This window comes from Yoonia sp. 67-2 (assembly GCF_035117555.1).
Taxonomy (GTDB): Bacteria; Pseudomonadota; Alphaproteobacteria; order Rhodobacterales; family Rhodobacteraceae; genus Yoonia.
Window position 1 is genome coordinate 1 of the sequence record NZ_JAYKPK010000005.1, and the last position, 112523, is coordinate 112523.

114 protein-coding genes and 1 tRNA gene are annotated in these 112523 nt (G+C 59.4%); 56 read left to right on the forward strand and 59 right to left on the reverse strand.

Annotated elements, in window-relative coordinates; translation table 11 throughout:
* Positions 1-352: 352 nt before the first annotated feature.
* The 3 genes from VOY09_RS09415 to VOY09_RS09425 all read right to left on the reverse strand — a co-directional run bounded on the left by VOY09_RS09415 (position 353) and on the right by VOY09_RS09425 (position 2338).
* Positions 353-676, reverse strand: a complete 324-nt coding sequence (locus VOY09_RS09415; protein WP_322894721.1) for a hypothetical protein — start codon at positions 674-676, stop codon at positions 353-355.
* 561 nt (positions 677-1237) lie between these two features.
* On the reverse strand, positions 1238-1591 hold the full coding sequence (locus VOY09_RS09420) for a hypothetical protein (RefSeq protein WP_323811277.1): 354 nt from the start codon (positions 1589-1591) through the stop codon (positions 1238-1240).
* A gap of 168 nt (positions 1592-1759) precedes the next feature.
* Positions 1760-2338, reverse strand: coding sequence for a hypothetical protein (locus VOY09_RS09425; RefSeq protein WP_322894723.1), 579 nt, complete (start codon positions 2336-2338; stop codon positions 1760-1762).
* A gap of 188 nt (positions 2339-2526) precedes the next feature.
* Between VOY09_RS09425 and VOY09_RS09430 the strand changes: the two genes are divergently transcribed.
* Both VOY09_RS09430 and VOY09_RS09435 read left to right on the forward strand, forming a co-directional pair.
* The gene (locus VOY09_RS09430; protein ID WP_322894724.1) at positions 2527-3579 is read left to right on the forward strand and encodes a hypothetical protein; all 1053 of its coding nucleotides are present in this window, start codon (positions 2527-2529) and stop codon (positions 3577-3579) included.
* A 299-nt stretch (positions 3580-3878) separates the two neighbouring features.
* Complete coding sequence (locus VOY09_RS09435) at positions 3879-5027, forward strand: site-specific integrase (protein WP_322894725.1); 1149 nt, start codon at positions 3879-3881, stop codon at positions 5025-5027.
* A 176-nt stretch (positions 5028-5203) separates the two neighbouring features.
* On the opposite strand, the gene VOY09_RS09440 is transcribed toward VOY09_RS09435, so the two are convergent.
* Positions 5204-5277, reverse strand: a tRNA-Cys gene (locus tag VOY09_RS09440).
* Between the two features lie 127 nt (positions 5278-5404).
* Between VOY09_RS09440 and neuC the strand changes: the two genes are divergently transcribed.
* From neuC to VOY09_RS09455, 3 genes are read left to right on the forward strand one after another with little or no spacing between them, the layout of a single operon-like run.
* Positions 5405-6529 carry a UDP-N-acetylglucosamine 2-epimerase gene (gene neuC / locus VOY09_RS09445; protein ID WP_322894726.1) on the forward strand — a complete coding sequence of 375 codons (1125 nt, stop codon included), beginning with the start codon at positions 5405-5407 and terminating at the stop codon, positions 6527-6529.
* Positions 6513-7766: a 3-deoxy-D-manno-octulosonic acid transferase gene (locus tag VOY09_RS09450; protein ID WP_322894727.1), complete on the forward strand. Its 1254-nt coding sequence runs from the start codon at positions 6513-6515 to the stop codon at positions 7764-7766. Before neuC ends, VOY09_RS09450 begins: the two co-directional genes overlap by 17 nt.
* Positions 7759-9093: a 3-deoxy-D-manno-octulosonic acid transferase gene (locus VOY09_RS09455; RefSeq protein WP_322894728.1), complete on the forward strand. Its 1335-nt coding sequence runs from the start codon at positions 7759-7761 to the stop codon at positions 9091-9093. The genes VOY09_RS09450 and VOY09_RS09455 overlap by 8 nt, the downstream gene beginning before the upstream one ends.
* Here VOY09_RS09455 and VOY09_RS09460 read toward each other — a convergent pair.
* Positions 9090-10244, reverse strand: a complete 1155-nt coding sequence (locus VOY09_RS09460) for an acetoin utilization protein AcuC (RefSeq protein ID WP_322894729.1) — start codon at positions 10242-10244, stop codon at positions 9090-9092. The genes VOY09_RS09455 and VOY09_RS09460 overlap by 4 nt on opposite strands.
* 33 nt (positions 10245-10277) lie before the next feature.
* Between VOY09_RS09460 and VOY09_RS09465 the strand changes: the two genes are divergently transcribed.
* From VOY09_RS09465 to ptsP, 5 genes are all read left to right on the forward strand, one after another.
* Entirely contained in the window at positions 10278-10748 is a 471-nt protein-coding gene (locus tag VOY09_RS09465) for an NUDIX hydrolase (protein ID WP_416236760.1), read from the forward strand.
* A gap of 56 nt (positions 10749-10804) precedes the next feature.
* Entirely contained in the window at positions 10805-11194 is a 390-nt protein-coding gene (locus tag VOY09_RS09470; protein WP_322894731.1) for a DUF1178 family protein, read from the forward strand.
* On the forward strand, positions 11194-11838 hold the full coding sequence (locus tag VOY09_RS09475; protein WP_322894732.1) for an SDR family NAD(P)-dependent oxidoreductase: 645 nt from the start codon (positions 11194-11196) through the stop codon (positions 11836-11838). The genes VOY09_RS09470 and VOY09_RS09475 overlap by 1 nt, the downstream gene beginning before the upstream one ends.
* A 69-nt stretch (positions 11839-11907) precedes the next feature.
* A complete protein-coding gene (locus VOY09_RS09480) occupies positions 11908-13146 on the forward strand; it encodes an aspartate kinase (RefSeq protein WP_322894734.1) in 1239 nt (412 codons plus the stop codon).
* Between the two features lie 30 nt (positions 13147-13176).
* Complete coding sequence (gene ptsP / locus VOY09_RS09485; protein WP_322894735.1) at positions 13177-15417, forward strand: phosphoenolpyruvate--protein phosphotransferase; 2241 nt, start codon at positions 13177-13179, stop codon at positions 15415-15417.
* Here ptsP and VOY09_RS09490 read toward each other — a convergent pair.
* On the reverse strand, positions 15408-16208 hold the full coding sequence (locus VOY09_RS09490; RefSeq protein ID WP_322894736.1) for an EcsC family protein: 801 nt from the start codon (positions 16206-16208) through the stop codon (positions 15408-15410). The genes ptsP and VOY09_RS09490 overlap by 10 nt on opposite strands.
* Before the next feature lie 16 nt (positions 16209-16224).
* Positions 16225-16740, reverse strand: coding sequence for an N-acetyltransferase (locus VOY09_RS09495; RefSeq protein WP_322894737.1), 516 nt, complete (start codon positions 16738-16740; stop codon positions 16225-16227).
* Between the two features lie 70 nt (positions 16741-16810).
* Between VOY09_RS09495 and VOY09_RS09500 the strand changes: the two genes are divergently transcribed.
* Genes VOY09_RS09500 through VOY09_RS09510 form a run of 3 tightly spaced genes read left to right on the forward strand, consistent with a single transcriptional unit; the run spans position 16811 to position 18833 of the window.
* On the forward strand, positions 16811-17416 hold the full coding sequence (locus VOY09_RS09500) for a flavin reductase family protein (RefSeq protein ID WP_322894738.1): 606 nt from the start codon (positions 16811-16813) through the stop codon (positions 17414-17416).
* 2 nt (positions 17417-17418) lie between these two features.
* Complete coding sequence (locus tag VOY09_RS09505; protein ID WP_416236754.1) at positions 17419-18306, forward strand: S-methyl-5'-thioadenosine phosphorylase; 888 nt, start codon at positions 17419-17421, stop codon at positions 18304-18306.
* On the forward strand, positions 18303-18833 hold the full coding sequence (locus VOY09_RS09510; RefSeq protein WP_322894741.1) for an adenine phosphoribosyltransferase: 531 nt from the start codon (positions 18303-18305) through the stop codon (positions 18831-18833). Before VOY09_RS09505 ends, VOY09_RS09510 begins: the two co-directional genes overlap by 4 nt.
* Before the next feature lie 226 nt (positions 18834-19059).
* Here VOY09_RS09510 and VOY09_RS09515 read toward each other — a convergent pair whose 3' ends face one another.
* The 10 genes from VOY09_RS09515 to coxB form a co-directional block, all read right to left on the reverse strand.
* Entirely contained in the window at positions 19060-20466 is a 1407-nt protein-coding gene (locus VOY09_RS09515) for an FAD-binding oxidoreductase (RefSeq protein ID WP_322894742.1), read from the reverse strand.
* A 3-nt stretch (positions 20467-20469) separates the two neighbouring features.
* A complete protein-coding gene (locus tag VOY09_RS09520) occupies positions 20470-21054 on the reverse strand; it encodes a GNAT family protein (protein ID WP_322894743.1) in 585 nt (194 codons plus the stop codon).
* Entirely contained in the window at positions 21054-22322 is a 1269-nt protein-coding gene (locus tag VOY09_RS09525; RefSeq protein ID WP_322894745.1) for a pitrilysin family protein, read from the reverse strand. Before VOY09_RS09525 ends, VOY09_RS09520 begins: the two co-directional genes overlap by 1 nt.
* Complete coding sequence (thrC, locus tag VOY09_RS09530; RefSeq protein ID WP_322894916.1) at positions 22319-23704, reverse strand: threonine synthase; 1386 nt, start codon at positions 23702-23704, stop codon at positions 22319-22321. The genes VOY09_RS09525 and thrC overlap by 4 nt, the downstream gene beginning before the upstream one ends.
* 3 nt (positions 23705-23707) lie before the next feature.
* The gene (locus tag VOY09_RS09535) at positions 23708-24388 is read right to left on the reverse strand and encodes an SURF1 family protein (RefSeq protein ID WP_322894746.1); all 681 of its coding nucleotides are present in this window, start codon (positions 24386-24388) and stop codon (positions 23708-23710) included.
* 75 nt (positions 24389-24463) lie between these two features.
* On the reverse strand, positions 24464-25267 hold the full coding sequence (locus tag VOY09_RS09540) for a cytochrome c oxidase subunit 3 (protein ID WP_322894748.1): 804 nt from the start codon (positions 25265-25267) through the stop codon (positions 24464-24466).
* Between the two features lie 25 nt (positions 25268-25292).
* Positions 25293-25907, reverse strand: coding sequence for a cytochrome c oxidase assembly protein (locus tag VOY09_RS09545; RefSeq protein ID WP_322894749.1), 615 nt, complete (start codon positions 25905-25907; stop codon positions 25293-25295).
* The gene (locus VOY09_RS09550; protein ID WP_322894750.1) at positions 25904-26107 is read right to left on the reverse strand and encodes a hypothetical protein; all 204 of its coding nucleotides are present in this window, start codon (positions 26105-26107) and stop codon (positions 25904-25906) included. The genes VOY09_RS09545 and VOY09_RS09550 overlap by 4 nt, the downstream gene beginning before the upstream one ends.
* Positions 26101-27039, reverse strand: a complete 939-nt coding sequence (cyoE, locus tag VOY09_RS09555) for a heme o synthase (RefSeq protein WP_322894752.1) — start codon at positions 27037-27039, stop codon at positions 26101-26103. Before cyoE ends, VOY09_RS09550 begins: the two co-directional genes overlap by 7 nt.
* Before the next feature lie 80 nt (positions 27040-27119).
* Positions 27120-27947 carry a cytochrome c oxidase subunit II gene (gene coxB, locus VOY09_RS09560; RefSeq protein WP_416236755.1) on the reverse strand — a complete coding sequence of 276 codons (828 nt, stop codon included), beginning with the start codon at positions 27945-27947 and terminating at the stop codon, positions 27120-27122.
* 179 nt (positions 27948-28126) lie between these two features.
* On the opposite strand from coxB, the gene tldD reads away from it, so the two are divergent.
* The 5 genes from tldD to VOY09_RS09585 all read left to right on the forward strand — a co-directional run bounded on the left by tldD (position 28127) and on the right by VOY09_RS09585 (position 35105).
* Positions 28127-29548, forward strand: coding sequence for a metalloprotease TldD (gene tldD, locus VOY09_RS09565; protein WP_322894754.1), 1422 nt, complete (start codon positions 28127-28129; stop codon positions 29546-29548).
* Positions 29549-29742: 194 nt separating this feature from the next.
* Positions 29743-30870 carry a DNA-processing protein DprA gene (gene dprA, locus VOY09_RS09570; RefSeq protein ID WP_322894755.1) on the forward strand — a complete coding sequence of 376 codons (1128 nt, stop codon included), beginning with the start codon at positions 29743-29745 and terminating at the stop codon, positions 30868-30870.
* A gap of 164 nt (positions 30871-31034) precedes the next feature.
* Positions 31035-33671: a type I DNA topoisomerase gene (topA, locus tag VOY09_RS09575; RefSeq protein WP_322894756.1), complete on the forward strand. Its 2637-nt coding sequence runs from the start codon at positions 31035-31037 to the stop codon at positions 33669-33671.
* Between the two features lie 91 nt (positions 33672-33762).
* Positions 33763-34467 (forward strand): CoA transferase subunit A, encoded by a 705-nt coding sequence (locus VOY09_RS09580; protein WP_322894757.1) that lies wholly within the window; start codon positions 33763-33765, stop codon positions 34465-34467.
* Positions 34467-35105 (forward strand): 3-oxoacid CoA-transferase subunit B, encoded by a 639-nt coding sequence (locus VOY09_RS09585; RefSeq protein ID WP_322894758.1) that lies wholly within the window; start codon positions 34467-34469, stop codon positions 35103-35105. Before VOY09_RS09580 ends, VOY09_RS09585 begins: the two co-directional genes overlap by 1 nt.
* Positions 35106-35224: 119 nt before the next feature.
* On the opposite strand, the gene VOY09_RS09590 is transcribed toward VOY09_RS09585, so the two are convergent.
* On the reverse strand, positions 35225-36061 hold the full coding sequence (locus VOY09_RS09590) for a lytic transglycosylase domain-containing protein (protein WP_322894760.1): 837 nt from the start codon (positions 36059-36061) through the stop codon (positions 35225-35227).
* Between the two features lie 342 nt (positions 36062-36403).
* Here VOY09_RS09590 and VOY09_RS09595 point away from each other — a divergent pair, with 342 nt between their 5' ends.
* The 15 genes from VOY09_RS09595 to pdeM all read left to right on the forward strand — a co-directional run bounded on the left by VOY09_RS09595 (position 36404) and on the right by pdeM (position 51669).
* Positions 36404-36598, forward strand: coding sequence for a hypothetical protein (locus VOY09_RS09595; protein WP_322894761.1), 195 nt, complete (start codon positions 36404-36406; stop codon positions 36596-36598).
* A 157-nt stretch (positions 36599-36755) separates the two neighbouring features.
* Positions 36756-36926 carry a hypothetical protein gene (locus tag VOY09_RS09600; protein ID WP_322894762.1) on the forward strand — a complete coding sequence of 57 codons (171 nt, stop codon included), beginning with the start codon at positions 36756-36758 and terminating at the stop codon, positions 36924-36926.
* 153 nt (positions 36927-37079) lie between these two features.
* Entirely contained in the window at positions 37080-37907 is an 828-nt protein-coding gene (gene cpaB, locus VOY09_RS09605; RefSeq protein ID WP_322894763.1) for a Flp pilus assembly protein CpaB, read from the forward strand.
* A gap of 275 nt (positions 37908-38182) precedes the next feature.
* Entirely contained in the window at positions 38183-39613 is a 1431-nt protein-coding gene (locus VOY09_RS09610) for a type II and III secretion system protein family protein (RefSeq protein ID WP_322894764.1), read from the forward strand.
* 15 nt (positions 39614-39628) lie between these two features.
* Positions 39629-40285 carry an OmpA family protein gene (locus VOY09_RS09615; RefSeq protein ID WP_322894766.1) on the forward strand — a complete coding sequence of 219 codons (657 nt, stop codon included), beginning with the start codon at positions 39629-39631 and terminating at the stop codon, positions 40283-40285.
* A 182-nt stretch (positions 40286-40467) separates the two neighbouring features.
* A complete protein-coding gene (locus tag VOY09_RS09620; protein ID WP_322894767.1) occupies positions 40468-41712 on the forward strand; it encodes an AAA family ATPase in 1245 nt (414 codons plus the stop codon).
* A gap of 16 nt (positions 41713-41728) precedes the next feature.
* Positions 41729-43183, forward strand: a complete 1455-nt coding sequence (locus tag VOY09_RS09625) for a CpaF family protein (RefSeq protein ID WP_322894769.1) — start codon at positions 41729-41731, stop codon at positions 43181-43183.
* Between the two features lie 4 nt (positions 43184-43187).
* Positions 43188-44153, forward strand: a complete 966-nt coding sequence (locus VOY09_RS09630) for a type II secretion system F family protein (protein WP_322894770.1) — start codon at positions 43188-43190, stop codon at positions 44151-44153.
* 11 nt (positions 44154-44164) lie between these two features.
* Positions 44165-45127: a type II secretion system F family protein gene (locus VOY09_RS09635; protein WP_322894771.1), complete on the forward strand. Its 963-nt coding sequence runs from the start codon at positions 44165-44167 to the stop codon at positions 45125-45127.
* 4 nt (positions 45128-45131) lie between these two features.
* On the forward strand, positions 45132-45689 hold the full coding sequence (locus VOY09_RS09640; protein WP_416236756.1) for a tetratricopeptide repeat protein: 558 nt from the start codon (positions 45132-45134) through the stop codon (positions 45687-45689).
* Positions 45690-45715: 26 nt separating this feature from the next.
* Complete coding sequence (locus VOY09_RS09645; protein WP_322894772.1) at positions 45716-46570, forward strand: tetratricopeptide repeat protein; 855 nt, start codon at positions 45716-45718, stop codon at positions 46568-46570.
* Between the two features lie 4 nt (positions 46571-46574).
* Positions 46575-47066 carry an A24 family peptidase gene (locus tag VOY09_RS09650; RefSeq protein ID WP_322894773.1) on the forward strand — a complete coding sequence of 164 codons (492 nt, stop codon included), beginning with the start codon at positions 46575-46577 and terminating at the stop codon, positions 47064-47066.
* 114 nt (positions 47067-47180) lie between these two features.
* A complete protein-coding gene (locus tag VOY09_RS09655; RefSeq protein ID WP_322894774.1) occupies positions 47181-48491 on the forward strand; it encodes an ATPase in 1311 nt (436 codons plus the stop codon).
* A gap of 67 nt (positions 48492-48558) precedes the next feature.
* Positions 48559-50985 carry a ligase-associated DNA damage response DEXH box helicase gene (locus VOY09_RS09660; RefSeq protein ID WP_322894775.1) on the forward strand — a complete coding sequence of 809 codons (2427 nt, stop codon included), beginning with the start codon at positions 48559-48561 and terminating at the stop codon, positions 50983-50985.
* Positions 50986-51024: 39 nt separating this feature from the next.
* Positions 51025-51669 carry a ligase-associated DNA damage response endonuclease PdeM gene (pdeM, locus tag VOY09_RS09665; RefSeq protein ID WP_322894776.1) on the forward strand — a complete coding sequence of 215 codons (645 nt, stop codon included), beginning with the start codon at positions 51025-51027 and terminating at the stop codon, positions 51667-51669.
* A gap of 54 nt (positions 51670-51723) precedes the next feature.
* Here pdeM and folD read toward each other — a convergent pair whose 3' ends face one another.
* From folD to ruvC, 17 genes are all read right to left on the reverse strand, one after another.
* A complete protein-coding gene (folD, locus tag VOY09_RS09670) occupies positions 51724-52617 on the reverse strand; it encodes a bifunctional methylenetetrahydrofolate dehydrogenase/methenyltetrahydrofolate cyclohydrolase FolD (RefSeq protein ID WP_322894777.1) in 894 nt (297 codons plus the stop codon).
* Complete coding sequence (locus VOY09_RS09675; protein WP_322894778.1) at positions 52614-52931, reverse strand: chorismate mutase; 318 nt, start codon at positions 52929-52931, stop codon at positions 52614-52616. The genes folD and VOY09_RS09675 overlap by 4 nt, the downstream gene beginning before the upstream one ends.
* A 73-nt stretch (positions 52932-53004) precedes the next feature.
* Positions 53005-54681 (reverse strand): formate--tetrahydrofolate ligase, encoded by a 1677-nt coding sequence (locus tag VOY09_RS09680; protein WP_322894779.1) that lies wholly within the window; start codon positions 54679-54681, stop codon positions 53005-53007.
* Positions 54682-54691: 10 nt separating this feature from the next.
* Positions 54692-55270 (reverse strand): MOSC domain-containing protein, encoded by a 579-nt coding sequence (locus tag VOY09_RS09685; protein WP_322894781.1) that lies wholly within the window; start codon positions 55268-55270, stop codon positions 54692-54694.
* Positions 55271-55400: 130 nt separating this feature from the next.
* Positions 55401-57296: an ATP-dependent zinc metalloprotease FtsH gene (ftsH, locus tag VOY09_RS09690; protein ID WP_322894918.1), complete on the reverse strand. Its 1896-nt coding sequence runs from the start codon at positions 57294-57296 to the stop codon at positions 55401-55403.
* A gap of 126 nt (positions 57297-57422) precedes the next feature.
* Positions 57423-58616 (reverse strand): tRNA lysidine(34) synthetase TilS, encoded by a 1194-nt coding sequence (tilS, locus tag VOY09_RS09695; protein WP_322894783.1) that lies wholly within the window; start codon positions 58614-58616, stop codon positions 57423-57425.
* Positions 58607-59425 carry a tol-pal system protein YbgF gene (gene ybgF / locus VOY09_RS09700; RefSeq protein ID WP_322894784.1) on the reverse strand — a complete coding sequence of 273 codons (819 nt, stop codon included), beginning with the start codon at positions 59423-59425 and terminating at the stop codon, positions 58607-58609. Before ybgF ends, tilS begins: the two co-directional genes overlap by 10 nt.
* A gap of 21 nt (positions 59426-59446) precedes the next feature.
* Entirely contained in the window at positions 59447-59986 is a 540-nt protein-coding gene (gene pal, locus VOY09_RS09705; RefSeq protein WP_322894785.1) for a peptidoglycan-associated lipoprotein Pal, read from the reverse strand.
* A gap of 69 nt (positions 59987-60055) precedes the next feature.
* Positions 60056-61369 (reverse strand): Tol-Pal system beta propeller repeat protein TolB, encoded by a 1314-nt coding sequence (gene tolB, locus VOY09_RS09710; RefSeq protein ID WP_322894787.1) that lies wholly within the window; start codon positions 61367-61369, stop codon positions 60056-60058.
* 93 nt (positions 61370-61462) lie between these two features.
* Positions 61463-62593, reverse strand: coding sequence for an energy transducer TonB (locus tag VOY09_RS09715; RefSeq protein ID WP_322894788.1), 1131 nt, complete (start codon positions 62591-62593; stop codon positions 61463-61465).
* Positions 62574-63050: an ExbD/TolR family protein gene (locus VOY09_RS09720; RefSeq protein WP_322894789.1), complete on the reverse strand. Its 477-nt coding sequence runs from the start codon at positions 63048-63050 to the stop codon at positions 62574-62576. Before VOY09_RS09720 ends, VOY09_RS09715 begins: the two co-directional genes overlap by 20 nt.
* A 1-nt stretch (position 63051) precedes the next feature.
* Positions 63052-63726 carry a protein TolQ gene (gene tolQ / locus VOY09_RS09725; protein WP_322894790.1) on the reverse strand — a complete coding sequence of 225 codons (675 nt, stop codon included), beginning with the start codon at positions 63724-63726 and terminating at the stop codon, positions 63052-63054.
* Positions 63727-63837: 111 nt separating this feature from the next.
* Entirely contained in the window at positions 63838-64212 is a 375-nt protein-coding gene (ybgC, locus tag VOY09_RS09730; RefSeq protein ID WP_416236757.1) for a tol-pal system-associated acyl-CoA thioesterase, read from the reverse strand.
* Complete coding sequence (locus VOY09_RS09735) at positions 64212-64829, reverse strand: hypothetical protein (protein WP_322894792.1); 618 nt, start codon at positions 64827-64829, stop codon at positions 64212-64214. The genes ybgC and VOY09_RS09735 overlap by 1 nt, the downstream gene beginning before the upstream one ends.
* Positions 64830-64832: 3 nt before the next feature.
* A complete protein-coding gene (gene ruvB / locus VOY09_RS09740; protein WP_322894793.1) occupies positions 64833-65852 on the reverse strand; it encodes a Holliday junction branch migration DNA helicase RuvB in 1020 nt (339 codons plus the stop codon).
* A 9-nt stretch (positions 65853-65861) separates the two neighbouring features.
* Entirely contained in the window at positions 65862-66521 is a 660-nt protein-coding gene (gene ruvA, locus VOY09_RS09745; protein WP_322894794.1) for a Holliday junction branch migration protein RuvA, read from the reverse strand.
* Positions 66518-67024: a crossover junction endodeoxyribonuclease RuvC gene (gene ruvC, locus VOY09_RS09750; protein ID WP_322894796.1), complete on the reverse strand. Its 507-nt coding sequence runs from the start codon at positions 67022-67024 to the stop codon at positions 66518-66520. Before ruvC ends, ruvA begins: the two co-directional genes overlap by 4 nt.
* Before the next feature lie 305 nt (positions 67025-67329).
* Here ruvC and VOY09_RS09755 point away from each other — a divergent pair, with 305 nt between their 5' ends.
* Positions 67330-67539, forward strand: a complete 210-nt coding sequence (locus tag VOY09_RS09755; protein WP_416236758.1) for a DUF1127 domain-containing protein — start codon at positions 67330-67332, stop codon at positions 67537-67539.
* A gap of 55 nt (positions 67540-67594) precedes the next feature.
* Here VOY09_RS09755 and VOY09_RS09760 read toward each other — a convergent pair whose 3' ends face one another.
* The 3 genes from VOY09_RS09760 to msrA form a co-directional block, all read right to left on the reverse strand.
* Positions 67595-67939 (reverse strand): hypothetical protein, encoded by a 345-nt coding sequence (locus tag VOY09_RS09760; RefSeq protein ID WP_322894800.1) that lies wholly within the window; start codon positions 67937-67939, stop codon positions 67595-67597.
* Between the two features lie 87 nt (positions 67940-68026).
* The gene (locus tag VOY09_RS09765; RefSeq protein ID WP_322894802.1) at positions 68027-68893 is read right to left on the reverse strand and encodes a 50S ribosomal protein L11 methyltransferase; all 867 of its coding nucleotides are present in this window, start codon (positions 68891-68893) and stop codon (positions 68027-68029) included.
* A gap of 52 nt (positions 68894-68945) precedes the next feature.
* Entirely contained in the window at positions 68946-69596 is a 651-nt protein-coding gene (gene msrA, locus VOY09_RS09770; protein WP_322894803.1) for a peptide-methionine (S)-S-oxide reductase MsrA, read from the reverse strand.
* 165 nt (positions 69597-69761) lie between these two features.
* Between msrA and ccoG the strand changes: the two genes are divergently transcribed.
* The 8 genes from ccoG (at position 69762) to VOY09_RS09810 (ending at position 77786) form a co-directional block, all read left to right on the forward strand.
* Complete coding sequence (ccoG, locus tag VOY09_RS09775) at positions 69762-71177, forward strand: cytochrome c oxidase accessory protein CcoG (protein ID WP_322894805.1); 1416 nt, start codon at positions 69762-69764, stop codon at positions 71175-71177.
* A complete protein-coding gene (locus tag VOY09_RS09780; protein WP_322894806.1) occupies positions 71174-71644 on the forward strand; it encodes a FixH family protein in 471 nt (156 codons plus the stop codon). The genes ccoG and VOY09_RS09780 overlap by 4 nt, the downstream gene beginning before the upstream one ends.
* Positions 71641-73788: a heavy metal translocating P-type ATPase gene (locus tag VOY09_RS09785; RefSeq protein WP_322894808.1), complete on the forward strand. Its 2148-nt coding sequence runs from the start codon at positions 71641-71643 to the stop codon at positions 73786-73788. Before VOY09_RS09780 ends, VOY09_RS09785 begins: the two co-directional genes overlap by 4 nt.
* Positions 73785-73937, forward strand: a complete 153-nt coding sequence (gene ccoS / locus VOY09_RS09790) for a cbb3-type cytochrome oxidase assembly protein CcoS (protein WP_322894809.1) — start codon at positions 73785-73787, stop codon at positions 73935-73937. Before VOY09_RS09785 ends, ccoS begins: the two co-directional genes overlap by 4 nt.
* Before the next feature lie 111 nt (positions 73938-74048).
* Positions 74049-74333: a co-chaperone GroES gene (locus tag VOY09_RS09795; RefSeq protein ID WP_322894810.1), complete on the forward strand. Its 285-nt coding sequence runs from the start codon at positions 74049-74051 to the stop codon at positions 74331-74333.
* 50 nt (positions 74334-74383) lie between these two features.
* Positions 74384-76036 (forward strand): chaperonin GroEL, encoded by a 1653-nt coding sequence (groL, locus tag VOY09_RS09800; protein ID WP_322894811.1) that lies wholly within the window; start codon positions 74384-74386, stop codon positions 76034-76036.
* A 129-nt stretch (positions 76037-76165) separates the two neighbouring features.
* The gene (locus tag VOY09_RS09805) at positions 76166-77008 is read left to right on the forward strand and encodes a DMT family transporter (protein WP_322894812.1); all 843 of its coding nucleotides are present in this window, start codon (positions 76166-76168) and stop codon (positions 77006-77008) included.
* Between the two features lie 52 nt (positions 77009-77060).
* Positions 77061-77786 (forward strand): alpha/beta hydrolase, encoded by a 726-nt coding sequence (locus VOY09_RS09810; protein ID WP_322894813.1) that lies wholly within the window; start codon positions 77061-77063, stop codon positions 77784-77786.
* 51 nt (positions 77787-77837) lie between these two features.
* Here the strand turns inward: VOY09_RS09810 and VOY09_RS09815 are convergent, their stop codons facing one another.
* The 3 genes from VOY09_RS09815 to VOY09_RS09825 form a co-directional block, all read right to left on the reverse strand.
* Complete coding sequence (locus VOY09_RS09815; protein WP_322894815.1) at positions 77838-78905, reverse strand: 5-(carboxyamino)imidazole ribonucleotide synthase; 1068 nt, start codon at positions 78903-78905, stop codon at positions 77838-77840.
* Positions 78898-79386 carry a 5-(carboxyamino)imidazole ribonucleotide mutase gene (gene purE / locus VOY09_RS09820; RefSeq protein ID WP_322894817.1) on the reverse strand — a complete coding sequence of 163 codons (489 nt, stop codon included), beginning with the start codon at positions 79384-79386 and terminating at the stop codon, positions 78898-78900. Before purE ends, VOY09_RS09815 begins: the two co-directional genes overlap by 8 nt.
* A 66-nt stretch (positions 79387-79452) precedes the next feature.
* Positions 79453-79671 carry a YdcH family protein gene (locus VOY09_RS09825; RefSeq protein ID WP_322894819.1) on the reverse strand — a complete coding sequence of 73 codons (219 nt, stop codon included), beginning with the start codon at positions 79669-79671 and terminating at the stop codon, positions 79453-79455.
* 162 nt (positions 79672-79833) lie between these two features.
* Here VOY09_RS09825 and VOY09_RS09830 point away from each other — a divergent pair, with 162 nt between their 5' ends.
* Positions 79834-80247, forward strand: coding sequence for an Hsp20 family protein (locus VOY09_RS09830; RefSeq protein ID WP_322894820.1), 414 nt, complete (start codon positions 79834-79836; stop codon positions 80245-80247).
* Positions 80248-80250: 3 nt separating this feature from the next.
* Positions 80251-80475, forward strand: a complete 225-nt coding sequence (locus VOY09_RS09835) for a DUF1150 family protein (RefSeq protein ID WP_322894822.1) — start codon at positions 80251-80253, stop codon at positions 80473-80475.
* A gap of 43 nt (positions 80476-80518) precedes the next feature.
* Here VOY09_RS09835 and VOY09_RS09840 read toward each other — a convergent pair whose 3' ends face one another.
* Both VOY09_RS09840 and trxB read right to left on the reverse strand, forming a co-directional pair.
* A complete protein-coding gene (locus tag VOY09_RS09840; RefSeq protein WP_322894824.1) occupies positions 80519-82243 on the reverse strand; it encodes a bifunctional sulfate adenylyltransferase/adenylylsulfate kinase in 1725 nt (574 codons plus the stop codon).
* A gap of 138 nt (positions 82244-82381) precedes the next feature.
* Positions 82382-83350 (reverse strand): thioredoxin-disulfide reductase, encoded by a 969-nt coding sequence (gene trxB, locus VOY09_RS09845; RefSeq protein WP_322894825.1) that lies wholly within the window; start codon positions 83348-83350, stop codon positions 82382-82384.
* 152 nt (positions 83351-83502) lie between these two features.
* On the opposite strand from trxB, the gene VOY09_RS09850 reads away from it, so the two are divergent.
* Positions 83503-84003 (forward strand): Lrp/AsnC family transcriptional regulator, encoded by a 501-nt coding sequence (locus VOY09_RS09850; RefSeq protein ID WP_322894826.1) that lies wholly within the window; start codon positions 83503-83505, stop codon positions 84001-84003.
* Positions 84004-84083: 80 nt separating this feature from the next.
* Here the strand turns inward: VOY09_RS09850 and ccoP are convergent, their stop codons facing one another.
* From ccoP to ccoN, 4 genes are read right to left on the reverse strand one after another with little or no spacing between them, the layout of a single operon-like run.
* Positions 84084-84956: a cytochrome-c oxidase, cbb3-type subunit III gene (gene ccoP / locus VOY09_RS09855; RefSeq protein ID WP_322894827.1), complete on the reverse strand. Its 873-nt coding sequence runs from the start codon at positions 84954-84956 to the stop codon at positions 84084-84086.
* Positions 84953-85147 (reverse strand): cbb3-type cytochrome c oxidase subunit 3, encoded by a 195-nt coding sequence (locus tag VOY09_RS09860; RefSeq protein ID WP_322894828.1) that lies wholly within the window; start codon positions 85145-85147, stop codon positions 84953-84955. Before VOY09_RS09860 ends, ccoP begins: the two co-directional genes overlap by 4 nt.
* 10 nt (positions 85148-85157) lie before the next feature.
* A complete protein-coding gene (ccoO, locus tag VOY09_RS09865; RefSeq protein WP_322894829.1) occupies positions 85158-85913 on the reverse strand; it encodes a cytochrome-c oxidase, cbb3-type subunit II in 756 nt (251 codons plus the stop codon).
* Between the two features lie 12 nt (positions 85914-85925).
* Positions 85926-87521 (reverse strand): cytochrome-c oxidase, cbb3-type subunit I, encoded by a 1596-nt coding sequence (gene ccoN, locus VOY09_RS09870; protein WP_322894830.1) that lies wholly within the window; start codon positions 87519-87521, stop codon positions 85926-85928.
* A gap of 172 nt (positions 87522-87693) precedes the next feature.
* On the opposite strand from ccoN, the gene VOY09_RS09875 reads away from it, so the two are divergent.
* Positions 87694-88527, forward strand: a complete 834-nt coding sequence (locus VOY09_RS09875) for a universal stress protein (RefSeq protein ID WP_322894831.1) — start codon at positions 87694-87696, stop codon at positions 88525-88527.
* 113 nt (positions 88528-88640) lie between these two features.
* On the forward strand, positions 88641-89060 hold the full coding sequence (locus tag VOY09_RS09880) for a VOC family protein (protein WP_322894832.1): 420 nt from the start codon (positions 88641-88643) through the stop codon (positions 89058-89060).
* Here the strand turns inward: VOY09_RS09880 and fnrL are convergent.
* Positions 89057-89779: a transcriptional regulator FnrL gene (fnrL, locus tag VOY09_RS09885; protein ID WP_322894833.1), complete on the reverse strand. Its 723-nt coding sequence runs from the start codon at positions 89777-89779 to the stop codon at positions 89057-89059. The genes VOY09_RS09880 and fnrL overlap by 4 nt on opposite strands.
* Positions 89780-89879: 100 nt before the next feature.
* Positions 89880-90755, reverse strand: a complete 876-nt coding sequence (locus VOY09_RS09890) for a lysophospholipid acyltransferase family protein (RefSeq protein ID WP_322894834.1) — start codon at positions 90753-90755, stop codon at positions 89880-89882.
* Positions 90756-91009: 254 nt separating this feature from the next.
* Here VOY09_RS09890 and VOY09_RS09895 point away from each other — a divergent pair, with 254 nt between their 5' ends.
* From VOY09_RS09895 to VOY09_RS09910, 4 genes are all read left to right on the forward strand, one after another.
* Entirely contained in the window at positions 91010-91258 is a 249-nt protein-coding gene (locus tag VOY09_RS09895; protein WP_322894836.1) for a hypothetical protein, read from the forward strand.
* A 251-nt stretch (positions 91259-91509) separates the two neighbouring features.
* Positions 91510-92727: an NAD-dependent epimerase/dehydratase family protein gene (locus tag VOY09_RS09900; protein WP_322894837.1), complete on the forward strand. Its 1218-nt coding sequence runs from the start codon at positions 91510-91512 to the stop codon at positions 92725-92727.
* Entirely contained in the window at positions 92724-93524 is an 801-nt protein-coding gene (locus VOY09_RS09905) for a glycosyltransferase (RefSeq protein ID WP_322894838.1), read from the forward strand. Before VOY09_RS09900 ends, VOY09_RS09905 begins: the two co-directional genes overlap by 4 nt.
* Positions 93521-94339, forward strand: a complete 819-nt coding sequence (locus tag VOY09_RS09910; RefSeq protein ID WP_322894839.1) for an NAD(P)-dependent oxidoreductase — start codon at positions 93521-93523, stop codon at positions 94337-94339. The genes VOY09_RS09905 and VOY09_RS09910 overlap by 4 nt, the downstream gene beginning before the upstream one ends.
* Positions 94340-94375: 36 nt before the next feature.
* Here the strand turns inward: VOY09_RS09910 and VOY09_RS09915 are convergent, their stop codons facing one another.
* From VOY09_RS09915 to VOY09_RS09940, 6 genes are all read right to left on the reverse strand, one after another.
* Positions 94376-95467: a sn-glycerol-3-phosphate ABC transporter ATP-binding protein UgpC gene (locus VOY09_RS09915; RefSeq protein WP_322894840.1), complete on the reverse strand. Its 1092-nt coding sequence runs from the start codon at positions 95465-95467 to the stop codon at positions 94376-94378.
* 6 nt (positions 95468-95473) lie between these two features.
* Positions 95474-96493, reverse strand: coding sequence for a levansucrase (locus VOY09_RS09920; protein ID WP_322894841.1), 1020 nt, complete (start codon positions 96491-96493; stop codon positions 95474-95476).
* 23 nt (positions 96494-96516) lie between these two features.
* The gene (locus VOY09_RS09925) at positions 96517-97395 is read right to left on the reverse strand and encodes a carbohydrate ABC transporter permease (protein WP_322894842.1); all 879 of its coding nucleotides are present in this window, start codon (positions 97393-97395) and stop codon (positions 96517-96519) included.
* A complete protein-coding gene (locus tag VOY09_RS09930) occupies positions 97395-98477 on the reverse strand; it encodes a sugar ABC transporter permease (RefSeq protein ID WP_322894843.1) in 1083 nt (360 codons plus the stop codon). Before VOY09_RS09930 ends, VOY09_RS09925 begins: the two co-directional genes overlap by 1 nt.
* 69 nt (positions 98478-98546) lie before the next feature.
* A complete protein-coding gene (locus VOY09_RS09935) occupies positions 98547-99797 on the reverse strand; it encodes an extracellular solute-binding protein (RefSeq protein ID WP_322894844.1) in 1251 nt (416 codons plus the stop codon).
* Positions 99794-100882, reverse strand: a complete 1089-nt coding sequence (locus VOY09_RS09940) for a LacI family DNA-binding transcriptional regulator (RefSeq protein ID WP_322894846.1) — start codon at positions 100880-100882, stop codon at positions 99794-99796. The genes VOY09_RS09935 and VOY09_RS09940 overlap by 4 nt, the downstream gene beginning before the upstream one ends.
* A gap of 137 nt (positions 100883-101019) precedes the next feature.
* On the opposite strand from VOY09_RS09940, the gene VOY09_RS09945 reads away from it, so the two are divergent.
* The 3 genes from VOY09_RS09945 (at position 101020) to VOY09_RS09955 (ending at position 104807) form a co-directional block, all read left to right on the forward strand.
* A complete protein-coding gene (locus tag VOY09_RS09945; protein WP_322894847.1) occupies positions 101020-101424 on the forward strand; it encodes a pirin family protein in 405 nt (134 codons plus the stop codon).
* A gap of 109 nt (positions 101425-101533) precedes the next feature.
* On the forward strand, positions 101534-102790 hold the full coding sequence (locus VOY09_RS09950) for a DUF5996 family protein (protein ID WP_322894848.1): 1257 nt from the start codon (positions 101534-101536) through the stop codon (positions 102788-102790).
* A 238-nt stretch (positions 102791-103028) separates the two neighbouring features.
* Complete coding sequence (locus VOY09_RS09955; RefSeq protein ID WP_322894850.1) at positions 103029-104807, forward strand: monovalent cation:proton antiporter-2 (CPA2) family protein; 1779 nt, start codon at positions 103029-103031, stop codon at positions 104805-104807.
* Positions 104808-104902: 95 nt separating this feature from the next.
* Here the strand turns inward: VOY09_RS09955 and VOY09_RS09960 are convergent, their stop codons facing one another.
* Positions 104903-107209: an adenosylcobalamin-dependent ribonucleoside-diphosphate reductase gene (locus tag VOY09_RS09960; RefSeq protein ID WP_322894852.1), complete on the reverse strand. Its 2307-nt coding sequence runs from the start codon at positions 107207-107209 to the stop codon at positions 104903-104905.
* Between the two features lie 194 nt (positions 107210-107403).
* Between VOY09_RS09960 and VOY09_RS09965 the strand changes: the two genes are divergently transcribed.
* Both VOY09_RS09965 and VOY09_RS09970 read left to right on the forward strand, forming a co-directional pair.
* Entirely contained in the window at positions 107404-107835 is a 432-nt protein-coding gene (locus VOY09_RS09965) for a DUF1489 domain-containing protein (protein WP_322894854.1), read from the forward strand.
* Positions 107836-107995: 160 nt separating this feature from the next.
* Positions 107996-109216 carry an MFS transporter gene (locus VOY09_RS09970; RefSeq protein WP_322894855.1) on the forward strand — a complete coding sequence of 407 codons (1221 nt, stop codon included), beginning with the start codon at positions 107996-107998 and terminating at the stop codon, positions 109214-109216.
* Here the strand turns inward: VOY09_RS09970 and hisG are convergent, their stop codons facing one another.
* The 3 genes from hisG to hisS are packed head-to-tail and all read right to left on the reverse strand — an operon-like array spanning position 109217 to position 112457.
* Positions 109217-109906 carry an ATP phosphoribosyltransferase gene (gene hisG / locus VOY09_RS09975; RefSeq protein ID WP_322894857.1) on the reverse strand — a complete coding sequence of 230 codons (690 nt, stop codon included), beginning with the start codon at positions 109904-109906 and terminating at the stop codon, positions 109217-109219.
* Positions 109900-110979: an ATP phosphoribosyltransferase regulatory subunit gene (locus VOY09_RS09980; protein ID WP_322894859.1), complete on the reverse strand. Its 1080-nt coding sequence runs from the start codon at positions 110977-110979 to the stop codon at positions 109900-109902. Before VOY09_RS09980 ends, hisG begins: the two co-directional genes overlap by 7 nt.
* Positions 110979-112457: a histidine--tRNA ligase gene (gene hisS, locus VOY09_RS09985; RefSeq protein ID WP_322894861.1), complete on the reverse strand. Its 1479-nt coding sequence runs from the start codon at positions 112455-112457 to the stop codon at positions 110979-110981. Before hisS ends, VOY09_RS09980 begins: the two co-directional genes overlap by 1 nt.
* Positions 112458-112523 lie beyond the last annotated feature (66 nt).

Below are 112523 nucleotides of genomic sequence, written 5' to 3' on the forward strand. Positions count from 1 at the left end.
TGAAAAGTGATTTATATGTTTATGTTCTGGAACATGTTTTATACTTTGTGTTGCCAATATTGTATATTCCTTCTTGTATATGTGCTTTGTGTTATTTGATGATCTGATAGTTGCATTATGGTTTCCATTTGTTGTTCACTATGGTTTCTGTTATTTTGACAATATAATCTCATAGGCTCAGCAGCTGAAGCTGTTCCTTTTCTTTGAAGCTTTCCAATCGGGCCAACCCTGATCGGTGATTATTGCTTCAAACTATTTTTGGGATTCACTGTTGCGGCGTAATTCCGATTCAGTGATGGAATAATAACATCTCCAATGCAATTACACAAGAAGAAAGAGATGCAAAGCAGTATCAAAGTTCAAATTCTATTTTTAACCCAAGGCGACGTTGCAATTCTCTAGTTAATAACTCATCTAATTCAGTCAAGGCATCCTTTTCGGACTGAAAGACAACGGACCACTTATTATAATGTTTATTTGCCCGGCGAATGTTCTTCAAGCAATTGATCAGTGCGTCAGTTGAAAAGTCACGATTAAAATGTGTTTGCCGATAGTAGAAGTTTTCAGTCTTTCGGCAAAATTTACGGGAAAATTCCCGATAATTCTCCACAACGCCTTCCCTGATCAGGGTGCTGGCAGTGTGCTCCAATAAATTCAAATAATTCACCTCCTTCATAACAAGCCATATTTCTATTTATGCTTGCCATAGCAAGATGGGTGTTTTGATGCCGGAAAGCGTGCTTTGGGGGTGTGTCTTGAGGTAATGGCCATATCTGTTCTAGGAACATGGCCATAGAACGCGACAGATGCCGCTACAGTTGCCTAGTCTGGTTTACGTATGGGGCCTTGAGGTCAGGAGCTTAACGGGCCTTTACAGGCTTGCTACGCCCCCTGCCATGCCTGTTCTGGAGTTTGGTCTGCTTTGGGCGGGAATGTTAGGTTTAGCTATACTTCACGACCAGCGTTGCAACCAAGCAGAACTCGGTCGTAGTTTCTTTATCCTCAGGCAAGTAAAAACGGGTTACGAATTTACCGAAAAAGGGAGGAATTCACATAATACTGTGACAAGACATACATGTTAGTATACTAATCTCAAGTTGCTTATACTAGAAATCAGAGCACTATACAGGAGGCTATGGTATTCGACTTTTGCGATTTTCTATTTTTTTGTTAATTCACATATCGCACCAAAGGTAACTTAGTCCTGGCTATATTGGATTAACCTCAACGTGTTTTGCTATTTCAGTGCGGCCTCTTCAAAACAAGTCAGTAGCATTGCTTTCCATCCAGACGAAGGCGGAAGAGATTGAGAAAATTTTTCCAGCCCATCCTTCGCACCTGAGTGGTTGCCCTGGTCTATCTGTTTAATAGAAATTAGTGCAATAGTATCAAGTAGTCCTAATAGCTCACCGTCGCTCACGAGGTAAGCGAAAGCATCTTTCAAGGGAATATCGAACTCCTTCGCAAATGCTTTTACCGTTGCCTCTTTGTAGCAAGCAGATAGGTCGCGAGTATCACTCAAGGACGCCTGCCCAAATAGAGTTGCTAGAAATAGCGTTGAGAAACCTAGTACCCTAATTCTTTTAAGCATTTCTAATCTCGTATACTGAGTGTGTAATTTTTGCTACGTGCCATTATTTTGGATAGCATACCCGAAGCTTGAAGCTGGACGAATGGTAGTGATCTTGAAGGGACTTGGCCACTGGAAGCAGTAGTATCAATTTTTCTAAGTAACTATCAATGAAGATTGTGTGAACACTCACTTAAAGCCCCCCTTGTAAACTGTTATTACAGTGCCAACGTTTGCTGGAATATTGAAGTGTGCAGACGGATACCCTTTCAGTACAATAACTTCTCCTTTATGTCCTTTGCCGTAAAAATGTACTCCCCCAAGTGGGACTTCTTCCCTTCGGGTTATTATCATTTTGTCCAAGTCAAGCAATCTCGCGGCTAAGTCGTTAATATGCATAGGGCATGTGTTCAGGAATTCACAGCCGAATGAAATGTATTCTCCATTCTCTGGCACGCCATCTGGTCTCTGCGAAGTAGCGTGTCCAAAACCTATCCATGACTCTTCGACGCTGTGAGGCCATTGCATTGAACTGTTTGGGTGAACACAATAGAAACTCGCTTCATTAAATGGCGTGCATTCCATGTAGAGAGCATTCTTTGCATGCTCATGTATTTCTCGGGGTGTCATTTCCCAGCTGATGCCTCTTAACCCAAACGGTAAGCCTGCTTCGCTTTTGTCCTCAGCATTAGCAACGTGTAGGTTGCCAAAGCTATAGGCAATCAATGTGCACAACGTCACAGCGGTCGCTATATTGATTCGCTTCATGACCTACCTTTCCAACTAGCAAAAAGTTCTGTTGTGACCGACTTTGAGTCAACACGGAGCCCATGCTTCATTTGCTTGAATTTCAAATCTTTTGGGTGGTTTATCTATCCATTTGGTATTTTTTCCTGACTTGACGTCAACATGGATTCTTCCCACGTCCACTTCCAAAGCAACAACATGGAGTCTGGATGGGGCAGGATATCACGACCATTTATCACGCACTGGAACTTGCCAAAACGGCCCAGATCGCCAGCAATTTTAGCAGGCTAGTTACCCTTCTTGCCGCTTCGGTTGGCACGAAGGTGTCGATCCTATTCCCCGGTCCCTACGGTGCCATCTACCTGCTGACTCAGCCTGCCCGAAGGCATGTGTGGAACGCCTACCTTGCGACCATACCCACCAAGCGGTTGCTTTCGGATCAGGGAGACGCCATCAGGCAGAATTTGCTGCACGCTTCATCCCATACCTTAATAGCCGATGCTTACGGCAACTGCCCCAAAGGCTACCTCGCACTGCTGAAGCGGCTTCCCCATCGTGCTGCCTCACCGCAGTTCTATCGTGATCTGCATCGCTTGCTTTCTTCCCAGCCCGATCTTGCGATGCCACTGTGTAACGTGAAGCGGATCAACCACGATCTTGTGAGGCTGCTGCCGGACCTTCCACATGATCTGCGGTGTGTGAAGGTGGCCCAAGCCTTTGGCAGCCCCAGCGGCTACGATAACTTCATGGTGGCATACACGCGGCTGACCGGTAGGGACACCCTATTCGCCGAGGTAATCATGCAGCTGAAGGGTGGTGCCAAGCCCGGTCGGCTGATCGTGGACCTGTATGAGTCCGCCCCACTGCCAGCACCGTTCTTGCCCAACAACGACCGCATCCGGCATTTGGCCACGGCACGCGAACTTTTGGCGGCTGCACGGGACTTCAAGAACTGTCTTTCCAATTGGATCACCGAAGCCCATCATAACCAGAGCCAGTATTACAAGGTGCGGTTGGCCGATGGCACCTTTGCCGTTCTTGAAATCAAGAATGATGCACCAGCTGGGTGGCGGCCGGGCGACCTGAAGGGCAAGGACAACGAAGATGTGGCCCCGGAACTGACCATGGAAATGTGTGGGTATTTGAACGGGTTCGGGGTCCATCACGGCAGCAGCATCCATAACCTTATCCGTCGAGCAGAAAGATCCTGTGCCGGTGTTGATGACAGTGACCTTTCGATCTTCGAACTGGATGATTTCTGAACCGCACTCGCTGATTACCGAATCGGTTTGGGAGAATAGACGAACGAAATTAAAAGCGAAATTTTCGCTATCTGATCCCTGGCCGATATTAATTAAAACTTAACCGCGATTGACGAGCCGGACAGCCCGCAAGCTGTTGGCATATATGCGTAAAATCCGCACTAACATATTTTCCATTCCCATACGTGGCGGGTGTTTGACAGGTGAATTAAAATCTGTGAAGACCGCCCCACGCAACCACATCGCCACGTAATGATCAGGATCATTGGCGGTGTGGCCCAACAGTAGAAGGAGATAATATGGGGCGTTCTGCTACAAAGTTGATCACAGCGACGGACATGAAGAATCTTCAGGTTGGAAAGTCAATTTATGGATACAACTTGAAGGTCACGCGAAATAAAAACGGTAACACGTTTTATGCAAGTTTTTCGATCAATGGTCGCCGTTACTTCGAACGGCTCGGTACATCTTTGATCGGATACACGCTGAAGCAAGCAAGTCACGCAGCTGCAGAGTATCGTGCAAAAATTGAAAGGGAAATTCAAAGGGAAAAAGACGGCGATCTGGAAAGCGATATCACGATGAAGGAAGCCGCTAAGATTTATATTGAGGATATGCTGCACAATCAAGGAAAGAATTATGCAGCAAAGGAGCAGCACTTTCGCCAGCACCTGATTCCACAGTTCGGCGATATGAAGATCAAGAAAATCCACACGCCACAGATTAAAGAGTTCCGAACGAAGTTGATCAAGGCGGGGAAGACGACCGCAACCGTAAATAGGATTATGGCAACGCTGAGCAACTTCTACAAGTTCGCTATTTCCTATCGGTGGCTGCACAAGAAGCCTTACGAGATCGAATCCTTCAAGGAGGAGTTCAAGCCTAAGGATCGCATCCCGGAAACTGAGAAACTTGCCATGTTGAACGCTGCAAAGGGACCCGGTCAGCACCCTTTGATCCATCTTTTTGTTCTGATTGGGTTTGGAACTGGAATGCGGCACCGTGAAATCTTGAAGATGCGGTGGGAAAATATCCATTGGGATCGCAATGAAGTGTGGTTGCCTGACTGCAAGACGGGACCACGGATGCAGCTGGTTCCGGTCTCAGTGATTGATGCACTGCAAGCCCATCAGCTGACTACGAAGCAAAACAAGGGCTATGTCTTCGTGGCTGACACCCCAACTGGTCACATCACCACCATGCGTGATCATTTCGCAAAGCTTTGTCGTGCTGCGGGTGTTAAGAAGGCTTATACGCCGCACTTCATGCGGCACACCGTTGTTTCCGATATGGCTGAACGCGGCTTTAACACCCTCACCATTATGGCAGTGTCGGGACATAAGGTGCCTGCTGTTGTGGCTAGGTATGCACACCTGCACGGCAGTTCGGTTGTTCGGAACGCGATTGAAGGTTTGTTGCCAACTCCAAAGGGCGATGTGGCGGCCTGAGTCTAATCTAGTCGATGGTTGAACGGGCACGCCTACAAGGGCGTGCCTTTTGCGTTGATGCCGATGCTCGACTCGCGTTCGCGATCATTTGCACCGCTATTGCACCAAAGTTCCTAAACTTTTGGCCTGAATCCCTTCGGTCGGGTTGCAAGTATCTGATTTCGCAGGGAAAAATCTGGAGGCGAGTATCGGAATCGAACCGATCTTCACGGATTTGCAATCCGCTGCATAACCTACCTGCCCACTCGCCAGCCTGGGCGGACCTTTACCGGACCCGCGCAACGCGCGTCAAGCGGATAACGCGGGCGGCAATCGCGGTTTTCTTTTGCCCGGCGTGGCGATAACCTGCGGGTCAGCGTTTTTGTCACGGATTTTCCATGCCCCGATCCATTCTGTTTGTAACAGGCACCCGCGCCGATTTCGGCAAGCTGGAGCCTTTGGCCATTGCTGCGCGCGATGCCGGTTTTACCGTGTCCTTCTTTGCCACCGGCATGCATATGCTGGCCGCCTATGGGTTGACCAAGCTGGAGGTGCATCGCACCACTGGCGTCACGGTGCATGAATTCCTCAACCAGCGGCCCGGTGATCCCCAAGATATGATCCTTGCCAAGACCGTGATCGGCTTTTCCGACTTTATCCATGAACATCGCCCCGATCTGGTGGTGATCCATGGTGATCGAGTCGAGGCGCTGGCAACTGCCTTGGTCTGTGCCACCAATTACATCCGCTGTGCGCATATCGAAGGCGGCGAGGTCAGCGGCACGATTGATGAGATCTATCGCCATTGTAACAGCAAACTGGCCAGCCATCATTTCGTGTCATCGGATGATGCGGCCAAGCGGGTGATGGCGCTGGGTGAACAGGCCAGCCATATTCACGCCATCGGATCGCCAGAGCTGGATTTTCACGCAGGTCCGTCAGGCGTGACTTTGGCCGAGGTCAAGGACCGCTATGCCCTGCCCTTTGACGATTTCGGGATCTGCGTGTTTCATCCGGTCACGTCAGAGGCCGCCAGCATGGGTGCACAGGCGCAGGCCTTGTTCGGCACGCTGGTCGGGTCGGAGCGGAATTTCGTGGTGATCGCGCCGAATAATGATCCCGGATCGGCGGCGATTTTCGATGTGATCGCGGATCTGCCCAGGGACAGGTTCCGTGTGCTGCCCTCGATGCGCTTCGCGCATTTTTCGGAGTTGATGAAGAATGCCGCTGTCATGGTCGGCAATTCATCCGCCGGTGTGCGCGAGGCGCCGTTTCTGGGCCTGCCCTCGCTGGATATCGGGACGCGGCAGACCAACCGGGCGAAATCGCCGTCGGTGTTTTTTGCTGCCGCGGGTGATGGCGCGACCATTGCGGGTTTCCTACGCGATCAATGGGGCCGGGATTATCCACGCCATGATGCCTTTGGCGGTGGGTCGGCGGCGGCGCGCTTTGCGGCGGTATTGGCGGATGAGGCGTTCTGGGATGCGCCGTTGCAAAAGACATTCCATGACCAGCAAGGTTAAGACCGGGCCGGCGCTGCGCGCCTATCTGGCGGCGAGTTATCTGGTGCCTTTGCTGGCCACGCCGATACTGGCGCGCAGGCGCGAGCGCGGCAAAGAACATGCGACACGCTGGGTGGAAAAGCAGGGGCGCGGGCTGGCCGTGCGCCCTGATAGGCGTCTGATCTGGCTGCATGCGGTTGGGCTGGGCGAGGTGATGTCGCTGCGCGGGTTGATCGCGCGGCTGGCGGAAGCACTGCCGAATGTGCAGTTTCTCGTGACATCCAGCACCGCAGCCTCGGCCCGGGTGTTTGGCGACAACTTGCCGCCGCGCACCATGCATCAGTTTTTGCCGCTGGATGCGCCGGTTTACCGCCAGCGGTTTCTGGATCATTTCCGGCCTGATCTATGCATCTGGGCGGAACAGGATCTGTGGCCGGGGTTTGTGCATGATCTGCACCGGCGCGGAGTGCCGCAGGCGATTGTGGCGGCGCGGATGAATGACGCGGCCTTTGCGCGGCATCGCAAGGCCGCGGGGCTTTACCGTGATCTTTACGCACGTCTGGCGCTGATCACGGCGCAGGATGCGGTGACGGCGGCGCATTTAGCGACACTCGGCGCGGATGTGCGGGTGAGCGGGTCGCTGAAACCGGCAGCGCCTGCTTTGGGCTGTGACGCGGTGGCGTTGCAGGCCTTGCGGGACGCGATTGGCGCGAGATTCGTCTGGGCCGTGGCACCGTCGCATCCGGCGGATGAGGCGGCAGCGCTGGCAGCGCATGAGGTGCTGCGCGCGCAGGTCCCGGATGCCTTGCTGATCGTGGCACCGCGCCATCCTGACCGCGCCGATCTGCCCGGCCCTGCCCCGCGGAAATCGCAAGGCACGCGGCCCGGTGCAGATGATCCGCTGTGGATTTGCGATACTTTTGGCGATCTGGGGCTGGTCTATCGCGTGGCAGATGCTGTGCTGATCGGCGGGACGTTTGATGCGACCGAAGGGCATAACCCATGGGAGGCGGCGCAATTGCACTGCGCTGTGCTGCACGGTCCGCAGATGGCGAATTTTGCCGCTGATTTCGCCACGCTGGACGCCGCAGGCGGTGCAATGGCTGTAGCTGACGCCGAAGCGATTACCGCAGCCTTGCTGCGGCCTGATCTTGCGCAGGTCGCAGGCGAGACCCTTGCGGCTGCGCAAGAGGCCAGCCTTGCCACAGATATGCTTGCCAACGACCTCGCCGCGCTGTTGAAACCGCGCCATGAGTGAAAGTTTCCCCTTATTCCGCCTGCGTCTGGCGCTGATGCTTTATGCGCTGGTCTGGTGGGTTTTGCTGCCGGTCGTGATCCTCTATCTGCGGCTGCGCGCGCGCAAGGACCCCGATTATGCCACGCATCTGGCGGAACGCTTTGGTGTCGTGCGCCCGGCATTTCGCAACCCGGTCTGGGTGCATGCGGTGTCTTTGGGGGAGATGCGATCCGCCACGCCCTTGATCCGCGCCTTGCTGGCGCAGGGGGAACAGGTGCTGACCAGCCATTTCACCCCCGCCGGGCGGCGCGAGGCTTTGCGCGAATTCAGCGCAGAGATCGCCGCGGGCCGGGTGCAGGTGGTCTGGGTGCCGTTTGACATGGGCTTTGCCTATCGGCAATTCCTGCGCCGCTTTGCGCCCAAATATGGGCTGGTGATGGAGATCGAGATCTGGCCGTGCATGATCATGTCTGCCCGCGCGCGCGGCGTGCCGTTGTTCATGTGCAATGCGCAATATCCGCAAAAGAGTTTTGACAAGGATATGGCGGGCTGGGGCCTGCGCGCAGCACTGACCGGGGGCTTCGCGGGCGGCTTTGTGAAATCGGCACTGCAGGCGGAACGCTTTGCCGCTGCGGGCATGGGGAATATCCATGTCACGGGAGAGTTGCGCTTTGATCAGCCGATTCCGCAGGCGCAGCTCAATGCGGCGGAACGATTGCGCGACCGGCTGACGCGGGGACGTCCGACCTTCACCCTGACCAGCGTGGTCGAGGGCGAGGATGCGATCTATATTGACATGATCCGCCAAACCAAAGGCGTGTTCTTTGTCTATGTGCCGCGCGCCCCGGAACGGTTTGATGAGGTGGCGGGGATGCTGGCGCAGGCTGGCTTGCGCTTTGCCCGGCGGTCGGAATTACTGGATGCGCAATTGGGCGCGCAGGATTTGCCCGACATCGACGTGCTGCTGGGCGATTCGATGGGCGAGATGTATTTTTATCTGGCGCTCTGTGACCGCGCCATTGTCGGCGGTGGGTTCGTCACCAAGGGCGCGCATAATATCATCGAACCGCTGGCCTTGCGCAAACCGGTGATCGTGGGGCCGCATATCTGGACCATCGCCTATCCGGCGGGGGAGGCGATTGCGGCGGGGGTCTGTCAGCTTGTGCCGGATGAAGCGGCGTTGCTGGCGGCGGTGACAGCGCCGGTTGATGTGCCAGAGGCGCGGATTGCAGCGTTTTATGCCGATCATGCCGGGGCTGTTGATCGGACCTTGGCGGCTTTGCCGCGAGCCTTGGCTTGTCTGCCTGCGCCTGTCGGCGCAGTTGATGCCTCCGGCGGGGATATTTAGGCTCGGACGATGCGGGCTTGGTGGTGCCTGACGGCGTGGCGCACCGAGTCATGGATCGGGCCATTGCGCGACGTGTCGCGGATGGTGGTGATCCAATGGTCTTGCGGATGGTGGCGTTTGGCCACGCCGTCCCAGCGCAGGGCGCGCAGGATCTCTTGGCCTTCCTCCGACAGATGATCGGGGATGTCGTTACGGTTGAGAATCGCCCAGACGCCGGACCAGAGCCGCCCGACCGACCACGGGTTATAGCCGCCGCCGCCCAGCACCAGATAGCGCGGTGCAATGTTGCGTAGGGCCGCGACTACCGCCCAATGGGCGTTGTTGGACAGGCAGAGCCGCGATTGCGGGTCCTCTGTCACGGCATCGGCACCGCATTGCAGCACGATGGCATCGGGGCGGAAGGTGGTAACAGCGGGAAGAATCAGTTCGTGCAGAATCAGCGCCATGTCGTCGTCATGCATGCCTGCGGGGACCGGCAGGTTAAAGACTTGCCCCGCGCCTTCATCGCCCAGCGCGCCCGTGCGGGGCCAGCGGTTGATTTCATGGGCGGAGATCAAGAGCGTGTCGGAGTCATGCGCAAAAGCATGTTCGACACCATCCGGGTGATGCGCGTCGATATCGATATAGGCCACACGCTGCGCCCCGTTGCGCCGCAGGGACTGGATCGCCAACACCGCATCGTTGAGATAGCAAAAGCCGTTGGCGCGGTCGGGCAACCCATGATGCGTGCCGCCAGCGGGGTGATAGATCGTGCCGCCGTGACGCAGCAATTCACCCGCCAGCAGTGATCCGCCCGCAGCAGTGGCCGGGCGGCGGAACATTTCCGCAAAGACCGGGTTCGAGGGCGTGCCAAGGCCGTGGCGGGCGCGGATATCGTCACTGACGCTCTGGCTCGCCTCGGCGGCTTGCAGCGCGGCAAGGTAATCAGGGGTGTGAAAACCCGTTAAAGCGGCCAGTTTCGCGCGCGGGCTGGTGACGAATTGCGCAGGCGGCAGCCAGCCCAAAGCGCGGGTCAGATCCATCACCGTCGAGACGCGCGGCACCCGCAACGGATGCCACGGCCCATAGGTCGAGCCGCGATAGATTTCCGCCCCGATAAATTTCGGCAAAGGGGTTGTCGGAGCAGTTTGTGCATGCGTAAATCCGGTCATGCGCAGAACATAAGGCAGATCAGAATGGGGACCATGGTGAACATACCTGCGCAGCAGATGGCCCTCAAATTCCGCACCGGGCGCAAGACGGATGTGCGTGCGCAATTTGCAGCTTTGTGTTGGCGCGTGAAGAATGACAATGTGCAGATCTGTCTGGTCACCAGCCGCACACGCGGGCGCTGGATCCTGCCCAAAGGCTGGCCGATGCATAACCAGACCCCCGCCGCCGCCGCCGCGATGGAAGCCTATGAAGAGGCCGGGCTGCGTGGTGAAGCATTGGATATCTGTCTGGGAATTTTCAGCTATATCAAACCCTTGCGCCATGTGAATGCGCCGATTGTCGCGATGGTCTATCCTTTGCATGTGTCGCATGTGCTGACCGACTGGCCCGAACAGCATCAGCGCCGCCGCAAATGGTTCAGCCTTGAAAAAGCGGTGCGCAAGCTGGATGAACCGGGGCTGCGCCAGATCGTGGCGAGCTTTGATCCCGCCAAGCTGCGCTGACTTGCAGTTGGGGCTGAAACGCCTAAGTATATGGGATCACAGAAAGATGCGCTGGCATGATCCGTTTCCACCTCAAATGCGACCAGAACCACCAGTTTGAAAGCTGGTTTCAATCGGGCGATGCCTTTGACAAGCTGGTTGCGGGCAAGCTGGTGACCTGCACGATCTGCGGGTCGACCTTGGTCAGCAAATCGATCATGGCCCCGGCAATTGCGACCGCCCCTGCCCCGGCCGAGACGCAGATCGCGGCGCTGCGCAAGAAGATCGAAAGCTCTGCAGATTATGTCGGCAAATCCTTCGTGAAAGAAGCGCGCGACATGCATGACGGGCTGACCCCGGAACGCCCGATCTATGGCGAGGCTAATCTGGCCGAAGCGCGCAAACTGGCCGAGGATGGGATACCGGTGCTGCCGCTGCCGTTTATGCCTGCCAAGAAAGTAAACTGATGCATGTTCTGATCACAGGTGCCAATCGCGGCATAGGCTTGGCGATGTTTGATCACTACACCGCTGCAGGGGACAGGGTGACCGGCACACAGCGCGGCGAGGGTCCCTTGCCAAGGCTTGATGTCACCGATCCGGTTTGTGTCAATGCGCTTGCCGCCAGCATGTCTGACACCGCCATTGACCTGCTGATCTGCAATGCAGGCATCTATGCCGATAAGGGCCAGTCGCTGGATACGGGCTATCCGGCGCAAATGTGGGCCGATGGCTTTGCCACCAATGTCACCGGCGTGTTTCTGACCGTGCAGGCGTTTCTGCCGCATCTGCGACGTGCGCAGGGCGCGAAAATCGCGATTATCTCATCCCAGATGGCCTCTCATACCCGCGCGCCGGGGGGCAGCTATATCTACCGCGCCAGCAAGGCCGCCGCATTGAACCTTGGCCGCAATCTGGCGACCGATCTGAAACCGGAAGGGATCTGCGTCGGCATCTATCATCCCGGCTGGGTGCAGACCGATATGGGCGGTGCATCAGCAGAGATCAGTGTGCAGGACAGCGCCACAGGGCTGATTGCCCGATTTGCTGCCCTCAGCCCCGCGAATACAGGCTGTTTTGAAACTTGGGACGGGCGCGCGCACCCTTACTAAGCAATTGCGCTTTGCCCGGCCGCCCAGTAGACACGCGCGGACAAAATGCCACGGTTGCAAGGATGACCCATGCCCACGCTTGTGATGAAATTCGGCGGCACCTCGGTCGCCAATCTGGACCGGATCGCGCGGGCGGCCAAACGGGTCGCTTTGGAGGTCGCCAATGGCTATGACGTGATCGTCATCGTCTCGGCCATGTCGGGCAAGACCAATGAATTGGTGGGCTGGGTGTCTGAGACGTCTCCACTGTATGATGCGCGCGAATATGATGCAATTGTGTCGTCGGGTGAGAATGTGACAGCCGGGCTGATGGCGTTGCGGTTGCAGGAAATGGATATCCCCGCGCGCAGCTGGCAAGGCTGGCAGGTGCCGGTTCTGACGACAGATGCCCACGCCAGCGCCCGGATCGAGGAGATCCCGACCAAGAACATCACTGCCAAATTCGGCGAAGGCATGAAGGTGGCAGTGGTCGCCGGGTTCCAGGGCGTCAGTGCCGCTGGCCGGATTACGACGCTTGGCCGTGGCGGGTCCGATACCACCGCCGTCGCCTTTGCCGCCGCCTTTGGCGCGGAGCGTTGCGATATCTACACCGATGTGGACGGGGTCTATACCACCGATCCCCGGATCACGTCCAAGGCGCGCAAACTGGACAAGATTTCGTTTGAGGAAATGCTGGAACTGGCCTCTCTCGGCGCCAAGGTTCTACAAACACGGTCCGTCGAACTGGCGATGCGCTATAAAGTGCGCCTGCGGGTGCTGTCATCATTTGAAGAACCATCGGACAGCGCCGGAACGCTGGTCTGCGATGAGGAGGAAATCATGGAATCCAATGTTGTGGCCGGTGTCGCCTATTCCCGCGACGAGGCGAAAATGACCCTGATCTCGGTCGCTGACCGCCCCGGCATTGCCGCCGCGATCTTTGGCCCGCTGTCAGAGGCCGGGGTGAACGTCGATATGATCGTGCAGAACATATCCGAGGAAGGGCGCACCGATATGACCTTTTCCTGCCCCAAGGATCAGGTTTTGCGCGCCGAAAAGGCGATGCAGGATGCCAAGGCATCCGGTGCGATCAATTTCCACGATCTGGTTGCCGATGAAGGTGTCTGCAAGGTCAGCGTCGTCGGCATCGGGATGCGCAGCCATACAGGTGTAGCGGCCAAGATGTTCAAGGTGCTCTCGGCAGAGGGGATCAACATCAAGGTCATTACAACCTCCGAGATCAAGATTTCTGTGCTGATCGACAGGAAATACATGGAACTTGCCGTGCAGGCCCTGCATGATGCCTTTGATTTGGACAAGGCGGGCTGATCAGCGGCCCGTCTGGATATCGGGGGACCTATGCCAGAACGGTCAGAAAGCGAAAGCCGCAAACTGCTGGGCCGGTTGCGCGAAGCGCTTGCCAGCCATAGCGAAGGCCAGGCACGGCTGGACCGCGTCGTCGATCTGATCGCCTCGTCGATGGAAGCAGAGGTTTGTTCGATCTATCTGTTCCGCGATTCTGAAACGCTGGAACTCTGCGCCACCCAAGGTCTGGAACAGGATTCGGTCCACCAGACAAGGATGCGTCTGGGCGAAGGTCTGGTTGGCCGCACCGCGAAAAGCGGCGGCATCGTCAACACCGCCAATGCCCCCGCCGAAAAAGGCTTTCGCTATATGCCCGAAACGGGCGAGGAACGCTACTCGTCGTTCTGCGGTGTGCCGATCCAACGCTTGGGCGATGTGCTGGGTGTGCTGGTGGTGCAGACCAAGACCGAACGGGTGATGACCCCAGATGAGGTTTATGCGCTGGAAATCGTCGCCATGGTCATTGCGGAAATGACCGAACTGGGCGCGTTCGTCGGGGAAGGTGCCGCGCTGTCGGCGCTGCATCAGAAACCCGTCGTGTTTCGCGGCACCGTCGCGCAGGAAGGCACCAGCGCGGGCAAAGTCTATCTGCACGAACCGCGTGTCGTGGTGACCAATCCGATTTCGGATGATCCAGAGGGCGAAAAGGCGCGCCTGAACGACGCCGTCGAGATTTTGCGCAAATCGGTCGATCATATGCTTCTGGGCGCGCGGTCAGTCGATGTCGAACAGGTGCAGGTGTTAGAGGCCTATCGCATGTTCGCCAATTCCAGCAGCTGGATGCGCCGGATGCAGGACGATGTGCAAAGCGGGCTGTCGGCAGAGGCTGCGGTGGAAAAGGAACAATCCTTGGCCCGCGCCCGGCTGTCGAAATCCCCCGATCCTTACTTGCGCGAACGCCTGCATGATCTGGATGATCTGTCCAACCGCCTGCTGCGAATTCTGACCGGACAAGGCGAGGACCGCAGTGATATGCCCGACGATCCGATCCTTGTCGCGCGCAATATCGGGCCCGGCGAATTGCTGGAATATGGCAAGAAACTGCGCGGGATCGTGCTGGAAGAAGGCTCTGTCGGCAGTCATGCGACCATCGTCGCCCGCGCCTGGGCGATCCCCTTGGTGATCAATGCCAAGGGCATCACACGTGAAGCCTTGAATGGCGATACCATTCTGGTCGATGGCGATCAGGGCATCACCCATCTGCGCCCGGATGACACCGTGCAGAACGCATTCCGCGACAAGATCGCGATGCAGGCGCGCGCGCAGGAACGCTATGCCTCGATCCGCGATCTGCCCGCGGAAACGAAATGTGGCGCGCTGATTTCCTTGCAGATGAATGCCGGGCTGATCGCCGATCTACCATCATTGGAAGGATCGGGTGCCGATGGTGTGGGTCTGTTCCGCACCGAATTGCAATTCCTGATCCGCAACCAGATGCCGCAGCGCGGCGAACTCTCGGCACTTTATGACCGCGTGCTGAATGCGGCGGGCGGGCGGCGTGTGGCGTTCCGCACATTGGATATCGGGTCGGATAAGGTCCTGCCTTATATGAAACCCAATGATGAGCCCAACCCCGCGATGGGCTGGCGCGCGATCCGCGTTGGCCTCGACAAACCCGGCGTCTTGCGGATGCAATTGCAGGCTTTGCTGCGCGGATCGGCGGGCCGGCCCTTGGCGGTGATGTTCCCCTTCATCACGCAGATTTCCGAATTCCGCGACGCCAAGGCCGAAATGGACAAGGCGGTGGAGCGTGAGATCAGGTTGGGCCATCCGATCCCCGAAAAGATCGAAGTGGGCGCGATGCTGGAAACCCCGTCACTGGCCTTTGCGCCGGATGTGTTTTTTGAAGAGGTCGATTTCATCTCCATCGGCGGCAATGACCTCAAGCAATTCTTCTTTGCCGCCGACCGCGAGAACGAACGGGTGCGCCGGCGCTATGACACGCTCGACATCAGCTTTCTGGCGTTTTTGCAGCATGTGATTGATCGTTGTGCGGCCTCAGACACCCCGCTGTCATTCTGCGGCGAAGATGCGGGCCGCCCGGTAGAGGCTTTGTGCTTTGCCGCCCTTGGCCTGCGGACCTTGTCGATGCGCCCGGCCTCGGTCGGGCCGGTCAAACATATGCTGCGCCGCGTCGATCTGAACGAGGTGAAGGGCGTGATGGATGCCGCCATCGCCAAAGGCGACCAATCCGTGCGCCGCGCGGTCAGCGACTGGCTGGTCTATCAGGTCTGAGGCAGGCGCGCGGCGGCCAGTTGGCGGTGGAATTCATCCAGCACGGCAGCTTCGCCATGGTCGCGGGCCAGTTGGCGCAGGCCGAAATGCACATGGGCCAGGGCCACATAATAATTCACAAAGGCATAATTGGTGCCGGCCCCTGCAAAGGCACCCAGCACCGGCACCGTCTGCGCCGCGAGTTTCTGCGACAGGACAGCAGCGAATTTCGGCGCCACACGGCTGACCAACGTATTGACCGCCGCCCCTGACAGGCTGATCCGCGCGCCGATAAAGGCAGTATCGACCCCGTCATCCGCCGCATCCGGCCCGCCTGAGCCAAAGACCGCCAGACATTCCATCCTAGTCTCATCCGAGGCCGGGTCTTCGCCATATTGCGCTGCGACATGTAGCACGGCGCGGAAAATCAGCGTGGTCGCGACAGGCAATTCCGCCAGCGCCGTGGGCAGGCCGCCAAAACCACCGATCGCGCCCGACATGGTGCCGATGACGCGATGCGCCTGATCCGACCCAAACCGCGCGCCAATGCCGCCGCGCGACCGGGCCGCAACATCGTAACTGCGGCGCAAGGCCACCCTAGTCACCTCGTTCAGCTGTCGGCGTACGGATTTGGGCAGGACCTTCAGCCCGTCTTCGACCTGCCCGCCGACGAAAGTGATCGCCTTCATCAGCACACCATTGGCCTTGCGCTGCCGCGTGGCCAGATCGGCGATCCGTAGCCGCGCCACATCATCTAGCGGCGCAGGCACCGCAAGCGGGATCAGATCATCGGTGACAATCTTGTCGGTCATATCCTTTAAATGGGGGTCAGCAGGGCGAAATGCAATCATCCGCCTTGCGCACGATCCCGCCTACCCCCTCCCAGGCCTGTCTGACCAGATCCAGCCCCAGCACGCGATCAGGGTTGGTGGGCGGCGGCATCTCGACCCCGCGGACCGGGTGAAAGCCAAAGCGGCTGTAATAGGGCAGATCACCGACCAGCAGGATCCGGGTCCAGCCGGTCTGCTGCGCCATCTCCATCACGCGGTAGATCAGCAGCCCAGCAATGCCTTCGCCCTGCCGCGTCGGGTGGACGGCGACCGGCCCCAGCAACACGACAGGCGTGTCCCCGACATAGCAGGGCCAGCAGCGGATCACCCCTGCCAGCACGCCATCGGGATCGCGCGCGGTCCAGCACAGATCGGCCAAAGGCGGCACATCCTCGCGCAGCCGGTATGACGACAGCGCCGTGCGCCCGGGCGAAAAGCACAGATCATAAAGCGCCTCTGCCTCCCAGTAATCGGCGGCGGATTCGCGGGCCAGGGTAATCGATAGTCTTTGCATGCGTCTTTCATCTGGCCAAGATTGCCTTGCCACGCTACCCCTTGGGCGGATGCAGGAAAAGGTCCCCTTGATGTTTTATATGCCCAAAGACGGCCATAATTTGCCGCATAACCCGTTCAACGCCATCGTCAGCCCCCGCCCCATCGGCTGGATCGCGACGCGCAGCGCGGATGGGCGCGATAACCTCGCCCCCTATTCGTTTTTCAACGCCGTGGCTTACGAGCCGCCACAGGTGATGTTCGCCTCGACCAGCGCGAAACCCGACCGGGATGGCACCAAGGACAGTGTCAGCAATGTCCGCGAAACCGGGGTTTTTGCGGTCAATATTGTGGAATATGTGATGCGCGATGCGATGAATGACACATCCGGTCCATGGGACCGCGACATTGATGAATTCGCCAAGGCAGGCATCACCAAGGCCGATTGCGAAACCATTGCCTGCGCGCGGGTCGCCGATGCGCCTGCGACTTTGGAATGCAAAGTCACCCAAATCGTCACCCTGCCCGGTGCCGCCAATTTCGCGGTCTTCGGCGAGGTCACCGGCGTGCATATCCGCGACACCTGCCTTGTCGACGGGATATTCGACGTCACAACCTTCAACCCGCTGTCCCGCTTGGGCTATCGCGATTACGCGGTGGTGCGCGAGCTGTTCAGCCTGACCCGCCCGGGAGAGTGATGATGACCAGTGAAACCTATGTCGGAATCATCGGCGGTTCCGGCATTTACGATATGGATGGCTTGCAGAATGCCGCATGGGTCCATGTCGACAGCCCTTGGGGCACGCCATCCGATGCGATCCTGACCGGCAGATTGCAGGGCGTGAAAATGGCCTTTCTGCCACGGCACGGGCGCGGCCATGTGCATTCGCCAACAACAGTCCCCTACCGCGCCAATATCGACGCGCTGAAACGGCTGGGGGTGACCGATATCATCAGCGTCAGCGCCTGCGGGTCCTTCCGCGAAGATATGGCACCCGGCGATTTCGTCATCGTGGATCAATTCATCGACCGAACCTTCGCGCGGGAAAAATCTTTCTTCGGCACCGGCTGCGTGGCGCATGTCAGCCTTGCTCATCCGACCTGCCCGCGCCTGTCCGACGCGTGCGAAACAGCGGCGACGGCGGCAGGCATCAATGTCCACCGCGGCGGCACATACCTCGCGATGGAAGGGCCGCAGTTTTCCTCCATGGCGGAAAGCAAACTCTACCGCCAATGGGGTTGCGACGTGATCGGCATGACGAACATGCCCGAGGCGAAACTCGCGCGCGAGGCCGAAATTTGCTATGCTTCCGTCGCGATGATCACCGATTACGACAGCTGGCACCCTGACCATGGCGCAGTCGACATCACCGCGATCATCGCCACATTGCAAGGCAACGGCAGCAAAGCCCGCGACCTGATCGCCCGCCTGCCCGACCTGCTGGGCAGCACTCGCGCGCCCTGCCCGCATGGCTGCGACCGCGCGCTGGATTATGCGGTGATGACCGCGCCAGACAAACGTGACCTGACCCTTGTTGCCAAACTCGACGCCGTCGCCGGACGCGTGTTAACGAAAGTTGCCCCATGAAAACTGTCCGCGATTACATCCGCACCATCCCCGATTTCCCACATGAGGGGATCATGTTCCGCGATGTAACCACACTCTTCAGCGATGCGCGCGGCTTTCGCATGGCGATTGACCAATTGCTGCATCCTTACGCAGGGACCCCGATCAACAAGGTTGTGGGGTTAGAGGCGCGCGGCTTCATCCTTGGCGGTGCCATCGCGCATCAACTCTCGGTCGGCTTCGTGCCGATCCGCAAGCAAGGCAAATTGCCCGGCAAGACGATCACCCAAGCCTATCAGCTGGAATATGGCGAGGCGGTGATGGAATTGCACGACGACGCCCTGCAACCGGGTGAAAAAGTGCTGCTGGTCGATGATTTGCTTGCCACTGGTGGGACCGCCGAGGCCGGGATCAAACTGATCGAAAGACTGGGCGCGCAGGTGATCGGCTGCGCCTTCATCATCGACCTGCCGGACCTTGGTGGCGCAGAAAAGTTGAAAAAACTGGGGATGCAGGTGCATAGCCTTTGCGCTTTTGAAGGCACCTAATGCGCTCCGCGCGGGAGTATTTGGCGAAATAAGAAGTTGTTAAGAAAGATCGGCTACGCCTACGCCACGGTACAGGCTGGAGAGCCGATGACCGTGAAATGAGAAGACGCCCGATCCCGGACCTTAACCGGTCAGCCTGTAGCGGGCAGCGGGATCGGGCGCGCGTCTTACATCTTCTTTTTTCTAAAAATACTCCCGCCGGAGGCGCGGCCCCGCAGGTCTATCCCTAACGCAGCACAGCCCCGGGGTTCATGATTCCCGCAGGGTCCAGCGCCTGTTTTATGGCGCGCAGCATCGCCAGCTTCACCGGGTCACCGTAATGTTCCAGATCAGCAACCTTCAGACGACCGACGCCATGTTCGGCGCTGAAGGACCCGTCCAAATCCGCGACCAGATCGTAGATCACACGGACCGCGTCAGCCTTGACCGCATCGTAGTCGTCACAATGCCTTCCTGCCGCCGGAAACAGGTTATAATGCAGATTGCCATCCCCCAGATGGCCGAAACAATTGATTCGCATGTCGCCTAAGGCTTGCAAGGCGGTGCCGGCCTGATCGATGAACAAGGGCACAGCACTCAGCGGCAGGGCAATATCATGCGATGAAATCGACCCGATCCGGCGATTCGCCTCGGGGATGTTCTCGCGGATATCCCACAGCGCCTGCCGTTGCGCGGCTGATTGCGCGATCACGCCGTCACTGACTAAACCCGCCTCAAATGCGGCGGCAAACAGATTTTCCAAAGCCGCATCCGGATCGCCACCCGCAGGCAGGCCCAGATCGATCAGCACGCTCCATTCGGAGATAGTTTCAAAGGGTTGCCGCACCTCCGGCCCGACCTCGGCCAGAAAGTCGAACCCTTGCCGGTGGATCAGTTCAAACGCCTGCACACCATCGCCGATCTGGCTGCCCGCCAGCGCCAAAAGGTCCAGCGCCGCCTGGGGTGATGCAACCGCCAGCATCGCCGCCCCCACCTGCGCCGGGCGCGGCACCAGCCGCAGCGCAGCGGCGGTGATGATGCCCAGCGTGCCTTCCGCCCCGATCATCAGGTTGCGCAGGTCATAGCCGGTATTGTCCTTGCGCAGCCGCGTCAGCCCATGCCAGATCGTGCCATCCGGGCGCACGACCTCCAGCCCCAGACACAAAGCGCGGGCATTGCCATAGCGCAGAACATTGACTCCACCTGCATTGGTCGCAAGCAACCCGCCAATCCGGGCAGACCCTTCCGAGGCCAGCGACAACGGGAACAGCCGGTCCACATCCATCGCGGCCTGCTGGACATTGGCCAGGATCACGCCCGCATCGCAGACCAACACATTCTCGGATGGATAGATCGCGCGGATTTTGTTGAGCCGTTCCAGCGAAAGCACCACCGGGGCCGGACCATCCGGCATCACCTGGCCGCCAACCAGCCCCGTGCCGCCGCTATAGGGGACGATGCCGATCCGCGCCGCGGCGCAGGCTTTCACGACAGCAGCGACAGCATCCGTATCGGCGGGGGCCACGACCAGCCCCTGCCCGTGCCAACGGCCACGCGGTTCGGTGAAATAGGGGGCCGTGTCCCGCCTGAACGCCGCCGCATCCAGAATACCGCGCAGGTGATCCACGAAATCATCACTCACCGCATTCAGCATTGCTTAGCCCACATCCGTCTTGCCGCGCCTGTCATGGCGCAAGTTGGCATAGAGCACATGATTGCGCCAGCGCCCGTTGATCTGAAGATAGCTTTGCGCGACACCTTCGTATTTATAGCCGCATTGTTCCAAGAGTTTCCGAGAGGGCGTGTTTTCCGGCAGACACCCCGCCTCCACCCGGCTGAGGTCGAGCGTGGTAAAGGCGTGATGCACCACGGCCTTGACCGCCTCGCGCATATACCCGTTGCGCGCATAGGGCGCGCCGATCCAGTAACCCGTAATCCCCGATTGCGCAGGACCACGTTTGATATGGTCCAATGTAATTGCCCCTAAAAGCGCTTCATCCGACCGGCGGATCAGGAACAGGGGCAAGGCCGTGCCATGCGCGATGGAGCGCTGCGCCCAATAGACCCGATTGGTAAACCCCTTGCGCGACAGATGGTCTGCGGCCCAGCTTGGTTCCCATGGCACCAGAAAATCCGCACTGGATTGCCGCAGATGCGCCCAAGCGCGGAAATCGGTATGCATCGGGGGGCGCAGGGTCAGCCGTTCAGTTTCAATCCTGACCTTGCGCTTGATCCCCAACATTACGCGGCAAGCCGTGCTTTCAACGCCTCCAGCGTCGGGGCCTGATCAGCGGGGCCGTAAAGCGCCATCGCTGTTGCCGCCTGCCCGGCCATCTGCGCGGCAAAGGTTTTCACATCCGCCGTGGTGACATTGTCGATATGGGCAATCGTTTCCTCGATCCCCGGAATCCGGCCCCAGATCGACAGCAGACGCGCCAGACGTTCGGCGCGGTTCGACGGGCTTTCCAGCCCCATCAACATGCCTGCCTTCATCTGCGCGCGGGCGCGCGCGACTTCAGCGTCGGACATATCGTCGGCGGCGCGTTTCATCTCGTCAATCGTGACATGTGTCAGCTCGGCGATCTGTTCGGCGCTGGTCCCGGCATAGATCGTGGTCATGCCGGTATCTTCATAGGCCCCCGCCTGCGCAAAGATCGTATAACACAGACCACGGTTTTCACGGATTTCCTGAAACAGGCGTGAAGACATGCCGCCGCCCAAGGCGGTCGCATAGATCTGCGCGGTATAGATCGCGGGGTCAGTATAGGTCGGCCCTTCCAGCGCCAGCGCGAAATGCACCTGTTCCAGCGCTTTCGTCTCGCGCCGCTCACCGCCCCGGAAATGGGCGGGTTGCAGCAGGCCGGGCGCGCGGTGGACGCGGGGCAGATGGCCGAACAAAGCCTCGGCCTGCCGCACGATGGCGTCGTGATCGACCGCACCAGCAGCGGCAACGATCATCTGGTTGGGGCCGTAATGTTCACCGACGAAACGGTCCAGATCGCCCCGGCCAAACCCGCTGACCTTTTCGGCAGGGCCTAGGATTGAGCGGCCAAGCGGTTGATCAGGATAGGCTTCTTCCTGCAACCAGTCGAAAATAATGTCGTCGGGCGTGTCCAAAGTCTGGCCGATTTCCTGCAGGATCACGCCGCGTTCAACCTCGATCTCGGATTCATCAAACAGCGGGTTCAGCAGGATATCGGCGATGATATCAAGGCCAAGCGCCACATCATCTTCCAGTACCCGCGCATAATAGGCGGTCATTTCGCGGCTGGTATAGGCGTTGATATAGCCGCCCACATCCTCGATCTGTTCGGCGATCTGCAGGGCGGTGCGGGTTTTCGTGCCTTTGAACGCCATATGTTCCAGAAAATGTGCGATGCCGTTCTGTTCAATCCGTTCATGCCGCCCACCGGCCAGCACCCAGATGCCGATGCTGGTGGATTTCAGGCCGGGCATCTGCTCGGTGATGATGCGCAGCCCGTTGGACAAAGTGTGCTGTTGAATGGTCAAGCTGTGATCCGTTCCTTGATGACGTTTTGCACGGCGGCAAGATCGCCCGCCACCCGTGTGACCCGTTCGGGGCGGTCATACAAGTCCGCCATCCGCGCAGGCAGTGGCGCGGAAATGCCCGATGCCGCCTTGACCGCATCCGGGAATTTCGCGGGATGCGCTGTGGCCAGCGTGACCATCGGCACTTCGCCCAGATGGCTTTGTGCGACATGCGCGCCAACGGCAGTGTGCGGGCACAGCAATTCGCCGTGGCTGGCGTGATAGGCTTTGATCGTAGCGGATGTGTCTTCCTCTGACGCGCGACCGGATTTGAAAGTCGCGGTCAGCATCTCATATGCGCCTTGCGAAATAGTAAAGCCGCCCGATTTGAGGTCCTCCATCTGGCCCGCAACCGCAGCACCGTCTTGCCCGTATGCATAAAACAGCGCGCGTTCGAAATTGGAACTGACCTGAATATCCATCGACGGGCTGATCGTTGGGGTTACGCCTTCTTTGGTATAGGCCCCCGTCAGCAACGTCCTATGCAAAATGTCATTGCGGTTGGTCGCGACCACCAGGTCGGCAATCGGCAGGCCCATCTGCTTGGCGATGAACCCGGCGAATATATCGCCGAAATTGCCGGTCGGCACTGTGAAACTGACTGGTCGATGTGGCGCGCCGAGACTGACGGCGGCGGTGAAATAATAGACCACCTGCGCCAGCACCCGGCCCCAGTTGATCGAATTGACGCCCGCCAGACGCACATCGTCGCGAAAGGCGAAATCGTTGAACATATCCTTCACCAGCGCCTGACAATCGTCGAAATCACCGTCGATGGCCAGCGCATGGACATTCGCCTCGACCGGCGTGGTCATCTGGCGGCGCTGCACTTCGGAGACGCGGCCATGCGGGTAAAGGATGATGACATCGACGGCCTTCAGCCCCCGGAATGCCTCAATCGCAGCCGACCCAGTGTCACCCGATGTCGCCCCAACGATGGTCACGCGGTCGCCGGACCGTGTCAGCGCGGCCTGAAACATCTGGCCGATCAGCTGCATGGCGAAATCCTTGAACGCCAAAGTCGGCCCGTGGAACAATTCCAGCAGGTAATGATTGCTGTCCACCTGCACCAAAGGCGCGCGGGCGGCATGGCCGAAACCGGCATAGGCGCGCGCGATCAGATCGCGGAACTCTGCATCGGTGAATGTGTCGCCGATGAAGGGACGCATCACCTCGAACGCGACCTCTTCATAGGATTTGCCCGCCATCGCCGCGATCTGCGGATAGGTCAGCGTGGGGATTTCCTCGGGCAGATAGAGCCCGCCATCGCGCGCGAGACCAGTCAGCATCGCCTGTTCGAATGTCAGCACGGGGGCCGTGCCGCGGGTCGAGATATAGCGCATCACTCAGATATCCTTTGTCCGTAAGGTGCGGCGGATCAGAAACAGCGTCATAATGGCCCAGACAATCGCCAGCAAGAACCATGTGATCGCGTAATTCAGATGATCATTGGCGATATTGGCCGTTGTAATCGGCAAAGCCGTCAGGCGCGGATCGGCGGGCGTTGCCTCGGATACCACCACCATCAGCGGCAAGGTATCCAGCGTTGCGGCCATCGTCTCCACATTGCGCGCAAACCAGATATTGGCGGCCAGATCAGGGTCGGGTGTATTGCTGTTCTGATCATCGGGCCACAGCAAGGTGCCAGTCACCTGCATCGGGGCCAGCAGCGGTGCGGCGTCTTTGTCATCCAGCGGCAAAAGCCCCTGATCCAGCAGGATCGCCAGCCCATCATCCGTCTCAAACCGTGAAATGACACGGTAGCCGGTGCCAGCAGAGGTGCCAGACACAAGCACATGCAATTCCGGCCCCGTAGGCGCGCCGGACAGGGTGACCGGGCGATATTCGTCAGCCTCTTCCGTCACATCAGTGCGGAACGGCTGCGGATCAGCCGCGATCCTTGCGTTGATATTGTCGAGAATGCCTTCTTTCCACGCCAGCCGGTCCACTTGCCACAGGCCAAGCCAGATCAGCACCCCGCAACCGGCAAGGCCCAACAGCAATGGGAAAATGATCTTACGCAGCATGATCCGCCTTGAAGGAAAAAACGCGCGGGGCTGCCGCGCGTTTATCGGTTGATGTAGGTCGGGGTTCACCCCGACTTACGCGCCCCAGATATAGATCGCAGCAAACAGGAACAGCCAGACCACATCGACAAAGTGCCAATACCAGATCGCCGCCTCGAACCCGACATGCTTCTCAGGGGTGAAATCGCCACGTTCGACACGCAGCAGACAGACCAGCAGGAAGATCGCGCCGATCACCACATGCGCGCCGTGGAAACCTGTCGCCATGAAGAAGTTGGCGTAATGGATTTCACCGCCGAATGTATACCCATCCTGCGACACCAGAATGTAATATTCATAAGCCTGAAAGCCGGTGAAGATCACCCCGAACACGATGGCCAGGATCAGACCCAGTTTCAGGTCCTTGCGGTTGTTTTCATGCACCAGCGCATGGTGTGCCCAGGTCGCGGCACAGCCCGAAATCAGCAACAGCAGCGTGTTGATCAGCGGCAGGCCAAAAGGGTCAATCGCATAGATGTCCGGCTTGATATATTCACTGCCGACATAGGTCTCCATCGGATACATCTGGTGTTTGAAGAACGACCAGAACCATGCGGCAAAGAACATCACTTCGGACATGATAAACATGATGAAACCATAGCGCAGACCGATCCGCACGACTGGCGTGTGATCCCCGGCGCGGCTTTCCGCGACCATATCGGCCCACCATGCATACATGACGTAAAGCACGGCGATCAGCCCCATCAGGAAAATCCAGGGACCCGACCCATGCATCCACAGCACAGCGCCAAAGAGCATGACAAAAGCCCCGAGCCCGGCGATGAAAGGCCAGACAGAGGGTGGCAGAATATGGTAATCGTGGTCTTTGGTATGGGCCATCTGGTGCGTTCCCTATCGGCTGTCGTTATTCGGTCTCTATGGCGTTTTGTGCCGCCGGTGTCAAAGCGGATGGCGTCGTTGCTGCCTGCATATAATCAGACGGCACATCGATTTCGTAGAATGTATAGCTGAGCGTGATCGTATGCACGAATTTGCCTTCGCGGTCATTCACGATGGCCGGGTCGACAAAGAAACTGACCGGCATCAACACAGTTTCACCAGGGGCCAACACCTGTTCGGTAAAGCAGAAACAATCGATCTTGTCGAAAAAACCGCCTGCTTCGAAAGGTGTCACATTATAGGCGGCCTGCCCTGCGACGGGGATGTCCAGCGGGTTATGCGCCTCGTAAAACACCAAAGCTGTCTCACCAATGCGCAATTCGACTTCGCGCTGCACGGGAGTAAAAGTCCAAGGCATATCGCGTTCCAGCGAGGCGTCAAACCGGACCTTGATCGTCTGGTCCAGAATCGTGTCGCTGTCAGCAGAGGCCACGCCGGTCACACCGCCAAAGCCCGTGACCCGGCAGAACCAATCGTAAAACGGCACAGAGGCCCAGGCGAGCGATCCCATCAGCACCACGACACCGGCAGCTTGCGCTGCCGTGCGGTTCTTGCCTGTCAGACGCGGAAAGAGTTTCATTCAGCCACCTCTTCCTGCGGGACAAGCTGCGGGCGGGCCACATGGTCAAAAGTTTCGAACTGGGTGATATTGTCCAGCTGCAATACTTTCACCACAGTCAGGCCAAAGACGATGGCGATAAAACCAACAAGCAGCAGCCCGACGCCGACATTCCGGCCCCGGCGACGTGTGTGCAATTCATGTTCAACGCGGATCACCATGACCAGCCTCCTATGCCGTAAAGCCGCAATGCAGCCTCGACCAAAAGCGCACCAAAATGCGCGAAAAGATAATAAAGCGACACTTTGAACACGTTGATTTCAACGCGGTGCTTATCTGCCTCGCAGGCAGCATCGTCGCGCCGCCAGATGTCAAAGGCGCCTTTCAGGAACCATGCATTCATTGCCAAGGCGACGACCATGTAAAACGGCCCGCCAATCGAGGTCAGCCCAAGGCCCAGCGCCACCGGCACCAGCAGCAAAGTATAGATCAGAACCTGTTTGCGGGTCGCATCGCGGCCATGGGTTTCGGTCAGCATCGGCACACCGGCGCGCCCATAATCAGACTTCACGAACAGGGCCAGCGCCCAGAAATGCGGCGGCGTCCACATGAAGATCAATGCGAACATCAACACAGATTCGATGCTGACGCCGCCCGTCGCCACGGCCCAGCCGATCATCGGCGGGAAGGCACCCGCCGCACCACCGATGACGATATTCTGCGGCGTCGCGCGTTTCAGCCACATCGAATAAACGACAAGATAGAAAAAGATCGTGAAAGCCAGCAGCCCTGCCGCCAGGAAATTGGTCGCCAGCGCCAACAGCACGATGGAAAATCCCGCCAGCGCGAGGCCGATCCCCAAAGCCTCGCCCGGGGCGACGCGGCCCGACGGGATCGGACGACTTGCGGTGCGCTTCATCAGCTGGTCGATATCCGCATCCCACCACATATTCAGCGCGCCGGATGCCCCTGCCCCGACGGCAATGCACAGGATCGCAACAAATCCGACGAAAGGATGCACCGGCACCGGCGCGACCAGCAGGCCGACAAGTGCAGTGAACACCACCAGCGACATCACCCGCGGTTTCATCAGGGCAAAGTAATCGCCCATGCCAGCCTCGTAACTACGGTCGTTGGCGCTGATATCAGTCATCTGTAACCTGTCTTTGCGGCGGGCAATCCGGTCACACTTAAGTGGACCTTGCAGGGTGGACCCAGATCCACCCTACGCGATCAGGAAACGCCCTGTTCTTCGGCAAGCCAGGCGTCATATTCTTCCTGGCTGACAACCTTGACGGTGATGGGCATGTAAGCATGGGCCTGACCACAAAGTTCCGAACATTGGCCAAAATAGATGCCTTCGCGCTCTGCCGCGAACCACAATTCCGCGAGACGACCAGGGATCGCGTCCTGCTTCACGCCAAATGCTGGGATGGTCCATGAATGAATCACGTCAGCAGCAGTCACCTGCATCACCACGGTCGCGCCGACAGGCACGATCACGGCGGTATCGGTCGCCAGCAGATATTGTTCCTGCTCATAGCCGAATTGCTCCAGCTCATCACGGGTCAGCATGAAGCTGTCAAAGCTCACACCTTCGTCAACATATTCATAGCCCCAATACCACTGAAAGCCGGTCACTTTGATGGTGATATCAGCCTCAGGGATTTCCTGCTGCTTGAACAAAACGGGCAGCGAAAACGCGCCGATAAAGACCAGAATGACGATCGGCACCACGGTCCAGGCGATTTCCAGCGGCGAATTATGGGTGAAAGTCGCGGGGTTCGGGTTGCGCTTGGCATTATAGCGGATGATGCACCAAGCCAGCAGCGCAGTCACAAATAGGGTGATCACCGTGATGATCAGCAGCAGCATATTGTCCAGCCAATGCACGTCACGCGACAATTCGGTCGCGGCGGGCTGGAACCCCATCGCCCCATTCACCGGCTGTCCGACGATTTCCAGATCCTGCCCGACATTCTGCTGCGCCATGACGGAAGAGCCCGCCATGATCAGCCCCAGTGAGGTCCAAACAGAAGTTGCAAAGGAGTTCAGTCGCATATCTTACCCTAACATCATGGCACCCTGCGGCACCTGCCCCGGTCTGTCCGCTCGGGCTACGGGCGGAATCCCATTGTCTTGATGCGCCCATGTCCCATATCCTGACGCACAACTCAAGAACTGCTGTTGCGGCAAACAGACGCTTTTTGCGGCTAAAACCGACACCAAAGGAATTTTCAATGACCGACACGCCCTTTCGCCCCTTCGAGACCCATCTGGACGAGGCGGTCGCCCTGCAATTGCTGCGTGACGCCACCGCCGGGGCCGATGACGGAGAGCTGTTCATCGAAAAGCGCAAGTCAGAAATGCTGTCGCTTGACGATGGCCGGATCAAGAACGCCAGCTTTGACGCCTCCGAAGGCTTCGGGCTGCGCGCCGTGCGCGGTGAAACCGCCGGTTACGCCCACGCCACCACGATTGACGAACATGCCCTGCGCCGGGCTGTCGCGACAGCGCGACTGGCGGTGGGGGACGGCGGCGGCACGCTGGCCGATGGACCTATCGGCACCAACCGCAAGCTTTACAGCGATGAAGACCCGATGGTGCAGGCCAGTTTCCCCGCCAAGATCGATGTCCTGCGCGAAATTGACGCCTTTGCCCGCGCGCTCGACCCGCGTGTGGTGCAGGTCTCTGCCAGCATCGGTGCGTCCCATCAGGAGGTCGTGATCCTGCGCCCCGAAGGCACCATCGTCACCGACACCCGCCCGATGTCGCGCATCAATATCAGCGTGATTGTTGAGGATAGGGGCAAACGCGAAAGCGGCGGCATGGGCGGCGGCGGCCGCACCGGCCTGATCGGACTGATCAACCGCGACCATTGGGAACCCGTGGTGCAGGAGGCGTTGCGGATTGCCTTGGTCAATCTGGATGCCGAACCGGCCCCCGCTGGTGTCATGGATGTCGTGCTTGGCCCTGGCTGGCCCGGTATCCTGCTGCATGAAGCTATCGGGCACGGTCTGGAAGGCGATTTCAACCGCAAAGGATCATCCGCCTTCGCCGGTCTGATGGGCCAGCAGATCGCAGCACGTGGGGTCACCGTGTTGGATGACGGCACCATCCCGGACCGGCGCGGGTCGATCACCGTGGATGATGAAGGCACCCCAAGTGCCAAAAACGTGCTGATCGAGGACGGCGTGCTGGTCGGCTATATGCAGGACCGCCAGAATGCGCGGCTGATGGGCGTCGCCCCCACAGGCAACGGGCGGCGGCAAAGCTTTGCCCATACACCGATGCCACGGATGACCAACACCTATATGCTGGCAGGTCATGCGACACCCGAAAGCCTTGTCGCGGAGCTGAAAGATGGGATCTACGCCGTGGGTTTCGGCGGTGGGCAGGTCGATATCACCAACGGCAAATTCGTGTTTTCCTGCACCGAGGCGTATCGCGTGAAAAACGGCGTGATCGGCGCGCCGGTCAAAGGGGCGACGCTGATCGGCGATGGTGCCACCGCGCTGCAACAGATCCGTGGGATCGGCAATGATCTCGCCCTTGATCCCGGTATCGGCAATTGCGGCAAGGCGGGGCAATGGGTGCCGGTGGGCGTGGGCCAGCCCAGCCTGCTGATCGGCGGGCTCACGGTGGGCGGCGCGGCGGCCTGAGACGGGACGATTCGCGCCACCCATGCGACAGATCGCCAGTCGCGATCTGCTGCGGCTGGGTTTGATCGGAAAGTATTCCCTTTAAATTCAAGGCACTAACATCTTTTCTGCCTCGCTGCGAAAATCACCGCCGCGATTCACGCCTTATTAAGGCTGCGGTCCTAAACCTTGTGCAGCAATAGGCGGAGCAAGGGATGACCCAACCGATACGATCTTCCACCACCCCCCCACTCCCCCCCACCACGGAAGAGGATGTGGTCAGCCGCCTTCGCCTATTGCGCTCGCGCCGCGTCGGGCCTGCGACTTATCGGCGGTTGCTGGCGGAATATGGCAATGCCGCCGATGCCTTGGCAGCCCTGCCCGATGTCGCGCGCGCAGCGGGCGTCAATGACTATGAAATCTGCCCGCTCGGCGTGGTCCGTGCCGAATTGCAGGCAGGCAAGGCTGCTGGCGCGCGGCTGTTGATGGATCATGACCCGCTTTACCCGGCGAACCTGCGCGACATTGGCGATGCCCCGCCACTGTTATGGTGTCTGGGGCGGCTTGAGCTGCTATCGCGCCCGATCATCGCGCTGGTCGGCGCACGCAATGCGTCATCGCTGGGGACAAGGATGGCGCGCAAACTGGCCGCGGATCTGACCGATCAGGGCTATGTCGTTGTCTCCGGTCTGGCGCGCGGGATCGACACGGCGGCGCATCTGGGCGCGCTGAAAGGCGGCACGATTGCCGTGCAGGCGGGCGGCGTCGATGTGATCTATCCGGTCGAAAACACGGCGCTGGCGCATGATATTGCCAAAGACGGGCTGCGCCTGTCGGAAATGGCGCTGGGGCTGCAGCCGCAGGCGCGGCATTTTCCAGCGCGCAACCGGATCATCTCCGGCCTCGCGCAGGCGGTCGTGGTGGTCGAGGCGGCGGCGAAATCCGGTAGCCTGATTACCGCGCGCAATGCGCTGGATCAGGCGCGCGATGTCTTTGCCGTGCCGGGTCATCCGTTCGATGCCCGTGCGGCGGGCTGCAACATGCTGCTGCGCGATGGTGCGACCTTGGTGCGCAACGCGGAAGATGTGATCGAGGCTTTGACACCGCGCAGCACCGCCGCGCCACAACCAGCGGCCACCCCGCAGCAGCGCCCGGCCCTGCGAAATATCGCAGCATTGCATGCCATGATCCTGTCACGCCTGGGTTCTGCCCCCTTGGCCGAAGATCAATTGCTGCGCGATCTGGCTGTCCCTGCCACACAGGTCGCCCCCGCGCTGATCGATCTGGAACTGGACGGCAAGATCACCCGGCAGGCCGGTGGGTTGCTGGCACGGGCGGTCTAAGGGAGAAAAACTTTCATGCCTCCGGCGGGGATACGTCGTTGAATTCGCGCTTTGCGCGATTTCAACGGCTCGGAAGATGCAGGGTTTTTCGCATCATTGACATTCGCGCCGCAGTTGCCACATCTTGCGCCACTTAACGCAAGCCGTGCAGATAAAGGATTCCCATGCCCGTTGTTGTCGTCGAATCCCCCGCAAAAGCCAAGAAAATCAACGAATATCTTGGTAAAGGCTTTGTTGTTCTGGCGTCTTACGGCCATGTCCGCGACCTGCCGCCCAAGGATGGATCGGTCCTGCCAGATCACGATTTCGACATGAAATGGGAAATCGCAACCGACAGCAAAAAGCATATCAAAGCCATCGTCGATGCGCTGAAAGCCGACAATGCACTGATCCTCGCCACCGACCCCGACCGCGAAGGGGAGGCGATTTCCTGGCACCTGACCGAAGCCCTGATCGAGAAAAAGGCGATCCGCGCCGATACGCCGGTCAGCCGCGTGGTGTTCAACGCAATCACCAAAACCGCGATCCTTGAGGCGATGAAAAACCCCCGTCAGGTCGATGCGCCCTTGGTCGAGGCTTACCTGGCCCGCCGCGCGCTAGATTATCTGGTGGGTTTCAACCTATCGCCGGTTCTGTGGCGCAAACTGCCCGGCGCGAAATCCGCAGGCCGGGTGCAATCGGTCTGCCTGCGCCTGATCGTCGAGCGCGAGATGGAGATCGAAGCATTCCGCAATCAGGAATACTGGACCGTCAAAGCCCAGCTTGAATCCCCCCGCGGCCAGATGTTCGAGGCACGGCTGACCACGCTGGCTGGCAAAAAGCTCGATAAATTCGATCTGGCCAATGCCACGCAGGCCGAAATGGCCGTGCAGGCGATCAACAGCCGCGATCTGAAAATCACGAGCGTGGAGGCGAAACCCGCCACCCGCAACCCCAGCCCGCCCTTCATGACCTCGACCCTGCAACAAGAGGCGAGCCGCAAATTCGGCATGGGTGCCAAGCAGACGATGAGTGTGGCGCAAAGGCTCTATGAGGCCGGTCTGATCACCTATATGCGGACCGATGGCATCGACATGGCGCCCGAAGCCGTGACCGGCGCGCGCGATGCGATCAAGGCGAAATTCGGCGCGAAATACCTGCCCGACCAGCCACGCATCTATAAAAACAAGGCCAAGAATGCGCAGGAAGCGCATGAATGTATCCGCCCGACCGAGATGATGATCGGGGCCGATCAGGCCGATATCAAAGATGCCGATCAGCGCAAGCTTTACGATCTGATCTATAAACGCACGCTCGCCAGCCAGATGGCGGCGGCGCAGATGGAACGCACCACGGTCGATATCGCCAGCGCCGATGGCCAAGTGATCCTGCGCGCCAATGGGCAGGTCATGGTGTTTGACGGCTTCATCGCGATCTACGAAGAAGGCCGCGACGATACCGCCGATGAAGATGACAAACGCCTGCCGCAACTGGTCGAAGGTGAAAAGGCGGTGAAAAAATCCGTCGATCCCGAACAGCATTTCACCCAACCGCCGCCGCGCTATACCGAGGCGACCCTCGTCAAACGGATGGAAGAATTGGGGATCGGGCGGCCATCCACCTATGCCTCGATCGTGACGACAATTCAGGATCGTGGCTATGTTGAGAAAGACAAGAACCGCCTGATTCCGCAGGATAAGGGCCGGTTGGTCACGGCCTTCCTGATGAATTATTTCCAGAAATATATCGGCTATGATTTCACCGCTGATCTGGAAAACCAGTTGGATGAGGTCAGCGCCGGCGATGCGGATTACAAAAAGGTCCTGCATCGGTTCTGGCATGATTTTTCCGCCGCCATCGCGGAAACCGCCGATCTGCGGATCACCGAGGTGCTGGACAAAATCAACGAGGTTCTTGAACCACATCTCTTCCCACCAACCGGGGATGGCAGTGATCCCCGCCTTTGCCCCAATTGCGGCGCGGGCCGGTTGTCAATGCGCACCGCACGCTCCGGCGGTGCCTTCATCGGTTGTTCGAATTACCCCGAATGCCGCTATACTCGCCCCTTTGGCCCGCCGGACCCAGAGGCGGAAAAATCCGCCATCCCGCCCGATGGCAAACTTCTCGGCACTGAAGGTGGCGATGAAATACGTATTTTCAAAGGCCGCTTTGGCCCCTATGTCCAGCGCGGTGCCGCGACCGAGGACACACCGAAACCGCCGCGCAGCTCTGTGCCCAAAGACTGGGAACCTGAGGAACTGGATCTGGAACAGGCCCTGCGCCTGCTGGAATTGCCGCGCCCGCTGGGACCACACCCGGAAGACGGCGTGATGGTCTGGGCCAACCTTGGCCGTTATGGCCCGTACTTGAAACATGCGCCCAGCACCTCCGACCGGGGCGGCACCAATGCCAATCTCGACGGGATTGATGAGGTCTGGACCGTGGGCATGAACCGCGCCGTGCAATTGCTGGCCGAAAAGGTCGCGTCGCGTGGCGCGCGCGGCAAGGCCGCCGTGCCGATCCGCGAATTGGGCGACCATCCGCAGGCCAGTGGTCCGGTCAATATCTATGACGGCAAATACGGCCCCTATGTGAAATGGGACAAGATCAACGCGACGATCCCAGACACGATCACGCCCGATGATCTGACGCTGGCGCAGGCGATTGACCTGATCGATGAACGCGCCGCCAAGGCAGGCAAGAAAAAACCATCTGCCAAAAAGGCCCCGGCGAAGAAACCGGCTGCCAAAAAGCCTGCGGCCAAGAAACCGGCCGCGAAAAAGCCAGCGGCGCGCAAACCGGCGACCAAGAAAGCGACCTGACCCGATTGCGGCGCTGCAATGCAGCGCCGCGATTGACTTTACCTTTGGTCCGCGACAGTTTTACCGCGACAATTGATCATGGGGGAGCAGGATGAAAAAGGTTTACGGCTCGGCGTCAGAGGCGCTGGATGGGCTTTTATTCGACGGTATGTTCATCGCTGCAGGCGGCTTTGGCCTTTGCGGTATCCCCGAATTGCTGCTGGCGGCGATCAAGGATGCAGGCACCAAGGATCTGACCTTTGCCTCCAACAATGCGGGCGTCGATGATTTCGGCATCGGCATCCTGTTGCAGACGCGGCAGGTCAAGAAAATGATCTCATCTTACGTCGGCGAAAACGCAGAATTCATGCGCCAGTATCTGTCGGGCGAGCTGGAGCTGGAATTCAACCCGCAAGGCACGCTGGCTGAACGGATGCGCGCCGGTGGCTGCGGCATCCCCGGTTTCTACACCAAAACCGGCGTCGGCACGGTGATTGCCGAGGGCAAGGAGCACAAGGATTTCAACGGCCAGACCTATATCCTGGAAGAAGGCATCGTCGCCGATCTGTCCATCGTGAAAGCCTGGAAAGCCGATGAAACCGGCAATCTGATCTTCCGCAAGACCGCGCGCAACTTCAACCCGCCTGCCGCGATGTGCGGCAAGACCTGTGTCGTTGAGGTGGAAGAGATCGTGCCGACCGGCAGCCTTGACCCCGATCACATCCACCTGCCCGGCATCTATGTGCACCGGATCATTCAGGGCGCGCATGAAAATCGTATCGAAAAGCGCACGACGCGCCAGCGGGAGGATGCGTAATGACCGATCAATTGAAAGGCTGGAACCGCGATCAGATGGCCGCCCGCGCGGCAGAGGAATTGCAGGACGGCTGGTATGTCAACCTTGGCATCGGCATCCCGACGCTGGTCGCCAATTACGTCGGCGACAAGGATATCACCCTGCAATCGGAAAACGGCATGCTCGGCATGGGCCCATTCCCGTTTGAAGGTGACGAAGACCCCGATCTGATCAATGCGGGCAAGCAGACGATCACCGAACTCAAACGCACCGCCTATTTCGACAGCGCCACCTCCTTCGGCATGATCCGGGGCGGCAAGATCGCCGCCGCGATCCTTGGCGCGATGGAAGTCGCCGAAAACGGCGATCTGGCGAATTGGATGATCCCCGGCAAGCTGGTCAAAGGGATGGGCGGTGCCATGGATCTGGTCGCCGGTGTGGGCCGCGTCATTGTGGTGATGGACCACACCAACAAGCATGGCGAATCGAAAGTGTTGAAATCCTGCACCTTGCCGCTGACAGGTCAGGGCGTCGTTAACCGGATCATAACCAATCTTGGTGTATTAGATGTGGTTGAAGGCGGTCTGCGAATCGTCGCATGCGCCGATGGCGTGACCGAGGCTGAATTGCGCGCCGCGACAGAGGCGACGATCGTCTGACGATTCACACCCGCCACAGCAGAAACCTTCCCCGCGGGGAAGGTTTTTATATCGGGCGGATCATCAGCGCAAACCTTCCCCGCGGGGAAGGTTTTCCACCACCCGACCGGCGCAGGCGCTCAGATCCCGTTCACATTGAACACGCAGCCATCGGTGATCAGTTCGGGCGGCGTGGCGCAAAGCCCCTTAGCGACCTGCCATGCCGCCAGCACTTTGGGCACATAATCCAGCGTTTCGGCAAAAGGCGGCACACCGTTATGACGCTGCACATTGCCTTCGCCCGCGTTGTAACTGGCCAGCACCAGCACCGGATCATTGTTGAACCGGCGCAAAAGCCAGTCCAAATAGGCGACCCCGCCTTTGATATTCTGGCCCGCCTGCATGCTGTCAGACACACCGAATCTGGCGGCGGTCGCGGGCATCAATTGCATCAGCCCCTGCGCGCCAGCAGTGCTGACCGCATCGATGCGACCGGCGCTTTCGACCGAAATCACCGCCAGCACCAGCGCGGGTGATACCTGCGTACCAACGGTTTCGCGCAGGATATCAAGGCCGTAGCTGGCCGCAATATTCTGCAGGGATTGCAACCGTGGTGCGGGAATACCCTGCCCTGTCGGCGGATTGTTGATCCTGTTGATCGCCAGTTGCAGCCGCCCGGGGCTGGACTCGGCGACCGAGGATGGCACGCTGTCCCAGAACCAGCCGAAACCGGATTGCGGGCGCGGCACGGCAAAGGGGGCGGCGGCCACATCGACACGCGGTTCTGCATAGACCGGGCCACGGCGCGGGGCGTTGGGATCGATCTGCACGGTAATCCGGCCCGTGGTCTGTCCCGCCGCTGGCACACCGATACGTTTGAAGGTGAACTCGGGCTGCAGCCGTTCGACCTGCGCAGCCACGCCTGTCCCCGAAAGCACAAGGGCGCAAGCCGCGAAAGCCTTACGTAAACGTTTCATCACCATCCCGACACAGCCAGTTTGAATGAAATATGGCAGAACCTTGACGAAACGCCACTTTGGCACGCGGTTGCGCGCCATTTTGACAGCGCCAAAGCGTCGTTTTGGCAACAATAACGACAAGGATGAGGTTTCGGTGGATATTTTATTTATTATCGTCAGATACTTATGGCTATTTCAACCTTAGCATGTGCCGCGCCATACAAAAAACCACCATGGTCAAACTGCCGCCGCATTCATAAGGCTTACTACAGGCGTCCGACGGGGCGCATGGCAGCTCGGGTTGTCACACACCACGGCGAAAATGATGACCTTGAATACACCCTGAGGAGGGATCTACACATGCTTAACTTTATCAAGAACTTCCGCAACGACGAAGACGGTGCTGTCACTGTCGACTTCGTTGTGCTGACCGCCGCCATCGTTCTGCTGGGTTTGGCTGTCGGGACTGCGATCACTGGTGCAGCTAACAAAGCTTCGGGCAATGTCGTGACTGAAATTGGCAAGAGCCCAACGACTGTTGCAACAGGCGGTTGAGAAATTTTCTTATTGGCCGCGCTCACATGCGCGGCCAACTTTCGTGTGGGCAAGAGCATGTTATGATAAAGCTATCTTGTTATATGCACGTGAGAAATTCGCAATGAGGCATGTATTACTCTGGTTCACTTTGCGAACGCGTATACAAGGTTAAAGAATGCAGATCGTTACGCACTTTCACAAAGACCAGTCCGGTGCGGTCACGGTCGAGTGGGTCGTGATCGCTGCTATTGCCGTTGCCTTGGCACTGGCAACGATGTCCGTGTTTGGTGACGCCACAGACGGCAGGCTTGAAGTCATCAACGAAGGTCTCCTATCCGACCCTTGACTGAAACAAAGCAAAGCGATCAGGCAAACGTGTTGCAGCGAGTGGCAGCATTGAGGTTCAAATCTGACCAATTTCCTGCCTTTGCAATTTTAGCCATCCTCCCTTATTGCAACACCCGTACACAGGCCGTTCCGCCTGTCGAGGATATGTGAAATGCGTGTGATTTTCGGTCTGGTTCTTCTCTTCGGCATGGGCCTTGCCGGTTTCGCTGTCTATATGGTCAATCAATATATGGACAGCCAGACAGCTGCGCTTGAACAGGCGCAGCAGCTTGCAGCCACCGCCCCCGTCACGGTGGAGGTTTACGCCGTCGCCCGGTCGTTGACCTATGGTGACCAGCTGACCAAAGACGATGTCCGCGTCATCCCCTATGTGCAGGACGCCCTGCCCGAAGGCAGCTTTGCCACCGAAGAAGAGCTGTTCCCGATGGGCGTCGATGTGCCCCGGATCGTGGTTCTGCCGATGCTGGAAAATGAAGTCATCATGGCCAGCAAGGTAACCGAACCCGGCGTCAGCCGCGGCCTGACGGCCCTTGTTGCGCCCGGCTATCGCGCCTTTCCGGTGCAGGGGCGGATGGCGGCAGGCTTTGGCACTTTGCGCCCCGATGACCGGATCGACGTCTATTGGACCGGCCGCCTGCGCGACGGGCGCGAGGTGACCAATCTGATCAAATCCGGCTTGCAGATCATCGCCATCATCGGCGACAGCAGTGCGCCGGAAAACGTCGTCGTTCAGGTCACCCCGGAAGAGGTCGCTTTGCTGACACAGGCGCAAAACTCTGGCATGTTGACGCTGTCCTTGGTCGGCACGGGCGATGTGACCGAAACCGGGCCGGTCACGGTGGACAATTCGGCGCTGACCGGCGAAGGCGATGTTGTCGCCCCAGAACTGCCGGTTGTCGAAGAAGAGGCCAGACGCTGCTTTGTCGTGCAGCGCAGCGGCACAACACGCGCAGAGGTTGAGGTGGAATGTTCCGAATAACCGGCACCTTGCCCGATTCGTATCTGCGGGGCGATCCGCCCGCGCGCGATGGGCAGTCCTTTGGCCAGATTATCGGTAATTTCGTTGATATTATCAGGATAACCACAGCAGAAAGCCATTAAAACTAAGCTTTTGCGCCAAGTGTTGCCCGATCACCCCATGAGACATGCCCTGCAACGTCTTGATTATTGTAATAAACAAGGGGCTGACGCATGATTGAGCGAATACGGGCGCGAGACCCAGTCATCGCGATGTGATCGGAGGGGCAGATCACTATGAATTATGATCGATTTTTACGCGTTGTGCTGACCGGGTTAACCCTGTCCTTGACAGCGACAGCGCCCGGCGTTGCATCGGCTGATGCATTGCGGGTGATGCGCGGTGCGGCGTCCAGCGCGCTGGACGTGCCGATGAACCGCGCTGTCGTTGTCGAAAGTGATGTGCCGTTTACGGAATTGTCGATCGCCAATCCCGGCATCGCGGATATCTCTTCGCTGTCGGATCGCACGATCTATGTGCTGGGCAAGGAACCGGGCCGCACCACGCTGACATTGCTCGGCGCTGACGGGCGGCTGATCACCAATGTCGAGGTGCATGTCACCCCCGATATGGCGGAATTCAAGGAACGCCTGACCCAGATCCTGCCGGGCGAAAATATCGAGGTGCGCACCGCCAATGACGGGATCGTCCTGTCCGGCACGGTCAGTTCCATCGCAAGGCTGGACCGCGCGCTGGATCTGGCGCAGCGATATGCCCCGGACCGGGTATCGAATCTGATGTCCGTGGGCGGCACCCAGCAGGTGATGCTGAAGGTCCGCTTTGCCGAAATGCAGCGGTCGGTCAGCAAGGCGCTGTCATCGTCGCTCGCGCTGAATGGTGGGCCGCTGCAGAACAGCCGGTCGGTCCGCAGTGGCACCGGCAGCACGGTCGCGGATGGCGGCGTTGCCAATTCGATTGCCAATGCGCTGCCTGCAGGCAATGCCAATAGCGGTGCGTTTCTGTTCGGCTTCAATGCCGGTGGCGTAGAGGTGGGCATCCTGCTGGAGGCGCTGGAATCGCGCGGTGTTGTCCGGTCGCTCGCCGAACCGAACCTGACCGCGCTGAGCGGGCAGGAAGCCACATTTCTGGCCGGTGGCGAATATCCTGTCCCCGTCGCAGGCCCCGACGGCACCATTACCGTGCAATACAAACCCTTTGGGGTCGAGCTGAACTTTACCCCGCGCGTCGTTGACGGGGATATCATCAATCTGGAACTGGTCGCGGCAGTTTCGGCGATTGATACGACCAACAGCATCACGACGAACGGGTTCCGTGTGGATGCGTTCAGCCGGCGCGAAACCTCGACCACGGTCGAGATGCGCGATGGTGAAAGCTTTGCGATTGCCGGTCTGTTGTCGGATGATTTCACCAATCTGACAGGTCAGGTGCCGTGGATCGGTGATGTGCCGATCCTTGGGGCGCTGTTCCGCTCCGCCGAGTATTCCCGCCGTCAGACGGAACTGGTCATCATCGTCACGCCGCATCTTGTGTCGCCCACCCGTGGCACGGCGCTGGCCCTGCCGACCGACCGCGTCCGTCCCCCAAGCGAAGCCGATCTGTTCCTGTTTGGCCGTGTCGCGGCCAGCAATGCACCGACCCGCGGTGGCGCGGGTGAAGTCGCACGTCAGGACTTTAGCGGGTCCTACGGCTATGTGATGGATGAGTGAGCGGAGCGCGCAGTGATGAAAATCCATACGACGATTGCGCTGATCACAGCGGCACTTGCGGGTTGCAGCCCGACTGACGCGCCCTATTCACCCGGCCGAGCCGAGGCAGGCGCGCAGCTGGATCAGGGCACGTTCGGCAATGCGACGATGAACAACCTGTTAGTGCAAAGTGCGCCGCAGAATTACACGATTGATCTGGCCCGCCGCTTTGCCGCCGAGGTGGATTCAACGATCAACTTTGCCTTTGATTCGGCGGTACTGGATGCACAGGCACAGGCGACATTGCGCCGTCAGGCTGATTGGATCCGGCAATTCCCCGAGGTGCGTTTCCGGGTCTTTGGCCATACCGATCTTGTCGGCAGTGACGCCTATAACCGCAATCTTGGCCTGCGCCGTGCGCAAGCGGCGGTTGCCTATCTGGCGACGCAGGGCATCGGTCGTGACCGGCTGGAGGCTGTGGTGTCGCTGGGCCAGACCCAGCCCCTGATCCCCACGCCAGAGCCGGAACGGCGCAACCGGCGCACAGTGACGGAAGTATCGGGGTTTGTTGAAAACAACCCGATGCTTTTGAACGGAAAATACGCAGAAGTCGTGTTTCGTGAATATGTTGCCAGCGCGGCACCGGCATCCACTGTCACACCCGCCTCTGTCACCGGGGATGTGGGCGGCTAAGGACGGCGGCGGCCAGAGGATGCCGCCAGCCTGATCCGCAGTCGCGCAATTATTTACGTTCTGGTCTGCCTTGCTGCAGCCCTGGCCGCAATATCGTCAAGATTGCGTACAATGATTGGTGGCGACCAGGCTTTGTCGTGAAACAAGTGGCAATCTGAAACAGGTCGATAAGGACAACGTGCATGAACACCACCCCTGTCGTTCAATATGATCCGCCACCCATCGTCGCCTGCACGATCAGCCGCGACGTGCAGATTTTTGATCTGTTGATCGAAGATATGGAAACGGCCTTGGGGGACGCCTGGGGCGATCTGAGCTTTGATGATGCCGTCACCTTTCTGGCGCAGCCGGAAGCGTCGGCATTGCAATTTGTCACGATTGCGATGGATTCGCAGGATGAAGACAATCTTGACGGCGTTGCTGCGATTATCGGTCTTGCGAAGGCGGCCAGCATCAAGGTCATTCTGATCACCGAAGACCTGAGCCCCGGTGCCCTGCACCGGCTGCTGCGGGCGGGCGGCGATGAATTTGTGCCCTATCCGCTGCCTGAAAACGAGCTGGCCCGCGCGATTGAGCGGGTTCTGATACAGGACAGCCCGGCGACGGCAATGCCCAGCGCGCCCAAGCTGACGAGCACAGGCGATAAATCCGGCGTCGTTATTCCCGTCCATGGTCTGGCTGGCGGCACCGGGGCCACGATGATGGCGGTCAATCTGGCGTGGGAGCTGGCCAATATCGACAAGAAAGACCCCCCCAAGGTCTGCCTGATCGATCTGGATTTCCAGTTCGGCACGACAGCGACCTATCTGGATCTGCCGCGCCGGGAATCGGTGCTGGAACTTTTGAGCGATACGGCGGCGATGGATGCGGAAAGCTTTATGCAGGCGCTGCTGACCTATGGTGACAGGCTGCATGTGCTGACCGCGCCCATGGATATGATCCCGCTTGATATGCTGTCGCCTGCCGATATCAGCCGGATCATCGAAATGGCGCGGGTCAATTTCGACTATGTGATCATCGACATGCCCTCGGCCATGGTTGAATGGTCACAGACGGTTCTGGAAGCCGCGCATGTCTATTTCGCGATGATCGAACTGGAAATGCGGTCCGCGCAGAATACGCTCCGGCTGAAACGCGCGTTGCAATCCGAGGATCTGCCGTTTTCCAAGATCCGGTTCATCCTGAACCGCGCACCGGGATTTACCGATCTGAATGGCAAAAGCCGGGTCAAGCGACTGGCCGAAAGTCTGGGCATCGCGATTGACGTTTTGATGCCGGATGGCGGCAAGGCTGTGTTACAGACGGCGGATCACGGCGCGCCTTTGGCGGAACGTTACGCCAAGAACCCGCTGCGGAAAGAAATCTACAAACTTGCAAAATCGGTGCACGACGTAAATGTGAATGCGGTCGCAGAGGCCGCCAGTTAATACACGGGGCTGACAGATGTTTTCCAAGTATAAAAAGCCAAAACTCCCCGCTGGCCCCGCCGATGCAGGCGCGCCGATGGCCGCGCCTGCGGCAGACATGCCCAGCACCGCGACCGCCCCGGCCCGTCCGTCGCTGATGAAGTCGATGCCGGTCAGGCGCGGTGCCGATGTCGGCGCGGCCGACAAGGACAAGCGGCGCAAGGACAGGTTGCAGGAAATCAAACTGGATCTGCACAAGGCCTTGTTGGAAAACCTCAACCTCGCCGCGCTGGAGACGGCGACGGAACAGGATCTGCGCACCGAAATCAACGCGATCGCGAGCGAAACCCTCGATGAGATGGGGATCGTGCTGAACCGCGACGAACGCCAGACACTGAGCCAGGATTTGTTCTTTGAGGTCACCGGGTTGGGGCCGCTGGAAACCTTGCTCAAAGACGACAGTATCAACGATATTCTGGTCAATGGGCCACATCAGATTTTCGTCGAACGCGACGGCAAGCTGGAACTGACCGATATAAGTTTCAAGGATGAACGCCACCTGCTGCGGATCATCGACAAGATCGTCTCGGCGGTCGGGCGGCGTGTGGATGAAAGCAACCCCTATGTTGACGCGCGTCTGCCCGATGGGTCGCGTTTCAACGCGATGGTGCCGCCGATTGCGGTGGATGGGTCGCTGGTATCGATCCGCAAATTCAAGAAAGACAAGCTGAGCGTTGATGATCTGGTCCGTTTCGGTGCCTTCAGCGAAGAAATGGCCGCCTATCTGCAAGCGGCAGTATCGACCCGGCTGAATATCATCGTCTCGGGCGGGACCGGGTCGGGCAAGACAACGACATTGAACGCGCTGTCGGCCTTCATCGATGACAGTGAACGTATCCTGACCATCGAAGACACCGCCGAATTGCAACTGCAACAGACCCATGTCGGGCGGATGGAAAGCCGCCCCCCCAATGTCGAAGGCAAAGGCGGGGTCAGCCAGCGCGATTGTCTGAAAAACGCGCTGCGGATGCGCCCGGACCGGATCATCGTCGGGGAGACGCGCGGCGAAGAGGTGATTGATATGTTGCAGGCGATGAACACGGGTCACGATGGGTCGATGACAACGATTCACGCCAACTCTTCGCGCGATGCGGTATCGCGGCTGGAAAACATGATCGCCATGGCCGGGTTGGATATGCCGGTCAAGGCGATGCGTGGCCAGATCTCCTCGGCGGTCAATCTGATCGTGCAATCGTCACGGTTGCAGGACGGATCGCGCCGGATGACCTCGATCACGGAAATCACCGGCATGGAAGGCGATGTCATCTCGATGCAGGAAATCTTTCGCTATCAGCGTGTCGGTCTGACGCCCGACAACAAGATCATCGGGCATTTCACCGCCACCGGCGTGCGCAGCCATTTTTCGGAACGTTTCAAATTGTGGGGCTATGATCTGCCCGGCGCGATATTTGAACCGATGGTGGCAGAGTAAGTCCATGATTTCGACGGAACCCTTTATCTATGTCCTGATTTTCGTGGCCGTGCTGGCGCTGGTTCAGGGTGCCTATCTGGTGATTTTCGGCAAATCGATCAGCATGGATGGCAAGGTCAACCGCCGCCTTGAGATGCTGGAAAAAGGCGCCAACCGCGAACAGGTTCTGGACCAGCTCCGCAAGGAGATGACCCAGCATATGAAGTCGCAAAGCATTCCGATTTATTCGTTGCTTGCGGCCAAGGCCCAGAAAGCCAATATTGCCTTTTCCCCGGTCCAGATCATTGTCGTGATGGCAATGCTGAGCGTTGTCGCGTTTTTACTGCTAACGCTGCTGACGGATGTCGCAGCATCCGTGCGGGCCTTGGTCAGCGTGCTGATCGGGGTTGGCGGTGTCTATGTCTGGATCAGTAGCAAAGCTGCCAAAAGGATGAACTTGATCAGCGAACAATTGCCTGACGCGGTGGAACTGATGGTCCGGTCGTTGCGGGTCGGGCATCCGTTTTCCAATGCGATCACAATCGTTGCCCGCGAGGTTCCTGATCCTTTGGGCACGGAAATGGGGATCATTGCAGATGAAGCCGCCTATGGCCGCGATATGGGCGAGACGCTGAAAGCGATGGCCGAACGGCTTGATAATCAGGATTTACGTTTTCTGGCGGTGGCCGTCACGATCCAGCAATCCTCGGGCGGCAATCTGGCTGAAATTCTTGACGGGCTGGCCAAGGTGATCCGCGCCAGGTTTCGGCTGTTTCGCCGCGTCAATGCCATCACGGCAGAGGCGAAATGGTCCGGTAAATTGCTGTCGGCCTTCCCGATCATGGCCCTGATCGGCATCAATCTGGTCGAGCCGAATTATTTCGATGACGTGATGGACAGCCCGCTGTTTATCCCGGCCTGCTTCGTCGTTGCGGGGTTTCTGGTGCTGAATCTGATCGTGATGCGCGCGCTGGTCGATATCAAGGTCTGAAGGGAACAAGAATGGACGCGATCCAAACCACGATCAACGACCTGCTGGGCCCCTCTGGCACTGTGATCGTGATCGGCCTTTTTGGTGTGTTTCTGGTACTGCTGACGTTGCCGTTTGTGCTTAAGCGGCCCGAAGACCCGTTTGACCGGCTGAAAGTCAACAACCGCCAACCTGACAAAGCGGCCAAAAAAGGGGAGAAACTGCGCGTTGCATCGAACCGCGACAAGCTGGAGAAATATGCGACTTTCCTTGAACCACAGAATGCGGCGGAATTTTCGGCGGTCAAACTCAAGCTGATGCAGGCAGGATATCGCAGCAAGAATGCGGTGCGGATCTATAACTTTTTGCAGTTCACGCTGGGGATTGGCGGGCTTTTGGGAGGGGCGGCCTATGCGCTGATCGCGCTGTCGCAGGCCCCGGTCCTGACACATCACCTGATCATGATAATCGCGATTCCCGGCGGCATCGGTTATATGTTTCCGAAATATTGGGTGACGCGCCGTCAGGAAGTCCGCAAACAGGCGATCACCCATGCCTTTCCGGATGCGCTTGATCTGATGCTGGTCTGCGTCGAGGCCGGACAATCGCTGGACCAATCCATCGTGCGGGTGTCCAGTGAATTGCAGACTGGTTTCCCCGAACTGGCCGAAGAGTTTTCCATCGTCAGTCAGGAAAGCAAGGCCGGGAAGGAAAAAAGCGCCGTGCTGAAAGACATGGCCGAACGCTGCGGTGTGCCCGATATTTCCAGTTTTGTGACGGTCATGGTGCAATCTGCACAATTCGGCACGTCGATTTCAGATGCTTTGCGGGTCTATGCGGCCGAGATGCGTGACAAACGCGTCATGCGTGCCGAGGAGGCCGCGAACAAGTTACCCACCAAGATGACGCTGGCAACGATGATGCTGACGGTGCCGCCACTGATGGCGATCCTGATCGGCCCGTCGATCTATGCGATCACGCAGAATCTGAATTAAGGAGATGCATATCCGCCTTGTCCTTGCGCCGTTGATGGCCCTTTGCCTTCTGGGTTGTGGCGGGGCGGGGCTGAACCGGTCGGATGGGCCTTTCGCCCCCGGCGTGGCGGGGATGAGCCAGCTTGACGGGCTTGTCGTGGGTCATCGCCTGATGGCAGGCGGGGAATATGAGCTTGCGCTGAAAGCCTATCATCGTGCGGCAGCGCAACAGGGGCTGAACGTCGATACGATGTCTGCGATCGGTTCCGCCAATCTTAATCTGGGCCGTCTGGGGCAGGCGGAAACCTGGCTGCGGCGGGCGGTCGAGGAAGACCCGACGTTCCCGCCGGCCTGGAACAATCTGGGCGTGGTTCTGATGGAAAAAGGCCAGATGGCCGAAGCGAGCGAGGTTTTCCGTCGCGCATTTGCAGCAGATAACGGGAATTCTGACGAAATCAGAGAGAACCTGCGCTTATCTCTCGCAAGTCTGAACGATTCCGGTGATGATATCCCGAGGGAAAATCAGACATTCCATCTGATCCGGCGCGGCGCAGGCGATTTTGCTCTGACGTCGGACCTTTGAGGCAAAGCAGTAAAGGACGCAGAAAAATGCGCCACTTCGTTTTCATGTCACTGTCTGCGGCAGCCCTTGGCCTGTCGGCCTGCGCCCCATCGGGCGAGGCAGAGGTTGAACGCGCGCTCAAAGACCTGAACGTCATCGACGAATCCAATCTCAATGATGTGATGCTGACAGTCGGTGATCCGAATGAGGCGGTGAATTACTTTGCAACGGCCAGCGCCAATGATCCCGGCCGCATCGATTTTCAACGCGGTTTGGGCACGTCATTGGTCCGCGCCGGTCGCACGACAGAGGCTGTTGCCGCATGGCAGACCGTCCTGACCCATCCGGACTCGACTAATGAGGATCGGGTCGAACTGGCCGATGCCTATATCCGTGGCAATCTGTGGGCCGAGGCGGCAGCGACGCTGAACACGATCCCGCCGACCTTTGAAACCTTTGAACGGTATCGGCTGGAAGCGATGGTCGCTGACAGCCAGCAGCAATGGACCAAGGCCGATAGTTTTTACGAGACCGCTGTCGGCATGACGACGCGGCCTGCGCCAGTCTATAACAACTGGGGCTATTCAAAACTGACACGCGGCGATTATCCGGCCGCTGAACGGCTGTTTGGCGATGCGTTGCGCTTTAGTCCGGGCATGTTCACCGCCAAGAATAATCTGGTTCTGGCGCGCGGCGCGCAGCGCAATTACACGCTGCCCGTGGTGCCGATGACCCAGGTCGAACGCGCACAATTGCTGCATACGATGGCGCTGACCGCGATCAAGCAGAATGATGTGACGATCGGGAAATCTCTGCTGAACGACGCGATCAACACGCATCCGCAATATTTTGAACCCGCTGTGCGTGCCTTGCAGGCGCTTGAAAACAACGTCGTGAATTAAGCCGATGGTGCTGACAGCATATGCGGCCTGGTGGTTCCTGCCCGCTGTTCTGCCCATCGCGATCTATGTCGCGTGGAGCGATATGCAGCGGATGAAAATCCCCAATGTCGCGGTCTATGCGCTGGTCGGCAGTTTCGCGATCCTTGGCCTGATCGCCCTGCCCTTTCCGCAATATCTGTGGCACTGGACCCATCTGATCATCATGCTGCTGATCGGTATTGCGCTGAATGCGGCACGTGTGATGGGCGCGGGCGATGCCAAATTCATTGCGGGGGCAGCGCCTTTTGTCGCTTTGGGTGATCTGCGGCTGGTGATCGCGCTTTTATCGGCTTGTCTGCTGGCTGGCTATGTCACGCATCGGTTGGTCAGGATGAGCCCGCTGCGCCGCATGGTGCCCGATTGGGAAAGCTGGACAAGCGGCAGGAAGTTCCCGATGGGGTTTCCCTTGTCGATGACCATCCTGTTTTACTTGCTACTGGTCGCTGTTTACCGTTAAAATTTTCGATAATAGTCAGTCAATTTATTCTTTGTTCACGTTTTCCACATAATCACGCCTAGAGTTAAACTGCGACCTGAGGGGTCGAATCTCTTTGCAAGCTGAGCAACGCTGATGAACATGCAATTGACGGATGTCATGGCACCGCCCGCGCCCCGCAATCTGGGTGCGATGTTGTTGCCCATGGCGATGATGCGCGACATTCTAATCAAGACGATCTTTCGCATGAATCTTGATCTGGTATCGCAGATCAGCCGCGCCATCTGCTTGCCTGTCTCTGTCACTCAGGAATTGGTGGATATCGCCCGTGGCCAATCTCTGGTCGAGGTGACCGGCACGTCACACATCAACAACAGCGCTGAAATGGGGTATCGGCTGACCGACGCCGGGCGCGCCTGTGCGCTGAATGCGCTGAGCCAGTCTGAATATTTCGGCGCAATGCCGGTGCCATTGGCCGTCTACACCGAGCAGGTTGCACGCCAGTCGATCCGCAATATTCATGTCACCCGCTGCCAGCTGACCGAAGCCATGGGTGATCTGGTGCTGCCGCAGTCGCTTTTGTCCACTCTGGGTCCGGCGATCAGCTCTGGCCGGTCGATCCTGATGTATGGCCCGCCGGGCAATGGCAAATCCTCGATCGCGCATGGGATCAGGGCGGCGCTGGCGGACAAGATTTATGTGCCGCGCGCCATCGCCTATGCGGGTCAGGTGATCACGGTCTATGACCCGATCATCCATTCCAAAGCCGAAGATGACACCGACGACCCCAGCAGTCTGCGCCGCACATCAGGCCGGTTCGACACCCGCTATGTTCGCTGCGACCGCCCGACGGTGGTGACCGGGGGTGAATTATCGCTGTCGATGCTGGATCTGGTCTATAACCCGACCGCGCGGACCTATCAGGCGCCGTTACAGTTGAAAGCCACCGGCGGGCTGTTCATCATCGATGACCTTGGCCGTCAGGCAGAACCGCCGCAGACCTTGGTGAACCGCTGGATCGTGCCACTGGAAGAGGGAAAAGATATCCTTGCCCTGCAATCGGGTGAAAAGTTCGAGGTGCCGTTCGACACGCTGGTGGTATTTTCCACCAATTTTCACCCTAATGCGATTTTCGATCAGGCCGCCTTGCGGCGCATATTTTACAAGATCAAAATCAATGGCCCCGATCAGGATGATTTCCTGAAAATCTTTGCCATGGTCGCCCGCAAGCGCAAGATGCCGCTGGATGAAACCGCGCTGATCCATCTGCTGAACGTGCGATATCCGGACATCGGCAATGTCTATGCCAATTACCAACCGACCTTCCTGATCGATCAGATGATCGCGATCTGTGAATTTGAAGGTATTCCGTATCAGATGACCCCGGAACTGATTGATCGTGCCTGGGACAATATGTTTGTGAAAGACGAAGATATCCTGCGCTAAGCCAATGGCGGTTTGCATTGCCACCGCTTGCCCCTACCTATGAAGGGGCGTTCGACAGCGGGGACATATGCCAGATACCAATCGGCCTGACAGCATTCTGCCCGCGCGTTTTGACGATTGGTTCGCCACGCGCGGCTGGACGGTGCATCCGCATCAACAGGATATGCTGGCGCGCGCGCAGGACCCCGCTTTGTTGCTGATCGCCCCGACGGGCGGAGGCAAGACCTTGGCGGGGTTCCTGCCCTCGCTGGTGGAACTGGCAGAAGGCGCGCATCAGGGGCTGCATACGCTTTATGTCTCCCCGCTGAAGGCCTTGGCGGCGGATATCAAACGCAACCTGCGGACCCCGGTTGATGAGATGGGCCTGCCGATCCGGATCGAAGATCGTACCGGGGATACATCATACACCCAGAAACGCCGCCAGCGCGCGGACCCGCCGCATATCCTGCTGACGACACCGGAATCGCTGGCCCTGCTGGTCAGTTACGAGGATGCGCCGCGCATGTTCGCCGGGCTTCAGCGCGTCATCGTGGATGAAATCCATGCGCTGGCCGAAAGCAAGCGCGGCGACCAACTGATGCTGGCGCTGAGCCGTTTGCAGACCCTCGCCCCCGGTCTGCGCCGTGTCGGGCTGTCGGCGACGGTGGATGACCCGCCTGCGATTGCCCGGATGCTGGCGCGGCACCCCGATCCTTGCCCGATCCTGCTGGCCGATCCCGGCCCGGACCCCGATATCGCGATGTTGCACACCGATGCACCACCGCCTTGGGCTGGGGGTGGGGCCGCCTATGCCATCCCCGCCGTGCTGGAAGCGGTAAAGGCGCATAAGACCACGCTGATCTTTCACAATACCCGCGCGCAGGCTGAGATTTTCTTTCACAATCTCTGGCTCGCCAATACCGACGATCTGCCGATCGGTATCCACCACGGCAGTCTGGCCCGCGAACAGCGCGAAAGGGTCGAGGCGGCGATGGTCGCAGGCCAGTTGCGCGCGATTGTCTGCACCGGCAGCCTTGATCTGGGGATCGACTGGGGCGATGTCGATCTGGTGGTCCAGATCGGTGCGCCGAAGAACGTCAAACGTCTGGTGCAGCGGATCGGGCGGGCCAACCACCGCTATAATGCACCGTCCAAGGCGCTGCTGGTCCCGGCCAACAGGTTCGAAGTTGTCGAATGCGTTGCCGCGCTGGAGGCTGTCAAAGCGCATGATCTGGACGGCGATCCAAAAGGTGCGGGCCCGCGTGACGTGCTGTGCCAGCATATCCTGATCGCCGCCTGTGCAGGGCCCTTCCATGCCGATGATCTGTTCGCCGAGGTGCGCAGTGTGGGTGCCTATGCCGGCCTGACCCGTGCGGATTTTGACGCCTGTCTCGATTTCTGCGCCACGGGCGGCTATGCCCTGCGCGCCTATGACCGCTGGAAACGGCTGTTGCAAAATGCGGACGGCAAATGGCAATTGCGCGACCCGCGTGCGGCGCTGCGCATCCGGATGAATATCGGCACGATTCAGGATACCGATACGCTGAAGGTGCGTATGAAAGGCAATTTCAAACCCTTGGGCGAGGTGGAAGAGGCGTTTGCGGCGACCCTGACCCAAGGTGACACATTCCTGATTGGTGGTCAGATCGTCCGTTATGACGGTTTGCGCGAAATGACCGTCGAGGTGACGCGCGATGCCAGCAAGACGCCCAAGATCGCGACCTTCATGGGGACGAAATTCGCCAATTCCACACAATTGTCGCAACGCATTCTGCGCATGTTCGCGCAGGATGATTGGCCGGGCCTGCCCGCCCACACCGTCGAATGGTTGACCCTCCAACGTCAGTTTTCCAAACTGCCCGAGGCAGACCGCATTCTGGTCGAAAGTTTCCCCCATGATGGCCGCCAGCATATCTGCGTCTACGGTTTCGCCGGGCGCAATGCGATGCAGACTTTGGGGATGCTTTTGACGCAACGGATGGAGGAGTTGGAACTGCATCCCTTGGGCTTTGTCGCCACCGATTACGCGACCCTGATCTGGGGGCTGGATGCGGTCAGCGACCCCGCGCCACTGTTCCGCGCGCCCGACCTACGGGCAGGGTTTGAAACATGGTTGTCGGGCAATGCCGTGATGAAACGCACCTTTCGCGGCGCAGCAACCATCGCCGGGCTGATCGAACGCAACCTGCCGCAGGCGCGCAAATCGGGGCGGCAGGCGACGTTTTCATCCGACATCCTCTATGACACTTTGGCCAAATACGACCCCGACCATCTGATGCTGCAGATCACCCGCGAAGAGGCGTTGCGCGGTCTGGTCGATTTCGGCCGGATCGAGGAAATGCTAACTCGCACCGCAGGCCGCGTCGATCATCTGGTGCTGGACCGGGTCACGCCACTTGCAATGCCGATGTTTCTGGAACAGGGCCGCATCGCACTGGCCGGTGCCGGGCGCGAGCGGTTGATGGAGGATCAGGCCGCAGCATTGATGGCTAAGGTCGGTTTGCGCGCGGATTGATCCTTGCACAGCACCGCCGGTTCAAGCAAAGAACACAGCATGAACGCCTATGTTTTCACCTTTTGCGGCACGTTATGCCATGCGCTGCCATCGGGTGCGCTCTACCTGCCTGACCAGAACCTGCTGTGTGTCTCTGACCTGCATCTTGGCAAGTCCGACCGGATCGCGCGACGCAGTGGCGTGATGCTGCCGCCCTATGAGGTGATCGCAACGCTCGATAAACTCGCCGAGGATCTGGCCCGCACCGATGCGCGGCAGGTGATCTGCCTAGGCGACAGTTTCGATGATCTGGCGGCGGCAGACAGCCTTGATGAGGCGATGCGCCTGCGGCTGACCAGCCTGCAAGCCGGGCGCGCATGGATCTGGGTTGAAGGCAACCATGATCCGGGGCCGGTCGATCTGGGTGGCAGCCATTTGGCGCAGGTGCAGATCGGGCCGCTGACGTTCCGCCATATCGCGACCGGGGCGCGGGCGGAGATATCCGGCCACTACCATCCGAAATACCGGCTGGCGGGCCGGAGCCGCCCGGCCTTTGTGCTGGATGCCGAACGGATGATCCTGCCCGCCTATGGTGCCTATACCGGCGGGTTGGATTGCACGCAGCCTGTCATCCGCCAGCATTTCGGGCCGCAGGCGCTAGCGATCCTGACCGGGCATAAAGCTATCGTCGTCCCGCTCCCCTGACCATCTTCCGAGTAAAAATATCCCCGCCGGAGGCCCTTCTGCGCAGCAGAAGGATCAGACCGTCAGCCCCACAGGCTCTGCCAGCCCATTGGCGCGGCTGCAGGCGGTGACGGTATTGGCCAAGAGGCAAGCAATCGTCATCGGCCCGACACCGCCCGGCACCGGGGTGATCGCGCCAGCCACAGCGGCGCAGCTATCGAAATCGACGTCACCGACCAGCCTTGTGCTGCCGTCATCCTTGGCGATCCGGTTGATGCCGACATCGATCACTGTCGCCCCCGGTTTGATCCACTCGCCCGGCACCATCTGCGCGCGCCCGACTGCGGCGACAACGATGTCCGCCTGCCGGACCATGGCGGCCAGATCCACCGTGCGGCTATGCGCCATGGTCACTGTGCAACTGTCACCCAGCAGCAATTGCGCCATCGGTTTACCGACGATGTTGGATCGCCCGATCACCACCGCATGTTTGCCCGCCAGCGAGCCGTGATAATCGCGCAGCAGCATCAGGCAGCCAAGCGGCGTGCAAGGCACCATCGCCTTTTGCCCGGTGCCGAGCAGGCCCACGTTGGAGATATGAAACCCGTCCACATCCTTGGCCGGGTCAATCGCATTGATCACCAGATCAGAATTCAGATGCGCGGGCAGCGGCAATTGCACCAGAATGCCATGCACCGCAGGATCGGCGTTCAGTTGCGCGATCAGCGCCAGCAGATCGGCCTCTGACGTCGTATCGGGCAGGCGATGCTCAAAGCTCTGCATGCCCACCTCGACCGTCATCTTGCCTTTGGAGCGGACATAGACCTGACTGGCCGGGTCATCGCCCAGCAGCACAACGGCCAGTCCCGGCGTGATGCCGTGATCGGCCTTGAGCCGCGCCACATGGGTGGCGACCTGCGCGCGCAGCTTTGCGGCAAAGGCTTTGCCGTCCAGAATATGGGCTGTCATCTTTTGTCATTCCTGTCGCTGTCCGGGCCAAGCCGGGTTTCTTCGCGCGCGATGGACCAGTCGATCAACCAGCGCCAGAGTTTTTCGACCAGATCAGGCGACAGCCCCTGCGCCAAAGCATGTCGGCGCACATTCTCAACCACTTGCTCCACGCGTGGCGTGATCCTTGCGGGCAGATCGGCCTGTTCCTTGATCTGGGCGGCGCGGTCGATATAGGTGGCGCGCTCGGCCAATTGCCGGACCAGATCGGCGTCGATCTGGTCAATGGCGGCGCGGATATCTTCCATATCGTTGCAATCCTGCGGTGTTTTCACATCCGGTCCTTTCGTCCCTTCGCCGCCTGCCGGATACGCCGCAGCGCGCGGTTTGACAACCGGACATCGCGCCTCAGAACAGGCCTTCGATCTGGCCATCGTCGTTGAGCATGATGCTTTGCGCGGCGGGCACGCGCGGCAGGCCGGGCATTGTCATGATCTCGCCACAGATCGCGACGATGAAACCGGCACCGGCGCTGAGCCTGACTTCACGCACCGGAATGGTGAAACCCGTAGGGGCGCCGCGCCATTCCGGATCGGTGGTAAAGCTGTATTGGGTTTTCGCCATGCAGATCGGCAGATGGCCGTAACCCTGCGCCTCCCATTGCTGCAACTGGTCGCGGATTTTGGCATCGGCGATGACATCGTCAGCACGGTAAATCTTACGGGCGATGGTCTGCATTTTTTCAAAAAGACCCATGTCATCTGGATAGGTCGGCGTGAAATCGGCGGCGTCTTGATCGGCAATCCCCGCTACCAATGTCGCAAGCTCCGTGATCCCGGCAGAGCCTTGCGCCCAATGTTTGCACAAGACCGCCTGCGCGCCTTGGGTTGCGACATAGGCTTTGACGGCGTCCACCTCGGCATCCGTGTCGGTGACGAAATGGTTGATTGCCACGACAACCGGCACGCCGAAGGATGCCATATTCGCGATATGCCGCCCCAGATTGGCACAGCCGTCCTGCACGGCGCTGACGTTCTCTGCGCCAAGGTCAGCCTTTGCCACGCCGCCATTCATCTTCATCGCGCGCACCGTGGCGACGACCACGACACAGGACGGCGCGATGCCCGCCTTGCGGCATTTGATATTCATGAACTTTTCAGCGCCCAGATCGGCCCCGAACCCGGCTTCGGTCACGACATAATCGGCGATTTTCAACGCGGTCGTCGTCGCGGTCACCGAATTGCAGCCATGGGCGATATTTGCGAAGGGGCCGCCATGCACAAAGGCGGGATTGTTTTCCAATGTCTGCACCAGATTGGGCTGCAAGGCATCTTTCAAAAGCACTGTCATCGCGCCCTGCGCCTGCAGATCGCGGCAAGACACTGGCGTCCTGTCATAGCGGTAAGCGACGATGATATCGCCCAGCCTTTGTTCCAGATCGGCCAGATTGCGGGCAAGGCACAGGATCGCCATGACCTCAGACGCGACGGTGATGTCAAACCCCGCCTCACGCGGGAAGCCGTTGCTGACACCGCCCAAGGATGTGGTGATCTGGCGCAGGGCGCGGTCGTTCATATCCATGACCCGCCGCCAGACAATGCGGCGGATATCGATATCCAGCGCGTTGCCCCAATAGATGTGATTGTCGATCATCGCGGCCAGCAGGTTATGCGCGGATGTGATCGCGTGGAAATCACCAGTGAAATGCAGGTTCATGTCTTCCATCGGCACGACCTGCGCATGGCCGCCACCCGCTGCGCCACCCTTCATCCCGAAACAGGGACCGAGCGAGGCCTCGCGGATACAGACCACCGCCTTTTTGCCAATCGCATTCAGGCCGTCGCCCAGACCCACAGTGGTCGTGGTCTTGCCCTCGCCCGCAGGCGTCGGGTTGATCGCGGTGACAAGGATCAGCTTGCCATCGGGGCGATCCTGCACGGAATCGATCAACCGCTGGCTGACCTTGGCCTTGTCATGGCCATAGGGGACCAGATCGGCGGCATCGATGCCCAGTTTGGCACCGATGTCCTGAATGGGCAGTGTTGTTGCGGCGCGCGCAATCGCGATATCGGAAAGAACTGTCATATTATCCGCCTTAGGCCTGCCAGCCGCGCTGGCCCGGCACATGCAGGATGACCGGATCGCCGAGCCGGACGACGCCTTCGCGTTCGACCCAGGCGGTGACGCCGCGTTTGCCTTTGGCGGCGGCTTTGAATTTGTCACCGGCGCTAGGGTGATCGGCGTTGATCACCTTGGCGGGCAGATGGCAGGGCTGGTTTTCCATATCCACCACGATCACCGATCCATCCGCGAATTGCAGACGCGAGGATGGCGGCAGATGGGTGAAATCGGGGATACCACGGACAACAAGCGAGGCCCCGGCATAGGCCGGATCAAGCTGGTCGAGGCCGCAATCGGCAGCGATTTCGGCCAGTTCTTCCTCCGACATCACGCAAAGCTGGCGGACATTGCGAATCTCGGTGCCGCGTTTGTGCTGGCTGATCACGCGGGAACAGGATCGCCGGGTCAGGCCGCCATGCGCCTCGCCCGGGATACCGGCATAGGTCAGCGCGGCCTCTGTCATAGCTTCTGAGCGCAAGGATGCATCGCGGTCCGGGACCATGCCCAGCCAGACAACTTCACCTACAATATCCGTCTTTATCAATGCTGGCATGCTGCCCCCTTACTCAAGCGGGACTCAGCCCCATCTTCCGAGGAAAAGTATCCCCGCCGGAGGCATCCTGTTCCAAAGGAACAGGAGCTGCAACGAAAAACGCCGCCCCAAGGGGGCGGCGTTTGATCCATCACACGGAAGGTTCCGGTTCCATCCCGCCATCGGGTTCGCGGGGTTTCTTGGGCTTGGTCTTCGGAATTGCAGTCACAGAGGACCCGGCAGATGGCGGCGTGTCGTCCTTGTCGTCGGACACATGCGGCGACAGCCCTGCAATCACGCGCTTGATCTCTTCGCCGGTCAGCGTTTCATATTCGAGCAGGCCTTGGGCCAGACGCTCGAATTCTTCGCGCTTTTCGGTGATGATCTTATGGGCCAGGTCATAGCCATCCTGAATGAACTTGCGCACTTCTTCTTCGATCAGGACCTTGGTGTCAGCCGAAACCGACAGACCGGCGGTATTGCCCTGATAGCCTTCATGCGCCTCGGCATAGTCGATGTTGCCGATCTTGTCCGACATGCCCCAGCGCAAAACCATCGCGCGCGCCAGTTGGCTGGCCTGCTGGATATCACCGGCGGGGCCGTTGCTGACCGAATCGGGGCCGTATTTGATGATCTCGGCCGCCTTGCCCGCCATCGTCATCGCGAGCCGCTGGTGGCATTCGTCTTTGAACATATTCAGACGGTCGATTTCCGGCAGGCTCATCACCATGCCAAGCGCACCACCGCGCGGAATGATCGTGGCCTTATAGACCGGGTCACATTTCGGCAAGGTGATGCCGACGATGGCATGGCCAGCCTCGTGATAGGCGGTCATTTCTTTCTGCTCGGCAGTCATGACCATCGAGCGGCGTTCCGCACCCATCATCACCTTGTCCTTGGCGGATTCGAAATCCACCATGGTGACGAAGCGGCGACCGACGCGGGCGGCCATCAAGGCAGCCTCGTTCACCAGATTCGCGAGATCCGCACCGGAAAAGCCGGGCGAGCCACGCGCGATGATGCGCAGATCGACATCAGGACCAAGCGGGATCTTGCGCGCATGGACGCCCAAAATCTTTTCGCGGCCTTTGATATCGGGGTTCGGCACGGTGACCTGGCGGTCAAAACGACCGGGGCGCAGCAAGGCCGGGTCAAGCACGTCACGGCGGTTGGTGGCCGCGACGATGATCACGCCTTCATTCGCTTCAAACCCGTCCATTTCGACCAGCAGCTGGTTCAGCGTCTGTTCGCGTTCATCATTGCCACCGCCGATACCGACACCACGGGCGCGGCCCACGGCGTCAATTTCGTCGATGAAGACAATGCAGGGCGCATTCTTTTTCGCCTGTTCGAACATATCACGCACACGGGAGGCACCAACACCGACGAACATTTCGACAAAGTCAGAGCCAGAGATGGTGAAGAAGGGCACGCCAGCCTCGCCCGCAATCGCGCGCGCGAGCAGCGTTTTACCGGTGCCGGGAGGGCCGACGAGCAGCGCACCTTTCGGGATCTTGCCGCCAAGGCGGCTGAATTTCTGCGGATTGCGCAGGAATTCGACGATCTCTTCCAGCTCTTCCTTGGCTTCATCAATGCCGGCGACATCGTCAAAGGTGACGCGGCCCGATTTCTCGGTCAACAGTTTGGCCTTGGATTTGCCAAATCCCATCGCCCCGCCTTTGCCGCCGCCCTGCATCCGGTTCATGAAATAGATCCAGACGCCGATCAGCAGCACGAAGGGCAGCAGGCTCAGGATGAAGGATTGGAAAACCGAGGTTTCCTGGCTGCGTGCTTCAAACGGCACATTGGCGCCGATCAGCAGATTGGTGATTTCGGCGTCGGATGGCGCGATGGTCGTATAGTTACGCCCACCTTCGGCGTAGCGCACTTGTTCGCCATCGATGACGGCGTCCGAGACGCGCCCGGCCTGCACAGCTTCGACGAAAGTCGAATAGCTGCGGCTGTCGCCACCGGTAGCACCCTGCGGGCTGCTGAATAAATTGAATAAGGCCAGGACCATCAAGAACATGACGACCCAAAAGACCATGTTACGTGCGTTACCCAAGGGGGACTCCTATCACATCGTCAAACAGGCGACCAAAACGTGCCTGTGTGGTTACCTATAGAATAGGCACAAAACCCCGATCTTCAATGCGCAAACGGGGCTGCGGGCCTATTCCGCGACAATCTGCGCGATCCATCCGGTACCAAAGCCCGCCAAAGGGGCGCAAATCAGCCGATCCCCCTGCCAGACAGCGGGTGTCACCTGCATTGACGCATATGGCAGGCCGGTCATACGCCAGTCAGGACAGGTGTCGACCCCCACCCCCAATGCGCGGATCAGCAGGTCTGGATGATGCGGGCCGGACAGACGCCAGCGTCCATCCCAAAGACCAGTCGTGGCGGTGATGTGATCTTTCACAGCTGCCAATTCACGGCCGATGCGCAGGACGGGGCCGTCAAAGCTGAACACACAGCCCGCCAAGGTTGTCGCCTGCCCCTTTCGCAGCATCTCCATCAGACGATCCTGCTCCGCACGGCGCGGCGGGATCAGGCCGCGATTGACCTGTCCCATGGCGGTCAGGACCAATCTGCGCGCCTCTTCCCCGGACAGATCGGACAGCGGCAAAGTGATCAGCATATCGCCATGCTGGCGCAGCAGATATGGGACAAGATCGTTGGTCTGTCGTTCCAGCGCCCTTGCCGCAGCCGCCATATGCTGTGCGACCTGCCCCAGCGCTTGCGGCGTCAGGCCGAGGCGCGACAGCATATCTGCCGCTTGTCTGATGCGGATCCGCTCATAAGCGGGGTCGTCATTGCTGGGATCATCGCACCAGATATGATTGGCCGTTTTCAGATAGATGCGCAGCTCTGCCCGCGTGACCTGCAACAAGGGGCGATGAAAGCGCAGACCGAACTTTTCAGTGACGGCCGCCATGCCCGACAGCCCGTCCACCCCGGCACCGCGCGCCAGCGCCATGATCAGCGTTTCCGCCTGATCATCGGCGGTATGGCCAAGCGCGATATCGGCAATGCCTGCCGCCTGCGCCCAATCTGCGATCAGGCGATAGCGGGCGTCGCGCGCCTTGGCCTGCAGATTGCCATGGCCGTCCCAGCCGTGCCAGCGCAGCACCTGATGCGGCATCCCGTAGCTGGCACAGATATCCGCCACGATGGCGCATTCATCCACCGCAGCCGCGCGCAATCCGTGATCGACCGAGGCAACGCTGATATTGCCATCAAGAGCGGCCACCAGATGCAGCAAGGCGACCGAATCACCCCCGCCCGAAACGGCGAGCCCGACTGGAATCTGGCTTTTGATCAGATCGATAAAGGCAGGCGCCAGTTGCGGCAGTGCTACTGGCATCCCAGATTTTGCATTGCCGTCTGGGCGCTGGCGACAGCCGGGGTGCCAGGGAAACGCACGTCCACTTCTGCCAGTGTCAGGCAGGCATCCTGCGTCTGGCCAATGGCCCCCAAGGCGGCGCCCAGTTTATATAAAGCCTCTGGCGCTTGGTCACCGGCGGGATCGGCGGAAAAGGATTCCAGATAGGCCCGCGCCGCACTGGTGTTTTCGCCCAGACCTTCCAAAGCTTCGCCGCGGATGAAGGCGGCCTGCGGCGCTAACGGGCTTCCCGGGTAGGACGCGCCAAAGGTCGATAGCTGGTCAACGGCGCCGCGAAAGTCACCGCTGGCGAGCGCCTCCTGCGCCCGCCGGATATCGTCCTGTTCGCCGACCGCAACGGCAGGGCCGCTGGTCGTGGGTGAAGGGATGGCCGATGGCACGGTCGCGGAATTATCGACGCCGCCCAAGGACGGTGTCTCGCCCAGATTGGCGATGTCGCAGCCGGGTTCCAGTTCGCACAGCCGGAATTCCAGATCACCGATCCGGTTGGTGCCATCCACGGTGATCCGGTTGACGCGGAATTCCAGCTCTTCAGCCTTTGACGTCAGGCGCTGCAATTCAGTCTCGATCGTGTTCAGACGGTCCAGCGGCGTTGCCCCGGCCACGCCCTGCGACAACGCGCCGGTGGTCGACAGTTCCGACCGCAGATCCTGCACATCGACATAAAGTGCGGTCAATTGCTGGCGGATATCGGCCAGAGTTTCGTCCTGTGCCACCGCTGGCAGCGGTGCGCACAGGACAGCGCAGATCAAAAAGGCACGGTGCAACATCACTGGTTCCCGTAATTTGGGTTAGCTGGTCATGGCCGAGAAGGACAGAACCGTCACGGCGCGGCGGTTTTGCGAATAGCAGCTTTCGTTTGAACAGACCTCAATCGGGCGCTCTTTGCCATAGCTGGTCACTTCCAGCCGCGACGAAGGCACGCCGCGCGACACGAGGTATTCGCGCACCGCATTGGCACGGCGGAACCCAAGCGCGAGGTTGTATTCGCGTGTGCCTTGTTCATCGGCATGGCCTTCGATCACAGCGCGGTAATCGGCATTGGTCAGCAACCATTGTGCCTGACCGTCAAGGATCGTGCGGCCTTCGGGCGTGATGCTGGACTGGTCCACCACGAACAGGACGCGGTCACCGATGGTCTGGCTGAAAAATTGCGGGCTGGTTGGATCGCTGGCCGAGCCGGGCACACCGGCACCGGCACCAAACCCATCAGCCCCGGCCCCACCGGCCCCGCCTGCGCCACCGGCACCAGCGCCGAAACGGTTTGGGTTGGTGCAGGCTGCGGTGGCCAGCACCAAAAGCAAAACGGTCGCTTTTGTCATCATTTTCATCGGGTGATCCTGTTTATCTGCGTATTTGCGCCAGTGTAGCATGGCGGTGAAAGTCTGGAAACGGCAAGGTTACGGCTGCAACGGACCCCATGACGGATCGGAGGCCGCGCTTTGGATCGGGACGGCGCGCAGATTGCGGCCAGAAATATCGACAGAATAAAGCGAGCTTGCCCCGTCCGCGCCTTGGGTTTCGCGGGTGAACATGATCACCCGGCCATTGGGCGACCATGTCGGGCTCTCATCCAAGAAGGACGAGGTCAGCAAACGTTCTTCCGACCCATCGGTGCGCATCACGCCGATGTGGAACCGGCCTGCATTCTGTTTGGTAAACGCCACCAGATCGCCGCGTGGTGACCAGACGGGTGTGGAATAGCGCCCTTCACCGAAGGAAATCCGGCGCGCTTCACCGCCCGAAGATGCCATGATGTAAAGTTGCTGGCTGCCGGAACGGTCGCTTTCGAACACGATCTGCGATCCATCGGGCGACAGGCTGGGCGCTGTGTCAATCGATGGCGTCGCAGTCAGGCGGACATGCTGGCCGCTGGACAGATCGGTGCGATAGATATCGGTCGTGCCGCCATTCGAGAGGCTATAGATCACCTGCCGCCCATCACGCGAAAACCGGGGGCTGAAGGACATTTCACCCGGTGCCGTCGCGATCTGGCGGCGGCCCACGTTGGACACATCCAGCAGGTTGATACGCGGGAAACCTGATTCGAAGCTGGTATAAAGCACCTGATCGCCGCGTGGCGAGAACCGTGGTGCAAGCACGATGCTGCTGCTGTCGGTCAGAAACTGCACATTGGCGCCATCATAATCCATGATCGCGAGGCGCTTGAGCCGGTTATCCTTTGGCCCGCTTTCCGCGACAAAGACGACTCGGCTGTCGAAATAGCCACCTTCGCCGGTGATCCGGCTGTAAACGGCGTCTGCCACTTTATGGCCCATACGGCGCCAGCCGGCGGTGGTGCCGGCAAATTGCAGACCACTGCCCAGTTCCTGCCCGGAAAACACATCGAAGAGACGGAATTTCACATTGACCTGATCACCATTGACGCTGACCGCGCCGGTGACCAAGGCCTGTGCATTGACGGCGCGCCAATCGGCAAAGGCCACCGGCTGCGCGAAAGAGCTGACCTGCGCGATGAAGGCATTGGCAGGCACTTCGCGGAACAGGCCGGTGCCAGCGAGATCCTGCGCCACCAGCCGGGTGATATCGGCGGCCAACTGGCCGGATTGCGCATTCTCGGCCTCAAAGCTGGGCGCGGCGAAAGTGATCGGCTCGATCACCCCATCGGTAATCGTCAGCCGCAACGGGCCGCCCTGCGCCAAAGCCGGACCCGCCAGCATCAGCGTGATCAGCAACGTCAAAAGTCTTTTCATCTTCTCTGCCTCTTTCGCTACCGGGCGTGGCACCCTGCAAGCTTCATTCATCTGCGCGTTGTGTGACGCTATAGCGTCACCCACACCTGTTTGTTATCTCAATCGCATACCGCTGGGGTCAAAAGTAATCACAACTTCGCGCCATTGGTCATATTTTTCTGCCGGTAGCTGATATCCGTTGCCCTGACACCGCAAAATCGCGCGGCGTGCTGCCCCATAGGCCGTATCTACCGCAGATTCGTCGCCGCTAGAGGATATCAGACGGGTATCGCCATCGACACGGCCTTCGCGGGTCAGATTGAAACCGACCTCGACCGTGACCCGCGCAGCGACAGAACCCGGATCAACATTCCAGCACGAATTGACCGCGATGCGAAAACTGTCGCGCTCTGACCCGGTCATCGGCGGGCCTGCGGGGACGTCCGGTGCCGCACTGCCCGCAAGCGCTGAGGCCAAAGCATCGGCCACCGCATCGCTGGTATCAGGCGCGGGTGTCGGGGCCGGGGTCGGTTCAGGATCAGGCGTCGGTGCGGGTTCCGGGGTCGCGGGTTGTTCCGGCGCAGGCGGTGTCGGGCGCGCCGGGCGGGCGACCGGGCGTACAGAGGTTTCGACAGCACCGCGCGGGCGTTCATCGGCGATCACGATTTCGGTCGCGGTCTGTTCAGGCGCTGTGGCTTGCTGTTCGGGCACAGCGACTTCAGCCGGGGCGGTTTCATCCGGGATGACAGCCTCACGCGAGGTGTCGGAAATCTGCGCATCAGGCGGCGGTGGCGCGGTCGGAGTCGAGGCGATCCGCTCTGACGGCGCTTGCGTCGGATCCGGGCTCGGCGGTAGGTCCGGTGCGGGTGCCGGTTCCGCAGGCGGCGGCGGCGGCGGCGGCGGGGCCTGCACCACTGGCGGCGGTGGTGCTTCCACTGGTGGTGGCGGCGGTGCTTCAACCGGCGGCGTCGGCGGTGTGTCCGCGACAGGTGGTGGCGGTGGTGGCGTATCATCCACTTCTGGCATCACAGGCGCGTCGGGCGGGGCATCACCGGGCTGCGGCGTGCGGGCGGCCATCATCTGCTCAAACTCTTCGCCGGACATCACCGTCACATCCATGGCCTGCATTGGCGTGGGCTGCGATTGCATCCCCAACCCCAGCAGGAGCCAGCCGATCAGACCAACATGGCCGACCGCAGAGATATAGGTGCCCGGCGTCTGCATTTTATCCGTCAACACCGTCATAGGTGGGACCGCCGATATCCGTCACAAGGCCGATGTCGGAAAATCCACCGGCGTTCAACGCGCCCATCACCTCGGCCACGCGGTTCCAGGCGTTATTGCCATCGGCGCGCAGGAAAATCTTGTTGCTGGAACGCTCCGCCGCAATCGCGCGCAGGCGTGTGACCAGTTCGGCGGGCGGCACTTCGGTTTCCTGAATCATCACTCTGCCATCGGCGGTGATCGTCACGGCAAGCGGTTCTTCTTCATCGCCGGGCAGCGCAGTGGCGGCGGTTTGCGGCAATTCCACCGGCACACCGACGACCGACAAAGGGGCTGCGACCATGAAGATGATCAGCAGCACCAGCATGACATCGACGAAAGGCGTGACGTTGATTTCCGACATCGGCGGCTGGCCGCCACGGGTGCGGCGGCGACCCCTGCCGCCACCTCCCCCTGATTTCATGACACCGGCCCCCATATCAGCTGTCCAACTGACGGCTGAGGATGGTGGCGAATTCATCGGCAAAGGCTTCATAGCCTGCCACGATCCGGTCACTGTCAGCGGAAAGTTTGTTGTAATAGATCACGGCGGGAATAGCGGCCAGCAGGCCCAGACCGGTGGCCAAAAGCGCCTCGGCGATACCGGGGGCCACAACGGCAAGGTTGGTATTCTGCGCCTCGGCGATTTCGATAAAGGCGTTCATGATCCCCCAGACGGTGCCGAACAGGCCGACAAACGGCGCTGTCGCCCCGACCGTGGCCAGCACCGGCAGACCTTTTTGCAGGCGCGCGGCCTCTTTCGCGATGGCCACATCCATCGACCTATCGATCCGGGCTGTGGCCCCGGCGATCAGCCCGCCATCCTGCCGGTGTGACCTTCGCCATTCCAGCATCCCTGCGGCAAATATCTTCTCTGACGCCCCGTCAGGGTCCGGCCCGATCTGGTCAAACAGCTGATCCAGTGGTTCGCCCGACCAGAAGGCGCGGTCGAACACCTCTGCCTCGGACCGGGCGCGGCGGAACTGCAGGGTCTTGTCGATGATGATCGCCCAGCACCAGATCGATGCCGCGATCAACATGATCATGACCAGTTTGACGATGATCGTCGCGCGCGCGAACAGCGCCCACATTGTGAATTCGTTTGCTACTTCCATGTGCCTGCTCTGCCTGACGGCCCTGTTTGGGCTCAATTGCGCCAACCATTACCGCAAAGCCTAAGGCAAATCCAACCAAACCCGCATCACAATGCCGAAAAGCGTGCGATTTTATGGGCGGATCGCCGCTGGCAGGCGGGCGGGGATGCCATCACTAGTCATGCAGATGATCGTGACGGTGGCGCTGAACAGGATCGTCTGCCCGCGTTTGACATCCTGCCGCATGACCAGCCGCGCGCCTGATCCGGGCAAACGTGTCGTTTCCACCCGCAGCAGATCATCATAGCGGGCGGGGGCAAGATAATCCGCCTCGACCCGCCGCACCGCGAAGACGAGGCCATCGGCCTTCATCTGCGCCTGATCGATGCCCAATTCGCGGACCCATTCGCTGCGCGCGCGTTCGATGAAACGCAGGTAATTGGCGTAATAGACGATGCCGGCAAAGTCAGTGTCTTCGTAATAGACGCGCAGATCGAAGCTATGCATCAGCTTGGCCTTTGCACACGCGCGGCAAGCCGCAAGGCATGGGCCGGGTCGCGCGCAATGACCGGCATCACCGGATCATAGGCGGCGCGGATCACATCGGCAACTTCGGGGTGCAGGACGGCATTGCCGTTGATCAGGGCGAGCGGCGGGGTGTCTGTGAACGCCATGTCCGACCAGAGCAGGATCACCTGCACCGCCTGCGACAGCGCCAGCGTATCGGCAGGGACCTGCGCCAGATGGTTGTCCATCCGCAGGAAGACAAAAGCGGCCTTGATCCCGCCTGCATCATCAAAGCGGAAAATACGGTATTGATTGGCATCGGCCTTGTGCAGACGCGCGACCAGATCGGCAAGGTCCGGCACCAGCCGCGCGAGATGCGGCACTTCGGTCAGCTCCGCCCAGTCGGCGCAGAAAAAGACCATCAGATTGGCACCCAGCTCGGTATCGACTTCGCCGATCTCATGATTGGCGAGCAGCACCACAGCCTCAATCGCGCCTTTGAAGACGGACAGCGTCGCATCATCAACGCCAAAGACCACCGGCACAATGGGCCGTCCCCAGCGGGCAAAGACATAAGCGCCATCAGAGCGGGTGAAATAGGGGGTAACGTCCTGCATCATCTATCCAAACAAATCCGACTGTGGCTTTGGCGCATCCAGCCCCAGATGCGCCCAAGCCGCCTGCGCCAGCATCCGGCCGCGCGGGGTGCGTTGGATCAGGCCTTTTTGCAGCAAATAAGGCTCGATCACATCCTCCAGCGAATCGCGGCTTTCAGAAAGGGCAGCCGACAGCGTCTCAATCCCCACCGGCCCACCGGCATAGCTTTCCGCAATCAGGCGCAGGTACCGGCGGTCGGCCTGATCGAGGCCCATGTCATCTACACCCAGCCGGTTGAGCGCCATATCGGCGATTTCCTGCGTCACCGTCCCGTCGCCTTCGACAATCGCGAAATCCACGACGCGGCGCAGCAGCCGCCCTGCGATCCGTGGCGTGCCACGGGCACGGCGGGCGATCTCTGCCGCACCTTCATCGGCGGCGGGAGCGCCCAAAAGCCGCGCGGCACGGGTGACGATCAGGTGGAGTTCGTCCTGTGTGTAGAATTCCAGCCTTGTCGGGATGCCGAAACGGTCGCGGAGGGGTGTGGTCAAAAGACCCATCCGCGTGGTCGCGCCGACCAGCGTGAAAGGCTGCAATTCGATCCGCACGGTGCGCGCGGCGGGGCCTTCGCCAATCACCAGATCGAGCGCGAAATCTTCCAACGCGGGATAAAGCACTTCCTCCACCGCCGGGTTCAGCCGGTGGATTTCGTCGATGAACAGCACATCGCGGGCTTCCAGATTGGTCAGGATCGCAGCCAGATCGCCAGCCTTGGCCAGCACCGGGCCAGAGGTCATGCGAAACCCTACCCCCAATTCACGCGCCATGATCTGCGCCAGGGTGGTCTTCCCGAGGCCCGGCGGGCCATGGAACAGCGTGTGATCCATCGCCTCGCCACGCCTGCGGGCGCTTTCGATGAAGACCTTGAGGTTGGCACGCGCCTCGCGCTGGCCGATGAATTCGTCCAGGCTCTGCGGGCGCAGGGCGCGGTCGGAATCCTCGGGCTGGCGTTCGGGGCGCAGGGTGGGGTCAGGCTGGGTCATCGGCCCCATCTAGCCCTTCGGTGCCAGAAGCTGCAAGGCGGCGCGGATCAGCGCGGAGGCATCGGCGTCCGGATCAGCGCCCAAGGCCTGCACCACGGCACTGGCGGCATCGCCGGGCGCATAGCCAAGGTTGCCAAGGGCAGACATCGCATCGGCCTGCGCGGTGCTTGTCGGTTGCGCGGGGGCTTTGCGAGGGCTGGGTGTGGGATCAGCCTCGATCACCTCGTCACCGGTCGCCGCTGCCACACCTGCGCCCAAAGCCATCACGCCGGGGGCTTTGTCTTTCAGTTCGATGATCACCCGTTGCGCGGTCTTGGGTCCAACGCCACGCGCCTTTGCAACGGCATTCCAATCGCCCAGCGCAATCGCACGGCTGACACCATCAGCCCCCAAAGCGCCAAGGATAGCAAGAGAGGCTTTCGCCCCGATCCCCTGCACGGACATCAGCAGGCGATGCCATTCCTTCTCCACCAGCGTGGTGAAGCCGAAGAGTTGCAGGATATCTTCGCGGACCAGCAGGTCAGTATAAAGCGCCACAGCCTCGCCATTCCCCGGTAGGCTGGCCATCACACGGTCAGAGACGTAAACAAGATAACCGACCCCACGCACATCGATCAGCACATGGTCGGTGCTGCGGTATTCCAGCCGTCCGGCGATCTTGCCAATCATGCGCTGGCCTTTGCAAGGGCGATATTCAAACGGTTCGCCGATTGCAGATGATGCGCGTGGCAGATCGCAATCGCCAGCGCATCGGCCGCGTCCGGCCCGGCGAGTTTCACACCGGGCAATTGCAGTTTGACCATATGGGCGACCTGCACCTTATCGGCATGGCCGACGCCAACGACGGCCTTTTTGATCGCATTGGGCGCGTATTCCCCGATCCGCAGACCAGCCTGCGCTGTCACCAGCAAGGCGATCCCGCGCGCCTGACCCAGTTTCAGCGTGCCGACGCCGTCTTTGTTGACAAAGGTCTGCTCCACCGCAGCCTCGGTCGGGGCATGCAGCGCGATCATGCTGGCCAACTGATCATAAAGCGACAACAGCCGCATCGCCAGATCATCACCGGTTGAATGGCTGATGCCGTTGGCGACATGGGTGATCCGCGCGCCGACCACATCAATCAGGCCCCAGCCCATGTTCCGCAGGCCCGGATCAATCCCCAAAACGCGCATCGCTCTGCCCCTTTTTATTCTGTTGCGGCAGGCTAGCACAAAAGGCGAACAAAGACCAAGCACCTTTGGCGGGGCGCTCTGCGCGCAACGATCAGAGGTGATAGCTGAGCCGTCAGATTAGGGCCGTAATGTGACATTGGCATGACCAATAAAATAGGGCGATCTGAGGGCTTTTGCCTAAATAATTGGCATTCTGAAAACGCATATGACCCATGCAAAAACAGGTCTGGTGCGGCGGTAGAAACGCTCCTAAGTGCCCGGTATCAGATTTTCGCTGCAAAGCAGCATGTACAAGGAACATGGCCATGGCCACTTTTGAAACCAATCCCTCTGCTGCCAGCACATTCGCTGGCCGCGTCTCTTCTTTCTTCGTCTCCGTTGTCGGCGCTGTCGCCGCATGGAACGATGCACGGCTGACACGGAACGCGCTGTCGAAACTGTCAGCACGCGAACTGGACGATATCGGCCTGTGCTACAGCGATATCGACGCCATTGCCGCACGCGGCGCACGCTAAGCCCGACAGCTAAGCAACAAAGCCGCGCTGGAAACAGCGCGGCTTTTGCATGAGATCAGCCTAGATAGGACGCCATCAGCCCCGCGATTGCTTTGGTCAGCGGGTCTATCTGCAAGAGCCATCCCACCAGTTGATCCAGGAGGCCACCTTCGGCGAGCACCGCGAGACGTGCAGTATAGGCAGCGTCACCGACATTCGCCACAAAGGCCGCTTTCGACAACACCGCCACAAAGATCAGGATCAGCATGATGCGGAGCGGCATACGAGGCCGGTAACCGCGCGGGCGTTCAACGATTAGCCCATTTGATGTCACGGTCTTGATAGAGCCTTTGGACAAACGGTCGCGTTTGCGCAGAATTTGCCCGACACGTTGGTCGAAATCCGGATCATGTCCAGCCATCGCAAACACCCACTCTTGAAACACAACACGCATTGTTTCATGGCACAGATGCTGAACGAAATCCAGAACTCACAGCTTAGGCCTGCGTCACGATGGCGCGCGCATCACCAGGGTTGTCCAATCGCCGATTGCTGACTGCTTTTTCACCCCAAAACCATGATGGCTGTAAACCGCTGCAACCTCTGCCGCTTGTTCATTCAGGATTCCAGACAGGATCAGATATCCCTCGGGCTGCATATTTGCGCTGATATCGGGGGCAAGGCTGATCAGCGGTCCTTTGAGGATATTGGCAAAGATCAGATCAAAGGGTCCTGTGATCACGTCACCGCCAAATCCGGCAGCGACGACACAATCCACCTGCCCGTCCAGCCCATTGGCCTGAACATTTGCTCGCGCCACATCGACGGCGACCGGGTCGATATCGCTGGCCAGCACCGGCCCTCCCAGAATCTTGGCTGCTGCCATGGCCAGAACGGCCGTGCCGCAACCCAGATCAAGGATGCGCCCGCCGGTGAAGTCATCGGCCAGCACATCCTCGAACGCGAGCAGGCAGCCCAAAGTCGTGCCGTGGTGGCCGGTGCCAAAGGCCATCGCGGCCTCGATCAACAGCGGGATACTGTCTGCCGGCACTTTATCTGCGTCATGTGCGCCATAGACGAAAAACCGCCCCGCCGGCACTGGGGCCAGATCGCGCTGGACCTTGGACACCCAATCCTGATCGGGGATTTCGGATATGTTGAACGGTTTCGCGCCGTGCAAGGCCGCCAGCACTGCCAGCGCCCCTGCGTCAGGTGCGGTTTCGGTATAGGCCGCGACCTCCCACAGGCCGGAGCCATCCTCGATCTCAAAGACCCCGGTGCCGATCGGTTCGGGGTCCAAATGCTCCAGCGCTTCGGCCAAGGCATAGGCGGCATCTTCGCCGGGCATTGTGGTCAGGGCAGTATAGCTGGTCATGGCACTTGCTTTCAGAAAGGTTGCTGCCGCTTAGGACCCTGCCCCGCTTGCGTCAAGCACCCACACCAATCGGGCAGGTCACGCCTGTGCCGCCGATCCCGCAATAGCCATTCGGATTTTTCGACAGATATTGCTGGTGATAATCTTCGGCGAAGTAAAACACCGGCGCGCCGATGATCTCGGTCGTGATGGTGCCATAGCCCGCTTGGGTCAGACGCGGGGCGAAAGCCTCTTTCGATGCTTCAGCAGCACCCTGTTGGGCGGCATCAAACGTATAGATGCCCGAGCGGTATTGCGTGCCACGGTCATTGCCCTGCCGCATGCCTTGGGTCGGGTCATGGCCTTCCCAGAACACCTGCAACAATTGGTCATAGCTGATCACGGCAGGGTCATAGACCACGCGCACGACCTCGTTATGGCCGGTCTTGCCGCTGCAGACCTCTTCATAGGTCGGGTTGGGGGTATAGCCGCCGGTATAGCCGACCATCGTGGATTGCACGCCGTCGAGTTTCCAGAACATCCGCTCCACGCCCCAGAAACAGCCCATGCCGAAAACAGCCTCGGCCATGCCTGCGGGCAGATCCTTGATGATCGGGGTGCCAAAGACGTGATGAGTCGCGGCTGTGGGGATCGGCTGTGCGCGGCCGGGCAAGGCGGCGTCGGGGCTGACCATCTGGGTTTTGGCGCTTTGGGTGAAAAACATGCCTGTCTCCTGTGCTAGGCTACAGATATAAGCGCTTTGCGCGCGATTGCTACCTGGCTGCGGCAAAACCGACAGCCTGCCGCAAGCTTGATCCACATCAAGGTTGCCTGCGCCGCGCAGCGATAGACCGGGCCCTGCGAACAGAATTGTTTTGACAGGTGAAACATGTCCTCCTCCGACCACCAGCCGCTTTATGCGCCGCGCGAGCCGATCTTTCCGCGCCGCGTCAAAGGCTATTACCGCAACCTCAAATGGTGGGTGATGGCCGTCACCTTGGGTATCTATTACCTGACACCGTGGATCAGATGGGATCGCGGGCCGAACCTGCCTGACCAAGCCGTGCTGATCGATATGGCGCATCGGCGGTTCTATTTCTTCTGGATCGAGATCTGGTCGCATGAATTCTATTTTGTCGCCGGTCTGCTGATCATGGCGGGGCTGGGGTTGTTCCTGTTCACCTCGGCACTGGGGCGGGTCTGGTGCGGCTATACCTGCCCACAGACGGTCTGGACCGATCTGTTCATTCTGGTCGAACGCTGGATCGAAGGCGACCGCAACGCCCGTGTGCGGCTGTGGAACGCCAGATGGGATGCGCATAAGATCCGGCTGCGGGTCAGCAAATTGATCGTCTGGCTGCTGATCGCTGTCGCAACCGGCGGGGCATGGGTGTTCTATTTCGCCGATGCGCCGACATTGGCGCGCGATCTGCTGACCTTGCAGGCACCCTTTGTCGTCTGGGGCACGATTGGCCTGCTGACCGCCACGACCTTTGTCTTTGGCGGTTTCATGCGCGAACAGGTCTGCAATTACATGTGTCCCTGGCCGCGCATTCAGGCGGCGATGATGGACCCCGAAACGCTGACCGTCGCCTATCGCGACTGGCGGGGCGAACCGCGCGGCAAACCGCGTGTGGCGAGTGCAGGCGATTGCATCGATTGCATGGCCTGCGTCAATGTCTGCCCGGCTGGCATCGACATCCGCGACGGGCAGCAGATGGAATGTATCACCTGTGCGCTTTGCATCGATGCCTGTGATGACGTGATGGACAAGATCGGCAAGCCGCGTGGCTTGATCGATTATCTGGCCTTATCGGATCAGGAAGAAGAAGCGCAGGGTAAACCCGCCAAGCCGATCTGGGCGCATGTGCTGCGCTGGCGCACCATGCTTTACACCGTAATGTGGGCCGGGATTGGCGTCGGGCTGGTCTTTGCGATGTTCATCCGCGCCGATCTGGAAATGTCCGTCGCCCCGTTGCGCAACCCGACCTTTGTCGTGCTCAGCGACGGCACATTGCGCAATATCTATGACATCCGCCTGCTGAACAAATTGGGCGAGGATCGGGTGTTTACCCTGTCACTGGTGTCCGATCAAACTTTGACGATGACGTTGGAAGGCGCTGATCAGGATGTGGTCACCGTGCCTGCGAATGAAACCATGTTGCAACGTGTCTATGTCTCGGCCGCGCCCGGCAGCGTGGCGGCCAGAGCCGACCGGACCGATCTGCGGATCTGGGTCGAAGATGCGATCACCGGCGAACGCGCTTTTACAGATACAATTTTCAACGGAAGGGCCGCGCAATGACTGCGATAGCAAAAGATCCGCGCAAGTTCACCGGCAAACATATGCTGGCGCTGATGCTAGGGGGCTTTGGGGTGATTATCGCCGTCAATCTCGGCATGGCCTATATGGCGATTTCCACCTTTCCGGGAGTCGAGGCGCGCAGCACCTATGTCGCCAGTCAAACCTTTGAAGTGAACCGCGATGCGCAGGATGCGCTGGGATGGGATGTCGTGGCGACACTGGATGACGGGTTGCTGACCTTGGCGATCACAGACCAGGCGGATCAGCCGGTACAACCACGCGTAATCAAGGCGATCTTTGGCCGTGCTACCCATACGGGCGAGGATCACAATCCTGATTTCACATGGACCGGTGATGTGCTGACCGCGATGGTCCCGTCTCGTGACGGCTATTGGAACCTGAGATTGGAACTGGAAGCAGCGAATGGCACGATCTTCCGCCGCCGCATCCAGTTGCGTGACCGATGAGCGATACCGCCGCCTGCCCGGCCTGCATCGGCATTCCTGAATCCACGCTGACCAAAGCCGCGTCGCGCGGGGCGGAACAGATCATGCTGTCCTTGCCCGCGATCCATTGTGTCGCCTGCATCACCGGTGTCGAACGCGCTTTGCAGGCGCTGGACGGTGTCGCCAGCGCCCGTGTGAACCTGTCGATGAAGCGCGTCACGGTCGGTCTTGACCAACCGCTGGCACCCGAGACCTTGATCGATGCGCTGGAACTGGCGGGGTTCGAGGCCCGCAATCTGGATCGCGGCTTGCTTAATGCCGAAAACGACCCTGTCGGTGGCGCATTGATGACGCGGATCGCGGTGTCGGGCTTTGCGATGATGAATGTCATGCTGATGTCAGTGGCGATCTGGTCGGGTGCGATGGGGGCGACCCAGCACATGTTCCACCTGATCAGTGCCGCGATCTCTATTCCTGCCGTCGCCTATGCAGGCCAGCCGTTCTTCCAGCACGCGTGGTCCGCCCTGCGGGTGCGGCGGCTGAACATGGATGTGCCGATCTCGCTGGCGCTGATCCTGACCACAGGCATGTCGCTGTTTGAGACCGTTTATGGCGGCAAACATGCCTATTTCGAAGCGGCAGTATCGCTGGTGTTTTTCCTGCTGATCGGGCGCTATCTGGACCATCGCAGCCGCAAGGCTGCTGCCTCTGCCGCAGCCCAACTTGCAGCGTTAGAGGTGCCGCGTGTGATGCGGGTGACGGGTAGCATCCGCCAGATGGTCGATTTTGCCGATCTGGTGGTGGGTGATCTGGTGCTGGTCCTGCCCGGTGGACGCATTCCGGTGGACGGTGTCGTGACTGATGGCAACAGCCAGATCGACCGGTCGATGCTGACCGGCGAAAGCCGCCTGCATTATGCCGATACCGGCGCAAAGGTCACAGCCGGTGAGGTCAATATGACCGGCCCACTGACGATCCGGGCCGCGACCGTGGGCATGGACACCACCCTGCGCAAAATGGTCACGATGGTTGATGCGGCAGAGGCTGTGCGCAACCGCTATACCGCCATCGCCGACCGCGCGGCGGCGTTTTATTCGCCGATGGTGCATCTGCTGGCGCTGACCACATTTGCGGGCTGGGTGTTCTGGTCGGGCGATGTGCGGCTGTCGCTGAATATCGCGGTGGCCGTGCTGATCATCACCTGCCCCTGCGCCTTGGGTCTTGCTGTGCCTGCTGTGTCCACCATCGCGGCGGGGCGGTTGTTCCGCGCGGGGCTGTTGGTCAAGGACGGCACGGCATTGGAACGTTTAGCCGAGGTGGATACTGTCGTGTTTGACAAGACCGGCACGCTGACCATGCCTATCGCCACCCGCGATACATTGGATGCCGAGGCGCAAGCCGTCGCACTGGCCTTGACCCAGAACGCCAGCCATCCGGTGTCGCAGGCCATCGCAGCATCGCTGATCGGGGTGACACCGGCGATCCTGACCGATCAGTCTGAGCATCGCGGTAGGGGGCTGAGTGCGACCTATAACGGGCAACAGGTCCGGCTTGGGTCGGGTGCATGGCTGGGCGCGGGTGCTGGCACTTATCTACAGATCGGCAACAGCTCACCGCGTAAGATCAAGCTGGTCGCGGGTTTGCGCGATGGGGCGCAGGACCTTGTCACCGCGTGGCAAAAGGCCGGGCTGATAATCCACCTCGTGTCAGGTGATGACCGGAACGAGACTGAAAGAGTAGCGAAGATGCTGGGAATCAAAAGCTGGCAGGCGGAAACCCAGCCAGAGGACAAGATTGCCTATATCAATGCACTATCGGACCAAGGGGCCAAGGTCCTGATGGTTGGTGACGGGCTGAACGATACCGGCGCGCTGACAGCGGCTTATGCGTCACTGTCGCCAGCGACGGCAGCCGATGCATCGCGCGCGGCGTCCGATATCGTGCTGCTGAACGACAGCCTGACGCCGCTGATCGAATTGCCGCTGGTGGCACGCGCCGCCAAGAAACGCATCGTGGAAAACTTCGCCATCTCGGCAGCCTATAACGTCATCGCCATCCCCATCGCGGTGGCCAGTTTCGCAACGCCGCTGCTGGCGGCGATTGCGATGTCCACATCATCAATCACAGTTCTGGTGAACGCATTGCGCTTGAAAGGTCGGCTATGAATGTTTTGGTAATCCTTATCCCGGTCTCACTGACCCTCGGTGCCATCGGGCTCGCCGCCTTCCTGTGGAGCCTGCGCGCCAATCAATATGAAGACCTTGAAGGCGACGCTTGGCGGATCTTGTCCGATGACGATCAGGAACCGCGCTGAAATCCGCACGCCGCAGTTGACAGACGCGTGACCGGCTCATATCTAGCGCTTGTTGGCACTCGGGCTCACTGAGTGCTAACACCACGACAACCGAACTGGAGAAGTTCCGAAATGGCATTTAAACCACTTCACGACCGTGTGCTGGTCCGCCGCATTGAAGGCGAAGAGAAAACACAGGGCGGTCTGATCATTCCAGACACCGCCAAGGAAAAACCCGCCGAGGGTGAAATTGTCAGCGTTGGCGATGGCGCCCGCAAGGACAGCGGCGAATTGATCGCGATGTCGGTCAAAGTCGGCGACAAAGTGCTGTTTGGCAAATGGTCCGGCACTGAAGTCCGTATCGACGGCGAAGAGCTGTTGATCATGAAAGAAAGCGACATCCTGGGGATCCTGTGATCCTTCGGCCCTGTCCTTTCCCTTTCACATAATTCAAGGAGCACATGAAAATGGCTGCTAAAGAAGTAAAATTCAGCACCGACGCGCGTAACCGGATGCTCAAGGGTGTGAACATCCTTGCCGACGCCGTCAAAGTGACACTTGGCCCCAAAGGCCGCAACGTGGTCATCGACAAATCCTTTGGCGCACCGCGCATCACAAAGGACGGTGTCTCTGTCGCCAAGGAAATCGAACTGGAAGACAAGTTCGAAAACATGGGCGCGCAGATGGTCAAAGAAGTGGCCAACCGCACCAATGACGAAGCCGGTGACGGGACCACGACAGCCACCGTTCTGGCCCAGGCGATTGTCCGCGAAGGCATGAAATCTGTCGCCGCTGGCATGAACCCGATGGACCTGAAGCGCGGCATCGACCTCGCGACCTCCAAAGTGGTCGAAGCGATCAAAGCAGCAGCGCGCCCTGTCAATGACAGCGACGAAGTTGCACAGGTCGGCACGATCTCTGCCAATGGCGAAGCTGAAATCGGTCGCCAGATCGCTGACGCGATGCAGAAAGTCGGCAACGAAGGCGTGATCACCGTCGAAGAGAACAAAGGTCTGGAAACAGAAACCGTTGTCGTCGAGGGCATGCAGTTCGACCGTGGCTACCTGTCGCCATATTTCGTCACCAACCCAGAGAAAATGACAGTCGAGCTGGAGGATGCGATCATCCTGCTGCACGAAAAGAAACTGTCGTCGCTGCAGCCAATGGTGCCTTTGCTGGAATCCGTCATCCAGTCCGGCAAGCCATTGCTGATCATCTCGGAAGATGTCGAAGGCGAAGCGCTGGCAACTCTGGTTGTCAACAAACTGCGCGGCGGCCTGAAAATCGCTGCTGTCAAAGCCCCTGGCTTTGGTGATCGTCGCAAGGCGATGCTGCAAGATCTGGCGATTCTGACCGGCGGTCAGGTGATCTCTGACGATCTGGGCATGAAGCTGGAAAACGTCACCATCGATATGCTGGGCTCTGCCAAGCGCGTTTCGATCACCAAAGACGAAACAACCATCGTTGACGGTGCCGGCGACAAAGCGGAAATCGAAGCACGCGTTGCCCAGATCCGTGGCCAGATCGAAGACACGTCTTCCGATTACGACCGCGAAAAACTGCAGGAACGTGTGGCCAAACTGGCTGGCGGTGTGGCTGTCATCCGCGTCGGCGGCATGTCCGAAGTGGAAGTCAAAGAGCGTAAAGACCGCGTTGACGATGCACTGAACGCAACACGCGCTGCTGTGCAAGAAGGTGTTGTTGTCGGTGGTGGTGTTGCCCTGATCCAGGCCGGTAAGGTTCTGGAAGGTCTCAAGGGTGCAAACTCTGACCAGGACGTGGGTATTGCGATCATCCGCAAGGCCATCGAGGCTCCGCTGCGTCAGATCGCAGAAAACTCGGGCGTTGACGGTTCTGTCGTTGCGGGCAAAATCCGCGAAAGCAGTGACAAGTCCTTTGGCTTTAACGCACAGACCGAAGAATATGGCGACATGTTCAAGTTCGGCGTCATTGACCCGGCTAAAGTCGTGCGCACAGCCCTGCAAGACGCGGCATCTGTCGCTGGCCTGCTGATCACCACAGAAGCCATGATTGCGGACAAACCGTCGAAAGACGGCGGCAATGCCGGCGGCGGCATGGGCGATATGGGTGGCATGGGCGGTATGGGCGGCATGATGTAAGATCATATCCGCAAGGATGTGATCTGCGACATGCGTCTTTGACGTGTCACACTGAAGGGCGGTCCATCACGGGCCGCCCTTTTCTTTTGCCCGGGCGCGGGTAAGGCTTGCCGGACTGAACAAGGGCCAATGATGACCAAGATTTTCCTGCTGCTGGCGCTGACGATGTGTGCCTTTGCTGCCAATTCGATCCTCAACCGGATCGGCGTGGCGCAATATGGCATGGACCCGATGGATTTCGCTGCGATCCGTGTGGCGGCCGGGGCGGCGATGTTATGGGCGCTGCTGGTCTGGCGCGGCACAACCACGCCGCAATTGCTGTCACGGCGGCGGATCTTTGGCGCGCTGGCGCTGGCGGGCTATATGGTCGGGTTTTCATTGGCTTATGTCAGCCTTGATGCGGGCCTTGGCGCGCTGATCCTGTTTGGCGTGATACAGGTCGTTATTTTTGGCTGGGCGGTGGGCCAAGGCCACAGCATCCCGCCCCTGCGCTGGATGGGGTCAGGCGTCGCCCTGACAGGTCTGTGCGTCCTGCTCTGGCCCGGTGGCGCTCAGGTGGTGCCCTTGGGTGGCGCGCTGGCGATGATGCTCGCGGGCGGGTCCTGGGCGGTTTACACCCTGCTAGGCCGCAGCGAGCCTGATGCGCTGGCAGGCACGGCGGGGAATTTCCTGCTCTGCCTGCCCCTGGTGCTGGTGGTGCTGCCGCTTTCGGATACGGGCAGCCTGTCCGTGCCGGGCGCGATCACTGCCGTGCTGGCGGGTGCGGTCACATCGGGGCTGGGCTATGCGCTGTGGTATCGCGTCTTGCCGCAACTGCCTGCGACACTGGCCGGTGTCGCGCAATTGAGCGTGCCTGTCCTAACCGTCTTTGCCGGTGTCATGTTTCTGGCCGAACCGCTCACCACGCGGCTGGTGCTGGCGGGACTGCTGGTTCTGGGCGGGATTGCGATCTCTTTGCCGCGATCACGCTAGATTATTCACCTGCGGCATTTGCTATTCGGCACAGGCTTTCTATGAAAGAGGCATGAAACGGATTTTCTCAACCTTGCTGGCGCTCTGTGTGACCGGCCCCGCGCTGGCGCAGGAATGTGTCGTGTTGCTGCACGGCCTTGCCCGGACCGAGATGTCGATGACGCCGATGGAGCTTGTGCTGGAAAACGAAGGCTATTTCGTCGTCAACCGCGGCTATCCTTCGACCGAAAACACGATTCAGGAATTGGTTGATGATTTCATGGGGCAGGATGTCGCTGCCTGCGGCGACAGGCGGGTCAATTTCGTCACCCATTCGATGGGTGGCATTCTGGTCCGCGCCTGGCTGACGGGGAACCGCCCCGCGGATATGGGCCGCGTGGTCATGCTGGGGCCACCCAATGGCGGGTCCGAGCTGGTCGATATTTTCGGTGAGTTTGAGCCATTTCAATGGGTCAATGGCCCCGCCGGTCTGCAACTGGGGACCGAAGCGGATAGTTTCCCCAATTCGCTGGATTACCTGCCGTTCGAGATCGGGGTCATCGCGGGGAACCGGACGCTGAACCCGGTCTATTCCACCCTGATCGAAGGGCCGGATGACGGCAAAGTCTCGGTCGATTCAACGCGGCTTGATGGCATGGCGGATCATATCGTGCTGCCGGTGACCCATACATTCATGATGAACAATCCGCTGGTGATGGCACAGGTGCTACATTTCCTGCGCCTAGGGCAGTTTGATCATGATCAGACGATGATGGATCTGTTTCTGGGCGAGGAGTAAGATTTGCCCACCGGGCTTTCGCCCGGTCGGGCATGCCTCCGGCGGGGATATTTAGGCTCTGACGATGCGGTTCACGTGGCCCATTTTGCGTCCCGGTTTGATATCGGCCTTGCCATAAAGATGGATCGCAGCATCGGTTTTGGCATAATCGGCCAGCTTGTCCATATCGTCACCGATCAGGTTTTCCATCGTGACATCTGCATGGCGCGATCCATCGCCCAAAGGCCAGCCTGCGACGGCGCGGATATGTTGTTCAAACTGGCAGATCGTGCAGCCGTTCTGTGTCCAATGGCCGGAATTATGCACGCGCGGGGCGATTTCATTCACGATCAGGCCTTTGGATGTGACGAATAATTCAACGCCCATGACACCCACGTAATCCAGTGCATTTAGGATGCGCGCAGCAATCAGCACGGCATCGGTACGTTGTGATGCGGTCAGATTGGCGGGAACCTTGGTGGTTCGTAGAATGCCATCCTCATGCACATTTTCACCCGGATCATAGCAGGCGACCGACCCATCCTGCCCGCGCGCGCCGATGACCGAGACTTCGTGGCTGAAGTCGATGAAACCTTCCAGAATGGCAGGCGCGCCTTGCATATCGGCAAGGGCGGTGACGGCATCAGCGCGGGTCATGATCCGCGCCTGCCCTTTGCCATCATAGCCCATGCGCCGCGTTTTCAGGATCGCGGGTGCGCCGATATTGTCCAAAGCGGCCTCCAACGCCGCCGCATCCGGCACATCGGTGAAAGGCGCGGTTTGCAGGCCGAGGCCTTGCAGGAATGTCTTTTCCGTCAGCCGGTCTTGTGACGTCGCCAAGGCCTGCCGCCCCGGATGGATCGGGGCGAGTGTTTCGAGCAGATCCAGCGCCGCAGTCGGGATGTTTTCAAATTCATAGGTGATCACATCGACCGATTGGCCAAAGGCGGTCAGAGCGGCGTGATCGTCATAGCTGGCGGTGGTGACTTTGTAGGCCACATCACCGGCTGGCGGGTTGGGGCCGGGTTCAAAGATATGCACCTTCAGCCCCACCCGCGAGGCGGCCACGGCCAGCATCCGGCCCAATTGGCCGCCGCCCAGAATGCCGATGACAGCGCCGGTTGGCAAAGGCTTAGTCATCGACAGGTTCTTCCGGGATCGAGGCGGAGAGCGCTGTGCGCCATGCGTCCAGCCGCTGCGCGAGGGCCGCGTCCTGCAAGGCCAGAATGCCCGCCGCCATCAGCCCGGCATTGGCCGCCCCTGCCCCGCCAATCGCCATTGTAGCGACAGGAAAGCCGCGCGGCATCTGCACGATGGAATAAAGGCTATCGACGCCGGCCAAAGCCTTGGTCTGCACCGGCACGCCAACCACCGGCACCCGCGTTTTCGACGCCATCATGCCGGGCAGATGGGCCGCCCCGCCAGCACCCGCGATGATTACCTGCAAGCCGCGCGATGCGGCGGTTTTACCGTAATCCCACAGCCGGTCGGGGGTCCGATGCGCGGACACGATGCGGGTTTCGTAGGCGACGCCGAGCTGGTCAAGCATCTCTGCCGCCTCGCGCATCGTCGCCCAATCGGACTGGCTGCCCATGATGATCCCGACCAAAGGTTGCGTCATCGCTTTGTCCCCGTAACTTTATTGAAGCGGCACTATAGCCAAGTGCGACAGAGCCGCAACGGGCGATCAGGCGATAATATCGGGGTGAATACGGTCTTCGAGCTGGACGATCTGATCTTTCAGCGCGAGCTTTTGCTTTTTCAGCCGCTGCAGCGTCAGCATATCGCTGGCCGCGCGGTCATGCAGCGCCGCGATGGCCGCATCAAGATCGCGGTGCTGGCTTTTGAGCATTTCCAGCTTGACGCGGAGCACGTCAATTTCGTCCATTTTCTCGAATGAGGTCATAGCAGCGTGGTTATCCCGTATCCTTGTCTTTTGGTGTTAAACAATCCCGGGCGGATATCCTAATACTTCCTCTTGATCATGGCCGGATTGGCCCCCATATTTTGATCGAGGCCGCCGCAATCGGGGCCGCATCGACAGTCGCTTGAACGAAGGGCATGTCTTATGACGAAAATGGCTTTGGGGACGCATCCGTTCCTTTTGGGGTTTGAACAGCTGGAACGGCTGGTCGAACGCACCGCGAAAAGCGGCAATGACGGCTACCCGCCGTATAATATCGAACAGACCTCTGCCACATCTTACCGGATCACGCTGGCCGTGGCCGGATTTGCCGAAGGCGATCTGGTGATCACGGTCGAAGATAACGCGCTGGTGATCCGGGGAAGGCAGCAGGACGACAGTGAAGGCCGGATCTACCTGCACCGCGGGATTGCCGCGCGCCAGTTTCAGCGCAGCTTTGTGCTGGCCGATGGTGTCGATGTCGGCGAGGCGGTGATGGAAAACGGATTGCTGCATGTCGATCTGACCCGGTCGGTGCCCGACCGGATTGTCCAGACCATCAAGATCAAGAAAGGCTAAGCCATGAATATGAAATATGATCTCAAATCATTTGGTCAGGATATTGTTTATGTCAAACCCGTGCTGACCGCCGACCTGCCTGCCGAAGTGCGCGCCGAAATCGGTGATCTGCGCGAGGTTTTCGCAGTGCATAACACCAAGGGCGAGCAATTGGCGCTGGTCGCCGACCGCCAGATGGCGTTCCATCTGGCGCGCGAGAACGACATGAACCCAGTGACGGTGCATTAATAGCATGCCGTGACCTGCATCAGGATGCAGGTCACGGGCCTTCTTAGCCCTTGATCAGACCCATGCTTTCCAGCTTCAGGATCACCTGATGCGCACAGGTATCGACGGTCATGTTTTCGGTGTCGAGGCTGAGTTCGGGATTTTCAGGCACATCATAGGGGTCTGAAATCCCGGTAAATTCCGCGATTTTCCCGGCGCGTGCCAGTTTATAAAGACCCTTACGATCCCTCCGTTCGCACTCCTCAATGGAAGTGGAAACGTGGATTTCCACGAAAGCCCCGAATTGTTCGACGTCTTCGCGTACCGCGCGCCGTGTCGTTGCATAGGGCGCAATCGGCGCGCAGATCGCGATGCCGCCGTTCTTGGTGATCTCCGACGCGACATAGCCAATGCGGCGGATGTTCAGATCGCGGTGTTCCTTGGAAAAGCCCAGTTCGGACGACAGGTTCTTGCGTACGATATCACCGTCGAGCAGGGTCACAGGCCGTCCGCCCATTTCCATCAGCTTGACCATCAGCGCATTGGCGATGGTGGATTTACCCGATCCGGAAAAGCCGGTGAAGAAGACGGTAAAGCCTTGTTTCGCCCGCGCCGGGCGGCTTTTGCGCAATTCTTCCACGACCTGCGGGAAGGAAAACCATTCAGGAATGTCCAACCCTTCCGCCAGACGGCGGCGCAATTCAGTGCCGGAAATATCAAGGATCGTCACCTTGTCCTTATCCGCGATTTCATCAGCAGGTTCATATTGGGCGCGGTCCTGCACATAGACCATCTGTTTGAAATCGACCATCTCGATGCCCATTTCATCCTGATGCTGGCGGAACAGATCCTGCGCATCATAGGGGCCATAGAAATCCTGCCCGGCCGAATTCTTACCCGGCCCGGCATGATCACGCCCCACGATGAAATGGGTGCAGCCGTGGTTTTTGCGGATCAACCCGTGCCAGACCGCCTCACGCGGGCCAGCCATACGCATGGCGAGGTTCAAGAGACTCATCGTCGTGGTCACGGAGGGGTATTGATCCAACACCGCTTCGTAACAGCGCACGCGGGTGAAATGGTCAATATCGCCCGGTTTGGTCATGCCGACGACAGGGTGGATCAGCAGGTTGGCCTGTGCTTCACGCGCAGCGCGGAAGGTCAGTTCCTGATGTGCCCGGTGCAGGGGATTGCGGGTCTGGAAGGCGACGACCTTGCGCCAGCCCAGTTTGCGGAAGAGTGCGCGCAATTCGTTCGGCGTATCGCGACGGCCACGGAAATCATAATGCACCGGCTGCTGGATGCCGGTGACCGGGCCGCCCAGATACACATTGCCCGCAGTATTGTGCAGGTAATTCACCGCAGGATGCGCAGAATCGTCGGCGCCATAGACCTTTTCAGCCTCATGCGCTTTGTTCGGCACCCATTTGTCGGTGATCGTCATGGTGGCGAGGATCACACCTTCCTGATCGCGCAGGGCGATGTCCTGACCGATGGTGACCTTGTCGGCAAAACCTTCGGTTACGTCCAGTGTGATCGGCATCGGCCAAAGCGCGCCATTGGCCAGACGCATGTTGTCGACGACACTGTTATAATCCGCCTCGGACAGGAACCCTTTCAGCGGGTTGAAACCGCCGTTCATCAGCAGTTCCAGATCGCAGATCTGGCGCAGGGACAGGTCGTGGCTGACCAGATCGGCAGCCTCGGCTTTCAGCTTCTGCGCGCTCTCGTAAGAGACGTAAAGTTCGGGGATGGGGGCCAGATCCTGCGGCATTTTCTTCACAATCATCACTGTTACATTGCCCGATGAAATAGCCCCCACGTTGCATTCTTGTCCAGCATGGCGCGCCAAAAAGAACGGCACTGTGGCGTGCCGATCATTTGCAGAACAATGGTGTGACCTATGGCCAGGACCGGAGTGATTGTCCTATTCTGCGGCCTGCATATCCTGCTGATCATGCAAAGCGGCAAGATAGCGTTCCGCATCCAGCGCCGCCATGCAGCCCATCCCGGCGCTGGTCACGGCCTGACGGTAGACATGGTCGGTCAGATCGCCTGCTGCAAAGACACCCGGAATCGCGGTGCGCGTGGTGCCGGGTTCGACGACGACATAGCCGCCGTTATGCGTTTCCAACTGGTCCTTGACCAGTTCCGATGCAGGCGCATGACCGATGGCGATGAACACGCCCTTGGCGGAAATCTCGGTCGTAGTACCGCTGCGCACATCGCGCACGCGGATGCCTTCGACGCCTAGCGGGCTGTCGGTGCCGAAGACTTCTTCGACCTCGTGAAACCACAGGGTTTCGATCTTTGGGTTCTGTTCCAGCCTTTGTTGCAGGATCTTTTCGGCGCGCAATTCATCGCGCCGGTGGATCAGCGTCACCTTGGAGGCGAAATTGGTCAGAAACAACGCCTCTTCCACAGCGGTGTTGCCACCACCGACAACGACGATTTCCTGTCCACGATAGAAGAACCCGTCACAGGTCGCACAGGCGCTGACACCGAAACCTTTGAACTTATCCTCGGTCGGCAGGCCCAGCCATTTCGCACGCGCGCCGGTGGACAGGATCACCGCATCGGCGGTGTAGATCGTGCCGCTGTCCGATTGCGCGGTGAAGGGGCGGTGTTGCAGATCGAGCGAGGTGATGATGTCTTGGACAATCTCGCAACCCATGGCGCGGGCATGGGCCTCCATCCGCAGCATCAGGTCGGGGCCTTGCACCTCTGTATCGCCGGGCCAGTTTTCGACCTCGGTCGTGGTGGTCAATTGCCCACCGGGCTCCATGCCTTGGACAAGCAAAGGCTCCAGCATCGCACGGGCGGCGTAGACCCCGGCGGTGTAACCTGCAGGGCCAGAGCCGATGATCAGAACGCGGGTGTGGCGGGTGGCGGACATGGCAGACCTCATCTGGTTTCCCCGTTGATATAGCGTTCCATCGCAAAGGTTAAAAGATCAGACGCCCGGTTCTTTTGTTACTGAAACATGAAACATTATTGCGCTGGAGGCGCGATATAGGTAGTAATCGGAAAAATTTACCGAGGAACGACATGGCTGGCCCGAAATTAGACGAAATCGACCGGATGATTCTGGCAGAACTACAGGCCGATGGCCGCATGACCAATGTCGAACTGGCCAGCCGCGTGGGAATATCCGCCCCGCCCTGCCTGCGCCGGGTGCGCACGTTGGAAGAGCAGGGATTTATCCTTGGCTACCATGCCGATGTCAACGCCCGCGAATTGGGGTTCGAGGTGCAGGTTTTCGCCATGGTCGGGCTTGTCAGCCAGGCCGAAGCTGATCTGTCCGCGTTTGAGCAGCGCTGCATCGGCTGGCCGCTGGTCCGCGAATGCCACATGCTCAATGGTGAGGTGGATTTCATCCTCAAATGCGTGGCCCCCGATCTGCGCACCTTCCAGCGGTTTTTGACCGAGGAATTGACCAGCGCGGATAATGTGGCCTCTGTGAAAACGTCTCTGGTGATCCGCGATGCGAAAGTCGAACCGGGCGTGCCGTTCGATGTGTTAGAGGCGCGCTTGGCGCAACAGGCGTAAACAGAAAAAGCGCCCGGTGGACCGGACGCTTTTCCCTCACATGCGGGCGGAATTGCGCGAACAGATGCGCCCGCAGTGATCTATTCGCCGCCGCCCAATTGGTGGACGTAAGCCGTGACCGCGCGGATTTCCGCCTCGCTCAGGCGGGTCCCCCAAGGCGGCATCACGCCAAAGCGGGCATAGCGGATCGTCTGTTCCAGCGCCGCAGGATCGCCACCGTAAAGCCAGATCGCATCGGTCAGATTGGGCGCGCCCAGATCGCGGTTGCCGGTGCCTGCCTCGCCATGACAGGCGGCGCAATTGTCCAAAAACAGCTCTGATCCGGAAGCGGCGAGAGTGGTGTCATGGTCTTGGCCGGAAATGGCCAGCACATGGTTCACCACGGCATCGATTTCCGCGTTTGACAGGATGTCATCAAAAGCCGTCATTTCCGAATAACGTGCATCCCAGTCTTCTTCGTTCCGAATACCATGGCGGACGGTATAGGCAATGTTTTCGAAGTCGCCGCCCCACAGCCAATCGTCATCCAGCAGGTTGGGATAGCCGACCGCCCCCGCAGCCCCAGAGCCGTGGCATTGCGAGCAATTGTTGCGGAAAACCGCGCCCCCGGCAGAGGTGGCAAAGCGGGCCAATTCCGGGTTCTGGTCCAGCGTCGACAGATCAGCGGCAGCAAGCTCAGCCATGTTGCCCGCATTCGCTTCTTCAAAGCGGGCGATTTCCTGTGCCACTTCGCCACGGGTCGAATAGCCCAGCAAGCCCGTCGTCGCAGAATTGATCAATGGCCAAGCCGGGAAGGCGATCACATAGCCGATCCCCCAGATGATGGTCAGATAGAAGGTCCAGAGCCACCAGCGCGGCAGCGGGTTGTTCAGCTCCTTGATCCCGTCCCAGCTATGGCCGGTTGTGTCGATGCCGGTGACGTCATCTACATCTTTTTTGTCCTTGCTGCTCATGGCTTCGGCTCCTTTGGCTGGTCCGGGGTGACCGGCTTGTCCTCATGTCGGAAGGGGATATTGGCGATATCGGCATCGATTTTGCGGCTGCCGGGGCGGAAGGCCCAGATGATCACCGCGAGAAAGAATGTGCCCATCCAGATGAGCAACCAATTGTCGCGGATCTGCTGCCAGAGTGTTTGGTAATCCATGGCTGCCCCCTTACCGGCTCGCGTCGGGCGTGAAGGTCGAGAAATCGACCGTCGTGCCCAACATTTGCAGATAGGCGATCAGCGCATCCATTTCCGACACACCGGGGCGGCCATCAAAGTTGCGGATCTGTGCGCCCGGATAACGTTCCAACAGATCGTCATAGGCCTCGGTATTTGGATCGGCTTGGGCAAGCACGTCAGAGACCGCGAGCGTGATCATCTCTTCCGTATAGGGCACGCCGATGATGCTATGCGTGCGCACCAGATCGGCGGTGTGATCCGCGTTGACATAGTTATCGAGCAGAAAGGCATAGCCCGGCATGATCGATTCCGGCACCACGGATTGCGGGTCGATCATGTGATCCAGATGCCAGGCATCGGAATACTTTCCGCCGACCCGAGCAAGGTCGGGCCCTGTGCGTTTCGATCCCCATTGGAACGGATGGTCATACATCGATTCCGCCGCAAGCGAATAATGGCCGTACCGTTCCACCTCGTCCCGCATTGGACGGATCATCTGGCTGTGGCAATTGTAGCAGCCTTCGCGGATGTAGACATCGCGCCCGGCCAGTTCCAGCGGCGCATAAGGGCGCACGCCTTCGACCTTTTCGATGGTGTTTTCCAGATAGAACAGCGGCACGATTTCCACCAGCCCGCCAATCGCCACCACGACGAGCGAGGTGACAAGCAGCAAAGTGGGCGAGCGTTCGAGGATCGCGTGTTTCGACAGAAAGCCTTTGACGGGGGTATTTGGTGTTTCAGACATCTGATCTGGCTCCTATTCTGCTGGCACGCCGACCGGGGCAGTGACTTTGACGCCACCCCTGATCGTCATGAAGATGTTCCAGGCCATGATGATCCCGCCGGTCAGATACAGAACCCCGCCCAGACCGCGCACGACATACATCGGGAATTTCGCGGAAACGGTGTCGGCAAAGCTGTTCACAAGGAACCCGTTGGCATCGACTTCGCGCCACATCAGGCCTTCCATGATCCCGGTGACCCACATCGAGGCGGCGTAAAGAATGATACCGATCGTCGCCAACCAGAAGTGCCAGTTGATCGCGGACATGGAATACATCTGCGCACGCCCCCAGAGTTTCGGTGTCAGGAAGTAAAGTGCTGCAAAAGTAATCATCCCGTTCCAGCCAAGCGCGCCGGAATGCACATGCCCGATGGTCCAGTCGGTGTAATGTGACAGCGAATTGACCGCGCGGATCGACATCATCGGCCCTTCGAATGTGGACATGCCGTAGAAGGCGAGGCTGATCACCATCATGCGGATGATCGGATCAGTGCGCAGCTTGTCCCATGCCCCTTGCAGGGTCATCAGACCGTTGATCATGCCGCCCCAGCTCGGCATCCACAGGATGATCGAAAACACCATGCCAAGGGTCGAGGCCCAATCCGGCAAAGCTGTATAATGCAAATGGTGCGGACCGGCCCAGATATAAAGAAAGATCAGCGCCCAGAAATGGATGATCGACAGTTTATAGCTGAAGATCGGGCGGCCCGCCTGTTTCGGCACAAAGTAATACATCATGCCCAGAAAGCCCGCTGTCAGGAAAAAGCCCACGGCATTATGGCCATACCACCATTGCACCATGGCATCCTGCACACCCGAGAAGATCTGCACAGATTTGCTGCCCCAGATGCTGACCGGGATGCTCAGGTTGTTGACGATATGCAGCATCGCGACTGTGACGATGAAGGCCAGCAGGAACCAGTTAGCAACATAGATGTGCCGTTCCTGCCGCTTGAACAACGTGCCAAGAAACGCAGCAAGGAAAGCAACCCAGACAATGGTCAGCCAGATATCGATATACCATTCCGGCTCGGCATATTCTTTCGATTGGGTGGCACCCAGCAGGTAACCCGTCGCGGCCAGCACGATGAACAGGTTGTAACCCCAGAACACGAACCAACCCAGATTGCCGCCCCAAAGCCGCGCGCCACAGGTGCGCTGCACGATGTAAAAGGACGACATGATCAGAGCATTGCCGCCGAAGGCGAAAATCACCGCAGACGTGTGCAGCGGGCGTAGCCGGCCGAAATTGCCATAGGGTTGCAGCAGATCGAAATTCAGCTGCGGAAAGGCCAGTTGGAAGGCGATCACCACGCCGACCAGAAAGCCCACGACCCCCCAGAATGTCGTCGCGATCACCCCGGCGCGGACCACATCATCCATATAGCCGGTGGGGGCCGCCACGCTCGGTTGTTCCATCTGGCGCAACACGCGCACGAACATGAACCCTGACACGCACAAGATAATCATCGCATGGACAATATAGGCCGTATCACGCCCCCAATTGGCCGCCATCGCCGCAAACAGGGCCACCGCCCCCAATGCCGCCAGTTTCACATAATTCCCCATGGAATTTCCCTTCTTCCATCGCCCCGCACATGGGCGCGATCCTTTGCCGATGATCGGCTTATGCGGATGGGGGCGAGGATCGTCTTTGATGTGGATCAAGACAAAGCACCGGGCCGCGCGGCATAGAGAGGGCAACGCAGCCCGCGCAACATCTGACGGAGAAAGGCATTTGATGACCTATAAGATCATTGCGACCGTGCTGACGCAGATCGACCATGCCACTGATGCATTGGATGCCGCAATTGCGCTGGCGGGCCGCATGGATGCGCATCTGGATATCTTCGTCGTGACGATCTGCCACAGCGAAACGAATACCTATTACATGGGAACCGATGCGCTGGGGATCGAACGCCAGACCCGCGACGCAATGGAAGAGCGGGACCAGCTGGAGCTATGGGTCAAATCCCGGATGCAAGGGGAAATCCTGCGCTGGGGGCTGCAGGCCGCGACGGTGCAAGGACCAGCCCTGACGGCGTATTTGGCGCGCAAATTGCGGTTCTGTGATCTGGTGATCCTGCCGCGCCCCTATCAGGACAACCTGGATGCCGAAACATTGGTCGAGGCCTGCCTTTTCGCCGCCGAACGCCCGGTGTTGATGATCCCGCAGGGCTGCAAAGCGCCAAGTGCCGGTGGTCATATTCTGATGGGCTGGAATGACGGGGCAGAGGCTTTGGCCGCAGCCCGTGCCGCCCTGCCTTTGCTGCAACAGGCAGATATCGCTGACATCTGCATTGTCGACCCGCCCAGCCATGCCGCCGACCGGTCCGATCCGGGTGGGGCGATGGCGCAATATCTGATGCGCCATGGGACAAGGTCAGAGGTTGCCGTGCTGGCCCGCACCGAACCGCAGGTGGGCGATATCCTGCTGCGCCGCGCGCGTGAGGTCGGAGCAGAGCTGATCGTCAGCGGTGCCTATGGGCATTCGCGGCTGCGCGAGGCAGTGTTCGGCGGGGCGACGCGGAGTTTACTGGAACGGGCCGATCGCCCGATCCTGATGTCGCGGTAGGGCGTGATCGGGAGAGACTGCGGTAAGTCGGGGAGAACCCCGACCTACGCACTGTCGTCGGGACTGTTCGCCCCGCCGCTTGAGCCCAGCGCGCTTTCTTGCTAGCCAATTTTATGGCCAATCGCATCGCATTCTTTTCTCTGCTTGTCCCGGATTATGACGACGCGCTGGCGTTCTTCCTGCGCATTGGCTTTACCTGTCGGGAGGATACCGATCTCGGCCACGGCAAGCGTTGGGTCCGGATCGCCCCTGCAGGCGGCGATACCGAGATCCTGCTCGCACGCGCTGTGGGGGAACGCCAGATAAACGCCATTGGTGATCAAGGCGGCGGGCGGGTCTGGCTGTTTCTGGAAACCACCAATTTCGAAACCGATTATAGGCAGATGCTGGCCGCAGGTATCCAGTTCGAAGAACCACCGCGCGTTGAGGCTTACGGGCGGGTCGCCGTCTGGTCCGACCCTTGGGGCAATCGCTGGGACCTGATTGAATTCGCGCGCCCAGATCGCAGCGGCACCGACAGTCGCTTGCCTTAAAACACATCCTCACCCGTTTCGACCTTCAGATCCTCAAGATCAGGCACCTTGATCTCACGCCGTTCGTCAAAGCTGATGACACCGTCTTTCTTCAACGCCGACATCTGGCGGCTGACGGTTTCAATGGTCAGGCCAAGGTAATTTGCCATCGTCTCGCGGGTGATCGGCAGGGTGAATGACACCTGAGGAACGGCGCCGGGTTTGAGTTTCACCATCCGCGTCGCGATCATGTAAAGCAGAGATGCGATCTTTTCCCGTGCGGTTTTGCGGCCCAGCACCAGCATCCATTCGCGGGCGGCATCGAGCTCGTCCAATGTCATTTCCAGCAGGCGCTGGCCGACATGCGGGGTCTCGTTGATCAGTTTCTCAAATGGTTTACGTCGGAAACAGCACAGCATCACATCCGTTTCTGCGGTGACATTACACTCAATCGTGTCGCGGTTGGGCCGGCCCAGGAAATCGGCAGGCAGCAACAGCCCCACCATTTGCACCCGTCCATCCGGCATCGTGCGGGTCAGGCTGGCCACACCTGAAACAAGCGACCCGACAAATTCCAACGGGTCGCCGGCAAAGAAAATCGTCTGACCTGCGGCATATGACCGATAATATTTGATCTGCTCCAGCATCCCCATTTCGTCAGGTTCGCATTTTGAGCAGACAGCGTTATAGCGAATCGGGCAATCGGTGCAGGATTTAATGTTCGGGACTGCAAGAGTCATAGTCCAATGTCCCTAAATGATCTGAATAAATTGATCATGCCGTAAAAGCAGCACCTGTTCCATGATCAATTTGAAATCATTCCCGGTGCCCTTTGCAGGGTCACGCGTCATTCCAGCGACGCAGCATCCAATACCACTGATCGGGAGTCGCGCGAATTCGTGCTGACAGGCTGTCGTTAAAGGTCTGTGTCATGGTCTGTGCATCAGAATGCGGGATCGGGTCCTCGAACACCACATCGAAACTATCGCCATCCGCGCGGCGTATCCCATAGGCGGGCAGCATCAGCAGATCGTATTTCAACGCGAGTTCCGCCGCTGCCAGTGACGTTAAGGCAGAATGCCCCAGAAACGGCAGCCGCACGCCATCGGCATATTTCTCATCAAGCAGAATGGCCATGAACCCGCCGCTGCGCAGGTGCCGGACCAGAGATTTGGTTCCGGCACGCCCGGTTTCAAGGATCGGCTTGCCGCCCGCCTCGATCCCCGCCAACAACCGACGCTGGTAATGCGGGTTAGGCTGGCGGCGATAGATGGCACCGGTTTCCATATCGCGCGCTTTCAGCGCGGCACGCACCGCTTCCCATTGGCCGAAATGGCCCGAGACGATGACGGCACCCTGCCCTGCCGCACGGGCCGCGGCCAGCGCCGCAAGTCCCGGCCCAGAGGCATGGAACTTGTCCTGCCGGGTCTGGAATTCGGCGCAATGGTAAATCTCGAACAACGTCCGCCCCATTGCGCGCCCCATCGCCTGCCCCAATCGCGCCCGTTCATGGCGAGGCATTTGCGGAAAGACGCGCAGCACCTCGCGGTCAAAACGCCATTGTGCAGGAGGAAACCAGCGCATGACGAAACCGACCGCGGACCCCAAGGCACGCGACCTCTTTTCGAACCGCCGCGCGCGCGACACGGTCAGAACGGACAGCAGCGGAAGATAGCGGAAATGGTTCCAGACGGATTTGAAAGAGCGTGGCAACATGGCAGATCTACTGACCAGTCGGAGCGGCTTTGCCAAGCCCAAAAGGGCATCTGTCGCGGCAAATGGCTGATCCGCCGCGGATCTGTTCGCCGCGGGATATCATCAGGGCGGGCTGTTGCAGATGTCGCAGGCACTCAAACCGACGGCGGTGCGGTTGTCCAGGATCGCATCCGACCTGCGTCTGCTGTCCAGCGGCCCCGCGCGCGGGACTGGACGAACTGAGCCTGCCGCCGGTGGCGGCCGGGTCGTCAATCATGCCGGGCAAGGTCAATCCGGTCATCTCCGAATTGGTCAATCAGGTCTGCTATGCGGTCATCGGCAATGACCTGACCGCGACGATGGCCGACAAGGCGGGGGAATTGCAGATGAACGCGATGGAGCCGGTGATGCTGGCCCGTCTGCTGGAGTCGCGACCCATCTTGGGAAACGCTGTCCGCAACCACGGGAGAGGGGCTGCGCCTGACCGCCTGACACATTTACACGAGAGGGAGGAGATACCATGACAACGACAACCCAAGGCCTTTTCGCGCGGTGGAGCGGCCTGCATTGGAGAATGCGACGTGCGAGATGATCGCGTCAGGACAGGGCCGGATGTCGGGCGCATAGCAGTCATTACCTGAGCGAAAAGGCGTTGTTCGGCGGACCGGCACCGACACAAAACTTTAATATGACAGATGCAACGCGCGATTGTATCCTGTCTTGAAATTGCGCAGGACCCGCGCAGGGTGGGCCTCTGACATCAAGGAATAATGCGATGAAAATAGCGGTTCTTGGCGGTGATGGATTTTGCGGCTGGCCCACCACGCTGCACCTCTCGAATGCCGGCCATGAGGTGCATATCATCGACAATCTGTCGCGCCGCTGGATCGATACCGAGCTGGGGGTTCAGTCGCTCACACCGATGGACAGTATTCAGGAACGTTGCCGGATCTGGAAACAGGAAACCGGGCGAACCTTGCATTTCCATCTGCTTGATATCGCCAGGGAATATCAGCGCCTGCGCCAATGGCTGGAGGCTGAGCGCCCCGATGCCATCATTCATTTTGCCGAACAGCGCGCAGCACCCTATTCGATGAAATCAGACCGCCATAAGGTCTATACTGTCAACAATAACGTCAACGCGACGCATAATCTGCTGACCGCGATGGTGGAAACCGGCATCGACGCGCATCTGGTGCATCTGGGGACGATGGGCGTTTACGGCTATTCCAGCGTCGGTGCGCCGATCCCCGAAGGCTATCTCGATGTCGAGATCGACACGCCTGCCGGCAAAAAAGCGCAGGAAATCCTTTATCCGACGCGTCCCGGATCGGTCTATCACATGACCAAATCGCTGGATCAGGTGATGTTCCAGTTTTACGCCCAGAATGACGGGCTGCGGATCACCGACCTGCATCAGGGTATCGTCTGGGGCACCCATACCAACCAGACTCAGCGCCATGCGCAATTGATCAACCGTTTCGATTATGACGGCGATTTCGGCACGGTGCTGAACCGGTTTTTAATTCAGGCTGCTATCGGCTATCCATTGACGGTGCATGGCACTGGCGGGCAGACGCGCGCCTTTATCCATATCCGCGATTCTGTGCGCTGTGTTGAACTCGCCCTGTCGGATGCGCCCAAGGCGGGTGACCGGGTCAAGATATTCAACCAGATGACCGAAACCCACCGTATCCGCGATCTGGCCGAGATGGTCGCACGCCTGACCGGCGCGCAGATCGCCTGGCTACCCAATCCGCGCAAAGAAGCGGCCGAGAATGATCTGATCGTGAAGAATGATCAATTCCTCGCGCTGGGGCTGAACCCGACGACCTTGGCCGATGGTCTGATGGACGAAGTGGTCGAGATCGCCCGGAAATTTGCCCATCGCATCGACCGCGCCCGTGTCCCCGCTGTCAGCGCCTGGACCAAGGAATTGGCGACGCGGGTCGAAATCGATCCCGAACACAAGCGGCTGAAATCCGTTTCATGAGCACGCATGCCTATGTCACCTTAGTCACCAATGCTGATTTCGCCTTGGGGGCCAAGGCCCTGCTGCGCTCGCTCAACCTGTCGGGGACGCGGGCGGACAAGGTCGTGATGCATACCGGCGGCGTGACGCAGGACGTGCTTGCGCCGCTGGCGGCGCTTGGCGCGATCATGCACAAGGTTGACCTGCTGCCGACGTCGGACGCTTTCAATTTGCGCCATGCGACGCAGAACCTTCACTGCGCTGCACCCTTCAAAAAAGGCACAAAACCTGATTTTCACACGCCGCTGGATAATTTCGCCAAGCTGCGGCTCTGGCAATTGCCCTATGACAGGGTCATCTTTCTGGATGCAGATACATTGGTGCTAAAGAATATCGACAGGCTGTTCGATTTTCCGGAATTCTGCGCCGCCCCGAATGTCTATGAGAGCCTCGTCGATTTCCAACGGATGAATTCCGGTGTCTTCACGGCGCGGCCTGATCCGGCGACTTTTGATGCGATGCTGATCAGGCTTGATCAGCCGGATGCGTTCTGGCGGCGCACCGACCAGACATTCTTGCAGCACTACTTTCCAGATTGGCTCGGGCTGCCGGTCTTTATGAATATGCTGCAATATGTCTGGTTCAACCTGCCCGAGCTGTGGCACTGGCGTGATATCCATGTCCTGCATTTTCAATATGAAAAGCCATGGCAGGATCATGCCAAAGCTGATCAACTGCGCGTTCTGATCGACCTGTGGCGCGCCCATGCCGGCGACGGGCCGGTGCCGGACCCTGCCAGCCTGCCCAACCCAAGATGAGGATCGCCATCACCGGCGGCACCGGCCTTGTCGGTCGCTTTATCGTGGCTGACGCTTTGGCCGCCGGTGATGGTGTCCTCGCTTTGTCCCGCCCCGACTACAGGCTAGGCGACCGCCCGGATCTGAGCGGTTGCGACGCGCTGGTGCATTGCGCCTTCCATCACGCGCCGGGGCGTTATCGCGGTGGCGAAGCGGATGATCCCGCAGGTTTTATCAGCGCCAACCTCGACGGCACGGTCGCCTTGTTTGAAGCGGCCAAGGCCGCAGGTGTGGCGCGTGCGATCTTCCTCAGCACGCGCGCGGTCTATGATGGCTATCCACCCGGCACCTGTTTGACCGAGGATCTGCCACCATTGCCCACCACCCTTTACGGACAGGTCAAATGGGACGCGGAACAGGCCTTGCAGGCATTGAACGGGCCCGGGTTCAGCACCGCCGCAATCCGCGCCACTGGCATCTATGGGCCCGGTCCCGGCCATAAGTGGACCGGCCTTTTCGCCGACTTTCTGGCCGGGCGGCCAATCTCATCTCGCCGCAGCACAGAACTGCATGGTGCCGACCTCGCCACAGCGGTGCGCCTTTTGCTGGGTTGCACGGCGCAGGGCACCTTCAACGCCTCGGACATCCTGCTCGACCGGCATGACCTGCTGATGCGGGTGAAATCGCTCACCGCGTCCCCTCACATACCGCCGCCCTCCAGCGATACGCCCATCAGCGTAATGTGCTGTGACAACCTGCAGGCGCTCGGGTGGCAACCTGCGGGCTGGGCGGGGCTGGAGCGGACATTGCCGCAGCTTGTCAAAGACGCTGGGTGACCAAACACCTATTGGAACGCTCCCAGTCAGGGCGCATCAGTGAGTGGTCATGCGTTGGGTTGCATCATCGGGAAACAGATGTGCCTGGGCCGGATCAAAGCGTAATCCGATCTCGGTGCCTGGCGCGAGAATGCGATCTTCGCCCAAAGCCGCGATGACCTTCTCGCCGTCCTTTAATATGACTTCAACCACGGTTTCAGATCCCAGCCGCTCGATCAGCGCGACCTTGCCGTACAACATGCCCTCGGATGGCGGGACAGGACGCAGATATTGCGGACGAATACCCAGAACGCCCTTACCTCCCACAGTCAGCGACCGACCTTTATGCGCCACCGTGATGGGCTGCATCGCAGTATTCTCGACAGTAGCAAGTTCCTGGCCCATGTCCGTCACTTTCACATCAATGAAGTTCATCGATGGTGCCCCCAAAAATCCCGCAACAAACAAGTTCTCGGGAGCGTGGTAAAGCTCCATCGGTGTGCCAACTTGCATCACGAGACCGTCTTTCAAGACCACAATCTTGTCGGCCAGCGTCATCGCTTCGACCTGATCGTGGGTCACATAGATCATGGATGCGCCAAGAGATTGGTGAAGTTTGCCGATCTCCATCCGCATATCCATCCGCAAGGCCGCATCGAGATTGGACAGGGGTTCGTCGAACAGAAACACCTTCGGATCACGCACAATGGCCCGCCCGATCGCGACACGCTGGCGTTGCCCGCCGGAAAGCTGGCTGGGTTTGCGATCCATCAGATGCTCCATCTGCAAGATGCGCGCCGCCTCGGCGACCTTTGCCGCCGCCTCGGCCTTTGGTGTTTTTTTGATCGTCAGGCCAAAAGCAACATTTTCGCGCACGGTCATATGCGGAAAGATCGCATAGGTCTGGAACACCATTGCGATCCCGCGATCCTTTGGCTGGCGGTCATTCATCCGCACGCCGTCGATCTCAAGCTCACCGCTGGTGATATCCTCCAGCCCCGCGATCATACGTAGCAAGGTGGATTTCCCGCAGCCGGACGGGCCGACGAAAACAACGAATTCGCCATCTTCAATCTCGATATCGACGCCCTTGATCACCTCGACCGCGCCGAATGCCTTGCGCACATTCCGCAAACTGACTTGTGCCATGCTAATCTACTCCGCTGCTTGTGACAGGCGCTGGACAGACAGCGTGCCATCCGGGGCGATGACAACCGGTTCAGGGTCCATCACATAGCCCTTGAAACTGTCCTTGCCGCTATCGGCAAACCCCATGATGACCAACCCTTCACCACCATGATGCGCCGTGTCACAGATCCTTGCGGCATAGCGACGGCACGGCAGGTCACCGTCCAGAAAGCCGGGCGCGACCCGCCATGGCCCGCGCGGGCTATCCCCCATCAGGTAATGCGAGCCTGTCACCGGTCCGCCTGGCGTAGCGGCTGCCCGCGCCTGCGAAAAATGTTCCGCCGATGTGCAGAAGAGGCAATACCATTGGCCGTTGACCGCGAACACCTGCGGCACCTCAAGCTGCCCATAATCGCCGGTAAAAACAGGTGGCTGCAACGTCCATGTGTAAAGGTCAGGCGACGTCGCAAAGCCGATGGCACCGCCCGCATTCGGCTCGGTGATACCCGGCGCACGGGCCGTGAAATACATCAGCCAGCCATCGCCTTCTGGGTCGCGCATCACCCAAGGGTCGCGCATGGCGCGGTCGTGCCAATGGCCGATGGCATGATCTTTCTCATAAAGATCAGCGTGCTTTCCGGTCAGATCCAGACAGAACCCCGGATCGCCGGTCGCCGTTGCGACGCGTTTCCATGAATGCAGATCAGTCGATGTGGCATGGCCGATCCGCTGATACATCCCTTTCTCGGCCGATCCGCCGCCAGTATAGAAAAGATGCCATAGCCCGTCATCCCCACGCAATGTCGACCCGGTCCATGTCGTGGTATCGTCAAACGCCGGTCCGGTCTCACTCGGGGCAAAACAGGTTCCCAGATGCTCCCAGTTCACCAGATCATCACTGACGGCATGGCCCTGCGCGACATTGAAATGGCGCAGATCTGGGTCGCCCAAGGATTTGGGCGCTTTGAGATAATAGCCATGCCAGCGGGTACCGTCATGCAGATACCAGCTGTCCCAGATCCAGTGCGTGTCAAGTGCGAGTGTCATCGTGTTTTCCTGTTGGCTAGTGATCAGCCCTTGACGCCTGTCGAGGCGATCGAGGCGATAAAGGCGCGTTGCATATAGAGATAGAAGGCGAGCACAGGCACGGTGATCATGCTGAGATAGGCCATGATCTCGCCCCATGCGCGGTTAAGTTGAAAGAAATACTGCAGTCCGACCATGACGGGCCGGTAACCCTCTTGCTGGACGACCATCAAGGGCCAGAGGTATTGGTTATACATCACCAGAAACTTCAGGATCGCAGCGGTGGCCAGAACCGGACCGGCGAGCGGCATGACGATCCGGCGATAGATCGTCCATGACGACGCCCCTTCGACGCGGGCCGCCTCGATCAGTTCATTTGGCAGGTCTTTGAAATACTGGACGAACAGAAAGATCGTCAGCCCATCCGCGATCCACGGGATGATCTGAACACGGTAAGTGTTCAGCCAGCCGATCTGCACACCGTCCATCCCGATCCACGGCAGGTTGGCTGCGATCAATAACAGCGGGATCGCAATTGTCTCGAAAGGCACAATCAGCGTAGCCACGATAATCGTAAGAAGTGGTCCCCGGCCACGCCAACGCAAGAACACGAAGGAAAAGGCCGCAAGCGAGCAGATGAATAGTGAAAACAACACTGTAACGCCTGTCACTAGAACAGAGTTGAAGACAAAGAGCCCGACAGGCGCCCGCGCGAATGCTGCGGTGTAATTGTCCAAAGAGATGTCACCCACCGGCAGAAACGCCCGCAAGCTTGCCGTGTCGGCCAGCAATTGCGCATCCGGCTTCAGCGATGAAATCACCATGAATACCAACGGAAACAGAAAGACGACCGCGATCAACGAGAGTACCGCGTAGCGCACAGCAAGCCTCAATCCGGTGTTGTCGGGGCTGATAGCGGCCATTACGTTTTCTCCCGTGTGAGGATGCCTTGAATCAGGCTGATCGTCAGGACCAGCAAGAACAGCAGCACCGATATGGTTGAACCACCCGAAATGTCCTGCCGGCTATAGCCGCGCTCAACGGCTTGAAAGACGATGGTCTGTGTGCTGTCGCGGGGGCCACCATTGGTCATGACGTCAATCTGCGCGAACAGGGCAAAGGCCTGCATGGTGATGACGATCAGGATCAACACTGCAGTATTGCGAAGGCCCGGCCATGTCACATAGCGAAAAGTCTGCGTTTTTGATGCACCCTCGATGGCGGCAGCCTCATAAAGCGTCGGCGAAATTGTTTGCAGGCCGGACAGCCAGATCACCATGTGAAAACCGACCGCTTGCCAGATTGACATCACCATGATCGCGCCAAGAGCTGTCGACGGATCCCCAAGCCAGTCATGACCTTCGAACCAGCCAAAGGTCAAAGCGGCCAGCATATTGTTCAAAAGGCCATTATTGCCGTCGTAAATGAACCGCCACAACAGCGACACAACCACGATTGAGACGACGACGGGCATGAAATAAACAGCGCGGAAAAAGCTGATCCCGCGCAGGCGCTGATTGATCAGCAATGCCAGCCCGAGCGCGATTGTCGCCTGAACCGGTGCTACGATGATGACGAAAAGCACTGTATTCACCAGCGCTTTCATAAACACCACGTCACGTGCAAGCACGATCCTGCGCGCCTCATCGCCAGTTTCCCACGAGAACCATTCGCGCATGCCTTCGAGATTGGCAAAATCTGGATTGCCCCGGACGATGCTGCGCAGGCGCGGATATTCGGGCGCACCGGCGGCATTGCGAATGATCTCGCCTTCATCGTCGCGCTCGGGCTGGATCGTCGTGATCCCGACACCAAGCAGCTGGCTATAATTGGCCATACCGATGAACTGCGTCGGGTTTGGCGAAATAAGCCGCTGATTGGTAAACGAAAGCGCAATCGCGAAAAAGAAGGGCAAGATAATAAACATCGCAATCAGGCCGAAACCCGGCAGCGCCATCGCCCATCCGGCAGCGGTATTGGTTGTCAGTTTGCTGGCGCGTGCCATGGTCAGCCCCGTTCACTCATTTCCAATGGAAAAAAGGCTCCAGCGCGCCCGCGCCGGAGCCCGCGGCACTCAGTTATATCCGCTGTTGCGCTGGATATCGGTATCAATCTCATCCACCGCAGCATCGAGCGTATCGGCCACATCAGCGCCATTGGCGATGTCAGCCAGAGCTTTCTCGAACACCTTCGCCGCGACCACATAGCCGGGCGTGACAGGCCGGAGCGTCCCTTGGGCGGCCGATAGATCGAAGAACACCGCCATAGGCGCACCTTCGCTGTAGTATTCCGTCATCTCCGCTGCGGTCGGTGTCGCAGGGATAAGCCCGATACCGTTCGAGAATGCGGCAAGGTACTCATCTTGCAGCGCGAACGCGATGAAGGCAGCGGCTCCCTCGGGGTGTTCGGACGTCGCGGATACGCCGAACTGCCAGCTTGCGGCACCGATCTTCGGCCCGCTGCCGAAATCTGGGGCAGGAAGAAACAGGGTGTCTTCAAAAGCCAGAAGCGTATTCAGCGCCATCCAGTTTCCGGTCCAACTGAAGGCAAACCGACCATCGGTGAAACCTGTCTGCAGGTCAGCGGGATCCTGGCTCGTGCCGGGTGCATAGCCTGCCTCAAACAAGCTCTGCCACCATTCGCCAAAGGCTATTGCTTCGTCACCGTTCAGCACGCCCTCAGCGGTCTGATAGGTGTCGCGGTCGATGATGTCGCCACCGAAAGACTGCAGGAACGGGCTGAACGCATAGGGATACCATTCCCCCGCATCGGCCATCCCAAGATTGATCGCATAATCGTAATTGCCGCTCTGCTTGGCCGCCTCCAGAGCCGCGTTGAATTCCTCGCCGGTCCATGGCTCGTCCAGTGTCGGCGTACGCAGTCCGAGTTCATCAAGGATGGACTGACGCGTGACCAGGGCCACCGCCGCGTCCCAGAAACCAACAGAATAAAGCTGATCGTTGTAATAGCCCTTCGTTCCGGGAAGAAAATCCGCAATAATCTCTTCGTCGATCAGCAGCGGCTGCATATAGCCGGCCCAGGCCCAGTTCGGCATGACCGGCCCGTCGACATCCATGATGTCGGGCAAATTACCTGCGAGTGCGGCGGCAACGATGCTGTCGTTATAAGCACCTTGAGGAAAGCTCTCGATAGACACGACATAGTCGGACTGGCTTTCGTTGAAGTCGCTGACGATACCATTGAGGATCTCACTCTCCACAACGTTTCCGGCGCCATGATACCACATCGACAATTCGGTCTGCGCCGAAGCGGCGGTGCCAGCCAATAAGGCGAGCACACTTGCACTCAATTTCATCATTGTCATAGTCTCTCTCTCCCTTGGTTTTGAAATTCGACAATTGGCGTCCGACTCAGCACCGACTCGCGCCAGATGACCGGACCCGCCACGAGGGTCGGCATCCTGTCGGCGTTACGGTCGGGGCCGGATTCGATCAACGAAAGCAACTGTTCCGCCGCACGCGCACCGATAGCGGCATAAGGCAATTCGACGGTGGTAAGTGGCGGATAAAGCGTTTCCGCGATGATCCTGTGGTCATCGAACCCGGCAACAGAAATGTCCTGCGGCACCCGCAGGCCGCGCGAACGCAGGATTCCATAGACACGCATCGCCATCGCGTCATTGCCGCAACACAGCACCGTAGGCGGCTCCGGCAAAGACATCAGCCGGTCGATCGCATCCCACAGCAGTTTGCTGCCAAGCTTGGCATCATCGATATAGGCCAGCACGACAAGCGCCGGGTCGTAGGCAATACCTGCCTCGTCCAGAGCGCTGCGATAGCCCTCGGTGCGCAGCTGGGTTGCCACCATCTGGCGACCCAGTGTGAGGTAGCCGATCCGCCGGTGACCGGCCCGGAGCAAGCGCTCGACAAGCATGTGCTGGCCGCGCCGATCGTCAGGAACGATCGAGGGCGTGCCCGCATCGTCAAAGCAATTTGCGAGCACCAGCGGAAAGCCTTTGGGAACAAGCGGTAAGGCAACACGCTGATGAAAATCGGCGGCATAGATCAACCCCTGCACCCGGTGCTCCAGGAAGGTCTGTACCAGTGGCGCGACCTGATCGGACTGACCGCCGGTATCGGCGATCATGACGGTCATACCGCTTGAGGCAATGCCGCGCTGGATGGCTTGGACGATCACCAAATCGGGCAGACCATGGCTGGCGGGCTGATCCGTTGTCTGCGAGATCGCACCCGTGATGAGCCCGATGAGCCCCGACCGGTTAGACCGCATCATGCGGGCAGCAGTTGAAGGCACAAAACCAAGAGCGGCAATCGCGGCCTCGACCCGTTCCCGGGTGGCGGTCTTGACAGGGGCGTCACTGTTCAAAACGCGGCTCACAGTTTTCGCCGACACGCCGGCTGCACGCGCGACATCATATATTGTAGCCATAATCCTCCCCTCGCCCCCCTCCAAAGACAGCGCATCGCCAACTGTGCATACAAATCACTATGACACCGATGTCATGACACCGATGTCATGACTTGCTAGGCCGTGTCAATGAGTAACTAATTTGCCGGCTTACTGAGATGAGTCACCGCGACAGCACTGGCGCCGATCAGATCATCAGCCCTGGTGCGTTGAACTGGATGGTCGCCGGGAATGGCGTGACCCATTCGGAACGCAGTTCGGCGGTTGCCCGCAGCGGTCCGAACAGCCTGTTCGGCATCCAGACCCGGCTGGCGCTACCCGACAGCCGTGAAGACGTGGCGCCAAGTTTCGAGCATCACGACAAAAACACGCTCCCGGCAATAGAGGATGACGGGATCTCCGTGCAGTTGATCCTTGGCAGAGCTTATGGCGCGGTCGCTCCTGCGACGATGCTGTCAGAAATCTTCTACGCCGCATCGAAGAGGCTAAGGCCGAATGGCGCGCCGCGAACTGGGGCAAGGGTCGGTTCGATCTTCCGGTTGATGACCGTGACGAGCACATAGACTTGCCAGATTGACGTGAACCAGTGATTATTTACCTTGAGCCAAGGCTCGCCACGCAAACGAAAGCAATGCCCGCGAAGAAGCGAATGTTGGACGGAGAAAACGCATAATGACCAACAAATGGCCTCCCCTCGACTACCTTGGATGGCGGGAGACCTGTTCCGCCCTGCATCTGTATCTGCAAATCGTTGGAAAATACCGGCTCGCGCACACGCCGTGGCTCAACCATTCCTGGAACGCTACTTTCTATGTCGCGCCGACCGGCCTGACCTCCTCGCCGATCCCGGACGGTCCGGGCATCGAAATTCGTTTCGACTTCCGTGAGCACAAGGTGATAGGCACCTGCGGCAATGGCCGCACTGCCATGTTCGCGCTTGGGCCGTCGACGGTCGCGGCGTTTCGCGCAAACTTCGCGCAACTGATTACCGACCTCGGCGGCACGCCGACCTTCAACGACACCCCGAACGAGGTGCCGAACCCCATCCCATTCAGCGAGGATCATCGCGACCGGCCTTATGACCGAGATGCGGTGCAGCGCTATCATCAGGCATTGGTGGCGATCGACAGGGTATTGGGCAGGTTCCGGACATCTTTTCTGGGCAAGTCCAGTCCCGTTCACCTGTTCTGGGGAGCAATGGATCTCGCGGTCACCCGTTTCTCCGGGCGGCGCGCGCCGCTCCATCCTGCGGGAATTCCTTCGCTGCCAGATAACGTGGCGCAGGAAGCATATGACCGGGAAGTATCTTCGGCAGGTTTCTGGCCGGGCGGCAATGGCATCGACTACCCCGCTTTCTATGCTTACGCCTATCCGGCGCCCGGCGCGTATCGAGCTGCGCCGGTCCGGCCCGAGGCGGCCTTCTGGCATGAGGGCCTGTCGGAATTCATACTGCCCTACGATGCCGTGCAGACTGCGGCCGATCCCGACGAGGCTCTGATGGCGTTTCTGGTCTCCACCTACGAGGCTGCGGCCGACCTCGGCGGATGGGACCGTGATCTTCTGGAATGTGCGCAGGGGCAGCCGCGCAAGGTGCGCGCCGCGACTGCCGCATTGACGCCGACCGTCTCTGAGACAGATGGCACCGTTGAGCGGGAAGATGGACAGTCGAAGGGGCGCTACCGACTGGTCATCGACGGTGTCGAGGCCGAGATGACCTACAGCCGCGTCGGCAAAAGCAAGATCATCATCGACCATACCGAAGTTCCCGACGCTTTGCGTGGCCGCAAGGCCGGAGAAAGGCTGGTGCGGCAGGCGGTCGAGGACGCGCGGCGGGACAAGGTGGTCATCATCCCGCTTTGCCCTTTCGCCAAGGCCATGATCGGTCGCCACCCTGAATGGCAGGACGTGTTGCCCCCGTCGAAGGCTTGACGGTGTGGATTGATCTTAGGGCGCACAGCCCTGGATTATTTGCGAAACAAAGTAAGCAACGGCCTGTACTTTCGCGATCCGAGCGGCAAACTATTCGTAACGCCGCCGATGCGCCTCGCGTTATGATGGACAAAGGCGCTACGCCAGCCGCCGGAATGACCCGGGGGGTGGCATCTATAGCTTGAACGATGCCTGTCGCGTTCGCGCCCGGGCGTTGCACTTTGAAAGGAGCGGCCCGATGGCCACAGAGGGGTTGGGGCCAGTCATTGGCCCGGCGGTCGTGCTGTTGGGGGCTGCGGTGATTGCCGTACCGCTGTTCCGGCGTCTGGGACTGGGGTCGGTGCTGGGATATTTCTCAGCCGGGGCGTTGGTTGGGCCATCTTTGCTGGGACTTTTCACGCATCCTGATACGATCCTGCATTTCGCCGAACTGGGTGTTGTGATGTTTCTGTTCGTCATCGGGCTGGAACTGCGCCCGCAAAAGCTTTGGGCGCTGCGCGGGCAGATTTTTGGGCTGGGGCTAGCACAGGTAAGCCTTGCGATTGCGTTGCTGTCGGTCGCTGGCGCAATGGTTTTCGCGCTTCCACCAATCACCGCTTTCGTTGCGGGGGCGGGCTTTGTGCTGTCCTCGACGGCTGTGATCATGTCCACCTTGCAGGAACGGGGTGAAATCGCCAGCATCGAGGGGCAAAAATCCGTTTCTATCCTGTTGTTCGAAGATCTTCTGATTGTGCCGTTGCTGGCAATTGTGGCCTTCCTTTCGCCTGTCGCGCAAGGCGAGGGCGGGCTGAGTGCAGTGATGCTGGCGCTGGCCGGCCTGGTCGCGCTACTGGTCGCCGGGCGGTGGCTGCTGGATCCGTTCTTTGCCCTTCTGGCGCGTGCGCGCACCCGCGAAGTGCTCAGTGCCGGTGCTCTGCTGGTCGTGCTGGGAGCCGCCCTCCTGATGGATGCCGTGGGCCTTTCGATGGCAATGGGCGCGTTCATTGCCGGCGTTCTGCTCTCTGGCTCCAGCTATCGCCATCAAATCGAAAGCGACATCGAACCGTTCAAGGGCCTTCTGATGGGGCTGTTCTTTCTTGCCGTCGGTATGTCGCTGAACCTGACCATCGTGGCCGCGGAATGGCCGCTGCTGCTGGCCATGCTGGTGGTCTATGTGCTGGTCAAGGCGATTGCGATTTATGCCACTGCGCGGGCTTTTGGCGGTGCCAATTTGCCCGCCCTGCGCCGGACGGTCATGTTCGCCCAGGGCGGCGAATTTGCCTTTGTGCTCTACACGGCCGCGCTGGCTGGCGGAGTTATCGATGCGCGCGAGAATGCGATCTTCTCGACGGTCGTAATACTGTCTATGGCGATCACGCCGCTGATCCTGATCGCCGCCGACCGGCTGTTGCGCGCCCCGGGTGCCGCGCTGGACGGCGTAGAGCAGGCAGATGGTCTTCGCGGACAGGTGCTGGTCATTGGCTTCGGGCGCTTTGGTCAGATCGCCCTGCAAATGCTGCTCGCGCGGCGCGCGCAGGTCTCGGTGATCGAGAACAATCCTGACCGCATCCGCGAGGCAGCGCGGTTCGGGTTCAAGGTCTATTTCGGCGATGGCACGCGGCTGGACATCTTGCACGCTTCGGGCGCGAGGCAAGCGCAGGTGATCCTGATCTGCGTCGATGATCGCCGCGCCGTCAGCGCGATTGCCACACTGATCCAGCACGAGTTTCCGAATGCGACCGTGCTGGCGCGCAGCTATGACCGGGGCCATTCGATGGAACTGATCCGCGCTGGCGTGGACTTTGAGGTCCGTGAGACAGTGGAATCGGCGCTGCTGATGGGGGCGGAAGGGCTGCGCCGCCTTGGCTGGGACGAGACCACCGTCGCCGAGGCGCTGGAAGATGTCCGGCGCCGCGATGCACAGCGCCTGACGGAACAGGTGCAGGGAGATATCATGTCCGGGCGGGACAAGCTCCTGCCAGCGCCGGTGCCGGAACCACTGGCGCCCATCCAACTCCTGCAAAAGCCAAATTCATAACGAAAGAAATGATACTTAGCTACAGACGGGGCCCGTCGGGCCCCATCTGGACATCCACCTGAGAACCTTGTCGCTCACCAACAACCACCCAAATTTTACCCGCATTTCGAATGGCCGCACGACCCGCAGGTCATGCAGCCTTCAACCATTCGCAGGTCATAGGATCCACAGGATGGACAAGCCTTGCCGCGTTTGCCGCCAAGGCTGACGACATCTGCCGTGGGGTCGGTTTTCAGACCCATGCCCTCGCCCGCCAGAAAACCGATGGAGACCATGTGCTGTTCGATCACCCCGCCAATTGCAGCAAGGATAGACGGGACATATTTGCCCTGCATCCATGCGCCGCCGCGCGGATCGAACACGGCTTTCAGCTCTTCCACCACAAATGTGACGTCCCCGCCGCGCCGGAACACGGCCGAGATCATCCGCGTGAGCGCGACGGTCCAGGCGAAATGTTCCATATTCTTGGAATTGATGAAAATCTCGAACGGGCGGCGGTGGCCCGCGACGACCAGATCATTGATCGTGATGTAGATCGCATGGTTGCTGTCGGGCCATTTGAGTTTGTAGGTCGCACCTTCCAACTCCTGTGGCCGGTCGAGCGGTTCGCTCATATAGACCACTTCGCCGCTGGGGGCGGTGACATCAGATTCTTCCGGGTCGCCTCCGGCGGGAGTATTTTCGGAAATAAGAAGCGCTGGTTTTTCTTCGGAGACCGACAGGACAGAACCGGTCACGTCATTGGGCCGGTATGTCGTGCAGCCTTTGCAGCCTTGGTCCCAGGCGGCCATATAGACCTCTTTGAAGGCGTCGAAGCTGATATCTTCAGGGCAGTTGATGGTTTTGGAAATGCTGCTGTCGATCCATTTCTGTGCGGCGGCCTGCATGCGGACGTGATCGAGCGGGGCCAGCGTTTGCGCATTGACGAAGTAATCGGGCAAGGGAGTGTCGCCTTTCAGGTCGCGCCACATTTTCACGGCGTAATCGACGACCTCTTCCTCGGTCTTGGTGCCGTCTTTTTGCAAAACCTTGCGGGTATAGGCATAGGCAAAGACCGGCTCGATCCCCGATGAGACATTGCCTGCGTAAAGGCTGATCGTCCCGGTCGGCGCGATGGATGTCAGCAGCGCGTTACGGATACCATGTTCACGGATCGCATCGCGCACGTCATCATCCATCTGCTGCATGGCACCGCTGGCGAGGTATTTGTCAGCATCGAACAGCGGGAAGGCACCTTTTTCTTTGGCGAGGTCCACCGAAGCAAGGTAAGAGGCCCGCGCGATCGCATGCATCCATTTGTCGGTCTGGGCTGCCGCCTCTTCCGAGCCATAGCGCAACCCGACCATCAGCAAAGCATCTGCAAGACCGGTCACACCCAGCCCGATGCGGCGCTTATTCTTCGCCTCTTCCTGCTGCGCGGGCAGCGGAAAGCGCGATGCATCCACCACATTGTCCATCATCCGCACGGCGGTGGCGACCAGATCGGTCAGCGCGGCGCCGTCCAGTTGCGCGCTATCGCCGAACGGATCGCTGACCAGCCGCGCCATATTGATCGAGCCCAACAGACACGCGCCATAAGGTGGCAGGGGCTGTTCACCGCAAGGGTTCGTCGCAGCGATGGTTTCGCAATAGTTGAGGTTGTTCATCTGGTTGATGCGGTCGATGAAGATCACGCCCGGTTCGGCATAATCATAGGTCGATTGCATGATCGTATCCCACAGGTCACGCGCCTTGATCGTCCGGTAAACCTGCCCGCCAAATACCAGATCCCAATCGCCATCCGATTTGACCGCCGCCATGAACGGATCGGTGATCAGCACCGACATGTTGAACATGCGCAGGCGCGCGGGGTCGGATTTGGCGGTGATGAACGCCTCGATATCCGGGTGATCGCAGCGCATCACGGCCATCATCGCGCCACGGCGCGAGCCTGCCGACATGATCGTGCGGCACATCGCGTCCCAGACATCCATGAAGGACAAGGGACCAGAGGCATCGGCGGCAACACCCAGCACGGAGGCACCTTTGGGCCGGATCGTGCTGAAATCATAGCCGATGCCGCCGCCTTGCTGCATGGTCAGAGCGGCCTCTTTCAGCATGTCGAAAATGCCGCCCATGCTGTCAGGCACGGTGCCCATAACGAAACAATTGAACAAGGTGACCGAGCGTGCGGTCCCGGCACCTGCGGTGATCCGGCCTGCGGGCAGATATTTGAAATCGGCCAGAGCGTCGTAGAATTTGCCTTCCCAAGCCTTTGGATCCGCCTCGACCACGGCCAGGGATTTGGCGATGCGCTGCCATGTATCCTCGACCGTTTCATCGATGGCGGTGCCATCCGCGGCTTTGAAACGATATTTCATATCCCAGATTTGTTCGGCGATGGGGGCGGTGAAATGGGACATGGGATGTGCTTTCATGCTGGCGGACACGGCGTCTGTGCGTCATGTTAGGCGAGTTGACGAGATTCTGGAACGGTCTTCTAGACCGCAAGATGTAGTGGTTTCAACCGGCATTATCCTTGATCGTTCATATATTTTGTCGCACCCTTGTCATGCGGGATTGCGGCCTTATTTCGACCTTATCCCGGGGGGGATAGATGACCAAACTTGTTCACTTGCTGAAACTTTCGGTTGGCACTGAAGATATGGCCGATCTTGCCGCTTGGCAGGCGACAGGGCGCGCGCAGACCGATGATGGGCTGCCGCGCCACATCACCCGGATGTGGCCCAAGCGCGCGGAAGAAATCCTGAATGGCGGGTCAATCTATTGGGTGATCAAAGGGGTGATCCTGTGCCGTCAGCCAATCCTGCGGCTGGATGAATATTTCGGCGGGGATGATATTCGGCGTTGTGCGATTGTCTGCAAACCTGGCCTAATCCGTGTTGCCGCGACGCCCAAACGTGCGTTTCAAGGCTGGCGTTATCTGCCGGTGGCCGACGCCCCCGATGATCTGCCCGAGGGCCGGCAGCATGAAGAGGCGCTGCCGCCGGAATTGTCCAAAGCACTGGCCGCGATCGGCGTCCGCTGAACGACCGAATAGACTCAGCGTCGCGCTCGCCGCGCCGCAAATCACGCAGGACGGGACGGGTTGATCAGCGCCGCCGCGCAAAGGCAGTTTTACGTCGCAATGTGACATTGTATCGCGCCGCGATCCGGCTAATCTGCGGCCAATTGTCAAAGGCCGCCCCATGCATGAACGTCGAATTCCCGAATGGCTGCGCCATGCGCCTGCCCCTTCCGTGCGCGGCTTTGCAAGTCTTGCCGCGACCGAGGCTGTGGCGCGCGGCATCCTGATCTCGGTCTTTCCGCTGGCGATGTATAATGCTTTGCAGGATGCGCAGGTGATCTCTGAGGCTTACTTCGTCATCGGCCTCATCTCGCTGATCACTGGCCTGATGGTGCCTTATGTCGTGCGTTTCCTGCCCCGGCGCTGGGCCTATCTGATCGGCGCGAGCCTGTTCGTGATCGGGTCGCTGCTGGCCGCGACCGGATCGCCGATGGCGGTGGTCTTGGGGCTGGGGCTGAACACGATGTCCACGGTCATCACCTTTGTCTGTTTCAACGCCTATGTGATGGATTACATCGCCAAAATCCAACTGGGCCGGCTGGAAACCTCGCGCCTGTTTTACAGCGCGGCGGGCTGGACAATTGGCCCGGCGCTTGGTGTCACGCTTTATGTCTGGTGGGCCCCCGCCCCGTTCCTGATCGCGGCACTGGCCGCCACGACGATGTTGGTGTTGTTTTTCTGGATGCGGTTGGGCAACGGCAAGCTGATCACCAAAAGCAAACGGCCACCAGCCAATCCTCTGGCCTTTCTGCCGCGCTTTGCCGCGCAGCCAAGGTTGGTGGCGGGCTGGCTTTTTGCGGTGATCCGGTCGGGCGGCTGGTGGGTCTATATCGTCTATCTGCCGATCTATGCGATTGAAAACGGGCTGGGTGACCGGATCGGCGGGTTCGTCCTGTCGATGTCGAACGCAGCCCTGTTTGTCACGCCACTGATGCTGCGCTGGATGCAGAAACATTCGATCCGGCAGGCCGTGCGCACCGGCTTTGCCACGGCTGGTCTGTTATTCACTTTGGCTGGCTTGGCTGCGGGCTGGCCATTGCTGACGGTGCTGACACTGGTCGGCGGGTCATTCTTTCTGATCCTGCTGGATGTGTCGGGGGGTCTGCCGTTCCTGCTGGCGGTGAAACCATCGGAACGGACCGAGATGGCCGCCGTCTATGCCAGTTTCCGCGATGTCTCTGGCATCCTCGCCCCCGGCACGGCTTGGCTGGTCCTGCTGACCCTGCCAGTCTCGGGCGTTTTCGCGGCCTCTGGCATCAGCTTGCTGGCCGCTTGGGTGCTATCGCGTAAGGTGCATCCGCGCCTTGGGCAGGCGCGGATCGCGCTTTCGCCTGCGGAATGATCAGATATCCAGCGTGTTCAGCAGCGTCTTGAGCGTCTTGCGCTGCACATCCGTCCAGTCCGACCGTTTGCCGCGGAACAAGGTCGCCTGCGACGCATGGATCAGCCCATCCGACAGGATCTTCAGCCCGTTGGCGCGCAGGGTTTCCCCGGTCGAGGTGATATCGGCAATCGCCTCGGCGGTTTCGTTCTTGACGGTGCCTTCGGTTGCACCTTGGCTATCGACCAATTGATAATCCGCCACCCCGGCATCGCGCAGGAAATCGCGCACCAGCCGATGATATTTCGTGGCAATCCGCAAACGGAACCCATGTTTCGCGCGAAAGGCAGCAGCGACCGCATCCAGATCATCCAGCGTATCGACATCGACCCAGGCCTGCGGCACCGCGATCACCAGATCCGCCCCGCCAAAACCCATCGGGGCCAGTTCCGTCACCCGGCTGCCCCAATTCACCAGCTTTTCATGCACCAGATCAGACCCGGTTACCCCCAACTGGATATTGCCCAGCGCCAATTCACGCGGGATTTCCCCTGCCGACAACAGCACCAGTTCGATCCCGTCGATCCCATCGACAGCACCGGCATATTCACGCTCTGACCCCGCCTTGCGCAGGGTCACGCCGCGCGCGCCGAACCAGTCAAAGGTCTTTTCCATCAGCCGCCCTTTGGACGGCACCCCGAGTTTCAGCATTTGCCCACCTCCAGCGCCAGATCGGGGCGGATCACACCGCCCACCGCAGGCACGGCGCGCCCCTGCCCCAACCGTGCGGTCAGCGCGTCATAGCGCCCGCCCGTGGCGATGGGCGGCAATTCGGGCCGGTCGCTGGCATAAAAGCCGAACACGAACCCGTCGTAATATTCCAACGATGTGCGACCATAGCTGCCCTCAAATTCCAGCGCATCAACATCAACGCCGCGCGCGGAAAGTGCGTTCAACCGCGCCTCCATCCGCCGCACGGCGCTGCCGATGGCGGGCATGTCGACGGCGATATCGCGCAACACGCTCAGCGCATCTGTGCTCGTCGCGCGCAGGCCAAGGATCGCATCGATCAAGGCGATCTCATCCGCAGCCAAAGGTGCCGCTTGCGCATCCGCGCGCAAAGCGGCGATACGCGCGGCTACTTCAGCCCTGCTGCGCAACCCGATATTGGCACCGGAGGCGACGAATGGATCAGCGGCTTGCAGCAAGGCCTGCCGCGCCACCGGCACCTCGCCCGATCCATAGCGACGCAGCAGCGTACGAAACCGTGATGGCCGCCAGATATGCCGCAGCAAGGCCGCTTTGCGGTCATCTGTGGTGCGCAGGCCCCGCACGGCGGCCATCAACACGCCGATATCGCCGGTGGCCGCCCGCAGGGGCAGCCCGGCCAGACCTTCGGCAATCACGGCAAAGACTTCGGCATCGGCGGCGGCGGGGTTCTGGCCGTCGAACACCTCATAGCCGGTCTGGACGAATTCATTGGCGCGGGTCTCGTCATTTTCCTGCTTGCGGAACACCTTGCCGGAATAGGTATAGCGCGCAGGATCAGCATCGGTTTCCATATGCATCTGCACCACCGGCACGGTGAAATCCGGGCGCAGCACCATCTCGCCCCGCAAGGGATCGGCTGTCAGATAAGCACGGGCGCGGATATCCTCGCCGTAAAGATCGAGCAGCAGATCAGCGGGTTGCAGCACGTCAGCCTTAACCACGACAGCGCCTTGCGCGGCAAAGTGATCGCGCAGGCGGCGCGCCTCTTTCAATGTTGCGGGCGAGGTCGGCATCAGCTCTGTCCATCCAGAATAGCCCGGACCTTCGCGACCATCTGGTCACGCGGCACGGCATATTGGCTGGGCCGGTCTTTCCATTCCTCCAGCGTCGCATTCTGCGCGATCTGCGCACCAAGGATCAAATCCTTGATCTGTACGATACCCTGATCAAACTCATCCCCGCCCGCGATGATCGCGACGGGAGAGGCGCGTTTATCGGCATATTTCAACTGATTGCCAAAGTTCTTGGGGTTGCCCAGATAAACCTCGGCCCGGATCCCCGCATTGCGCAATTCCGCAACCATGGTCTGATAATCAGCCATCCGCGCGCGGTCCATGACGGTGACGATGACAGGGCCTGCCGCCTTGCTCTCGATCCGCCCGGTAGCGCGCAAAGCGGCCAGCAAGCGGTCAACGCCGATGGAGACACCGGTGGCTGGCACCTCTTGCCCGGTGAAACGCTTGACCAGATCATCATAGCGCCCGCCCCCCGCGACCGAGCCGAAATTGCGCGGACGGCCCTTTTCATCGGTGACTTCGAAGGTCAGTTCGGCCTCGTAAACGGGGCCGGTGTAATAGCCGAGGCCGCGCACGACAGATGGGTCGATGACGATGCGGTCGGGGCCGTAACTCTGCGCCGTCAGCAGATCGGCGATCTCTTCAAGTTCCGCGACACCGGCGACACCAATGGGCGATCCGGCAACCAGTTCAGCCAGACGTGCGACAGTGTCAGCGCCGGTGTCGCGCTTGGCTTCCATGAAACCGATCACGACATCGGCCTGTGTCTCCGACAACCCCGCGCCCTTTGTGAAATCCCCGCTCTCATCCTTGCGCCCTACGCCCAGCAGCGCGCGCACACCGTCCATCCCCAGCCGGTCCAGCTTGTCAATCGCGCGCAGCACGATCCCGCGTTCCGCTTCCTTGTCTTCCCCCGACAGGCCCGCGACTTCCAGCACCCCATTCAGCACCTTGCGGTTATTCACCCTAATCACGTAATCCCCGCGCGCGATCCCGACCTCTTCCAGACAATCGGCGAGCATCGCACAAATCTCGGCATCCGCTGCTATACTGGCCGCGCCCACAGTATCCGCATCACATTGATAAAACTGCCGGAACCGCCCCGGCCCCGGCTTTTCATTGCGCCAGACCGGGCCCATCGCATAGCGGCGATAAGGCGAGGGCAAATCATTGCGATATTGCGCCGCCACCCGCGCAAGCGGTGCGGTCAGATCATAGCGCAGCGCCAGCCAGTCGGCATCTTCCTGCCAGGCGAAAACCCCCTCATTCGGGCGGTCGACATCGGGCAGAAACTTGCCCAATGCCTCGACCGTCTCCACCGCAGAGGTTTCCAGCGCATCAAAGCCATAGCGATGATAGACAGCGGCGATCTTGCCCAGCATGGCATTGCGTTCGGTCACATCCGCGCCGAAATAATCCTGAAACCCTTTGGGCGTCACGGCCTTGGGGCGGGGTTGCTTTTTGTCACTGGCCATCGCGATGTCCTTTTGCTTTGGCGCCGTTTACCCCGACAGCATGACAGGGGCAATGCAATGCAACAG

Bases quoted from the DNA above. Each gene is read 5' to 3' on its own strand.
- VOY09_RS09415 (WP_322894721.1), bottom strand. From the start codon at position 676: ATGAAGGAGGTGAATTATTTGAATTTATTGGAGCACACTGCCAGCACC.
- VOY09_RS09420 (WP_323811277.1), bottom strand. From the start codon at position 1,591: ATGCTTAAAAGAATTAGGGTACTAGGTTTCTCAACGCTATTTCTAGCA.
- VOY09_RS09425 (WP_322894723.1), bottom strand. From the start codon at position 2,338: ATGAAGCGAATCAATATAGCGACCGCTGTGACGTTGTGCACATTGATT.
- VOY09_RS09430 (WP_322894724.1), top strand. From the start codon at position 2,527: ATGGGGCAGGATATCACGACCATTTATCACGCACTGGAACTTGCCAAA.
- VOY09_RS09435 (WP_322894725.1), top strand. From the start codon at position 3,879: ATGGGGCGTTCTGCTACAAAGTTGATCACAGCGACGGACATGAAGAAT.
- neuC (WP_322894726.1), top strand. From the start codon at position 5,405: ATGCCCCGATCCATTCTGTTTGTAACAGGCACCCGCGCCGATTTCGGC.
- VOY09_RS09450 (WP_322894727.1), top strand. From the start codon at position 6,513: ATGACCAGCAAGGTTAAGACCGGGCCGGCGCTGCGCGCCTATCTGGCG.
- VOY09_RS09455 (WP_322894728.1), top strand. From the start codon at position 7,759: ATGAGTGAAAGTTTCCCCTTATTCCGCCTGCGTCTGGCGCTGATGCTT.
- VOY09_RS09460 (WP_322894729.1), bottom strand. From the start codon at position 10,244: ATGACCGGATTTACGCATGCACAAACTGCTCCGACAACCCCTTTGCCG.
- VOY09_RS09465 (WP_416236760.1), top strand. From the start codon at position 10,278: ATGGTGAACATACCTGCGCAGCAGATGGCCCTCAAATTCCGCACCGGG.
- VOY09_RS09470 (WP_322894731.1), top strand. From the start codon at position 10,805: ATGATCCGTTTCCACCTCAAATGCGACCAGAACCACCAGTTTGAAAGC.
- VOY09_RS09475 (WP_322894732.1), top strand. From the start codon at position 11,194: ATGCATGTTCTGATCACAGGTGCCAATCGCGGCATAGGCTTGGCGATG.
- VOY09_RS09480 (WP_322894734.1), top strand. From the start codon at position 11,908: ATGCCCACGCTTGTGATGAAATTCGGCGGCACCTCGGTCGCCAATCTG.
- ptsP (WP_322894735.1), top strand. From the start codon at position 13,177: ATGCCAGAACGGTCAGAAAGCGAAAGCCGCAAACTGCTGGGCCGGTTG.
- VOY09_RS09490 (WP_322894736.1), bottom strand. From the start codon at position 16,208: ATGACCGACAAGATTGTCACCGATGATCTGATCCCGCTTGCGGTGCCT.
- VOY09_RS09495 (WP_322894737.1), bottom strand. From the start codon at position 16,740: ATGCAAAGACTATCGATTACCCTGGCCCGCGAATCCGCCGCCGATTAC.
- VOY09_RS09500 (WP_322894738.1), top strand. From the start codon at position 16,811: ATGTTTTATATGCCCAAAGACGGCCATAATTTGCCGCATAACCCGTTC.
- VOY09_RS09505 (WP_416236754.1), top strand. From the start codon at position 17,419: ATGACCAGTGAAACCTATGTCGGAATCATCGGCGGTTCCGGCATTTAC.
- VOY09_RS09510 (WP_322894741.1), top strand. From the start codon at position 18,303: ATGAAAACTGTCCGCGATTACATCCGCACCATCCCCGATTTCCCACAT.
- VOY09_RS09515 (WP_322894742.1), bottom strand. From the start codon at position 20,466: ATGCTGAATGCGGTGAGTGATGATTTCGTGGATCACCTGCGCGGTATT.
- VOY09_RS09520 (WP_322894743.1), bottom strand. From the start codon at position 21,054: ATGTTGGGGATCAAGCGCAAGGTCAGGATTGAAACTGAACGGCTGACC.
- thrC (WP_322894916.1), bottom strand. From the start codon at position 23,704: ATGCGCTATATCTCGACCCGCGGCACGGCCCCCGTGCTGACATTCGAA.
- VOY09_RS09535 (WP_322894746.1), bottom strand. From the start codon at position 24,388: ATGCTGCGTAAGATCATTTTCCCATTGCTGTTGGGCCTTGCCGGTTGC.
- VOY09_RS09540 (WP_322894748.1), bottom strand. From the start codon at position 25,267: ATGGCCCATACCAAAGACCACGATTACCATATTCTGCCACCCTCTGTC.
- VOY09_RS09545 (WP_322894749.1), bottom strand. From the start codon at position 25,907: ATGAAACTCTTTCCGCGTCTGACAGGCAAGAACCGCACGGCAGCGCAA.
- VOY09_RS09550 (WP_322894750.1), bottom strand. From the start codon at position 26,107: ATGGTGATCCGCGTTGAACATGAATTGCACACACGTCGCCGGGGCCGG.
- cyoE (WP_322894752.1), bottom strand. From the start codon at position 27,039: ATGACTGATATCAGCGCCAACGACCGTAGTTACGAGGCTGGCATGGGC.
- coxB (WP_416236755.1), bottom strand. From the start codon at position 27,947: ATGCGACTGAACTCCTTTGCAACTTCTGTTTGGACCTCACTGGGGCTG.
- tldD (WP_322894754.1), top strand. From the start codon at position 28,127: ATGACCGACACGCCCTTTCGCCCCTTCGAGACCCATCTGGACGAGGCG.
- dprA (WP_322894755.1), top strand. From the start codon at position 29,743: ATGACCCAACCGATACGATCTTCCACCACCCCCCCACTCCCCCCCACC.
- topA (WP_322894756.1), top strand. From the start codon at position 31,035: ATGCCCGTTGTTGTCGTCGAATCCCCCGCAAAAGCCAAGAAAATCAAC.
- VOY09_RS09580 (WP_322894757.1), top strand. From the start codon at position 33,763: ATGAAAAAGGTTTACGGCTCGGCGTCAGAGGCGCTGGATGGGCTTTTA.
- VOY09_RS09585 (WP_322894758.1), top strand. From the start codon at position 34,467: ATGACCGATCAATTGAAAGGCTGGAACCGCGATCAGATGGCCGCCCGC.
- VOY09_RS09590 (WP_322894760.1), bottom strand. From the start codon at position 36,061: ATGAAACGTTTACGTAAGGCTTTCGCGGCTTGCGCCCTTGTGCTTTCG.
- VOY09_RS09595 (WP_322894761.1), top strand. From the start codon at position 36,404: ATGCTTAACTTTATCAAGAACTTCCGCAACGACGAAGACGGTGCTGTC.
- VOY09_RS09600 (WP_322894762.1), top strand. From the start codon at position 36,756: ATGCAGATCGTTACGCACTTTCACAAAGACCAGTCCGGTGCGGTCACG.
- cpaB (WP_322894763.1), top strand. From the start codon at position 37,080: ATGCGTGTGATTTTCGGTCTGGTTCTTCTCTTCGGCATGGGCCTTGCC.
- VOY09_RS09610 (WP_322894764.1), top strand. From the start codon at position 38,183: ATGAATTATGATCGATTTTTACGCGTTGTGCTGACCGGGTTAACCCTG.
- VOY09_RS09615 (WP_322894766.1), top strand. From the start codon at position 39,629: ATGAAAATCCATACGACGATTGCGCTGATCACAGCGGCACTTGCGGGT.
- VOY09_RS09620 (WP_322894767.1), top strand. From the start codon at position 40,468: ATGAACACCACCCCTGTCGTTCAATATGATCCGCCACCCATCGTCGCC.
- VOY09_RS09625 (WP_322894769.1), top strand. From the start codon at position 41,729: ATGTTTTCCAAGTATAAAAAGCCAAAACTCCCCGCTGGCCCCGCCGAT.
- VOY09_RS09630 (WP_322894770.1), top strand. From the start codon at position 43,188: ATGATTTCGACGGAACCCTTTATCTATGTCCTGATTTTCGTGGCCGTG.
- VOY09_RS09635 (WP_322894771.1), top strand. From the start codon at position 44,165: ATGGACGCGATCCAAACCACGATCAACGACCTGCTGGGCCCCTCTGGC.
- VOY09_RS09640 (WP_416236756.1), top strand. From the start codon at position 45,132: ATGCATATCCGCCTTGTCCTTGCGCCGTTGATGGCCCTTTGCCTTCTG.
- VOY09_RS09645 (WP_322894772.1), top strand. From the start codon at position 45,716: ATGCGCCACTTCGTTTTCATGTCACTGTCTGCGGCAGCCCTTGGCCTG.
- VOY09_RS09650 (WP_322894773.1), top strand. From the start codon at position 46,575: ATGGTGCTGACAGCATATGCGGCCTGGTGGTTCCTGCCCGCTGTTCTG.
- VOY09_RS09655 (WP_322894774.1), top strand. From the start codon at position 47,181: ATGAACATGCAATTGACGGATGTCATGGCACCGCCCGCGCCCCGCAAT.
- VOY09_RS09660 (WP_322894775.1), top strand. From the start codon at position 48,559: ATGCCAGATACCAATCGGCCTGACAGCATTCTGCCCGCGCGTTTTGAC.
- pdeM (WP_322894776.1), top strand. From the start codon at position 51,025: ATGAACGCCTATGTTTTCACCTTTTGCGGCACGTTATGCCATGCGCTG.
- folD (WP_322894777.1), bottom strand. From the start codon at position 52,617: ATGACAGCCCATATTCTGGACGGCAAAGCCTTTGCCGCAAAGCTGCGC.
- VOY09_RS09680 (WP_322894779.1), bottom strand. From the start codon at position 54,681: ATGACAGTTCTTTCCGATATCGCGATTGCGCGCGCCGCAACAACACTG.
- VOY09_RS09685 (WP_322894781.1), bottom strand. From the start codon at position 55,270: ATGCCAGCATTGATAAAGACGGATATTGTAGGTGAAGTTGTCTGGCTG.
- ftsH (WP_322894918.1), bottom strand. From the start codon at position 57,296: ATGGTCTTTTGGGTCGTCATGTTCTTGATGGTCCTGGCCTTATTCAAT.
- tilS (WP_322894783.1), bottom strand. From the start codon at position 58,616: ATGCCAGTAGCACTGCCGCAACTGGCGCCTGCCTTTATCGATCTGATC.
- ybgF (WP_322894784.1), bottom strand. From the start codon at position 59,425: ATGTTGCACCGTGCCTTTTTGATCTGCGCTGTCCTGTGCGCACCGCTG.
- pal (WP_322894785.1), bottom strand. From the start codon at position 59,986: ATGAAAATGATGACAAAAGCGACCGTTTTGCTTTTGGTGCTGGCCACC.
- tolB (WP_322894787.1), bottom strand. From the start codon at position 61,369: ATGAAAAGACTTTTGACGTTGCTGATCACGCTGATGCTGGCGGGTCCG.
- VOY09_RS09715 (WP_322894788.1), bottom strand. From the start codon at position 62,593: ATGACGGTGTTGACGGATAAAATGCAGACGCCGGGCACCTATATCTCT.
- VOY09_RS09720 (WP_322894789.1), bottom strand. From the start codon at position 63,050: ATGGGGGCCGGTGTCATGAAATCAGGGGGAGGTGGCGGCAGGGGTCGC.
- tolQ (WP_322894790.1), bottom strand. From the start codon at position 63,726: ATGGAAGTAGCAAACGAATTCACAATGTGGGCGCTGTTCGCGCGCGCG.
- ybgC (WP_416236757.1), bottom strand. From the start codon at position 64,212: ATGCATAGCTTCGATCTGCGCGTCTATTACGAAGACACTGACTTTGCC.
- VOY09_RS09735 (WP_322894792.1), bottom strand. From the start codon at position 64,829: ATGCAGGACGTTACCCCCTATTTCACCCGCTCTGATGGCGCTTATGTC.
- ruvB (WP_322894793.1), bottom strand. From the start codon at position 65,852: ATGACCCAGCCTGACCCCACCCTGCGCCCCGAACGCCAGCCCGAGGAT.
- ruvA (WP_322894794.1), bottom strand. From the start codon at position 66,521: ATGATTGGCAAGATCGCCGGACGGCTGGAATACCGCAGCACCGACCAT.
- ruvC (WP_322894796.1), bottom strand. From the start codon at position 67,024: ATGCGCGTTTTGGGGATTGATCCGGGCCTGCGGAACATGGGCTGGGGC.
- VOY09_RS09755 (WP_416236758.1), top strand. From the start codon at position 67,330: ATGGCCACTTTTGAAACCAATCCCTCTGCTGCCAGCACATTCGCTGGC.
- VOY09_RS09760 (WP_322894800.1), bottom strand. From the start codon at position 67,939: ATGGCTGGACATGATCCGGATTTCGACCAACGTGTCGGGCAAATTCTG.
- VOY09_RS09765 (WP_322894802.1), bottom strand. From the start codon at position 68,893: ATGACCAGCTATACTGCCCTGACCACAATGCCCGGCGAAGATGCCGCC.
- msrA (WP_322894803.1), bottom strand. From the start codon at position 69,596: ATGTTTTTCACCCAAAGCGCCAAAACCCAGATGGTCAGCCCCGACGCC.
- ccoG (WP_322894805.1), top strand. From the start codon at position 69,762: ATGTCCTCCTCCGACCACCAGCCGCTTTATGCGCCGCGCGAGCCGATC.
- VOY09_RS09780 (WP_322894806.1), top strand. From the start codon at position 71,174: ATGACTGCGATAGCAAAAGATCCGCGCAAGTTCACCGGCAAACATATG.
- VOY09_RS09785 (WP_322894808.1), top strand. From the start codon at position 71,641: ATGAGCGATACCGCCGCCTGCCCGGCCTGCATCGGCATTCCTGAATCC.
- ccoS (WP_322894809.1), top strand. From the start codon at position 73,785: ATGAATGTTTTGGTAATCCTTATCCCGGTCTCACTGACCCTCGGTGCC.
- VOY09_RS09795 (WP_322894810.1), top strand. From the start codon at position 74,049: ATGGCATTTAAACCACTTCACGACCGTGTGCTGGTCCGCCGCATTGAA.
- groL (WP_322894811.1), top strand. From the start codon at position 74,384: ATGGCTGCTAAAGAAGTAAAATTCAGCACCGACGCGCGTAACCGGATG.
- VOY09_RS09805 (WP_322894812.1), top strand. From the start codon at position 76,166: ATGATGACCAAGATTTTCCTGCTGCTGGCGCTGACGATGTGTGCCTTT.
- VOY09_RS09810 (WP_322894813.1), top strand. From the start codon at position 77,061: ATGAAACGGATTTTCTCAACCTTGCTGGCGCTCTGTGTGACCGGCCCC.
- VOY09_RS09815 (WP_322894815.1), bottom strand. From the start codon at position 78,905: ATGACTAAGCCTTTGCCAACCGGCGCTGTCATCGGCATTCTGGGCGGC.
- purE (WP_322894817.1), bottom strand. From the start codon at position 79,386: ATGACGCAACCTTTGGTCGGGATCATCATGGGCAGCCAGTCCGATTGG.
- VOY09_RS09825 (WP_322894819.1), bottom strand. From the start codon at position 79,671: ATGACCTCATTCGAGAAAATGGACGAAATTGACGTGCTCCGCGTCAAG.
- VOY09_RS09830 (WP_322894820.1), top strand. From the start codon at position 79,834: ATGACGAAAATGGCTTTGGGGACGCATCCGTTCCTTTTGGGGTTTGAA.
- VOY09_RS09835 (WP_322894822.1), top strand. From the start codon at position 80,251: ATGAATATGAAATATGATCTCAAATCATTTGGTCAGGATATTGTTTAT.
- VOY09_RS09840 (WP_322894824.1), bottom strand. From the start codon at position 82,243: ATGATTGTGAAGAAAATGCCGCAGGATCTGGCCCCCATCCCCGAACTT.
- trxB (WP_322894825.1), bottom strand. From the start codon at position 83,350: ATGTCCGCCACCCGCCACACCCGCGTTCTGATCATCGGCTCTGGCCCT.
- VOY09_RS09850 (WP_322894826.1), top strand. From the start codon at position 83,503: ATGGCTGGCCCGAAATTAGACGAAATCGACCGGATGATTCTGGCAGAA.
- ccoP (WP_322894827.1), bottom strand. From the start codon at position 84,956: ATGAGCAGCAAGGACAAAAAAGATGTAGATGACGTCACCGGCATCGAC.
- VOY09_RS09860 (WP_322894828.1), bottom strand. From the start codon at position 85,147: ATGGATTACCAAACACTCTGGCAGCAGATCCGCGACAATTGGTTGCTC.
- ccoO (WP_322894829.1), bottom strand. From the start codon at position 85,913: ATGTCTGAAACACCAAATACCCCCGTCAAAGGCTTTCTGTCGAAACAC.
- ccoN (WP_322894830.1), bottom strand. From the start codon at position 87,521: ATGGGGAATTATGTGAAACTGGCGGCATTGGGGGCGGTGGCCCTGTTT.
- VOY09_RS09875 (WP_322894831.1), top strand. From the start codon at position 87,694: ATGACCTATAAGATCATTGCGACCGTGCTGACGCAGATCGACCATGCC.
- VOY09_RS09880 (WP_322894832.1), top strand. From the start codon at position 88,641: ATGGCCAATCGCATCGCATTCTTTTCTCTGCTTGTCCCGGATTATGAC.
- fnrL (WP_322894833.1), bottom strand. From the start codon at position 89,779: ATGACTCTTGCAGTCCCGAACATTAAATCCTGCACCGATTGCCCGATT.
- VOY09_RS09890 (WP_322894834.1), bottom strand. From the start codon at position 90,755: ATGTTGCCACGCTCTTTCAAATCCGTCTGGAACCATTTCCGCTATCTT.
- VOY09_RS09895 (WP_322894836.1), top strand. From the start codon at position 91,010: ATGCCGGGCAAGGTCAATCCGGTCATCTCCGAATTGGTCAATCAGGTC.
- VOY09_RS09900 (WP_322894837.1), top strand. From the start codon at position 91,510: ATGAAAATAGCGGTTCTTGGCGGTGATGGATTTTGCGGCTGGCCCACC.
- VOY09_RS09905 (WP_322894838.1), top strand. From the start codon at position 92,724: ATGAGCACGCATGCCTATGTCACCTTAGTCACCAATGCTGATTTCGCC.
- VOY09_RS09910 (WP_322894839.1), top strand. From the start codon at position 93,521: ATGAGGATCGCCATCACCGGCGGCACCGGCCTTGTCGGTCGCTTTATC.
- VOY09_RS09915 (WP_322894840.1), bottom strand. From the start codon at position 95,467: ATGGCACAAGTCAGTTTGCGGAATGTGCGCAAGGCATTCGGCGCGGTC.
- VOY09_RS09920 (WP_322894841.1), bottom strand. From the start codon at position 96,493: ATGACACTCGCACTTGACACGCACTGGATCTGGGACAGCTGGTATCTG.
- VOY09_RS09925 (WP_322894842.1), bottom strand. From the start codon at position 97,395: ATGGCCGCTATCAGCCCCGACAACACCGGATTGAGGCTTGCTGTGCGC.
- VOY09_RS09930 (WP_322894843.1), bottom strand. From the start codon at position 98,477: ATGGCACGCGCCAGCAAACTGACAACCAATACCGCTGCCGGATGGGCG.
- VOY09_RS09935 (WP_322894844.1), bottom strand. From the start codon at position 99,797: ATGACAATGATGAAATTGAGTGCAAGTGTGCTCGCCTTATTGGCTGGC.
- VOY09_RS09940 (WP_322894846.1), bottom strand. From the start codon at position 100,882: ATGGCTACAATATATGATGTCGCGCGTGCAGCCGGCGTGTCGGCGAAA.
- VOY09_RS09945 (WP_322894847.1), top strand. From the start codon at position 101,020: ATGAGTCACCGCGACAGCACTGGCGCCGATCAGATCATCAGCCCTGGT.
- VOY09_RS09950 (WP_322894848.1), top strand. From the start codon at position 101,534: ATGACCAACAAATGGCCTCCCCTCGACTACCTTGGATGGCGGGAGACC.
- VOY09_RS09955 (WP_322894850.1), top strand. From the start codon at position 103,029: ATGGCCACAGAGGGGTTGGGGCCAGTCATTGGCCCGGCGGTCGTGCTG.
- VOY09_RS09960 (WP_322894852.1), bottom strand. From the start codon at position 107,209: ATGTCCCATTTCACCGCCCCCATCGCCGAACAAATCTGGGATATGAAA.
- VOY09_RS09965 (WP_322894854.1), top strand. From the start codon at position 107,404: ATGACCAAACTTGTTCACTTGCTGAAACTTTCGGTTGGCACTGAAGAT.
- VOY09_RS09970 (WP_322894855.1), top strand. From the start codon at position 107,996: ATGCATGAACGTCGAATTCCCGAATGGCTGCGCCATGCGCCTGCCCCT.
- hisG (WP_322894857.1), bottom strand. From the start codon at position 109,906: ATGCTGAAACTCGGGGTGCCGTCCAAAGGGCGGCTGATGGAAAAGACC.
- VOY09_RS09980 (WP_322894859.1), bottom strand. From the start codon at position 110,979: ATGCCGACCTCGCCCGCAACATTGAAAGAGGCGCGCCGCCTGCGCGAT.
- hisS (WP_322894861.1), bottom strand. From the start codon at position 112,457: ATGGCCAGTGACAAAAAGCAACCCCGCCCCAAGGCCGTGACGCCCAAA.